109 protein-coding genes and 2 tRNA genes (1 of these 111 cut by a window edge) are annotated in these 114,634 nt (G+C 66.2%); 67 read left to right on the top strand and 44 right to left on the bottom strand.

The window, feature by feature from the left end; genetic code table 11:
* Positions 1–199: 199 nt before the first annotated feature.
* The 7 genes from G020_RS0101080 to G020_RS0101110 all read left to right on the top strand — a co-directional run bounded on the left by G020_RS0101080 (position 200) and on the right by G020_RS0101110 (position 6,363).
* The gene (locus G020_RS0101080) at positions 200–490 is read left to right on the top strand and encodes a GIY-YIG nuclease family protein (protein ID WP_024328310.1); all 291 of its coding nucleotides are present in this window, start codon (positions 200–202) and stop codon (positions 488–490) included.
* Positions 491–1,048: 558 nt separating this feature from the next.
* Positions 1,049–3,664 (top strand): alanine--tRNA ligase, encoded by a 2,616-nt coding sequence (gene alaS, locus G020_RS0101085; protein WP_024328311.1) that lies wholly within the window; start codon positions 1,049–1,051, stop codon positions 3,662–3,664.
* Between the two features lie 91 nt (positions 3,665–3,755).
* Complete coding sequence (locus G020_RS0101090; RefSeq protein WP_018871231.1) at positions 3,756–5,006, top strand: aspartate kinase; 1,251 nt, start codon at positions 3,756–3,758, stop codon at positions 5,004–5,006.
* 62 nt (positions 5,007–5,068) lie between these two features.
* The gene (gene csrA / locus G020_RS0101095; RefSeq protein WP_019022261.1) at positions 5,069–5,272 is read left to right on the top strand and encodes a carbon storage regulator CsrA; all 204 of its coding nucleotides are present in this window, start codon (positions 5,069–5,071) and stop codon (positions 5,270–5,272) included.
* A gap of 111 nt (positions 5,273–5,383) precedes the next feature.
* Positions 5,384–5,474 (top strand) — tRNA-Ser (locus tag G020_RS0101100).
* A 119-nt stretch (positions 5,475–5,593) separates the two neighbouring features.
* Positions 5,594–5,923 carry a hypothetical protein gene (locus G020_RS0101105; RefSeq protein WP_024328312.1) on the top strand — a complete coding sequence of 110 codons (330 nt, stop codon included), beginning with the start codon at positions 5,594–5,596 and terminating at the stop codon, positions 5,921–5,923.
* Positions 5,920–6,363 carry a hypothetical protein gene (locus G020_RS0101110; protein ID WP_024328313.1) on the top strand — a complete coding sequence of 148 codons (444 nt, stop codon included), beginning with the start codon at positions 5,920–5,922 and terminating at the stop codon, positions 6,361–6,363. Before G020_RS0101105 ends, G020_RS0101110 begins: the two co-directional genes overlap by 4 nt.
* Positions 6,364–6,430: 67 nt before the next feature.
* Here the strand turns inward: G020_RS0101110 and G020_RS0101115 are convergent, their stop codons facing one another.
* From G020_RS0101115 to flgA, 13 genes are all read right to left on the bottom strand, one after another.
* Positions 6,431–6,634, bottom strand: coding sequence for a hypothetical protein (locus G020_RS0101115; RefSeq protein ID WP_024328314.1), 204 nt, complete (start codon positions 6,632–6,634; stop codon positions 6,431–6,433).
* Between the two features lie 170 nt (positions 6,635–6,804).
* On the bottom strand, positions 6,805–8,739 hold the full coding sequence (locus tag G020_RS0101120) for a ClpP-like prohead protease/major capsid protein fusion protein (protein ID WP_156002641.1): 1,935 nt from the start codon (positions 8,737–8,739) through the stop codon (positions 6,805–6,807).
* A 39-nt stretch (positions 8,740–8,778) separates the two neighbouring features.
* Positions 8,779–9,192: a hypothetical protein gene (locus tag G020_RS0101125; RefSeq protein ID WP_024328316.1), complete on the bottom strand. Its 414-nt coding sequence runs from the start codon at positions 9,190–9,192 to the stop codon at positions 8,779–8,781.
* Positions 9,189–9,434 (bottom strand): hypothetical protein, encoded by a 246-nt coding sequence (locus G020_RS0101130; RefSeq protein WP_024328317.1) that lies wholly within the window; start codon positions 9,432–9,434, stop codon positions 9,189–9,191. Before G020_RS0101130 ends, G020_RS0101125 begins: the two co-directional genes overlap by 4 nt.
* Positions 9,431–10,156 carry a hypothetical protein gene (locus G020_RS15480; RefSeq protein ID WP_024328318.1) on the bottom strand — a complete coding sequence of 242 codons (726 nt, stop codon included), beginning with the start codon at positions 10,154–10,156 and terminating at the stop codon, positions 9,431–9,433. The genes G020_RS0101130 and G020_RS15480 overlap by 4 nt, the downstream gene beginning before the upstream one ends.
* Positions 10,157–10,605: 449 nt before the next feature.
* Positions 10,606–12,258, bottom strand: a complete 1,653-nt coding sequence (locus tag G020_RS0101140) for a hypothetical protein (protein WP_024328319.1) — start codon at positions 12,256–12,258, stop codon at positions 10,606–10,608.
* Positions 12,258–12,449 carry an AlpA family transcriptional regulator gene (locus G020_RS14850; protein ID WP_081647371.1) on the bottom strand — a complete coding sequence of 64 codons (192 nt, stop codon included), beginning with the start codon at positions 12,447–12,449 and terminating at the stop codon, positions 12,258–12,260. The genes G020_RS0101140 and G020_RS14850 overlap by 1 nt, the downstream gene beginning before the upstream one ends.
* A gap of 120 nt (positions 12,450–12,569) precedes the next feature.
* Entirely contained in the window at positions 12,570–13,445 is an 876-nt protein-coding gene (locus G020_RS0101145) for a hypothetical protein (protein ID WP_024328320.1), read from the bottom strand.
* Positions 13,442–14,641: a site-specific integrase gene (locus G020_RS0101150; RefSeq protein WP_024328321.1), complete on the bottom strand. Its 1,200-nt coding sequence runs from the start codon at positions 14,639–14,641 to the stop codon at positions 13,442–13,444. The genes G020_RS0101145 and G020_RS0101150 overlap by 4 nt, the downstream gene beginning before the upstream one ends.
* Before the next feature lie 224 nt (positions 14,642–14,865).
* Positions 14,866–15,582: a flagellar brake protein gene (locus tag G020_RS0101155; RefSeq protein WP_024328322.1), complete on the bottom strand. Its 717-nt coding sequence runs from the start codon at positions 15,580–15,582 to the stop codon at positions 14,866–14,868.
* 80 nt (positions 15,583–15,662) lie between these two features.
* Positions 15,663–16,145, bottom strand: a complete 483-nt coding sequence (locus G020_RS0101160; RefSeq protein ID WP_019022259.1) for a flagella synthesis protein FlgN — start codon at positions 16,143–16,145, stop codon at positions 15,663–15,665.
* A 4-nt stretch (positions 16,146–16,149) separates the two neighbouring features.
* Positions 16,150–16,467 (bottom strand): flagellar biosynthesis anti-sigma factor FlgM, encoded by a 318-nt coding sequence (gene flgM, locus G020_RS0101165; RefSeq protein ID WP_024328323.1) that lies wholly within the window; start codon positions 16,465–16,467, stop codon positions 16,150–16,152.
* Positions 16,468–16,559: 92 nt separating this feature from the next.
* Positions 16,560–17,228: a flagellar basal body P-ring formation chaperone FlgA gene (gene flgA, locus G020_RS0101170; RefSeq protein ID WP_024328324.1), complete on the bottom strand. Its 669-nt coding sequence runs from the start codon at positions 17,226–17,228 to the stop codon at positions 16,560–16,562.
* Between the two features lie 223 nt (positions 17,229–17,451).
* Here flgA and G020_RS0101175 point away from each other — a divergent pair, with 223 nt between their 5' ends.
* The 14 genes from G020_RS0101175 to G020_RS0101240 all read left to right on the top strand — a co-directional run bounded on the left by G020_RS0101175 (position 17,452) and on the right by G020_RS0101240 (position 31,075).
* Positions 17,452–18,381, top strand: a complete 930-nt coding sequence (locus G020_RS0101175) for a chemotaxis protein (RefSeq protein WP_024328325.1) — start codon at positions 17,452–17,454, stop codon at positions 18,379–18,381.
* A gap of 195 nt (positions 18,382–18,576) precedes the next feature.
* Positions 18,577–19,392 (top strand): protein-glutamate O-methyltransferase CheR, encoded by an 816-nt coding sequence (locus tag G020_RS0101180; protein ID WP_024328326.1) that lies wholly within the window; start codon positions 18,577–18,579, stop codon positions 19,390–19,392.
* A 187-nt stretch (positions 19,393–19,579) separates the two neighbouring features.
* Positions 19,580–19,987, top strand: coding sequence for a flagellar basal body rod protein FlgB (gene flgB, locus G020_RS0101185; protein ID WP_019022255.1), 408 nt, complete (start codon positions 19,580–19,582; stop codon positions 19,985–19,987).
* Positions 19,988–20,008: 21 nt separating this feature from the next.
* Positions 20,009–20,431 (top strand): flagellar basal body rod protein FlgC, encoded by a 423-nt coding sequence (gene flgC / locus G020_RS0101190; protein WP_024328327.1) that lies wholly within the window; start codon positions 20,009–20,011, stop codon positions 20,429–20,431.
* A gap of 10 nt (positions 20,432–20,441) precedes the next feature.
* Positions 20,442–21,137 (top strand): flagellar hook assembly protein FlgD, encoded by a 696-nt coding sequence (locus tag G020_RS0101195; RefSeq protein WP_019570795.1) that lies wholly within the window; start codon positions 20,442–20,444, stop codon positions 21,135–21,137.
* Positions 21,138–21,170: 33 nt separating this feature from the next.
* Entirely contained in the window at positions 21,171–22,415 is a 1,245-nt protein-coding gene (flgE, locus tag G020_RS0101200; protein WP_024328328.1) for a flagellar hook protein FlgE, read from the top strand.
* A 35-nt stretch (positions 22,416–22,450) separates the two neighbouring features.
* Complete coding sequence (gene flgF, locus G020_RS0101205) at positions 22,451–23,191, top strand: flagellar basal-body rod protein FlgF (RefSeq protein ID WP_019570797.1); 741 nt, start codon at positions 22,451–22,453, stop codon at positions 23,189–23,191.
* Between the two features lie 43 nt (positions 23,192–23,234).
* Positions 23,235–24,023, top strand: coding sequence for a flagellar basal-body rod protein FlgG (flgG, locus tag G020_RS0101210; RefSeq protein WP_019022250.1), 789 nt, complete (start codon positions 23,235–23,237; stop codon positions 24,021–24,023).
* Between the two features lie 4 nt (positions 24,024–24,027).
* A complete protein-coding gene (flgH, locus tag G020_RS0101215; protein WP_024328329.1) occupies positions 24,028–24,729 on the top strand; it encodes a flagellar basal body L-ring protein FlgH in 702 nt (233 codons plus the stop codon).
* 60 nt (positions 24,730–24,789) lie between these two features.
* Positions 24,790–25,965, top strand: a complete 1,176-nt coding sequence (locus tag G020_RS0101220; protein ID WP_024328330.1) for a flagellar basal body P-ring protein FlgI — start codon at positions 24,790–24,792, stop codon at positions 25,963–25,965.
* On the top strand, positions 25,965–27,041 hold the full coding sequence (flgJ, locus tag G020_RS0101225; protein ID WP_024328331.1) for a flagellar assembly peptidoglycan hydrolase FlgJ: 1,077 nt from the start codon (positions 25,965–25,967) through the stop codon (positions 27,039–27,041). The genes G020_RS0101220 and flgJ overlap by 1 nt, the downstream gene beginning before the upstream one ends.
* Positions 27,042–27,100: 59 nt before the next feature.
* The gene (flgK, locus tag G020_RS0101230; RefSeq protein WP_024328332.1) at positions 27,101–29,011 is read left to right on the top strand and encodes a flagellar hook-associated protein FlgK; all 1,911 of its coding nucleotides are present in this window, start codon (positions 27,101–27,103) and stop codon (positions 29,009–29,011) included.
* Positions 29,012–29,077: 66 nt separating this feature from the next.
* The gene (flgL, locus tag G020_RS0101235) at positions 29,078–30,322 is read left to right on the top strand and encodes a flagellar hook-associated protein FlgL (RefSeq protein WP_024328333.1); all 1,245 of its coding nucleotides are present in this window, start codon (positions 29,078–29,080) and stop codon (positions 30,320–30,322) included.
* A gap of 54 nt (positions 30,323–30,376) precedes the next feature.
* Entirely contained in the window at positions 30,377–31,075 is a 699-nt protein-coding gene (locus G020_RS0101240; protein ID WP_024328334.1) for a hypothetical protein, read from the top strand.
* A gap of 49 nt (positions 31,076–31,124) precedes the next feature.
* On the opposite strand, the gene G020_RS0101245 is transcribed toward G020_RS0101240, so the two are convergent.
* Entirely contained in the window at positions 31,125–32,759 is a 1,635-nt protein-coding gene (locus G020_RS0101245; RefSeq protein ID WP_024328335.1) for an alpha-D-glucose phosphate-specific phosphoglucomutase, read from the bottom strand.
* A 115-nt stretch (positions 32,760–32,874) separates the two neighbouring features.
* On the opposite strand from G020_RS0101245, the gene G020_RS0101250 reads away from it, so the two are divergent.
* Positions 32,875–33,378 carry a DUF1249 domain-containing protein gene (locus G020_RS0101250; RefSeq protein WP_024328336.1) on the top strand — a complete coding sequence of 168 codons (504 nt, stop codon included), beginning with the start codon at positions 32,875–32,877 and terminating at the stop codon, positions 33,376–33,378.
* A 12-nt stretch (positions 33,379–33,390) separates the two neighbouring features.
* Here the strand turns inward: G020_RS0101250 and G020_RS0101255 are convergent, their stop codons facing one another.
* The gene (locus G020_RS0101255; RefSeq protein ID WP_024328337.1) at positions 33,391–33,882 is read right to left on the bottom strand and encodes an Lrp/AsnC family transcriptional regulator; all 492 of its coding nucleotides are present in this window, start codon (positions 33,880–33,882) and stop codon (positions 33,391–33,393) included.
* Between the two features lie 155 nt (positions 33,883–34,037).
* On the opposite strand from G020_RS0101255, the gene G020_RS0101260 reads away from it, so the two are divergent.
* From G020_RS0101260 to G020_RS0101270, 3 genes are all read left to right on the top strand, one after another.
* Positions 34,038–35,738, top strand: a complete 1,701-nt coding sequence (locus G020_RS0101260) for a 2-isopropylmalate synthase (RefSeq protein ID WP_024328338.1) — start codon at positions 34,038–34,040, stop codon at positions 35,736–35,738.
* A 109-nt stretch (positions 35,739–35,847) separates the two neighbouring features.
* Positions 35,848–37,083, top strand: coding sequence for an organoarsenical effux MFS transporter ArsJ (gene arsJ, locus G020_RS0101265; protein ID WP_024328339.1), 1,236 nt, complete (start codon positions 35,848–35,850; stop codon positions 37,081–37,083).
* Positions 37,084–37,196: 113 nt separating this feature from the next.
* Positions 37,197–38,357 carry a GGDEF domain-containing protein gene (locus G020_RS0101270; protein WP_369774022.1) on the top strand — a complete coding sequence of 387 codons (1,161 nt, stop codon included), beginning with the start codon at positions 37,197–37,199 and terminating at the stop codon, positions 38,355–38,357.
* A gap of 6 nt (positions 38,358–38,363) precedes the next feature.
* On the opposite strand, the gene G020_RS0101275 is transcribed toward G020_RS0101270, so the two are convergent.
* Positions 38,364–39,254 carry a LysR family transcriptional regulator gene (locus tag G020_RS0101275; RefSeq protein WP_018945724.1) on the bottom strand — a complete coding sequence of 297 codons (891 nt, stop codon included), beginning with the start codon at positions 39,252–39,254 and terminating at the stop codon, positions 38,364–38,366.
* Positions 39,255–39,551: 297 nt separating this feature from the next.
* Here G020_RS0101275 and leuC point away from each other — a divergent pair, with 297 nt between their 5' ends.
* The 17 genes from leuC to iscR all read left to right on the top strand — a co-directional run bounded on the left by leuC (position 39,552) and on the right by iscR (position 57,596).
* Positions 39,552–40,961 (top strand): 3-isopropylmalate dehydratase large subunit, encoded by a 1,410-nt coding sequence (gene leuC, locus G020_RS0101280; protein ID WP_024328341.1) that lies wholly within the window; start codon positions 39,552–39,554, stop codon positions 40,959–40,961.
* 3 nt (positions 40,962–40,964) lie between these two features.
* The gene (gene leuD, locus G020_RS0101285; protein ID WP_024328342.1) at positions 40,965–41,603 is read left to right on the top strand and encodes a 3-isopropylmalate dehydratase small subunit; all 639 of its coding nucleotides are present in this window, start codon (positions 40,965–40,967) and stop codon (positions 41,601–41,603) included.
* Positions 41,604–41,755: 152 nt separating this feature from the next.
* Entirely contained in the window at positions 41,756–42,832 is a 1,077-nt protein-coding gene (leuB, locus tag G020_RS0101290) for a 3-isopropylmalate dehydrogenase (RefSeq protein WP_196800294.1), read from the top strand.
* Between the two features lie 29 nt (positions 42,833–42,861).
* The gene (locus tag G020_RS0101295; RefSeq protein ID WP_018870826.1) at positions 42,862–43,887 is read left to right on the top strand and encodes an aspartate-semialdehyde dehydrogenase; all 1,026 of its coding nucleotides are present in this window, start codon (positions 42,862–42,864) and stop codon (positions 43,885–43,887) included.
* A 155-nt stretch (positions 43,888–44,042) separates the two neighbouring features.
* The gene (locus G020_RS0101300) at positions 44,043–46,520 is read left to right on the top strand and encodes a FimV/HubP family polar landmark protein (RefSeq protein WP_024328344.1); all 2,478 of its coding nucleotides are present in this window, start codon (positions 44,043–44,045) and stop codon (positions 46,518–46,520) included.
* A gap of 89 nt (positions 46,521–46,609) precedes the next feature.
* Positions 46,610–47,290: a hypothetical protein gene (locus G020_RS0101305; RefSeq protein WP_024328345.1), complete on the top strand. Its 681-nt coding sequence runs from the start codon at positions 46,610–46,612 to the stop codon at positions 47,288–47,290.
* Positions 47,291–47,327: 37 nt separating this feature from the next.
* A complete protein-coding gene (gene truA, locus G020_RS0101310) occupies positions 47,328–48,161 on the top strand; it encodes a tRNA pseudouridine(38-40) synthase TruA (protein ID WP_024328346.1) in 834 nt (277 codons plus the stop codon).
* Between the two features lie 51 nt (positions 48,162–48,212).
* Positions 48,213–48,848 (top strand): phosphoribosylanthranilate isomerase, encoded by a 636-nt coding sequence (locus G020_RS0101315; protein WP_024328347.1) that lies wholly within the window; start codon positions 48,213–48,215, stop codon positions 48,846–48,848.
* The gene (gene trpB, locus G020_RS0101320; protein ID WP_018945732.1) at positions 48,841–50,052 is read left to right on the top strand and encodes a tryptophan synthase subunit beta; all 1,212 of its coding nucleotides are present in this window, start codon (positions 48,841–48,843) and stop codon (positions 50,050–50,052) included. The genes G020_RS0101315 and trpB overlap by 8 nt, the downstream gene beginning before the upstream one ends.
* Complete coding sequence (trpA, locus tag G020_RS0101325) at positions 50,049–50,882, top strand: tryptophan synthase subunit alpha (RefSeq protein WP_018945733.1); 834 nt, start codon at positions 50,049–50,051, stop codon at positions 50,880–50,882. The genes trpB and trpA overlap by 4 nt, the downstream gene beginning before the upstream one ends.
* A 32-nt stretch (positions 50,883–50,914) precedes the next feature.
* A complete protein-coding gene (gene accD, locus G020_RS0101330) occupies positions 50,915–51,880 on the top strand; it encodes an acetyl-CoA carboxylase, carboxyltransferase subunit beta (protein ID WP_018945734.1) in 966 nt (321 codons plus the stop codon).
* Positions 51,881–51,884: 4 nt separating this feature from the next.
* Complete coding sequence (locus tag G020_RS0101335) at positions 51,885–53,243, top strand: folylpolyglutamate synthase/dihydrofolate synthase family protein (protein WP_024328348.1); 1,359 nt, start codon at positions 51,885–51,887, stop codon at positions 53,241–53,243.
* The gene (locus tag G020_RS0101340) at positions 53,219–53,875 is read left to right on the top strand and encodes an SPOR domain-containing protein (RefSeq protein WP_029681166.1); all 657 of its coding nucleotides are present in this window, start codon (positions 53,219–53,221) and stop codon (positions 53,873–53,875) included. Before G020_RS0101335 ends, G020_RS0101340 begins: the two co-directional genes overlap by 25 nt.
* Positions 53,876–53,929: 54 nt before the next feature.
* Positions 53,930–54,520, top strand: a complete 591-nt coding sequence (locus tag G020_RS0101345) for a CvpA family protein (protein ID WP_018945737.1) — start codon at positions 53,930–53,932, stop codon at positions 54,518–54,520.
* Between the two features lie 90 nt (positions 54,521–54,610).
* A complete protein-coding gene (gene purF / locus G020_RS0101350; RefSeq protein ID WP_024328350.1) occupies positions 54,611–56,122 on the top strand; it encodes an amidophosphoribosyltransferase in 1,512 nt (503 codons plus the stop codon).
* Positions 56,123–56,127: 5 nt separating this feature from the next.
* Positions 56,128–56,721, top strand: coding sequence for a L,D-transpeptidase (locus G020_RS0101355; protein WP_024328351.1), 594 nt, complete (start codon positions 56,128–56,130; stop codon positions 56,719–56,721).
* 395 nt (positions 56,722–57,116) lie between these two features.
* Entirely contained in the window at positions 57,117–57,596 is a 480-nt protein-coding gene (gene iscR / locus G020_RS0101360) for a Fe-S cluster assembly transcriptional regulator IscR (protein ID WP_018936055.1), read from the top strand.
* A gap of 111 nt (positions 57,597–57,707) precedes the next feature.
* On the opposite strand, the gene G020_RS0101370 is transcribed toward iscR, so the two are convergent.
* Both G020_RS0101370 and G020_RS0101375 read right to left on the bottom strand, forming a co-directional pair.
* Positions 57,708–58,523, bottom strand: coding sequence for a TIGR01458 family HAD-type hydrolase (locus tag G020_RS0101370; RefSeq protein ID WP_024328352.1), 816 nt, complete (start codon positions 58,521–58,523; stop codon positions 57,708–57,710).
* 30 nt (positions 58,524–58,553) lie between these two features.
* On the bottom strand, positions 58,554–59,165 hold the full coding sequence (locus tag G020_RS0101375; RefSeq protein ID WP_024328353.1) for a methyltransferase domain-containing protein: 612 nt from the start codon (positions 59,163–59,165) through the stop codon (positions 58,554–58,556).
* Between the two features lie 109 nt (positions 59,166–59,274).
* Between G020_RS0101375 and G020_RS0101380 the strand changes: the two genes are divergently transcribed.
* Both G020_RS0101380 and G020_RS0101385 read left to right on the top strand, forming a co-directional pair.
* A complete protein-coding gene (locus G020_RS0101380; RefSeq protein WP_024328354.1) occupies positions 59,275–59,988 on the top strand; it encodes an MBL fold metallo-hydrolase in 714 nt (237 codons plus the stop codon).
* 64 nt (positions 59,989–60,052) lie between these two features.
* Positions 60,053–60,129, top strand: a tRNA-Arg gene (locus G020_RS0101385).
* A 310-nt stretch (positions 60,130–60,439) separates the two neighbouring features.
* On the opposite strand, the gene G020_RS14750 is transcribed toward G020_RS0101385, so the two are convergent.
* Positions 60,440–62,098, bottom strand: a complete 1,659-nt coding sequence (locus G020_RS14750) for a BspA family leucine-rich repeat surface protein (RefSeq protein ID WP_156002644.1) — start codon at positions 62,096–62,098, stop codon at positions 60,440–60,442.
* A gap of 431 nt (positions 62,099–62,529) precedes the next feature.
* Here G020_RS14750 and G020_RS0101395 point away from each other — a divergent pair, with 431 nt between their 5' ends.
* From G020_RS0101395 to G020_RS0101405, 3 genes are all read left to right on the top strand, one after another.
* Positions 62,530–63,462, top strand: a complete 933-nt coding sequence (locus tag G020_RS0101395) for an aldo/keto reductase (RefSeq protein ID WP_024328356.1) — start codon at positions 62,530–62,532, stop codon at positions 63,460–63,462.
* A gap of 62 nt (positions 63,463–63,524) precedes the next feature.
* Positions 63,525–64,187: a DUF6064 family protein gene (locus G020_RS0101400; RefSeq protein ID WP_024328357.1), complete on the top strand. Its 663-nt coding sequence runs from the start codon at positions 63,525–63,527 to the stop codon at positions 64,185–64,187.
* 251 nt (positions 64,188–64,438) lie between these two features.
* Entirely contained in the window at positions 64,439–65,278 is an 840-nt protein-coding gene (locus G020_RS0101405; RefSeq protein WP_077243443.1) for a S1C family serine protease, read from the top strand.
* A gap of 6 nt (positions 65,279–65,284) precedes the next feature.
* Here G020_RS0101405 and G020_RS0101410 read toward each other — a convergent pair whose 3' ends face one another.
* The 5 genes from G020_RS0101410 to G020_RS0101430 all read right to left on the bottom strand — a co-directional run bounded on the left by G020_RS0101410 (position 65,285) and on the right by G020_RS0101430 (position 69,551).
* Entirely contained in the window at positions 65,285–66,403 is a 1,119-nt protein-coding gene (locus tag G020_RS0101410) for a nucleotidyltransferase family protein (protein WP_024328358.1), read from the bottom strand.
* Positions 66,390–67,304, bottom strand: coding sequence for an HprK-related kinase A (locus G020_RS0101415; protein WP_024328359.1), 915 nt, complete (start codon positions 67,302–67,304; stop codon positions 66,390–66,392). Before G020_RS0101415 ends, G020_RS0101410 begins: the two co-directional genes overlap by 14 nt.
* On the bottom strand, positions 67,304–67,570 hold the full coding sequence (locus tag G020_RS0101420; protein ID WP_024328360.1) for an HPr-rel-A system PqqD family peptide chaperone: 267 nt from the start codon (positions 67,568–67,570) through the stop codon (positions 67,304–67,306). Before G020_RS0101420 ends, G020_RS0101415 begins: the two co-directional genes overlap by 1 nt.
* 53 nt (positions 67,571–67,623) lie before the next feature.
* A complete protein-coding gene (locus G020_RS0101425; RefSeq protein WP_024328361.1) occupies positions 67,624–68,370 on the bottom strand; it encodes a hypothetical protein in 747 nt (248 codons plus the stop codon).
* Between the two features lie 446 nt (positions 68,371–68,816).
* On the bottom strand, positions 68,817–69,551 hold the full coding sequence (locus G020_RS0101430; RefSeq protein ID WP_024328362.1) for a class I SAM-dependent methyltransferase: 735 nt from the start codon (positions 69,549–69,551) through the stop codon (positions 68,817–68,819).
* Between the two features lie 184 nt (positions 69,552–69,735).
* Here G020_RS0101430 and G020_RS0101435 point away from each other — a divergent pair, with 184 nt between their 5' ends.
* Complete coding sequence (locus G020_RS0101435; protein ID WP_024328363.1) at positions 69,736–70,443, top strand: hypothetical protein; 708 nt, start codon at positions 69,736–69,738, stop codon at positions 70,441–70,443.
* On the opposite strand, the gene G020_RS0101440 is transcribed toward G020_RS0101435, so the two are convergent.
* Together G020_RS0101440 and G020_RS0101445 are read right to left on the bottom strand one after the other, a co-directional pair.
* Positions 70,412–71,587 carry a GNAT family N-acetyltransferase gene (locus tag G020_RS0101440; protein WP_024328364.1) on the bottom strand — a complete coding sequence of 392 codons (1,176 nt, stop codon included), beginning with the start codon at positions 71,585–71,587 and terminating at the stop codon, positions 70,412–70,414. The two genes, G020_RS0101435 and G020_RS0101440, sit on opposite strands and share 32 nt — an antisense overlap.
* 165 nt (positions 71,588–71,752) lie before the next feature.
* Entirely contained in the window at positions 71,753–72,565 is an 813-nt protein-coding gene (locus G020_RS0101445; RefSeq protein ID WP_024328365.1) for a THxN family PEP-CTERM protein, read from the bottom strand.
* A gap of 341 nt (positions 72,566–72,906) precedes the next feature.
* Between G020_RS0101445 and G020_RS0101450 the strand changes: the two genes are divergently transcribed.
* The 5 genes from G020_RS0101450 (at position 72,907) to G020_RS0101470 (ending at position 78,217) form a co-directional block, all read left to right on the top strand.
* Positions 72,907–73,878 carry a sulfotransferase gene (locus G020_RS0101450; protein WP_081647374.1) on the top strand — a complete coding sequence of 324 codons (972 nt, stop codon included), beginning with the start codon at positions 72,907–72,909 and terminating at the stop codon, positions 73,876–73,878.
* 74 nt (positions 73,879–73,952) lie between these two features.
* A complete protein-coding gene (locus tag G020_RS0101455) occupies positions 73,953–74,918 on the top strand; it encodes a polysaccharide deacetylase family protein (protein WP_029681170.1) in 966 nt (321 codons plus the stop codon).
* 33 nt (positions 74,919–74,951) lie between these two features.
* A complete protein-coding gene (locus G020_RS0101460) occupies positions 74,952–76,376 on the top strand; it encodes a putative O-glycosylation ligase, exosortase A system-associated (RefSeq protein WP_024328368.1) in 1,425 nt (474 codons plus the stop codon).
* 15 nt (positions 76,377–76,391) lie between these two features.
* The gene (locus G020_RS0101465; protein ID WP_231363028.1) at positions 76,392–77,429 is read left to right on the top strand and encodes a glycosyltransferase family 2 protein; all 1,038 of its coding nucleotides are present in this window, start codon (positions 76,392–76,394) and stop codon (positions 77,427–77,429) included.
* Complete coding sequence (locus G020_RS0101470) at positions 77,426–78,217, top strand: hypothetical protein (protein WP_024328370.1); 792 nt, start codon at positions 77,426–77,428, stop codon at positions 78,215–78,217. Before G020_RS0101465 ends, G020_RS0101470 begins: the two co-directional genes overlap by 4 nt.
* 24 nt (positions 78,218–78,241) lie before the next feature.
* Here G020_RS0101470 and G020_RS0101475 read toward each other — a convergent pair whose 3' ends face one another.
* Positions 78,242–79,354, bottom strand: a complete 1,113-nt coding sequence (locus tag G020_RS0101475; protein ID WP_231363029.1) for a CapA family protein — start codon at positions 79,352–79,354, stop codon at positions 78,242–78,244.
* A 140-nt stretch (positions 79,355–79,494) separates the two neighbouring features.
* On the opposite strand from G020_RS0101475, the gene G020_RS0101480 reads away from it, so the two are divergent.
* From G020_RS0101480 to G020_RS0101500, 5 genes are all read left to right on the top strand, one after another.
* On the top strand, positions 79,495–80,322 hold the full coding sequence (locus G020_RS0101480; protein WP_231363030.1) for a hypothetical protein: 828 nt from the start codon (positions 79,495–79,497) through the stop codon (positions 80,320–80,322).
* A gap of 37 nt (positions 80,323–80,359) precedes the next feature.
* Positions 80,360–81,892 carry a lipopolysaccharide biosynthesis protein gene (locus G020_RS0101485; RefSeq protein WP_024328371.1) on the top strand — a complete coding sequence of 511 codons (1,533 nt, stop codon included), beginning with the start codon at positions 80,360–80,362 and terminating at the stop codon, positions 81,890–81,892.
* Positions 81,893–82,055: 163 nt separating this feature from the next.
* Complete coding sequence (locus G020_RS0101490; protein WP_024328372.1) at positions 82,056–83,648, top strand: hypothetical protein; 1,593 nt, start codon at positions 82,056–82,058, stop codon at positions 83,646–83,648.
* Between the two features lie 110 nt (positions 83,649–83,758).
* Entirely contained in the window at positions 83,759–84,745 is a 987-nt protein-coding gene (locus tag G020_RS0101495) for a sugar-transfer associated ATP-grasp domain-containing protein (RefSeq protein WP_196800295.1), read from the top strand.
* Positions 84,746–84,845: 100 nt separating this feature from the next.
* Entirely contained in the window at positions 84,846–86,285 is a 1,440-nt protein-coding gene (locus tag G020_RS0101500; RefSeq protein WP_029681172.1) for a chondroitinase-B domain-containing protein, read from the top strand.
* Between the two features lie 23 nt (positions 86,286–86,308).
* Here G020_RS0101500 and G020_RS14855 read toward each other — a convergent pair whose 3' ends face one another.
* Together G020_RS14855 and G020_RS0101510 are read right to left on the bottom strand one after the other, a co-directional pair.
* Positions 86,309–86,611 carry a hypothetical protein gene (locus tag G020_RS14855; protein WP_196800296.1) on the bottom strand — a complete coding sequence of 101 codons (303 nt, stop codon included), beginning with the start codon at positions 86,609–86,611 and terminating at the stop codon, positions 86,309–86,311.
* 100 nt (positions 86,612–86,711) lie between these two features.
* Positions 86,712–86,966: an acyl carrier protein gene (locus G020_RS0101510; protein ID WP_024328374.1), complete on the bottom strand. Its 255-nt coding sequence runs from the start codon at positions 86,964–86,966 to the stop codon at positions 86,712–86,714.
* A gap of 296 nt (positions 86,967–87,262) precedes the next feature.
* Here G020_RS0101510 and G020_RS0101515 point away from each other — a divergent pair, with 296 nt between their 5' ends.
* The 5 genes from G020_RS0101515 to G020_RS0101535 all read left to right on the top strand — a co-directional run bounded on the left by G020_RS0101515 (position 87,263) and on the right by G020_RS0101535 (position 92,367).
* Entirely contained in the window at positions 87,263–87,565 is a 303-nt protein-coding gene (locus G020_RS0101515) for a hypothetical protein (protein WP_156002647.1), read from the top strand.
* Between the two features lie 85 nt (positions 87,566–87,650).
* Entirely contained in the window at positions 87,651–89,252 is a 1,602-nt protein-coding gene (locus G020_RS0101520) for an acyl-CoA ligase (AMP-forming), exosortase A system-associated (protein ID WP_024328376.1), read from the top strand.
* 26 nt (positions 89,253–89,278) lie between these two features.
* Positions 89,279–90,484: a pyridoxal-dependent decarboxylase, exosortase A system-associated gene (locus G020_RS0101525; protein WP_156002650.1), complete on the top strand. Its 1,206-nt coding sequence runs from the start codon at positions 89,279–89,281 to the stop codon at positions 90,482–90,484.
* Positions 90,485–90,522: 38 nt separating this feature from the next.
* Positions 90,523–91,539, top strand: coding sequence for a glycosyltransferase (locus G020_RS0101530; protein ID WP_024328378.1), 1,017 nt, complete (start codon positions 90,523–90,525; stop codon positions 91,537–91,539).
* Between the two features lie 177 nt (positions 91,540–91,716).
* On the top strand, positions 91,717–92,367 hold the full coding sequence (locus tag G020_RS0101535; protein ID WP_024328379.1) for a hypothetical protein: 651 nt from the start codon (positions 91,717–91,719) through the stop codon (positions 92,365–92,367).
* Here the strand turns inward: G020_RS0101535 and G020_RS0101540 are convergent.
* The 15 genes from G020_RS0101540 to G020_RS0101610 all read right to left on the bottom strand — a co-directional run bounded on the left by G020_RS0101540 (position 92,330) and on the right by G020_RS0101610 (position 111,909).
* Positions 92,330–94,105, bottom strand: coding sequence for a hypothetical protein (locus G020_RS0101540; protein ID WP_231363031.1), 1,776 nt, complete (start codon positions 94,103–94,105; stop codon positions 92,330–92,332). The genes G020_RS0101535 and G020_RS0101540 overlap by 38 nt on opposite strands.
* Before the next feature lie 281 nt (positions 94,106–94,386).
* Positions 94,387–94,863, bottom strand: coding sequence for a PRC-barrel domain-containing protein (locus tag G020_RS0101545; protein ID WP_018945779.1), 477 nt, complete (start codon positions 94,861–94,863; stop codon positions 94,387–94,389).
* A gap of 213 nt (positions 94,864–95,076) precedes the next feature.
* Positions 95,077–96,294, bottom strand: coding sequence for a glycosyltransferase (locus G020_RS0101550; RefSeq protein ID WP_024328381.1), 1,218 nt, complete (start codon positions 96,292–96,294; stop codon positions 95,077–95,079).
* Positions 96,291–97,508, bottom strand: coding sequence for a glycosyltransferase family 4 protein (locus tag G020_RS0101555; RefSeq protein WP_024328382.1), 1,218 nt, complete (start codon positions 97,506–97,508; stop codon positions 96,291–96,293). The genes G020_RS0101550 and G020_RS0101555 overlap by 4 nt, the downstream gene beginning before the upstream one ends.
* Positions 97,505–98,875, bottom strand: coding sequence for a phenylacetate--CoA ligase family protein (locus G020_RS0101560; protein WP_018945782.1), 1,371 nt, complete (start codon positions 98,873–98,875; stop codon positions 97,505–97,507). The genes G020_RS0101555 and G020_RS0101560 overlap by 4 nt, the downstream gene beginning before the upstream one ends.
* A gap of 13 nt (positions 98,876–98,888) precedes the next feature.
* Entirely contained in the window at positions 98,889–100,802 is a 1,914-nt protein-coding gene (locus G020_RS0101565) for an XrtA/PEP-CTERM system amidotransferase (RefSeq protein ID WP_018945783.1), read from the bottom strand.
* A gap of 2 nt (positions 100,803–100,804) precedes the next feature.
* Entirely contained in the window at positions 100,805–101,998 is a 1,194-nt protein-coding gene (locus tag G020_RS0101570) for a TIGR03088 family PEP-CTERM/XrtA system glycosyltransferase (RefSeq protein WP_018945784.1), read from the bottom strand.
* Positions 101,995–103,563 carry an exosortase A gene (xrtA, locus tag G020_RS0101575; RefSeq protein WP_024328383.1) on the bottom strand — a complete coding sequence of 523 codons (1,569 nt, stop codon included), beginning with the start codon at positions 103,561–103,563 and terminating at the stop codon, positions 101,995–101,997. The genes G020_RS0101570 and xrtA overlap by 4 nt, the downstream gene beginning before the upstream one ends.
* Positions 103,560–104,798, bottom strand: a complete 1,239-nt coding sequence (locus tag G020_RS0101580) for a TIGR03087 family PEP-CTERM/XrtA system glycosyltransferase (RefSeq protein ID WP_024328384.1) — start codon at positions 104,796–104,798, stop codon at positions 103,560–103,562. Before G020_RS0101580 ends, xrtA begins: the two co-directional genes overlap by 4 nt.
* 14 nt (positions 104,799–104,812) lie before the next feature.
* On the bottom strand, positions 104,813–105,862 hold the full coding sequence (locus tag G020_RS0101585; RefSeq protein WP_029681176.1) for a FemAB family XrtA/PEP-CTERM system-associated protein: 1,050 nt from the start codon (positions 105,860–105,862) through the stop codon (positions 104,813–104,815).
* Positions 105,863–105,866: 4 nt separating this feature from the next.
* Positions 105,867–106,772 (bottom strand): XrtA system polysaccharide deacetylase, encoded by a 906-nt coding sequence (locus G020_RS0101590; RefSeq protein ID WP_024328386.1) that lies wholly within the window; start codon positions 106,770–106,772, stop codon positions 105,867–105,869.
* Between the two features lie 20 nt (positions 106,773–106,792).
* The gene (locus G020_RS0101595; protein ID WP_024328387.1) at positions 106,793–107,869 is read right to left on the bottom strand and encodes an XrtA/PEP-CTERM system-associated ATPase; all 1,077 of its coding nucleotides are present in this window, start codon (positions 107,867–107,869) and stop codon (positions 106,793–106,795) included.
* A gap of 3 nt (positions 107,870–107,872) precedes the next feature.
* Positions 107,873–109,363: a TIGR03016 family PEP-CTERM system-associated outer membrane protein gene (locus G020_RS0101600; RefSeq protein ID WP_051130309.1), complete on the bottom strand. Its 1,491-nt coding sequence runs from the start codon at positions 109,361–109,363 to the stop codon at positions 107,873–107,875.
* A gap of 4 nt (positions 109,364–109,367) precedes the next feature.
* A complete protein-coding gene (locus tag G020_RS0101605; protein ID WP_024328389.1) occupies positions 109,368–110,255 on the bottom strand; it encodes an XrtA-associated tyrosine autokinase in 888 nt (295 codons plus the stop codon).
* A gap of 103 nt (positions 110,256–110,358) precedes the next feature.
* Positions 110,359–111,909: an XrtA system polysaccharide chain length determinant gene (locus tag G020_RS0101610; protein ID WP_024328390.1), complete on the bottom strand. Its 1,551-nt coding sequence runs from the start codon at positions 111,907–111,909 to the stop codon at positions 110,359–110,361.
* A 414-nt stretch (positions 111,910–112,323) separates the two neighbouring features.
* On the opposite strand from G020_RS0101610, the gene G020_RS0101615 reads away from it, so the two are divergent.
* From G020_RS0101615 to G020_RS0101630, 4 genes are all read left to right on the top strand, one after another.
* Positions 112,324–112,914 (top strand): PilZ domain-containing protein, encoded by a 591-nt coding sequence (locus G020_RS0101615; protein WP_024328391.1) that lies wholly within the window; start codon positions 112,324–112,326, stop codon positions 112,912–112,914.
* Between the two features lie 129 nt (positions 112,915–113,043).
* Entirely contained in the window at positions 113,044–113,718 is a 675-nt protein-coding gene (locus G020_RS14595) for a GNAT family N-acyltransferase (protein WP_024328392.1), read from the top strand.
* Between the two features lie 13 nt (positions 113,719–113,731).
* Entirely contained in the window at positions 113,732–114,511 is a 780-nt protein-coding gene (locus G020_RS0101625; protein WP_018945795.1) for a PEP-CTERM/exosortase system-associated acyltransferase, read from the top strand.
* On the top strand, positions 114,511–114,634 hold the start of the coding sequence (locus G020_RS0101630) for a ThiF family adenylyltransferase (RefSeq protein ID WP_018945796.1). Its footprint extends 779 nt past the window's final position; only the first 124 of its 903 coding nucleotides appear in the window; its start codon is at positions 114,511–114,513; its stop codon lies off the right edge, out of view. Before G020_RS0101625 ends, G020_RS0101630 begins: the two co-directional genes overlap by 1 nt.

Genomic DNA, 114,634 nt, shown 5'->3' on the forward strand with positions numbered 1-114,634 from the left:
CGACGCGACGAAGCAATCTCCGGACGTGGTTTGCGTCTGGGTTCCGGACGGGGCCGGCGGATTGCCACGGGTCCTTCGGACCCTCGCAATGACGGTGTCGATGTCGGGCGGATCCGCGCGCGGACCGTTGCCGGAATGAATGGCCGAAAAGGAGTCTCGGCCGCCAGGTATCAATCCGCAGTCGCCCAGGGAGGGAGCGATGAAACAGCCCTGTGTCTACATCATGAGCAACCGCCGCGGCGGGACCCTTTACGTAGGTGTGACCAGCAATCTGGTGCAGCGTGTCTGGCAACACCGGTCAGGGAAGGTGTCCGGATTCACCAGCCGCTATGGTCTGCATCGGCTGGTCTGGTTCGAGACCTGCGAGGAAATGGCCTCCGCGATCGAGCGCGAAAAGCAGCTGAAGGCGGGGCCACGCCGCAGGAAAGTGACTTTGGTCGAACAGGTGAATCCGGAGTGGCGGGATCTGTTCGACGATATTGTGGGTTGAAGGCGGTGGGGCGAGTCGTTGCCGATTGCCACGGCCCCTTTCGGGGCCTCGCAATGACGTTGTTGGGTACCGTTGCTGATTCGGCACGATGACGTGTTCCCCGTCCCGTCATTGCGACGTGTTCCGCGTCCCGTCGTTGCGACGTCTTCCCTGTCCCGTCATTGCGAGTCGCGCAGCGACGAAGCAATCGGCTTGGGCGGGCACCGGATCCCGGTACCGGGCGAAACTTCGGCGATTGCCACGGCCCCTTCGGGGCCCGCAATGACGGCGTCCTTTCCCGTTATGGGCGACTTGCGATGACGGTGGTGATATCCGGTCCGGGCTGCCCGGGATGACGGGGTCTTTCGGATCCGGGGTGCTTGCGGTGACGTCGCCCTGGCGTGTCGCGGGCTTCTCCCGATGACCATGAACGGGTCCCGTCGGAATGTCCGGTTCGCTGCCCCATCGGCCAGGGGGCTGGCCTCCTGCAGCATGGCCCGAGGCCGCGGGCGGCAATACGCGGGTCCGGGGCGAGCGTGATACGATTCCGCTTTTGACCCCAAAGCCGACCGGACACGCATGAAGAGCGCCGACATACGCCGGAGTTTCCTCGATTTCTTTGCGCAGCACGACCACACCGTGGTGCCGTCCAGCCCGCTGGTGCCTGCCAACGATCCCACCCTGCTGTTCACCAACGCGGGGATGGTCCAGTTCAAGGATGTGTTCCTCGGCCGCGAGAAGCGCCCGTACAGCCGCGCGGCGACCAGCCAGCGCTGTGTGCGCGCCGGCGGCAAGCACAACGACCTGGAGAACGTGGGCTACACCGCCCGGCACCACACGTTTTTCGAGATGCTGGGCAACTTCTCCTTTGGCGACTACTTCAAGCGCGACGCGATCCACTACGCCTGGGATTTTCTGACGGATGTCCTCGGCCTGACGCCGGAGCGGCTGTGGGTCACGGTCTACGAGACCGATGACGACGCGTACAACGTCTGGGCCAACGAGATCCAGGTCCCGGCCGAACGCATCATCCGCATTGGCGACGATCCGGACGGCGGCTCGGACAATTTCTGGCAGATGGGTGACACCGGGCCCTGCGGTCCCTGCACCGAGATCTTCTATGACCACGGCCCGGAAGTGGCGGGCGGACCGCCCGGTTCGCCGGATGAGGATGGCGATCGCTACATCGAGGTCTGGAACCTGGTGTTCATGCAGTACGACCGCGACGCGGACGGCACGCTGAATCCGCTGCCCAGTCCGTCGGTGGATACCGGCATGGGCCTGGAGCGCCTGTCCGCCGTGCTGCAGGGCGTGCATTCCAACTACGAGATCGACCTGTTCCAGGATCTGATCGCCGCGGCGCGGCGGGTGACCGGTGCGCAGGAAGCCGATTCCGCCTCGCTGCGCGTGATCGCCGACCATATCCGGTCGATCGCGTTCCTGATTACCGATGGCGTGCTGCCCTCCAACGAGGGGCGCGGCTACGTGCTGCGGCGCATCATCCGCCGGGCGGCGCGTCATGGCTTCCAGATCGGCTCCGAGGATGCGTTCCTCTACCGCCTGGTGCGCCCGCTGATCGACACCATGGGCGAGGCCTATCCCGAGCTGATCAAGGCCGGCGAGCAGGTGGAGAGGGTCCTGGAGAAGGAGGAGCGCAAGTTCCTAGAAACCCTGGACCACGGCATGAAGATCCTCGAGGAGGACCTGAAGGATCTGCAGGGACGGGTGATCCCGGGCGAGACCATCTTCCTGCTCTACGACACCTACGGCTTCCCGGTGGACCTGACCGGCGACATCGCGCGCGAACGCGATCTGGAACTGGACATGGCCGGTTTCGAGGCGGAGATGGAAAAGCAGCGCGAGCGGGCGCGCGCCGCCTCCCGCTTCAGCATGGATACCGGCAACCTGCCGGGGCTGGAAGACCACACGACCGAGTTCTGCGGCTATGAATACCTGGAGGGCGAGGGCCGCGTGCTGGCGCTGTTCCGCGAGGGCGAGGCCGTGGATCGCCTGGAGGTCGGCGAAGAGGGCATCGTGGTGCTCGACCGCACGCCGTTCTACGCCGAGTCCGGCGGCCAGGTGGGCGACATCGGCACCCTGTCGGGCTCCGGCGTGCGCTTCCAGGTGCAGGACACCCGCAAGCAGGCCGCGGCGCATCTGCACGTGGGCCAGGTCCGCGCCGGCACCCTGGAGGTCGGTCAGACCCTGTCCGGCTCGGTGGAGGGGCCGCGGCGCGAGGCCATCAAGCGTCACCACTCCGCCACGCATCTGCTGCACAAGGCCCTGCGCGACCAGCTGGGCGACCACGTGCAGCAGAAGGGCTCGCTGGTGGATTCCGAGCGCCTGCGGTTCGACTTCACCCACATGGAGCCGCTGACCACCGAGCAGCTGAAATCGATCGAGGATCAGGTCAACGCCGAGATCCTGGCGAACGAGGCTACCGACACCCGCATCATGGACATCGACTCGGCCATGGAGTCGGGTGCCGTGGCCCTGTTCGGCGAAAAATACGGCGACGAGGTGCGGGTGCTGAAGATCGGTTCCTCGGTCGAGCTGTGCGGTGGCACCCACGTGGAGCGCACCGGCGACATCGGGCCGTTCCGGATTACGGTCGAAGGCGGGGTCGCCGCCGGGATCCGGCGCGTCGAGGCGGTGGCCGGCGAGGTGGCCCTGCGCTGGATGGATCAGCAGCTGGGGCATCTGGATGCGGTGGCGGACCGCCTGCGGGCCGGCCGCGCCGACGCCCCGGACAAGGTGCGCCAGCTGCAGGAGCGCAATCGCGAGCTGGAGAAGGAGATCGAGCGCCTGAAGGGCAAGCTCGCCAGCCAGGCCGGTGACGACCTCTCCAGCCGTGCGGTGGAGGTCGACGGCCTGAAGGTGCTGGCGGCCCCGGTGGAGGGCGTGGAGCCCAAGGCCCTGCGCGACATGGTCGATCAGCTCAAGCAGAAGCTCGGCCGTGCCGTGGTGGTGCTGGGCACCGCCACCGAGGAAGGCAAGGTCTCGCTGGTCGCCGGGGTCACCAAGGAGGAAACCCGCCGGATCCGCGCCGGGGATGTGGTCGGGCGCGTGGCCGCTCAGGTCGACGGCAAGGGCGGTGGCCGGCCGGACATGGCCATGGCCGGCGGGCAGAGCCCCGAGAAACTCGAGGCGGCGCTGGCCTCGGTGGAGGACACCGTTCGCGAATTGCTGGGCTGACCAAATTCCGGATTGGAAGGGCGGGTTTGCTTTGGATGCATCCCGATTTCGTGTTTAATGCGCCGCCTTCGGGCCGGACAGGGATTCTGCAATGGCGTTGCTGGTACTGAAATTTGGCGGCACCTCGGTCGGGACGACCGAACGCATCCGGGCGGTGGCCGAACGCGCGCTGCATCTGCGCGAGGAGGGCCATCAGCTGGTGATCGTGGTGTCCGCGATGAGCGGCGAGACCGATCGCCTGCTGGGGCTGGCCAACGAGCTCAACCCGCGGGTTGACGGGCGCGAACTGGATGTCCTGCTGTCCACCGGGGAGCAGGTCACCATCGCCCTGCTGGCGATGGCACTGGAGGCCAAGGGTTGCCCGGCGCGCTCCTATACCGGTGCTCAGGTGACCATCCGCACCGACAGCGCCTACAACAAGGCGCGGATCCGCAGTATCGACGATGCCCGCGTGCGTGATGACCTGGAGGCCGGGCGCATCGTGGTCGTGGCCGGCTTCCAGGGCGTGGACGAGGACGGGGCGATCACGACCCTGGGGCGTGGCGGCTCCGACACCACCGCCGTCGCGCTGGCCGCGGCCCTGAAAGCCGATGAATGTCGCATCTATACCGACGTGGACGGGGTGTACACCACCGATCCGCGACTGGTGCCCCAGGCCCGGCGCCTCGAACGAGTGACCTTCGAGGAGATGCTGGAGATGGCGAGCCTCGGTTCGAAGGTGCTACAGATCCGGGCAGTGGAATTTGCGGGCAAGTATAACGTCCCCTTACGTGTCCTTTCGTCGTTTGGCGAGGGACCCGGGACACTCATCACCACGGAGGAGGATGCAGCGGTGGAACAGGCGCTGGTCGCGGGAATCGCGTTCAATCAGAACGAGGCGCAGCTGACGGTGGGCGGCGTGCCGGATCAGCCCGGGGTCGCGCATCGCATCCTCGGGCCGGTGGCGGATGCCAACATCGAGGTGGACATGATCGTGCAGAACGTCGGCGAGGACGGCCGCACGACCGATTTCACCTTCACCGTGCATCGCAACGACTACGAGAAGGCGCTGGAACTGCTGCAGGGGGCAGCGGACGAACTGGGCGCCCGCGAGGTCTCGGGCGATGTCCACATCGTCAAGATCTCGGTCGTGGGTGTCGGCATGCGGTCGCATGCGGGTATTGCCAGCCGGATGTTCGAGGCCCTGTCGCGGGAAAACATCAACATCCGGATGATCTCGACGTCGGAGATCAAGATCTCGGTGGTCGTGGACGAAAAATACCTCGAACTGGCGGTGCGTGCGCTGCACGATGCCTTTGAACTCGAAGAGGAGCCAGCCGGTCTACCAAAGGAGCAGGGGTGACGACTCAATCAACGGATTCCGGGCGACCGACCTCGTCCGACACAGGTACTGTGGAGAAAAGCATGCTCATACTGACGCGTCGGGTGGGGGAGACCCTCATGATCGGCGATGACGTCTCCGTCACCGTTCTGGGTGTGAAGGGCAACCAGGTCCGGATCGGCATCAATGCGCCCCCGGACGTGGCGGTTCATCGCGAAGAGATCTTTCAGCGGATTCAGGACGAAGATTCGGAACACGGCTCCGGCGACAATCGCGGGAACGAGTGATGTCCGACGCTGCGATCTCCGCGTGGCCCGAATGAAGTTAAAATCATCAATTCGAGGCCGCGCGGGCTTTCATTCCGCAGCGTGAATCCGTATCCTCTGCACCGCAGTCACGGAGAGTTGGCCGAGTGGTTGAAGGCGCTCCCCTGCTAAGGGAGTATGGGTCAAAAGCCCATCGAGGGTTCGAATCCCTCACTCTCCGCCACCTATTCAATGAAATCAATGAGTTAGGGGTGGATACAGATTCCGTCCCCTCACTGACCCCCTAATCCGCGAAGCTCTTGCGTTTTCCCTTTCTCGCCAGCGACGAAAGGAGAAAGCGCAATGTCTCACCACGAAAGTTCACCCCACCGCTGCCAGGCGGCCACCACGCGGGGCACCCGCTGCCGGAACACCGGTACCCACTGGGTCGCGCTCGATCGCGACACCGAATCCCTCCTTTGCCCGGAGCATCAGCGCCACGCCTGCGAAGGCCGGCTGCGCGTAGTTGAGTCACAGCCGCGTCAGGACGAACCGGATTGCGAGGATGCCCGGCTCGGGATGGCCTGGTGGAACGGGCTCACCTGCCAACAGCGCCGGCAATGGCTGGAACGCGCGGAGAGCGCGCGGCCGATGGATGCCTGGCGCGCCTTTCAGCAGGGGGTGCCGGCATGACGGAAACGAAACCGAAGCCGCAAGAGGCCGCGCCCGCCAACTGGAACGCAGAGGTCAGCAAGCGCGTGCAGCGCCTGCAGACCATCGAACGGTTCTGCGGACACATCGCAGAAGGCGGCGTCGACGACGACCAGTGCCTCTACTGGTGGGCGGAAAACGAGATTCGGGCCGCACGGGAGTTCCTGGACAACCTCTATCGCGAGTACGGGGCGCGGGTGAAGGGCAGCCAGGGGACGGAGCAGGTGCTGAAGGAACTGGACAAGCGCACCCTTCGCCTTCAGACGGTCAGCGAGGCGGCAAGCCTACTGGTGGACTCCAGCGAAGTGCCGCCGGCGGTCTGGTTCTGGATCAGCAAAGAAACCGCCGCAGCGGATGAACTGGTGGGCCGCTTATGGGACGCGTGCCGGCGGGCGTCAGGCTTGAGGCCGGTCGGTCAGTGACCCGAAGGAAGAACGGCGGAGGCCCGGCCGGTCAGGAAACCGCCGGGGCTTCGCCCTGGAGGCCGGCTTACTTGCCGCCCAAGATTTCGCGGACGCGGCCAATCAGCGACGCGGCGTCTTCTCTCACCACCAGGGTTTCACCGCCACCGACCAGGAACACCTCGGTCTGTACACTATCTCCGCCCGGCACAGAACCGCGGAGGGCCGCGATTCGATCAGCGCGGATGAAGACGGGGTTATGCCCGGTGACGTCTTTGCTTTCGATGAACATCGGATGATCCTTGCTGTGAATTAGGTGCCGGTGCCCCCAGGCCCCGGCCCAGCCATTGGCGCGCCCACCCCAGGTACGCGCAGGGGAACCCGCGTCGCGCAGAGGCCGCCGCGCGCGCGGGCCGTTTCCCCCACCGACGAGAACCCGAAACCGGCAGGGGGGGGGAACGGTTACGCGCCCTGGTTACGCACCAGTCCGCGCCAGTCGAGGACGGCCGCACCGGTGTCCAGACGGATTTTGAAGCTCATGTTGTCGGTGGCGAAGTCTTCCTGCGTGAAGCTCTCCGCACCGTTTCCGTCGAGCCGGGCCACTTCCACGGTGTCGTGCTGGTCGGGGCTGGCCGCCAGATACCAGGCCGTTTCACTGGCCTCATCCAGGCGGGAATCCACCACCACGGCGAGGTTGCGCATCCAGTCCGGCACGGCGTGCCCGGTCTGCGCGGGCGCGATGGAGACCAGCAACTGTTCGGCGATGGTCTCCAGGGCCGCCGGCACGATCAGGAAGCGCGGCACGATGTTCAGCGTGGCCGCACCGGCGATGCCCTTCTGCAGGCGCATCAGCTTGCGCGCCTCGCCCAGGCTCTCGATATCCGGCTTGGCCGCAGTCCCTTCGTTCGAGTGGTCCGAGTGGAACAGCGGCTTCCCGTCCCGCATGTCGGGGTTGTCGGTCAGCAGGCTGTAGACGTTGTGCGCCTCAGTGCGGGCGGCGGCCTGGCCCATGGCCAGCGGCAGGCGGGCCAGCTCGCCGATGTCGTCATTGATCAGGGCATGCCGGCTCAGCTTCACGATCCGCCCGTAGGTGGACAGCTTGATCGTTTCCGACGCATCGCTGACCGCGCCATAGGTGTACTCGGCACCTTCCGCGACCTCTTTCAATGCCGGCGCTTCCGACAGGGCGGCCCGGCGGGCTTCCTTGAAGTCCGGCAACTGCCCCTCGCGGGTCCACTCTCGATGCGAGGCCGCCTCCGATTCCTGGAAGCCCGTCATCAGCGCCTTGGAGGCGATCCCTTCCATCAGGGCCGGCAGGTCGCTGGTGGTCATGGCCGCCTGCACGATTTCGGCCTTGCTCTTGCCTCGCGTGGTCTTTCCGTTCTGGCTCAGGATCGACGCGCAAATGTCATCCACGCCCATGCCGCGAACGTCACGCACGGCCGGGTGCGGGTTCTGCACCGGCACGCCGTAGCGCATCAGGATGCTATCGGTCACGGCTGCAGAGAACTCGCCGGCGTGCGAGTTGGTTCCGCCGCGCATGTCGGGCACCGGCGGTGCAAAGCCCTGCGGGTTGATCGGTTCCGCCCCCTCGCCCAGCTTGGCCAGAAGCTTTTCGCCGGCGGCTTCGGCCGTCACTTCGGGGTCAACGATCAGGTCGTCGTACATGGCGCGCACGTCGTCGCGGTCCATGAACGGCTTGAAGCGCGCCCGGATGGTTTCGTTCCGGCGCTGGATTCGCTGGCGTTCCAGCGCGACCGGATCCGGGTTGTGGGCCGCCGGGTTCGCGCCTTCGGAACCGTGGTTCTGTTTGTTGGTGTCGTTGCTCATGCTCTGAATCCTCGGGGGCAGGTTGAAACGGGAAAGGTCCAGCGAGGCCGCGACCGCCGGGGCCTCCTGAATTTCGTCGATGAACCGGGCCTGCAGGGCCTCTTCGGCCGTAAACCAGGTTTCCGACTGCATGATCTCGGTCACGGCTCGGGCGCTCATGCCCGACTTGCGCCGGTAGGCCTCGACCATCACGTCGCGGTGCTTGTCCAGGGTGTCCGCCAGGCGGCGCAGTTCCTCGGAGTTGCCGCCCGTGAATACCCACGGGTCGTGGATCATCATCAGGGCGTTTTCCGCCATGACGGTGTGCGCGCCGGCCATGGCCAGCAGGCTGGCGCTGCTGGCGGCGAGGCCGTCCACGTACACCACGACCCGGCCGGGGTGTTGCACCAGGGCGTTGTAGGCGGCGAGGGTTTCGGACACCGCGCCGCCGGGTGAATTGATCCGCAACGTGACCGGCCCGGTATGGCCGGCCAGTTGCTCAACGATGTCGCGGGCGAATCCATCGGAGATGTCCTCGTACACGAGGATCTCGAGGCCGCCATTCTGGAATGCGTGGATCTTGTTCATGGCGACCACGATACGCCCCGGATTTCAAAGGAAAACCGGCTATTTCACTCGCGCCAGACGGCGCAGGTAATGGGGATCTTCGGGCACGTCATGCGACCGGAAGGCCTGGAACAGCTCGCGTTCCACCGGCCTCAGATCCGAAGGCGGCTGTTCGTAGGTCCACAGGCGCGCCCACCGCCGGCGAAAGCGGCGGACTTCCTCGGGAAGGTCAGCGCCGGCCAGCTTGCCGGCCCGCTCCAGCGCTTCGTTCCGTTCGGCGAGGGCCTGCTGAGTTTCCAGACTCCGCACCCCGCGACCCCGCAAACCCAGGCAGGTATCCAGCGGGCTCCGTCCACCGGAGTCCATGAACCGCTCCGCCCCGTGCAGCCACCAGGCGCGCACATCGTCCGGCAGCGGCCGGCTTGCCTGGACGGCGGCGACCATGCGCCGCAGCTTGTCTACCGCATCACTCATTGCACCGGGCCCTCCGTCTGATGCAACAGCGTGTCGTCCAGGAGGGTGCTCAACGCCCTGGAGACCCGCGGCAGGCTTTCCGGCGGCGTGGATTGCCGCGCGATCATCCCGGCCGCGCGCACCATGGCGAGGCACACGACGTGCGGAGGCCAATCCCGTTCCGTGGCCAACTGCAACAGGGCTTCGTCGATCTCATGCAGTTGCGCGTGCAGCGCTTCGGTTTCCGGGTCGTGCGTGCTCATTGGTCGGCCTCGCGGGTTGGTCCCGTTTCGTCTGTGCGTCCGCCCTCAGCAGGGTCCGGCGGCAATCCCCGGCCCCCTCCACCGTTCTCCGGGGCGGGGTCCCCGGTGCCCGGCTTGCCAAGCTCGAACTCGAACGGCTCCGGGGTCAGGTCCAGGTCGCTGATATCCAGAGAGGGGCCGGCCTCGAACTCGGTCGCATCGGCCGACGCGTCGGCCGACTCCACCGCCGGGGCGGCGGCCGCGGCCTGTTCCTGCGCCGCGGCGTCCAGGGCCTCCATATACAGATCTTCCAGTTGGGCGCGGGCCGTCTCCGGATCCTCCAGGGCAGCCAGTTGCTGGAGGCGGGTGACCACGGCGTCGATGAACCGGTCTCCGGCCGCCTCGACCATGCTCACGTTGGCCTCGGCTTCGTCCGCCCGGGCGGCGGCGCGTTCGGCTCGGACTTCGGCCGCCTCGGCACGCTGTTCGGCGCGGTCAGCGCGGGCCGTCGCCTCCTGGAGTTCGGTTCGCAGCCCGGCCATGTCGTCCATGACGGGCTTCAGCAGGGTCGCGCGCAGCCGTGCCGGGTCGGCATGCTGCATGACGCGCTCGGTCGCCTTCACCGGATCCAGCCGGCCGGAGGGGTCGACCAGGACCTTGCCCTGCTGGATCCAGCGGGAGACCGATTGCCGGGAAACCCCCAGCATCCGGGCGAACTGGGCAGGCCGGACCCGCAATCCCATGTCGGGCTCCGGCAAGAGTGACGGCGAGGCCTCTTGATCGGGATGTGGAGGGTGTACAGGTTGGTCTGTCACAGCGTCACCTCAATTAGTTGCCTTTGTTGGCACATGCTTTGCTGGCGCAATTCTGCCCCTCTCCGCACCCGCAGCCCCGTCGGGTCCGAAAGGACCCGCTCTGGATTTTTCCTTTCGAAATCCACCACTTACAGACTATTGTGAAAACGTAAGGAATAGGTGATGGGCCCCATTGGGACAAGGAGGGGCGGGAGGAAAGGAGCTGAATAGATAGAGAGCGCCTATGGGCAGACAGGGGGAAGCGGGGTAAGTGCAGGTGATGAAGGTGATGCAGGGGATGCGCCCCACTAACGCGTGAAAATTGCAGCGCACTGCAAAATATAAAGAGGAGCGGGGGAAGTCCCCTGCATGCCCTGCATCACCTGCACGGACCCTGATCATGCTTCCACCACCTGCCAGCGGATGACGTTGGTCCGGGAGTTGCCCGCCCTTTCCAGGCGCAGCCCCGACTCGATCCGGTCGCAGTGGCGGCGGAGCGCATAGCCCAGGGTCCGAGCATCCATCTTCGGGCCGTTCCTGGTGGTGCAGACACCGGCCACGGCCTCCGATAGCTCTGGGGCATCGTCCGCGGTACTGCCATCCATGCGCGGATAGGTCTCGGTCGCGGCTCGGATCACTTCAGCGGCGGTCTGGGGTTCACGGCCGAAGTGGGCATGCCAGGCCTGCAGTAGGGCACGCAGTTCCTGGCGCTCGGGGTCCTCGGCTCGGATTTCTTCGGCCGGGGCGCGCGGGTCCTCCATGCCCAGCCATACCAGGGGGCGGCGTACAAGTCGGTCCCAGTCCTCGAACGATCCGAACGCAGGGATCTTCACGTCCGGGGAGCCGGCGGCCAGGTAAGCGCGGGGGATCGCGAGCAGGTGGCGGATAACGTTCTGGCGATGGCGGCGCACGTACTCCACGATGTCGCGCTTGAACGTCCGTTGCTCCGGTCGTTCCACGCCGCTGTAGAGGCGGCAGACGATCACGCGACGGGTCAGGTCCCCTTTGATCACCAGGTTGTTGCCGGTGGCGTACAGCGCCACGCGGGCGGGAACCGTGAACAGCGCCGAACCGCCCAGTTGCCGAACCGAGATCTTCGGTTCGCTGGTGAGCTGGCACAGCGCCTGCCCGAACAGCGCGGACTCCACATTGTCGATGTTCAGCACCGGATCGCCCGACAACACGGCACCGTGGATGCGCTTCTCCGCTTCCGCTTCATCCCGCGACCAGCCCAGTGCGGATATGTGCCGGCCGGTGGCGGTTATGCCGATACATCGGACGCCAGTCGATTTCCCGACGCCGGGCGATTCTGCATTGAAGGCACACAGGGGCACCGCCGTTAAGCCGGGCGAAACGAGGACGGTCAGCAGGGCGGCAATCGCAGCCGATTCGTCCGCCGGGGTTCGAAACGGAAATTCTTCCAGTACGCCGCGCAGGTATTGCAGGGAGTCTTCCGGATCCGGATCGCCGAAGCGCGTGACCTCAAACCCTTGTTCAGGCGCTCCCGCCAGGTAAATGCCTGTGTGTCGGTCATAGCCGCCCTGTTCGATGATGCGGCCGTTGGGAAGCAGAACCGGGGCTTCGGCAAGGGCCGTTACCTCCGGGACGTGGCGGTACTCGCCACGCTCTCGGAACGCCTGCGCCACCGGCATGGGGCAGTCGATATCCTTTGTGTCCTTCTGACGGCCATCCCATTTTTTGAAGCGAATCGCGCGGTTCAGCCGATCACGCAGCCCAGCGGTAGTGAGCACCATCGAGCTGGGTGCGTTGGTCTCCTGGTCTTGAGGTCGGCACGCGGTATCAATGACCGCCACCAGCACCGTGCCTTTCCGGAAGATCACGGGCGGATCGCTGCGGCCCAGGATCTCATCGATCCGGTCGAGGATCTTGTGCAGATCTCCATCCTCGACTTCCACTTCCGGGCGGACGGCCTGGTCGCTGACCTCGAGGCCTCCGGGGCTGCTATACTCCCCGTTGAGTGCTCCCCCGTGCTCATCCCCTGCGCCCCGTGCCGTTCCCCCGGCCGGGGCGTTTCTGTTGGTGGCAACCATCAGACGCTCTCCCGGGCGCGGTCAGCTTCCCAGGCTTGCAGGTCTTCAAGCCGCCAGCGGGTACAGCGCGGCCCCAGCCGTATCGGCTGCGGGAACCCTCGGGAGTGAACCCAGTACCAGGGAGTTTTCGGGTGAATGCCGTAACGGCGGGCGACGTCGCGTTCCGAAAGGAATGCAGCTTGGTCGGCCATCTGTGTACCTCGTCACGTTGGGTTGTAACGGGTACGTTGGCGGTTGCGTATGGGGGTTGTCGGGGACAGTTGGCTGCGCGGCCGAAAGGTGAATTGTCCCCGCGGTCGCGTGTTGCAACGTTACTCGTCCACCAGGAACCGGGCCCAATCAGGATTCTCGGCTTTGACCGCATCGCATAGGTTGTGCCTGGCTTTCTTGATCGTGCCGGGGTCGTACTCGATCCCGCCGGCGGTCATCCGCAGTAGGGTTGCCGTATCGGTGTCATCGAGGCGGAAGGAATCCAGGGGGGCCGTCCGTGTGTCGGTGTTGGACTCAAGGGGGAGCGTCCGGCCTGCTTGGCGAAACTGCCCATGCCAGAGAAGGCGCAGGAGTTGTCGGGGGCCGCGGTATCCCTGCGCAGCCTTTTCTAGGTCTGGGTGAACCAACTCCGGATAGGTCTCCGCGAAGCGGTCGGCCAGGCCATTAAGCACATCGGGCAGGGCGGGCCAGTATTTCAAATCGTAACGCTCGTCTAAGTGTTCCATTGCGGGAAGTGGCCCCGCACCCGCGAGGCCTTGGGTGTGGGCGTCAGCATGGGCAAGGCCATCCCTGAGCCAGTCGAGCGGCGACCCGCTACAGGTGGCTTGGACTCCGTCCGGTGCCGCGAGCTCGTCACGTTCATGGAGAAGTTTCGCGGCTTCCCTGAGCTTCGCATTTATGTCGCGTTCAAGCTTCTCGACCTTGGAGGCTGCATGTTTCGATTCGTCGACCTTCTCCCTGTCTGCGAGCCCCATCGGCACCAGGATTCCATCCAAGAGAAACATCTGCCGATGAAAGGGTGGGGGGATGCTCTCCGATAGATTCGCAAGCAGCCGGGTCATATCCCGCCGGTTACGTTCGGCGAGCATCTTCCGTGCGATGGCCCGCTCGCTCTTGAAGCTCGCATGTTCCGCAGCCTCCTCCAGGATCGGCCAGCCCCATCGCGCGGCGCGGTCAATGTCGGTTCGCGCGTTCATGCGCCACCCCCGGCCGCGTAATCGGCCCATTCCTGCATCAGGGCGCGACGCTTATCGAGCAGGTCTCCGCGCCGGTACGCGCGCTCTACCGCGTTGGGGATGACGTGTGCGAGTGCCATCTCGCAAACTTCGTTCGGGTAGCTGGTGGCCTCTGCGGCCCAGTCCCTGAAGGTCGAACGGAAGCCGTGCGGCGTCGCGTTGACTTTCATGCGGCGCATCAGCGCGGAAAGGGACATGTCCGAAAGGGGGCCGCCCTTCGGCGCGGGGAAGACATACGGCGTTCCTTCCATGCGTGGCAGGTGTTCAAGTAGGGACAGAGCGTGTTCGGACAGAGGAACAACGTGTTCCTTGCCCGCCTTCATCCGTTCCCCCGGGACCGTCCAGGTACCGGCGGCGGTGTCGATTTCATCCCACACCGCACCGCGGACTTCACCGGAGCGGGCGGCCGTCAGGATCGTGAACTCCAGGGCCCGCGCGGCAATCCCTTCGCGATCCCGCAGCGCGGCCATGAAGGCCGGGAGTTCCGGCCATGGAAGCGCCCGATGGTGTTTCACCTTCTTCAGTTTGGAAGGGGCCGGAAGGATGGCGTCCAGGTTGCCGCGCCACCGGGCCGGGTTCTCCCCCTGTCGAAAACCCGACACGGTCGCATAGTCCAGTACCTTTTCGATGCGGCCGCGCAGCCGGCTCGCGGTCTCGGGTTTCTCGCGCCAGATGGGTTCGAGGACCTGAAGGACGTGGGGTAGCTCCACGGTGTGGACGGGGAGGGGGCCCAGGATCGGGGAGGCGTAGGTGGAAAGCGTGGATTTCCACTGCGCGGCATGCTTCGCGTTGCGGAACTCAGCGGCTTTCGAGGTGAGGTAGCGCGCTGCGCATTCGTCGAATGTCAGGGCCTTGGCGTTGGCAACCATAAGCGCGTTCTGGCGTTCCTGCCGCTCAGCCAGCGGGTCGCGGCCTTCCCGGATCGCCTGGCGCATTTCGCTTGCGGCCTCCCGCGCACGGGCCAGGCTCACTTCGGGATATGGGCCAAGACCGATTTCCCGGGTGCGGCCGGCGATGCGGGCCCGGAGCAGCCAGTATTTCCGGCCTGTCTCAGTGATCCGAAGCCGGAGCCCGGCGACACCGCCCACGGAGTGCTCCCCGGGCCGGGTCAGCCGGCGCACGGCCAGCGCTGTCTTTTCGTCCGCCAAACGTGGCATCCCCTTATCAGTCCCCTAAAATCATTTGCAATTCAACACTACGCTAGACTACAGTAAACGACAAGGGAAACGCAGGAGCGGAGCAGGAACAGGGGTTTAGGTAGTAGTCGGCGGTTGTCTAGGGTCGCGAAGGCGCGGACTCACTCTCCGCCAGAACGCAAAAGGCCCGCACGGCAAGTGATGCTCGTGCGGGCCTTTTTTGTGAGCACGCAAGCCGGGGTCGGTCAGTTCATCGCGCGGCGGCGTTCCTCACGCTGATAGAACAGCAGGGCGACGTTGATGGCACGTTCCAGGCGGGCCGACATCTCGATGATCGCGCAGCCAGCATACGAATGGCCTTCGCGAGTGGAAGGGCGCGAGTTGGCCAGTTTGACGGCGCCGGAGACCCTTTCCTGCACGTCCGGGAGCAGCAGGTTGGTGAATTCCAGGCGGCTGCCATAGGGGATCTCCTGCAGCACTTCATTCGGCAGTTCCACGCACATGCCTTCGGCCGAAAGGTCCACCACCGATCCCTCGATCGGTTCTTCGTGCATCTCGCCCTGGATCTGCAGGGTCGGGCGGTTGCTCAGGGGGATATGAACGCGGAAGGTCTCGCGACGCTGCAGGTATTGCAGTTCGGCGGGATACGGACACTCGTAGAGGTCTCCCGGCGATTCGCTCACGATCTGGCGGACCTCGGTGGTAAACCGCACGGCCACGCCGCGCAGGGTCGCGAAGACGCGCAGGGGCTGGCCGGGCCGGATCCGCTGGTGGAGGGAAGGGGGTTGCAGCTGGTCGAGGTAGAGACGTCGTGCGTCGGCATCCAGACGAATCAGCGCCGAGGTGTACAGCGGGCCGCTTTCTTCCAGGCGGATACTGACCAGCGTCAGGCCGTGGTCCAGGTCGCGCAGTATCTGGCCGATGCGTTCCGGGGTGTCGACGGTATAGTCGTTGTCATCCATGAGGGCACGTCGCGTCCGAAGTGGGTTCGCGCATCATACACCCTGTGACGGAGTTCACGCCTTTCCGGCCCAACTCGGGCTCAGGCGCGGGTGATGGTCTGGCCGGTGGTTCGGCGATGACGGGCCTTGCCGTAGGGGTCGTAGGTCGTGGCCGGTCCGTTGTCTTCGCCACGCAGGATCTGCATGGACATCTGCACCCGGCGCTGGTTGCGTTCGATCAGCCGGGCGTTGCCCTGGTTGAGTTCGTTGCAGCGTTCGATCGTCGCCCGCAGCGCCTGCCAGCGGTCGTTGAGGTGCTCCCCTCCCTCCAGACGCGCGAACAGCCGCGCTACCCCTTCCGGGGTGAACTCGGCACCGCGAGCTTCGATCCATTGCTGCTGTTTGCGGGTTTCGGTTTCCAGTGCCTGCAGCAGTTCCTGCTTGCGCTGGACCGCGGCCTGCAGCCGCTCCGGCTCCCGTGACTCGATGGCCCGGGTTTCCTCCAGCAGGATATCCTCCAGCCGTTGTCCGAGACGGATGGATTCCTCCAGGGAAGGACGGATTCCGGTTTCGTCGGTCACCACCGGATCACCGCAGCAGGCCTTCGATTTCCATCATGCGATCGGCCAGTTCCTCGTTGTCGATCGGGTAGTTCCCCTGAGCGATCGCCTCGCGGATCTCGGCCACCTTCGCCTCGTTGAACGGCGCGGCCTCGCTGGCTTCGCCGCTGCCGTTCATGGCCTGGGCGGCACCGGTCAGGGTGACGGCGTCACCGCTGGCGGCCCCGCTGTTGCCGGCGCGGTCCACCCCGTTGCTGCCGGTGCGGGCGTCGTCGTCACGGCCGCGGACCCCGCCGTTCTGGCTGTCGGGGCGCAGGCCATTGATGTTGGGGCCTTTGATATCCATGACTTTGTCCTGTCGTTTGACTGGTCTGCCTCGTGTATCGGCCGGAATGCCCGAAACTGTAGGGTCGGTTGCGGGATTTCCGTCACATTTTACTACAGGGCGACGCGAACCGTGCCCGATGGCTGGACCTCGCCCTCGATCTCGCGTCCGGAGGAGGTGTTGCGCACGCGGATCCAGTCGCCGGCCGTGGCGTCCTCCAGGGCTTCGCCCTGCATGCGGATAGTGACGCTGCCGCTGCTGGCTAGGATGGTAACGCGCTGGCCGCGCTGGATCACCTGACGCTCATTAACGTGCTGCTGGCCGATGACCTGGCCCTGGCGAATCGCGCGGCGGGTCTGCAGACCGACCACGTCGGATGCGTCCTCGAAATAATGGCTGGCCTGGCGCGACGTCTCGATGCGCTCCATGCGCAGATCGCCCGGCCCCAGGGTCTGCTGGCGCGACAGGTTGCGGCGGGCCACCACCACCTCGGCGTGGCGTTCCACGGTGGCCGGAACGTACACCGACCAGGTCACCGGCCCGGGACAGCGGATGTTGACCGCGGTATTGCCCCTCGGGCGGCCGCCGGGCGGCAGCGAGGCCTCCAGGGGTTCTTCGCAGCGCTTGAGGCGCAGGCGGTCGTCGACATGACCGAGTTGCACCTCCACATCGTCGCCGTTGTGGTCCCCAAGCTGCTGGTGCAGGAACCGTTCCGCGCTGTCACGAATGTTCTGCACCGGCTCGATCTCCGCTTGCGCGGTCGGGGCGAGGAGCGCGAGCATCAGAAGAAGCGCACCCCCGCTGCGGCCCGGGCTGCGGTACGGGAGCAAAGCCTGTAACTTGAAAAGGTGCATGTCCGGTCACCGTTGACCCTGTGTCTTCGTCACGGAATACATGCAGATTCTGTGCCATGGCATCCGGCGCCTGTCCTGCGCGTCCGATGCGTGGTTCAAGCTCCCGCCGGCGCGGCCGTTAGCAGGGAGAACAACCCAGGGGGCGAGAACCGTGAGTCAGTTTATTGACGACGTGAACCAGCGCACGCAGATGGTCGGGCAGAACCGGATGGAGCTTCTGCTGTTCTATCTGGGCGGCACGCAGACCTTCGGGATCAACGTGTTCAAGGTGCGGGAGGTGATTCCGCTGCCGCAGTTGCGCCAGATTCCCGGGTCCGCCGGGGTGGTGCGGGGGGTCACCACCCTGCGCGACAAGACCGTGCCGATCATCGATCTGGCGCGGGCGATGGGGATGCAGTCGACGCGGGTCGGGGCGGACGGCCAGCAGAAGGTCGTGGTGACGGAGTTCAATCGCTCGGTGCAGGGCTTCATGGTATCGGCGGTGGATCGCATCGTGAACGTCAACTGGGACCAGGTGAAGTCGCCGCCGCGCGGCACGGGGCGCGAGTCGTTTCTGGTGGCGGTCACCGAACTCGACAACAAGCTGGTGGAGATCATCGACGTGGAGCGCGTGCTGTCGCTGGTCAATCCGTTGCCCACCGAGGTGTCGGAAAGCGTGCGTTCCGCAGTGGCCGAGCAGACACCCGAGCGTCGGGAAATCGTCATCGCCGACGATTCCGTGGTGGCCCGCCGTCAGATCGAAAGCGCCATCCAGGGGCTCGAGTGGCCCTACGTGCTGTGCAAGGACGGGCGTGAAGCCCTGGATTACCTGGAGGAGAAAGCCGCCGAGGGTCCGATCCACGACACGGTCGAGCTGGTGATCTCGGATATCGAAATGCCGCGCATGGATGGTTACACCCTGACGGCAAAGATCCGCGAGAACGAGCGCCTGCGACCGCTGCGGGTGCTGCTGCATTCCTCGCTCAGTGGCGAATTCAATACCGACATGGTGCGTCGGGCCGGTGCGGATGCGTTCCTCTCCAAGTTCAACCCGGACGAACTGGCCAGTGCGGTCCTGGAACAGATCAACAAGACCGCCTGAGATGTCGGTGGTTGCCGGGGGCGAACGGTTGCCGGCCCGGCCGGGGCGGGTGGCCGGCGCTTGCCGCCCCTTTGCAGGCTGCGGACTCCCGCAAGGCCGCCTCGAAGCCCTATACTGTGGCGGCATGGAATCATCGAACCGAACAACCAGCGGACGGCGGACGGGCCCGGCACGCGTCAAGGCGGAGATGTGTGCGTGATCGATTCCCGTGACTACGAAGAATTCGCGCGCTTTCTCTCCGAGTGCTGTGGCCTGGTGCTGGGGGACAGCCGCCAGTACCTGGTGTCCAGCCGGCTGTCCCGCCTGCTGGACGAATTCGGCTACAAGGACGTGCCGGAACTGCTGCACGCCCTGCGCAAGGCGCCCAGCCCGAAGCTGCGCACGCGCGTCATCGATGCGATGACCACCAACGAAACCTCCTGGTTTCGCGACGGTTTTCCGTTCGAGATCCTGCGCCACGTGATCCTCCCGGAGCTGGCGTCCACGCGGTCGTCGATCAAGGTCTGGTCGGCCGGGTGTTCCAGTGGCCAGGAGCCCTACAGCATCTCGATGGTGGTCTCGGAATGGGAGGCCTCGCGCCCGCGCCGGGTGGTGCCCGTCAGCATTCTCGGCACGGACCTGTCCGAGGGCGTGCTGGAAGACGCCCGCAAGGGAGTCTATGACGGTCTGAGCATCGTGCGCGGGCTGAGCGAGTCGCGGCGGTCCCGGTTCTTCCAGACCGTGCCCGAGGGGCACAAGATCACCCCTGAGGTGCAGCGCCGCTGCCGGTTCCAGAAACTCAATCTGGTCGACAGCTACGCGGCGCTGGGCAAGTTCGACATCGTGTTCTGCCGTAACGTCCTGATCTATTTCTCCGCCGAGACCAAGCGTCAGGTCCTTGACGGTATTGCGAAGCAGCTCAACCCCGGTGGCTATCTGTTTCTTGGCGCTTCCGAGACGGTCGGGCCCTACAGCAAGGCGTACGAAACCGTGCGCACCGAGTACGGCTCGGTCCTGCGGCTGAAGGGCTGAACCCCTCCACGCCGGGCCTGCAACGGGCCCGGCGCTCGTTCCCTGCGCGGTGATTCGCCGCGTGGCCGGCCGCGTGCCGGTGTCCCTCCGAATCCTTTTCCCCTTTTGCCGGCAGCCAATGGCACGGCGATTGCATCGTCGTGGTCAGGCAACGGATGCCCGCCATGCGCGGGCCGGACGGAACGGGATGAGCATATCGCTGGACAAGGCGCTCGGGATTCTGCCGGAGTCGGTGAACCTGCGTTCGCAGCGCATGGAGGTTCTGAGCTCGAACATCGCCAATGCCGACACCCCCGGCTACAAGGCGCGCGACCTGGATTTTCGCAGCCAGCTGGAGGCGGCTTCGGGTGGTGGTGGCCAGCTTCAGCTCAGCCAGACCCGCGCGGGTCATCAGGATCCGGGGACGGCTGCCGCGGGCACCGGGGCCGAGCTCAAGTACCGCATCCCTTCGCAGCCGTCTCTGGACGGCAATACCGTGGATCCGCAGATGGAGCGGGCGGCGTTCGCCGAGAACTCGGTCAAGTACCAGAGCAGCCTCGAATTTCTCAATCGCCGGGTTTCCGGCATTCGCGATGCCTTCCGGGGCAATCGCTGAACCTGACGGGAGGCCACTGCCGTGAGTGATCTGTTCAATCTGTTCAATACCTCGGCTTCGGCGCTGACGGCACAGTCGGCGCGGCTGAATACGGTGTCTTCGAACCTGGCCAACGCCAATACGGCGGCCGGCAGCGCGGAGGAGGCCTATCGCGGGAAACACGTGCTGTTCCAGGCGGCGATGGACCAGGCCAACCGCGACGGTACCGCGACGCCGGTGCGGGTGGCCGGGATCGAGGAGTCGGACGCCGAGCCGCAGATGCATTACGAGCCCCATCACCCGAAGGCAAACGACGATGGCTACATCTTTCGCCCGGCGGTCAGCGTGGTCGAGGAGATGGCCAACATGATGTCGGCCTCGCGCAATTACGAAGCCAACGTCGAAGTCATGGACACCACCCGCCAGTTGATGATGCGCACGCTGCAGATGGGCGGACAAGGCTAGGAGACCGGAAATGAACGGACTGACACCCGACATGCTGGAAGGGGCGGGGATTCGCACTGACCGCCAGGCCCAGCGAGACCGTCAGGAGAAGGAAGGCGGGCCGGATCAGCTGGGACAGGAGGACTTCCTCAAGCTGATGACGACCCAGCTGCAGAACCAGGACCCGTTCGAGCCGATGGAAAACGGGGACTTCATCGCGCAGATGGCGCAGTTCTCGAGCGTCACCGGGATCCAGCAGCTGAACGAGTCGTTCGAGGGCTTCGCCCAGTCAATGGGACAGAACCAGGCGGTGCAGGGCGCCAACCTGGTCGGCAAGGATGTGCTGGTGCCGGTGGAGTTCGGCCAGCTGGGCCCCGAGGGCGGCATGAGCGGAGCGTTCGAACTGGGGGCCTCGGCCGAGTCGGTGGAGGTCGAGATCATGAACGGGGCCGGCGAGCGCGTGCGGCGCATGAATCTCGGCGCGATGGGCGCCGGGCTGCAGGACTTCCAGTGGGATGGCCTGACCGACAACGGCCAGCGCGCGCCGGCCGGGGTCTACGAGGTACGGGCGACCGCGCGCAGCGGGGAGCGCACCGAATCGCTGGAGACCTTTCTTAACCAGCGCGTGGACAGCGTCTCCATGGGCGGGGAGAAAAACGGCCTGGCACTGAATGTGCAAGGTGTGGGCGAGATCGATTTTTCGGACGTACGCCGGATTTCCGGCTGACGCCCGACACAAAAACAACCGGAGGAACGGAACATGCCCTTCAACATCGGATTGAGCGGACTGAACTCGGCCCAGGCCGACCTGGACGTGACCGGCAATAATGTCTCCAACGCCGGGACCACGGGGTTCAAGCAGTCGCGCGCGGAGTTCGGGGATGTCTACGCCCAGTCGTTCGGCGGCACCAACCAGACGACCGTAGGCGCGGGTTCGCGCCTGCTGGCGGTGACCCAGCAGTTTACCCAGGGACAGACGGAATTCACTGAAAACGGACTGGATCTGGCGATCGACGGAGAGGGGTTCTTCCAGCTCAATGACCGTGGCAACACGGTGTACAGCCGCGCCGGAGAATTCCAGGTCGATCGCGACGGCTTCATCGTTAACAGCCAGGGCCAGAACCTGCAGGGCTATATCGCCGAGGACGGCGATGCGGAGCCGGCGGATCTCGGCGGTACCCCCGGCAATCTCCGGCTGGACACGGGCGAGGGCGCGCCGCGGCGGACCGAGGAGATCGACGCCCAGCTGAATCTGCGTTCCGACGCCGAGGTTATTGCGGGTGGTTTCGAGACCGACAACGGCGCGGCCGTGCCGGACAGCTACAACTTCTCCACTTCGCTGACGGTGTACAACGGCCAGGGCGAGGCCCAGGACGCTGAGGTGTATTTCACGAAGGTGGATGACAACGAGTGGGAGGCCTACGTCGCGGTCAACGGCGAGGTGGTTAACGAGAACGATCCCAAGGAGCTGGTTTTTGATGCCAACGGAGAACTGGATTTCGACGAGATGCCGGATGACGATGCGACGTTCACCTTCGATCCCGGTGATGCATTTGATGACGGCACCGAGATCGAGATCGACTTTGCCGGAACGACCCAGTACGGCACCGATTTCGGCGTCAGCGACCTGAGCCAGGACGGCTATGCCCCCGGCACGTTGACCGACATCGATATCGACAACGAGGGCGTGGTGTTCGCCCGCTACAGCAACGGCCAGTCGGACGTACTGGGCCAGGTGGTGCTGGCGAACTTCGACAATCCCCAGGGCCTGGAGCAGCTCGGCAACAACAACTGGGCGGAGACCTTTGCTTCCGGCGGGCCGACGGTCAATGCCCCGGGAGCGGCCGGTACGGGATTGCTGCAGGCCGGAGCCCTCGAGGCCTCCAACGTGGATATCGCACAGGAGCTGGTGAACCTGATCACCGCTCAGCGCAACTTCCAGGCCAATTCCCAGACGATCTCCACGGCCGACACCGTGACCCAGACCATCATCAACATCCGCTAGGGCGGTAACCGGAGGATCCTGCGGGAGGCCGAACCATGGATCGTTTTCTCTACATCGCGATGTCGGGGGCCCGGGAGGTCGAGCACGCCCAGGCCGTCAATAATCACAACCTGGCGAACGCCAATACCGACGGCTTCCGGCAGGCACTTGCCACCGCGGACACCGTCCCGGTGCGCGGCCCGGTCTACGACACGCGCGACTACGTACAGGTGGGGAACGAGGCGGCCGACTTCTCTCACGGGACGCTGCGCAGTACGGGGCGTGATCTGGACGTGGCCATCCAGGGCGAGGGCTTCATCGCCGTGCAGGGGCCGGACGGGCAGGAAGGCTATACCCGCGCCGGCAACCTGCAGGTGGATGGCTTCGGTCTGCTGCGCACCGCGGACGGGATGCAGGTGATGGGTGACGGCGGGCCGATCGCGATTCCGCCGGCGGAGAAGGTGGAGATCGGCACCGACGGGACCATCAGCGTCCGGCCCCAGGGCGCCCCGGCGGATGCCCTCGCGGCGGTGGAGCGCATCCGTCTGGTCAATCCGGATGTCGAGGATCTCGAACGGGGCGAGGACGGACTGTTCCGCCTGCCGGACGGTGAAGAGGCCGCGGCAGACGCGGACGTGACGCTGGTATCCGGCACGCTCGAGAGCAGCAACGTGAACACCGTCGAGGCGCTGACGCGGATGATCGAGCTGTCGCGAACCTTCGAGACCCAGATCAAGATGATGGACACCGCCAACACGCTGGAACAGAGCAGCAACCGGCTGCTCGGCATGGGCTGACCGGGATGATCCCGACGCGGCCCCGACTGACAGGAGAAACGCCATGAACCAGGCACTGTGGATCGCCAAGACCGGACTCGACGCGCAGGACACGCGCATGTCGACCGTGGCCAACAACCTGGCCAACTCGAGCACCACCGGCTTCAAGAAGGACCGGGCGGTATTCGAGGACCTGATCTACCAGACCGTGCGCCAGCCGGGCGCGCAGGCGACCCAGGATCAGCAGCTGCCTTCGGGCCTGCAGATCGGCACCGGCGTGCGCACGGTCAGCACCGAAAAGATGTTCGAACAGGGCAACCTGCAGCAGACCGAGAACTCGCTGGACGTCGCCATCGAGGGCGACGGTTTCTTCCAGGTGCTGATGCCCAACGGTGACATCGGCTACACCCGCGACGGCAGCTTCCAGGTGAATTCCGACGGCCAGGTGGTGATGTCCAACGGCTATCCGCTGCAGCCGGGCCTGTTCGTGCCGGATGATGCCGAGTCGATCGACATCGGCAAGGACGGCACCGTGACCGCTCGCATTACGGGGCAGGCCGAACCGGTCGACCTGGGGCAGATCCAGCTGGCGGACTTCGTGAACCCCGCGGGCCTGGAGGCGGTGGGCGAGAACATCTTCAAGGAGACCGCGGCTTCCGGCGTGGCGCAGCAGGCCAACCCCGGGCTCAACGGCGTGGGCACGGTGATCCAGGGCTCGCTGGAGACCTCCAACGTGAATATCGCCGAGGAGCTGGTGAACATGATCGAGACCCAGCGGGCCTACGAGGTCAACTCCAAGGCCATCTCCAGCGCCGACCAGTCGCTGCAGTTCATCAACCAGACCATCGGGTGATCGCATGAACCGCGCGACGCTTCCCCTCGCTCGCCGGCTGGCTCCGCTGGCCCTGGTCCTGCTCGGCGGCTGCGCCAGCATGCCGCATGACACCACCCCCGGCGATGCGCCCGAGTATCACGCCGTGCAGCCGCCGGAACCGGTCCCGCAGGCCCAGAACAACGGCAGCATCTATCAGGCTTCGCATTCGCACGGCCTGTTTACCGATCCCAAGGCTGCCCGGGTCGGCGACATCCTGACCGTGGTCCTGGCAGAGAGCACCGACGCGCAGAAATCGTCGTCCACCAGCACCAGCAAGGATTCGGACCTGGATCTGGGCAATCTCGAGGCCTTTGGCGGCGAGGCGACCCGCAGCGGGCGGCCGCTGTTCGGGGTGAGCAATAACAGCTCGCGCGGCTTCGACGGCGGCGGCGATTCGAGTCAGAGCAACCAGCTGGAGGGGGAGATCACGGTCACCGTGGCCGAGGTCCTGCCCAACGGCAACCTGGTGATCCAGGGCGAGAAATGGCTGGGCATCAACCAGGGCGAGGAATACGTGCGGCTGCGCGGGATCGTGCGGCCGCAGGACGTCAATGCCGACAACACGGTGCTGTCGGGACAGGTGGCCGACGCCCGCATTTCCTATGGCGGCAGCGGGTTCATTGCGGACAGCAACACCCCCGGGTGGATCACCCGTTTCTTCAACAGCCCGCTGTGGCCCTTTTAGGACGAGGTGGACATGAACGCACAAACGCGCAACGGGTTTCGTGAGGGGATCCGCGAACGGATGCGTCAGGTCGCGTGGCTGGCGGGCTCCGCCGGTCTCCTGGTGGCCCTCGGGCTGCAGGGTGCGGCCGCGCAGACCGCGATCCAGCAGCAGGCCATGGCCCAGCAGCCGAACCACGGCGGTTCGGGCATCGTCGAGCGGGTGAAGGACCTGGCCAGCGTGTCGGGCGTGCGCCAGAACCAGCTGATTGGCTACGGCCTGGTGGTGGGGCTGGACGGCACCGGTGACCAGACGACCCAGACCCCGTTCACGGTGCAGAGCCTCAACAACATGCTGACCCAGCTCGGTCTGACCCCGGACGAGGGGGCCAACCCGCAGCTGCAGAATGCCGCGTCGGTGATGGTAACCGCGGACCTCCCGCCATTCGCCAAGCCGGGCCAGGAGATCGACGTAACGGTGTCGTCCATGGGCAATGCCGATTCGCTGCGCGGGGGCACCCTGCTCATGACCCCGCTGAAGGGTGCCGATGGCGAGACCTACGGCATCGCCCAGGGCAACCTGATCGTCGGCGGGTTCGATGCCGAGGGTGCCGACGGATCGAGCATCACGGTCAACGTGCCGAGTGTCGGGCGCATCCCCAACGGGGCCACGGTGGAACGTGAGGTGCCGACCGCGTTCGCCTCCGGCGATACCGTGACCCTGGATCTCAACCGGCCCGATTTCACCACGGCCACGCGCCTGACGGAGACGGTCAACGAGACCTTCGGCGCGGGTACCGCTCGGGCGCTGGACGGTTCGTCGGTGCAGGTTCGGGCGCCGTCGGATCCCAGTCAGCGGGTCAGCTTCGTCGCGGAACTGGAAAACCTGCCGGTGGAGCGCGGCGAGGCCCCGGCCCGAGTGATCGTCAACTCGCGCACCGGCACCGTGGTGATCGGTTCCAGCGTGCAGGTATCGCCGGCCGCGGTGTCGCACGGCAGCCTCACGGTGACCATCACCGAATCGCCGGAAGTGGTGCAGCCGCTGCCGCTGGCTCCGGGCGAGACCGCGATCCAGCCGGAGACCGACATCGCGATCGAGGAGGAGAACAACCCGATGTTCCTGTTTGACGCGGGGACCTCGCTGGACGAGATCGTGCGTGCGGTGAACAACGTCGGCGCGGCTCCCAGCGACCTGGTGGCCATCCTGCAGGCCCTGCGCGAGGCAGGCTCGCTGCGGGCGGAGCTGGTGGTGATCTGATGATCGGGCCGAGCGGAGAAAGCCGGATGCAGGCGCAGTCGGCGATGGCGTCCGATCCGTCGGGGCTGCACGAGCTTTCGCGAGCCGCGCGCGGCGGGGGTCGCGAGGGCATGGAAGCGGTCGCGCGCGAGTTCGAGGCGATGCTGGTCGGCCAGATGCTCAAGCAGATGCGCGAGGCTTCGCTGGGCGACGGGATCTTCGAGAACGAACAGACCGAAATGTATCAGGAGATGTTCGACCAGGAGGTCGCGCGCTCCGTCAGTCAGGGTGAGGGTCTCGGGCTGCGCGAGGCGTTGATCCGTGACATGGAGCGCAATGCACCCACCGATCCCGAGGTCCTGCACGATCCGGAACGCCAGCAGAACCTCGAGGCGCCACGGCGCAACGAGAGCCTGACCCCCATGCGGCCGCGTGAGGACGGGGAACGGCCCGCGGCGCCTGCGGATGCGGCGGATGCGGTGGATGGGGCGGGCCCCGGCGGGACGGCGGAACAGGCCGGGGCGGGCGATGCGCCGCGGTCGATGCCGGAGGCGGCCGGCGGCCCCCGGGTCGACTGGCCGCCGCGCAATCCGGACGAATTCCTGGAAAAGCTCGGGCCGGCGGCTGAACGGGCCGCGGCCGAGCTGGGTGTGGATGCATCGGTGCTGCTGGCGCAGAGCGCGCTGGAAACCGGCTGGGGGCAGCATGTGCCCAGCCGTACGGACGGCGAGCCCAGCTTCAACCTGTTCGGCATCAAGGCCGATCGTTCGTGGAGCGGGGAGTCGGTCTCGGTGGGTACCCTGGAGTACCGCGACGGTGTGGCACAGCGCGAACAGGCGCGTTTCCGCGCCTATGACGATCCGGAACGCTCGTTCGCGGACTACGTCGACTTCATCCGTAGCAATCCGCGCTACGAGCGGGCCCTGCAGGCAGGCGACGACGCGACCTACGTGCGCGAGCTGCAGGCGGCGGGTTATGCCACCGATCCGCGCTATGCGGAAAAGATCCTGGATCTGCGTGACCGGGTGGCGCAGGCCCGCGAGCCGGTCCATGCTCAAGTCTCGGCCGGCTCGGCCGATAACCCGGTCGAGGGGTGAAGCATGCATAACACGGATCGCGTACAACAGGGTTCCCACCGGCCACGGAGGATGGCGTCATGAGTTCCCTCAACATCGGGACGTCGGGGCTGCTCGCGTATCAGCGGGCGATCAGCACCACCAGCAACAACATCGCCAATGCCTCCACCGAAGGCTACTCCCGGCAGTCGACCTCCCTGGCGAACCGGCCGCCGCAGTTCCTGGGCGGCAACTTCCAGGGGCAGGGCGTCGAGGTCGATAACATCCGCCGGATCTCCGACCAGTTCGTGAACAACCAGCTGCGGGATGCGACCTCGGAGAACGCGAATGCCGAGACGCGGGTGCAGATCGCCAACCGGATCGACAACCTGCTGGCGGACGAGGCCTCGGGGCTGCAGCCGGTGCTGCAGAGCTTCTTTGATGCGGCCCAGGATGTCAGCAGCGATCCGACTTCCAGTTCCGCGCGCGAGGTATTCCGCACCGAAGCCGAATCGCTGGTGGAGCGACTGGGTTCCATCGACAGCCGCCTGCAGGAACAGCGCCAGATCGTCAACGGCCAGATCGAGACCGGGGTGCAGGAGGTCAACGACCTGGCCGATGCCCTGGCCGACGTGAACCGTGCGATCGTCTCGGGTTCGACCCAGGGCACCCCCAACGACCTGCTGGATCAACGCGACCGGCTGATCAACGACCTCGCGGAAAAGGTCGACGTGCGCACCGTGGAGCAGGATGACGGGGCTCTGAACGTGTTCGTCGGCAACGGACAGGCGCTGGTGCTGGGGGGCGATGCGCGCGAACTGCGCGCCGAACCGCTGTCCGGTGATCCGGAACGCCTCGACATCGGCGTTGCCAGCGGCGACGGCACCGCGAGCATCTCGCGCTTCATCCGGGGTGGCGAGCTCGGCGGCCTGCTGGAGATGCGCGGCGGTATGCTGGACGAGGCGCAGAACACGCTGGGCCAGATCGCGCATGCGGTGGGCGAGAGCTTCAACGAACAGAACCGGCGCGGGCTGGACCTCAACGGCGAGCAGGGCGAGGCGATCTTCGGCCTGGGCGAGCCGCGGGTCTGGGGAGCCGGGGATCCGAAGCCGGAGAGCAATCCCGAGGTGAGCATCGCGGACGCCGGGGCTCTGACCACCAATGACTACCGCCTGCGGCGCGACGAAAACGGGGATTACGAGCTGCGTCGGCTGCCGGACAATCGGGTCATTGATGACGATGATTACGAAATCGACGATGTTAATGACGAGATCCGCGTGGATGGCATGGTCATCGACGTCGGCGAGCTCGAAGACGATGGCGTCACGGGGGAGTGGCTGATTCAGCCGACCCGTAGCGGCGCCAGTCAGATGGAAGTCCTGATGCAGGACGGCGACGAGCTCGCCGCCGCGGCGGCGCTGCGGGCCCGGGAGGGCGACGGGAATCAGGGTGATGCCACGGTGAGCTCGATCGCGGCCACGGATCCGGATTCCGAGGCGTTCGACGGCAGCATCGACGGTCTCGAGGTGAGTTTCAACGGTACCGACTTCGAGCGAGGGGACGGCGGCACCATTGATACGGAAGAGGTGGATAATGGCGTCTACCGAGTCAGCGGTGACGGCTGGGAGATGGAAGTCCGCGGAACCCCCGAAGATGGCGATACGTTCGAGGTGTTCACCAACGAGAACCGCGAGGGTGACAACCGCAACATGCAGGCGATGAACGCGCTGGCCGAGGAGGACATCGTCGAGGGGCGGCGCAATTTCGGCGACGCCTACAACAGCCTGATCGCCAGCGTCGGCACGCAGACCCGTCAGGCGCAGGTGGCGGAGGAATCGGCCAGTGCCCAGCTCGATCAGGCGCGGGACCAGCGCGAGGCGGTGTCCGGCGTGAACCTGGATGAGGAGGCGGCGGACCTGCTGCGCTATCAGCAGGCCTATCAGGCGTCGGCGCAGGTGATCCAGATCGGCAACAGTCTGTTCGACAGCCTGCTGGGCGCGGTGCGCGGCTGATGACCCTGCCCGCGGGCGGCAATGACAAGAAGCGGACGGGATGCCACGGCATCCGGGGATGAAACGATGCGTGTATCGACGACCCAGATCTTCCAGACCGGAATCGACCAGATCCAGCGCAATCAGGCGGAAATCAACCGCACGTCGCTGCAGCTGGGCTCGGGGGAGCGCATCCTGACGCCCTCCGATGATCCGAGCGGGGCGACCCAGACCAACCAGTTCGAACGCATCATCAAGGCCACCGAGCAGTACCAGCGCAACATCGACAATTCCCAGCCGCGGCTGCAGCAGCAGGAATCCCTGATGCAGTCGGGCACCGATGCCCTGCAGCGGGCGCGCGAGCTGGTCATCGCCGGCAACAACGACAGCCAGACCGACGAGACGCGGCGCTACCAGGCGAACGAGCTGCGCCAGCTGCGCGACGAACTGTTCGAGATTGCCAACACCCGCGATCCCAACGGCGAGTACATCTTTGCCGGGACCAATTCGCTGGAGCAGCCGTTCAAGCAGGATGGCGAGGGGACGGTCCGCTATGAGGGTGCCGAGGGCACCGGCAGCGTGCGTGAGGTCGAGATCTCGCCGACCCGAACGGTCCCCGTCGGCGATACCGGCGCCGACGTGTTCATGAATATCCCGGAGAACGATGGTCGCACCACGGCCGATGTAACCAACCGGGAGGCGGACAGTCTGCTGATCGTCGACAAGGCCGAGGTGTACGACGTACGCGAACTGGATCGGGAGGACTACACCATCGAGTTCGCGGAGAATGTCGATGGCGAGATGACCTACAGCGTGCTGGATGCGGACGACGAGGCTGTCGACGGACCCGACGGAGAGCCACTGGACGGACAGCCGTTCGTGTCGGGTGAATCCATCGATTTCGCCGGGCGTTCGGTGACGATCAGCGGTGATCCGGTCGACGGCGACGAGGTGGTTTCGCGGCCGGCCGAAAACAAGGACATTTTCTCCACGCTGGACGACATCATCGGCGCGCTGGAGGACGGGACCGGTACGCGGGAGAATCGGGCCAATCTGGCCACCGCCACCAATACGGCCCTGGCCGACATGGACGCCGCGCTGGGAAACTTCAACGAGATCCGGGCCGACGTGGGCTCGCGGCTGAAGACCATGGACGACCAGAGCGAGCTCAACGAGGACCGGCTACTGGATCTGGAGACCGCCGTTTCGGAGATCCGCGATCTGGATTATGCCGAGGCCATCAGCCGCTTCAACCAGCAGCAGGTGGCGCTGCAGGCCGCGCAGCAGACCTACAGCGAGACCAGCCGGCTGTCGCTGTTCGATTTCATTTGACGCGCCGCGAGCCCGGGCCGATGATGCCGGCGGACCTTCCTCGAGATCCCTGACATGGCTCAACGTGATTCCTCCGGCAAGGGTGTGGCCGGCTCCACCGGCCGCCCGCCGCGCTATCTTCTGATCCTGCTCGGCCTGGCGATCATCTGGGCGGGCTTCTGGGGCTGGGTGCAGTTGCAGTCCGGCGAGCCGAAGTCCGTGGAACTGGATGTTGTGGAGCAGGAGGCGCTGGACGAGAAGCTGCAGGCCCTGGAACGTACGCGTGAACCGGCGCGGCCGCGCCCGGATGCGGATCGCGGCGAGGCCATCGTGGACCTGGACGATCCCGATGCCGAACCGCTGGTGCCCGAACTCTATGAAGAAAAGCCGGCTGCCCGGCGCATCTCGTTCTCCGAGCGCGAACTCAACGCCCTGATCGCCCGTGATCCGGACCTGGCCAACCGGGTGTCGGTGCGGCTGACGCCGGGGCAGGTCAGCACGCGCGTGCGCGTGGATGTCCCGGCGGACGTACCGCTGCTGGGCGGGCGCACGCTGAACGTCAATTCCGGCGTACATTTCGAGACCACCGAAGACGAAGGCGTGCGTGCGCGCCTGGTCGGGGTCAGCGTGGCCGGGATCCCGCTGCCGGATGCCTGGCTGGGCGGGCTGAAGGACGAGGACCTGCTGGCCCTGGAGCCGTTTCGGGGCCTGGGCGCCGGGATCGAGTCGGTGGAGGTCGACGAGGGGGCGATGACCCTGCAGCTCGCCCCCTGACCCTTCCGGCCCGGACGGATCAGGCCCGGACGACTCAGGCCCTGAAGAGTCAGGTAATCACGTCGGGGCGTTCGCGCCCCGTCAGCGCCGGGATGTCGCCCAGGTCGCCGGCGGCGTCGATCAGTGGCCGCAGCACCTCCTGCGGATCCAGGTCGAGCCTTGCCGGGTCGGTTTCGTGCTGTTCGATGTACAGGCGCAGCGTCGCCCCCTCGGTGCCGGTGCCCGACAGCCGGAAGACGATGCGCGCACCGCTCTCGAACATCACCCGCAACCCCTGGCCCTCGGCCACCGAGCCGTCCACCGGATCGGTGTAGGCGAAGTCGTCGGCCGCGCGCACCGTCTGTCCGGCGAGCGACTGTCCCGGCAGGGTGGCCAGCCGGTCGCGCACGCGATCCATCACCGCCTCGGCGTGTTCACTGCGGATCCCCTCGTAATCGTGCCGAGTGTAGTAGTGCCGGCCGAAACGCTCCCAGTGCTCGCGCACGATGGTCTCCACCGACTGCCGGCGCACGGCGAGCAGGTTGAGCCAGAACAGGACCGCCCACAGGCCGTCCTTCTCGCGGACGTGGTCGGAGCTGGTGCCGAAGCTCTCCTCGCCGCACAGGCGGATGCGCCCGTCGTCCAGCAGGTTGCCGAAGAACTTCCAGCCGGTGGGCGTCTCGTAGCAGGGGATGCCCAGGGCCTCGGCCACGGTGTCCACCGCCTGGCTGGTGGGCATGCTGCGCGCCACCCCGCGCAGGCCATCGGCGAAGGCCGGGATGTGGTGGGCGTTGGCCGCCATGATGGCGAGACTGTCCGACGGGGTGACAAAGAAATGCCGCCCGAGGATCAGGTTGCGGTCCCCGTCGCCGTCGGAGGCGGCGCCAAAGTCCGGGGCGTCGCGGCCGAACATCGCCTCGCGCAGCCGGCGCGCGTGGGCCAGGTTGGGGTCGGGGTGTCCGCCGCCGAAATCGCCCAGTGGTTCTGCCCGCAGGATGCTTTCCGGGGCCGCCCCCAGGCGGTCCACGAGCAGGGTTTCCGCATACGGGCCGGTCACCGCGTGCATGGCATCGAAGCGGAGTCGGAAGTCGCCGGCCAGCAGCTCGCGAATGGCGTGGAAATCGAACAGCTCGTCCATCAGATCCGCGTAGGCGGCGACCGGATCGACCACCTCCACGTCCATGCCGTTCAGGGTGGTCGCCTGCAGATGATCCAGGTCCACGTGCACCGCTTCCTTCAGGATGCGGTAATGGGTGATGGCCTGGCTGCGGGCGTGGATGGCGTCGGTGACCGAGGGCGGGGCCGGGCCGCCGGCGGCGGTATTGAACTTGATGCCGAAGTCGCCCTCCGGCCCGCCAGGATTGTGCGAGGCGGAAAGGATCAGGGCCCCGGTGGCACCGCGGCTGCGGATGAGGTGGCTGGCGGCCGGCGTGGACAGCAGCCCGCCGCGCCCGACCACCACCCGGCCGACGCCGTTGGCGGCGGCCATGCGCAGGATGGTCTGGATCGCCTCGCGGTTGTGGAAACGGCCGTCCCCGCCCAGCACCAGTTCGGCCCCTTCCAGCGCGGGCTGGCTGTCGAATACGGCCTGGACGAAGTTCTCCAGGTAATGCGGCTGGCGGAAGCGGCTGACGCGCTTGCGCAGACCCGACGTGCCTGGCTTCTGGTCTTCGAACGGATGGGTGGTGACGACGCTGATGTCCATGTGCTGCGTGACTCCCCTGACTTTATCCCGACGGTAGCAGAAACGTACAGGGGTGTCCGCCCTGAGCGCCGGGATGCCGGACGGTGGCGGCGCAGGGCTGTTAGACTCCGCCGCCATGTTGCTGGACAGCCGTACCCCCGCGTACCTCCAGCCGCGGCCCGTCACCTTCGCCGCGTTGATGGAGCTCTACGAGGACAACTATCTGCAGTTGCGCCGCCTGTGTCCTGATCCCGCCGCCGTGGGCGGAGGGGCCGTATCGCGCGTGGACGGGGCCCTGGACCTTCATCTGGAGGTGCTGGAGCGCACCCGTTACACCACCACGCTGCGCCTGACCTACCGCTTCGGCGAAGGCGACCGGGTGCGCGAGCAGCCGGACGTGCGGGTGCGCATGTTCCACGACGCCCGCCAGGCCGAGGTGCTGGGGCGCTACTGCCGCAGCACCGGGGAAGACCGCATGATCGATACCCTCGCGGGCCAGCCGGGCCTGGGGTGTCGCTGGCGGCACAACCGTTTCCTGTACAAGTGGCTGCGCTACTGCCTGCGTCAGGGGCATCGTTTCGTGGCCGACGGCTCGGCGGCCCCGGCCGCGCCGGTCAGTGGCGAGACCCCGGAGGTCTGAGCGCCGCCCGGATCATCCCGGGGAATAGTCCAGCGGGAGCGCGGTGCGGTCCAGCACCCGGCGCAGCACGAAGCTGGAGTGCACGCTGTCCACTCCCTCCAGCCTGGTGATGCGCCGCAGCAGGAATTCCTGATAGGCATCCATGTCCGGGACCACCACCTGCAGCATGTAGTCGGCTGCCTGGCCGGTGATCAGGTAGCAGCGCTGGACCTCGGGGTAGGTGGCCACCGTTTCCTCGAAGTGGGCGAAACGTTCCGGGGTGTGCCGATCCATGCCGATATGGATCAGCGCGGTCAGCTCCAGGCCCAGACGCCTCCGGTCCAGCAGGGCCACGCGCTGCAGGATGATCCCGGCACTTTCCAGGGCCCGTACCCGACGCAGGCAGGGTGACGGACTGAGCCCCACGCGCTCGGCCAGCGCCTGGTTGGAGATGCCGGCATCCTCCTGCAGGATCTCGAGGATGCGGCGGTCGTAGCGATCGAGGCGGTGCAGTTCGTTTTCCATGAGCCGAATCTTGCGCGCACGGGCCATCCGGCGCAATCCCGTGGCGAAAAGAAAGCGGCATGGGGGTAATTCGCAATTCCCTGCGGCGAACTCTGCGTTATTCTGTTGTCCCAAGAAGAAAGCCGTAAGTATCCGGATTCAGGAGACCGATCGTCATGAGTTTCGATCACACCAAGTACGCCCCCTTCCCGCCGATCGACAAGGCGGACCGGCGCTGGCCGGCGCAGCGCACGACAGCGGCCCCGCGTTTCTGCGCGGTGGACCTGCGCGACGGGAACCAGGCGCTGGTGCACCCGATGAGCGTGGAGCAGAAGATGCGCTTCTTCGAGGTGCTCGTGGACATCGGGCTCAAGGAGATCGAGATCGGCTTTCCGGCCGCCTCGCAGATCGACTTCGACTTCACCCGCCGGCTGGTGGACGAGCAGCGCATCCCCGAGGGCGTGTACGTGCAGGTGCTGACGCAGGCGCGCGAGGATCTGATCGCGCGGACCTTCGAAGCCCTGGAGGGTGTGCCGCGCGCGGTGGTGCACGTGTACAACTCGACCAACCCGGCGCAGCGCGAGCAGGTCTTCCGCATGGACCGCGACGGCATCCGCGGCATCGCCGAGAACGGCGCGCGCTGGGTGCGCGACTACGCCGCGAAGTACCCGCAGACCGACTGGGTCTTCCAGTACTCGCCGGAGAGCTTCTCCACCACCGAGCTGGACTACGCCGTCGAGGTGGTCGACGCAGTGACCGCGATCTGGCGCCCGGATCAGGGCCAGAAGGTGGTCATCAACCTGCCGGCCACGGTGGAGTCGGCCACGCCCAACGTGTTCGCCGACCAGGTGGAGTGGTTCTGCGATCACGTGCAGCACCGCGAGCACATCTGCGTGTCGCTGCATACGCACAACGACCGCGGCACCGGCGTGGCCGCGGCCGAACTGGGCCTGCTGGCCGGGGCCGACCGCCTGGAAGGCACGCTGTTCGGTAACGGCGAGCGCACCGGCAACATGGACCTGGTCACCGTCGGCATGAACCTGTATTCGCAGGGCATCGATCCGACCATCGACCTGTCCGACATGGAGCGGTTGATGGAGGTGTACAAGGAATGCACCGACATGCCGATCCATCCGCGCCATCCGTGGGCCGGCGAGCTGGTCTACACCGCGTTCTCCGGCAGCCATCAGGACGCGATCCGCAAGGGTCTGGCGCACTACCGGGAGCACGGTGGTTACTGGAACGTGCCCTACCTGCCGATCGACCCGGGCGACCTGGGACGGCGCTACGAAGAGGTGGTTCGCATCAACTCGCAGTCCGGCAAGGGCGGGGTCACCCACGTGCTGGAGCGCGACTACGGCATCGAGCTGCCGCGCTGGCTGGCGGTGGAGTTCGCCCGCATCGTGCAGCAGGACGCCGAGGCCTCCGGCGAGGAAGTCACCTCGCAGCGCATCCACGAGCTGTTCGAAAAGCACTACCTGGCGCCGGTGCCGGGCTGGGATCTGGTGCGCTACGAAATGGAGAAGGAAGGGCCGGTGGTGCGCCTGGATGCCACCGTGGGCCCGCCCGGACAGGAGACCCGCCTGAACGGGGCCGGCCACGGCGCGGTGGAGGCGCTGGCCGAGGCGCTGCACGCCAGCCGCGGCGTGGAGGTGCGCGTCAGCCACTTCGACGAGCACGCGGTGGAGGCCGGGACCGAGGCGCGCGCGATGGCCGCGGTGGATGTCTCGGTGGACGGCGAGCGCTCGGTGGGCGTGGCCCTGGGGGAGGACACCACGGCCGCGACCCTGCAGGCGGTCCTGAACGCCGCCGGCCGGCGCCTGGGCAACGAGGCCCCGCGCATCCCGGACGCGGTGATGGCCGCGGCCAGCGCCTGACCGCCACCGGCTGAAGGCCCCGGAGAGCGGCGGAGCCGGTCGGGATCGGCCGCGGTTCCGCTGTTACCCCTTCCCCCCGCCGTCATCCGGGTTCAACATTGTGCCCGTGATGAGCAATGCGGCCCCCAGTCCCGATCCTGACGCTTCGCCGGTCCTCGGTGTGGGCGCCTACGCGCGCATCACCGCGAACTACTGGGCGTTCACCATCACCGACGGCGCGATCCGCATGCTGGTCGTGCTGTTCTTCCACCAGCTGGGTTACAGCCCGCTGGAGATTGCCTTCCTGTTCCTGTTCTACGAGCTGTTCGGGGTGGTCACCAATCTGACCGGCGGCTGGCTGGCCGCGCGGCTGGGAGTGAACACCACGATGATCGGCGGGACGCTGTTGCAGGTCGCCGCGCTGTTGATGCTCACGGTGCCCGAGGCGTGGCTGGGAGTGGCGTACGTGATGTTCGCGCAGGCCCTGTCGGGGATCGCCAAGGACCTGAACAAGATGAGTGCGAAATCCGGCGTGAAGCTGGTCGCCGGCGACGGCGAAGGGCGTCTGTTTCGCTGGGTCGCGGTGCTCACCGGCTCCAAGAACGCGCTGAAGGGGGTCGGTTTCTTCGTCGGTGGGGCGCTGCTGTACTCGGTCGGATTCCAGATGGCGCTGGTGGTCCTGGCCGGGATGCTCGCCGTGGTGATGCTGTTCTCGGTGGTCGGGCTGCCGCGTGGCCTTGGCAAGGTCGGCGGCAAGCCGAAGTTCACCCGGATGTTCTCCAACTCCACCGCGATCAACGTGCTCTCGGCCGCGCGCTTCTTCCTGTTCGGCGCGCGCGATGTCTGGTTCGTGGTCGCGCTGCCGGTGTTCCTGAGTGCCACGCTGGACTGGAACCACATGCAGGTGGGGGCGTTTCTGGCGCTGTGGGTGATCGGCTACGGCATCGTGCAGGCCTCGGTGCCGCGCCTGCTGGGCCGGGGCGGGGTGCATCCGACCGGGCTGACCGCGCGCCTGTGGGCGTTCGTTCTGATGCTGCTGCCGCTCGCCATCGTGATCGGCCTGGAGGCCGGCCTGGACCCGGCGTGGGTGCTGATGGTCGGGCTGGGCCTGTTCGGCGTCGTGTTCGCCATCAACTCCGCCGTGCATTCCTTCCTGATCCTCGACTACGCCGAGGCCGACCGCGTTGCGATGAAGGTCGGCTTTTACTACATGGCCAATGCCGGGGGGCGTCTGGTCGGGACCGTCGCCTCCGGTGCCATCTTCATGCTCTGGGGGCTGGAGGGGGCGCTTGTGGCCTCCACGCTGTTTGTCTTTGCCGCCTGGATGATCTCCTCGGCGCTGCCGCGCGAGGCCCTGCACGCCTGAACGATCCGGCGTGCCGAGCACGGTATGCCTCTGGTACGCTCACACCTGTCGTGGGATCCTGCACTGTCAATATCCATTCGAAGGGGAAGCGGGTGGCCGATCATCGAGGCTACATGACGCACGGCCACCTTCCGGTTCCGCTGCCGCGACCGTCACCCTGGACTGCGGCGTTCGCCGACGATGCGCTGGAGGCGCGGTTCCGCAGCGAGCGATCCCGCGGGATGCGAGTGACGTTTCTGGTGGTGCTCGCACTGATCCTGGCGATGCTGGCGGCGCTGGTGCCGCTGGATCTGGCGCAGCTGGAAGGCGGGTGGCTGGAAGTGGCGTTCGTGTTGCGGGGGGTATTCGCGGCGATGCTGCTCGGGGCGGCTCTGAGCGTATGGCGCTGGCCGGAGGGCCTGCTGACCATCGCGCCGCTGACGGGGCTCGGGGTAGCGTTGCTGACGCTGGCCCTGACTTTCGTCCACGGACTGGAGCACTCCAGTCCGGTCCTGGATACCAGCCAGTTCGCCTTTGTCGGGATGGTGTTCGTGCTGCTGTTGCCTAACACCGGGCGCTGGCGCTGGGGCCTGACCGGAGTTCTGCTGCTGGCGACGTGGGCGGTTGCGCTGGGCAAGACCGACGATGTGCAGGGGAGCGAGGCCCATCTGGCGGGACTGTTCGTCTCCTTCGTGCTGCTGGTCCTTCTGGCCATCGCCCATCGCGAGGACGTGCTGCGGCACTGGCAGTTTGCGGCGCTTGACCGGCTGGTGCGCATGTCCACCACGGATCCGCTGACCGGAGTGGCCAACCGGCGCGGATTCTTCGATGCCGCCGAGGCGGCCCGCCATCGCGCGCGTCTGGAGGAGGAGCCGCTGACGGTCGTGCTGCTGGATCTGGACCACTTCAAGGGCGTGAACGATCGTCACGGTCATGCAGTGGGCGACGAGGTCCTGCGCAGCGTGGCGCGCGTGCTCAGAGATACCCTGAAGCCCGGGGAGACCCTGGCGCGGCTCGGCGGTGAGGAGTTCGGCGTGCTGTTGCCGGGGATGTCCCTGGAGCAGGCGGAAAAGCGCGCTCAGGGCCTGCGCTCGGAGGTTCAGGCCCTTTGCGTACAGAGCGGGAGCGCGGTGGTGCGCATGACCGCGAGCGTGGGGGTCGCCGCCTGGATGCCGGAGGAGTCGATCGATGCGGCCCTCGGCCGGGCGGATCTGGGCATGTACGAAGCCAAGTCCGCCGGACGCAACTGCGTGCGCGCGGCTGCCGGAGACGCCGCCAGACCCGTGGTCAACTGAGCCGTGTCAGGCGGGCGGGCCGGAACCCTCCAGTTTCTCGATCACCGCCTGCAGGGCCCGCGAATGGTAGCGCGCGGCATGACGCACCCAACCCAGTGAACGCAGGACGGGCGGCCCGGGCCAGTCGAGCACCGCGAGCTCCTCGGTGGCCATGTCGCGCGGGAGAAAGCCGATGCCGAGGCCGGCGACGATCATCATGCGGATGACCTCCAGATAGGGACTCTCCTGGGCGGCGGCCGGGCGCAGCTCCGCCGTGGCCAGGGCCTGTTCAATCCGCCGACGGGTGGTGGAATCCACCGGGGGAAGGATGGCCGGCCAGTCCCGCAGGCGCGCGAGGGTGTCGCCGGGCGTACGGATGGCCTGCGCACGGGCGATCATGGGCACCAGTTCGTCGGTCCACACGGTCCGGGCCTCGATTCCGTCGGGCAGCGACTCGGGCAGCGTGGCGAGGGCCAGGTCGGCGTCGCCGTGCAGCACGGCCTGGATACCCGCTTCGGAGTCCATGAATGCCAGCTCGAGTTCGAGGTCCGGGTAGCGCCCGCCCAGCGCGGCCAGCGGGTCGGGCAGGCGGTGCAGCGCGATGTGATGGGAAGTGGCCAGGCGGATGCGACCGCGTACCACGGTGTCCAGATCGGCGATCTGCTGTTCGATCGCACGCAGCCGGGCGAGGATCTCGCGCGCCTCGGGCAGCAGGCGTTCGGCCACCTCGGTCGGGCGCACGCGCCGTCCCTGGCGCTCGAACAGCGGGCGTTCCAGGGTGGCCTCCAGGGCCTGAATGCGCTTGCTGATCGCTGGTTGCGTCAGGTGCAGACGTTCGGCTGCGGCGGAGAACGCACCCGTGTCGACCACCGCGACGAAGGCCTGCAGGGATTCGACACTCAGTTGTTCCGGGCGCATGCCTGTCTCTCCGGGGGTTGCGTGCGATAATGGCCGATTCGATGGCGGAATCCGGCTCGTCTGCCGCCGATGGATAACCGCATGGAATGATACGGATAAGAAATCGGATTTGAAAGAATATCGCGGCAGCCGCAGAGTGACGATGTGATCGGTAGGCCCGCCCGTAGGAGGCCAGCCCTCTGGCCGATTTGCCCCAACGTCGAATCGGCCAGAGGGCTGGCCTCCCACAGGGGGCTTTTACGGCCGTTCAGCGAAGATATGGCTCGGAATATCGCGGCGCGGCCGCGGGAGTGAGGAATGGCAGGCAAGACCCTGTACGACAAGTTGTGGGAGGCGCATGTGGTACGCGAGGAGCCGGACGGCTCGACGCTGCTCTACATCGATCGCCACCTGGTGCACGAGGTGACCAGTCCGCAGGCCTTCGAGGGTCTGCGCCTGGCCGGGCGCAAGCCGTGGCGCGGCGATTCCGTGCTGGCGGTGCCGGACCACAACGTGCCCACCACCAACCGCGATGCCGGGATCGAGGATCCGGTCTCGCGCACCCAGGTGGAGACGCTGGAGAGCAACGTGTCCGGCTTCGGGCTGAAGTTCTTTCCGATGGCCGACGTGCGCCAGGGCATCGTGCACGTGATCGGCCCGGAACAGGGCGCGACCCTGCCGGGGATGACCGTGGTCTGCGGCGACTCGCATACCTCCACGCATGGCGCGCTGGGCGCGCTGGCCTTCGGTATCGGCACCTCCGAGGTGGAGCATGTGCTGGCCACGCAATGCCTGTGGCAGAAAAAGACGAAGGCGATGCAGATCCGCGTGGAGGGCGAGCTGCGCCCGGGCGTGACCGCCAAGGATATCGTGCTGGCGATCATTGGCCGTATCGGCACCGCGGGCGGCACCGGCTATGCGATCGAGTTTGCCGGGTCGGCGATCCGCAGCCTGTCGCTCGAGGGGCGCATGAGTATCTGCAACATGTCCATCGAGGCCGGGGCCCGCGCGGGCATGGTCGCGGTGGACGAGAAGACCATCGAATACGTGCGTGGCAAGCCGCAGGCGCCCACCGGCGAGATGTTCGAACGCGCGGCCGAGTACTGGCGTACGCTGGTTTCCGACCCGGATGCCGAGTTCGACGCGGTGGTGGAGCTGGATGCCGCCGAGATCGCCCCGCAGGTCAGCTGGGGCACCTCGCCGGAGATGGTCGCGCCGATCGACGGCCGCGTGCCGGACCCCGCAGCCGAGTCCGACCCGGTACGTGCCGAGGGTATGCAGCGCGCGCTGGAATACATGGATCTGCAGCCGAATACGCCGATGACCGAGATCCGCCCGGACAAGGTGTTCATCGGCTCCTGCACCAATTCGCGCATCGAGGACCTGCGTGCTGCCGCCGAGGTGGTGAAGGGGCGCAGGAAGGCCGACAACATCAAGCTGGCGATGGTGGTGCCGGGCTCCGGACTGGTGAAGCAGCAGGCGGAGCAGGAAGGCCTGGACCGCATCTTCCTGGATGCCGGCTTCGAGTGGCGCGAGCCGGGCTGCTCCATGTGCCTGGCGATGAACGCCGACCGCCTGGAGCCGGGCGAGCGCTGCGCCTCGACCTCGAACCGCAACTTCGAGGGCCGCCAGGGGCAGGGCGGACGTACGCATCTGGTCAGCCCCGCGCTGGCCGCGGCCGCTGCCGTGGCCGGGCATTTCATCGAACCGTCCGAGCTGGAGGGCTGAGCGATGCAGGCCTTTACCGTACACAAGGGCATTGTCGCGCCGCTGGACCGCTCCAATGTGGATACCGACGCGATCATCCCCAAGCAGTATCTGAAGTCGGTCAAGCGCACCGGCTTCGGCCCCAACGCGTTCGATGACTGGCGCTACCTGGACCCGGGCGAGCCGGGCATGGACCACTCGAAGCGCCGGCCGAATCCCGACTTCGTGCTCAACCGGCCGCCGTATGACCAGGCGACCATCCTGCTGGCGCGCAAGAACTTCGGCTGCGGTTCCTCGCGCGAGCACGCGGTGTGGGCGCTGACCGACTTCGGCTTTCGCGCGGTGATCGCGCCGTCGTTCGCCGACATCTTTTTCTCCAACAGCTGCAAGAACGGGCTGCTGCCGGTGGTGCTGGCCGAGGACGAGGTGCAGAACCTGTTCGAGCAGGTCGAAGCGAATCCGGGCGCGCAGGTCGAGGTCAACCTGGAAGAGATGACCGTGACCGCGCCGGACGCTACGGTGTTCCGCTTCACGCTGGATGAGGACCGCCGCCACCGCCTGCTGCACGGGCTGGACGACATTGCCCTGACCCTGCAGCATGCCGATGACATCCGCGCCTATGAAGAGCGTCTGCGGCAGGAACGCCCGTGGATGGTGGAATAACGGTCGGATCGATCGGGCGCCGGGACGGGGTTACCCCCGTAGGAGGCCAGCCCTCTGGCCGATGGAGCCTGTCCTGGCGCCCCATCGGCCAGAGGGCTGGCCTCCTACGGGTGGAAAAGAAATTTGATGGATCTGATGGTTAGGAGAGGTTTGTGAACCGAATTCTGGTATTGCCCGGTGACGGGATCGGGCCCGAGATCGTGGCGGAGGCGCTGAAGGTGCTGGAACGCGTCGCCGAGATCGGCGGCCTCGAACTGGAGATCGAACAGGGCCTGATCGGCGGGGCGGCGCATGATGCGGCCGGGCACCCCTACCCCGAGGCGACGCGGGAGCAGGCGCGCCGCGCCGATGCGATCCTGCTGGGCGCGGTCGGCGGCCCGCAGTACGAATCCCTGGAACGCGATCTGCGCCCCGAGCGCGGCCTGCTGGGGATCCGTTCCGATCTCGAACTGTTCGCCAATCTGCGCCCGGCGATCCTCTACCCGCAGCTGGCTTCGGCCTCCACCCTCAAGTCCGAGGTGGTGAGCGGGCTGGATCTGCTGATCGTGCGCGAACTGACCGGGGGTATCTACTTCAGCCAGCCGCGCGGCATCGAGCAGCGTGACGGCGAACGCTACGGCTTCAATACCGCCGGCTACAGCGAGTCCGAGATCGAGCGCATCGCGCGGGTCGGATTCGAGGCCGCGATGAAGCGCAACAAGCGCCTGTGTTCGGTGGACAAGGCCAACGTGCTGGAGGTGTCCGAACTGTGGCGCGAGGTCGTCGAGCGCGTCGGGCAGGAGTTCCCCGAGGTCGAGCTGTCGCACATGTACGTGGACAACGCGGCCATGCAGCTGGTGCGCGATCCGAAGCAGTTCGACGTGATCGTGACCAGCAACATGTTCGGGGACATCCTGTCGGATGCCGCGGCGATGCTGACCGGGTCCATCGGCATGCTGCCCTCGGCCTCGCTGAACAGCGAGGGCGTCGGCCTGTACGAACCGATCCATGGCTCCGCGCCGGACATTGCCGGGCAGGGCAAGGCCAATCCGATGGCGACCGTGCTGTCGATTGCCATGATGCTGCGGCACAGCCTCAACCGCAACGACCTTGCCGAACGTCTGGAAGCCGCGGTGGGGAGGGTGCTCGATCAGGGCCTGCGGACCCCGGACATCCATGGCGACGGCATGCAGCTGGTGTCGACCCAGGGTATGGGCGATGCCCTGGTCGCTGCGCTGGACGACGCCTGACACCCTTTTTAACGTTACAGGACCCCGAAATGAGTGATCGCAAGTTCAACGTGGCCGTCGTCGGCGCCACCGGTGCCGTCGGCGAGACCCTGCTCTCCATCCTGGCCGAGCGCGACCTGCCGCTGGACCGGGTGCATGCCCTTGCCAGCGAACGCTCGGCCGGCAGCACCGTCTCCTACGGGAACCGCGAGCTGATTGTGGAGGACCTCGCGCAGTTCGATTTTTCGCAGGTGGATATCGGGCTGTTCTCGCCGGGAGCGTCGGTGTCGAAGGAATACGCGCCGAAGGCGGCTGCGGCCGGATGCGTGGTGATCGACAACACCTCGCAGTTTCGTTATGACCCCGAGATCCCGCTGGTGATCCCGGAGGTGAATCCGGATGCGGTGGGGGACTACGAGCGCCACGGGATCATCGCCAACCCCAACTGCTCGACCATCCAGATGCTGGTCGCGCTCAAGCCGCTGCACGACGCCGTCGGCGTGGAACGCGTGAACGTGGCCACCTATCAGGCGGTTTCCGGTACCGGCAAGGACGCGATCGAGGAGCTGGCGCACCAGACTGCGGCCCTGCTGAACGGTCGCCCGGTGGAATGCAGCGTCTACCCCAAGCAGATCGCGTTCAACGCGCTGCCGCATATCGATGTCTTCCAGGATAACGGCTACACCAAGGAAGAGATGAAGATGGTCTGGGAGACCCGCAAGATCATGGGCGACGAGTCCATCCAGATGAATCCCACGGCCGTGCGCATTCCGGTGTTCTACGGGCATTCCGAAGCGCTGCACATCGAAACCCGGGAGAAGATCTCGGCCGAACGCGCGCGCGAATTGCTGGCGGCCGCACCGGGTATCGAGGTGCTGGATCGCCACGAGGACGGAGGGTACCCGACCGCCGTGACCGAAAGCAGCGGTACCGATGCGGTTTACGTCGGCCGTATCCGCGAGGACATTTCGCATCCCCGCGGACTGGATATGTGGGTGGTTTCCGATAATGTGCGCAAGGGCGCAGCCTTGAACACGATCCAGATCGCCGAGGTTTTGATCCGCGATTACCTGTGATTAAATCCCACAATATGCCGGGGATCTGGTAGCCTCATTGTTCAAGGGGCCGGGCAACAGCCCGTGTCGGCAGAGACACGGGCGGCCCCGGACAGCAACCACGCACACACAGGGGGACGTTCGTGCGCAAGTTACTATTCGGGCTCATTATTCTTTTGCTGGTCGCGCCGGCCTCTTCCAGCTCCGTGGGGCTGGGCGATCCCCAGATCCGGTCCACGTTGAACCAGGCGCTGGATGTCCGGGTGGCGCTGCGCGGAGGGGCGGCGACCGATGAATCGCTGCAGGTGCGTCAGGCCTCCGAAGAACGGTACCGCCGGGCGGGACTGGACCGGGGCCGCGTGCCGGGGGACCTGCGGGTTGAACTGCGTGGCGAAGGGCAGGATCGCGAGGTCGTCCTGCGCACCCGCGAGCCCGTGCGCGAGCCCTACATCGGGCTCCTTCTGGAAGTCCGCTGGGACGGGGGGCGCAGTTATCGTGAACTCAACCTGCTGCTGGATCCTCCGGGAACGCTTCCGGATGATCGTGCGGCGGCACGCACCACCGCGACCGATGACGACCGCCGGGCCCCGCAGGACACCTATCGCGTACGCTCGGGCGACACGCTGTATGCGATCGTGCAGCGGGCCGGGCTGAGCGGGGTCAGCAACGAGCAGGCCATGCTCGCATTCCTGCGGGAAAATCCCGATGCCTTTATCGATGGCAACGTCAATGCGCTGCGTGCCGACGTGGAACTGAGCGCGCCCGATCGTGCGGCGCTGGAAGCGGTGGACGCCGCCGGGGCGCGCGAAGAGATCCAGCGTCAGACCGAAGACTGGCAGGCGCGTACGCGTCCCGAACCGGAGCCGGAGCCCGAGCCCGAGGTCGCCGAAGAGGTGACCGAGGAGGCGGATCCCGACGCGGCCGAAGAAGCCGTCGAGGAAGAGGTGAGAGACGAGCCCGAGGAAGACGCCGAAGCTCGTGAAGAGGAAGCCGAACGCGAAGACGGCGAAGCCGTGGCGGCCGAAGAAGACGCGGACGCAGTGGAAGACCGTCTCGAAATCGTTACGGACGTGCTGCCGGAAGGTGAGGAAGCGGCGCTGATCGCCGAATCGCCCGAAGTCGTCCAGGAGGCCCTGATCTCGCAGCGTGCCGAAATGGACGAAATGCGGGAAGAAATCGCTCGCATGCGCGAATCCCTGCAGGATCGCGAACAGGTGGCCGAGATCGCCAGCGAGGAACTGGCCACGCTGGAAGGCCAGCTCGCGGAGCTGCAGGACGAGCGGGCGGAACTGCGGGCGCGCATGGAAGAGGCCGAGGCCGAACGTGACGCTCCGCTGCACCAGCGGATCATGAACGACCCGCTGCTGATGATGATGGCCATCGCCCTGGTCGTGTTGCTGGTGCTGGTTCTGCTGGCATTCGCCCGCGGCGGTCGTGGTGGCGGCCCGGGTGGCCCGGGCGGCGACCGCAATGCCCGGGTGGACAACTCCGGCGTGAAGGCGACCCCGGATCCGCGCAGCGGCTACGAGGCCCGCGAGGAGGCGTCCGAGGCGTCCGTTTCGGGCGCCGCGGTGGCGGGTGCCACGGGGGTGGCTGCCGGAGGCGCCGTTGCCGCCTCGGCCGGTGACACCGATGCGGAACCGCAGGACGAGGCCCCGGCCACTCCGGCGCGCCCGGGCGGTGGGGACGACACGGGCATGAGCCAGGCGGAAGAATCGGTGGGCGAGCCGACCCCGGTCGGTGAAAGCGGGGCGTCGGAAACCGCGGGGATGAGCGCCGACGATGTGCTGGCCGAGGTGGATGTCTGCCTCGCCTACGGCATGAACGATCAGGCCGTCGATACCCTGTCCTCGGCCATCGACGATGAGCCCGGCAATCTCCAGTATCGCCTGAAGCTGGTGGAGGCCTTCTCGGCTCAGGGGCGCGACTCCGAGATGCGCCAGGCCGCCGCCAGCCTGCGCGAACGCCTGGGTCCGGAAGACGGCGAGATCCGCGAGAAACTCGCGGAACTGGAAGCCGGATCGGGCGACGCGTCTGCGGCCTCGGGTGCGCCATCCGCGGATACCACGGCCAGCGACTCGGCCGACGAAGCCGGCGAATTCGATCTGTCCGGTTTTGCCGAGGAACAGGAGGCGTCGGGTTCGGGCGAGCCGGCGGCGCCGGAAAAGGCGGCCGGTGAGCTCGATTCCGGTATGGATTTCGAGGCCGATACCGGGCTCGACGAAGAGCTGGCCGCCGCCAGTCAGGGTTCGGAAGCCGGGGATGCGGCGGGGGATCTCGACGACCTCGACAATCTGTCCTTTGATATCGAGGAGTCGGATCTGCCGTCCGCCGATGACAGTCAGCCTGCCGGTGGCGATGCCGGCGGCGATGTGCCGTCCATGGATCTGGACGAGTTGCTGGGCGACGAAGCAGGCGCTGGCGAGCCACCGGTTGCGTCCGCGGAAGCAGACGAACCGGCGGCGGAGGAACCCGCGGCTCCGGCGGCCGAAGGCGAAGATGATAACGAGACCCGGCTGAATCTGGCCCAGGCCTATGCGGACATGGGTGATCAGGAAGGTGCGCAGGACCTGATCGACGAGATCATGGCCTCCGGGTCGGATGAAGAGAAAGAGCGGGCCCGGGCGATCCAGGACCAGCTGAAAGACGCCTGACGGGGTGGCCGGTCGGCGGGTTCGCCCGCGGTCCGGACCGTACCGGCGAGAGGGGCCTGCGGGCCCCTTTTCGCGTTGGGGAGGTGGTCATGCAACTGGCGATCGGGGCCCTGGGGGCCGTTCTGCTCTTGTCGGGGGCCGTGCTGACGGCATCCCCGGTGGCCGTCTCCGTGGCGGTGCCGGCCCTGCTGCTGGCCCCGGGGCTGCGGGCGTTCCCGTGGGAACGTGCGGTGCGCATGTGGTGGCGCATGAAATGGTTCTACCTGTCACTGGCCCTTTTCTTTGGGCTGTGGCCCTTGGGTGGAGGCACCGCGGCGGGGCTGCTGGAGGCAGCTACGCGGATCGTGGCGCTGATGCTGGTGGTGCTGGCCGTGGTCTGGCTGACGGATCGGTACGCCCGCACGGAACTGGTGCCGGCCCTGGGCAGCGTGCTGGGCGGTCGGCGGGGTTCTGCGCTGGGGGCCGGACACTCTTTCGCGCGCCGGCTGTTCCTGGCGCTGGAGGCGTTCGAACGCGACCGGGCCGGGATCGAAGCTTGGCGGGGCCGGCTGTCGGGGGACCGCAGGGCGAGAGTGGATGCGGTGCGTGAATGGCTGGTGCAGCGGCTGGACGCGGCCCTGGATCCGGCCGAACCGGAACAGTCCGTTCCGGGCTCCCCGGTGCCGATGCCGGTGCGACAGGATCGCTGGCGGGGAGTGGAGACCGGCTGGATGGCGCTGGTGGGGATGGTCGCACTGGGGTTGCAGTGGGGCGGTTGGGTGACGGGGTGAACCGGCACCGCGGAAATACGGGGAGTACGGGCAGCGGATGGGCGAGACAAGGGAACCGGAGGCGGGCTTGCAGCGCTGGGCGGCGGGGGTCGAATACGACGGGACGCCGTGGCTGGGCTGGCAGCGGCAGAAGGACGGGCCCAGTGTGCAGGAGAAACTGGAGAAGGCGCTTGGCTTTGTCGCGGATCACCCGCTGGAACTGACCTGCGCCGGAAGAACCGATGCGGGGGTGCATGCCACGGCTCAGGTGGTGCATTTCGACACTGCGAGCCGGCGTGAGGCCCATGCCTGGATCCTGGGGGGCAACACCAACCTGCCGGATTCGATTGCGATTCGCTGGGCGCAGCCGGTGGCACCGGCGTTCCATGCCCGTTTCGCGGCGCGTTCCCGCCGGTATCGCTACGTGATCGCGAACCGACCCGTGCGGCCGGGTCTGGAGGCGGGCCGCGTGGCCTGGTGGCGGCGGCCGCTGGATGTCGCGCGGATGCAGGAGGCGGCGCGGCATTTTGTCGGCGAGCAGGATTTCACCAGTCTGCGCGCGGCGGCCTGTCAGGCGAAGTCGCCGGTGCGTCGCGTGCACGAACTGACGGTCCGACGGCGCGGTGAGTACGTGCTGGTGGACGTGCATGCCAATGCGTTTCTGCATCATATGGTGCGCAACATCGCGGGCGTACTGCTGGCGGTGGGCGACGGCCGGGCACAACCGGACTGGCCCCGCGAGGTGCTGGCGGCGCGGGATCGGCGCCAGTCGGGGATCACGGCGCCGGCCGGGGGGCTGTACTTCGTGCAGGTGGAATACCCGCCGGAATTCGCGATGCCGGACCAGGAGGCGCCGGTTCTGGGTCCGGTGCCGGCCAGTATGCAAGGGTGATCCCGGGCAGGGTATCCGCGGGAATCCGGCGCGTTCTGGTAGGCTTGGCCCATGCGTTATCGGATCAAGATCTGCGGGGTCACGACCCCGGAACAGGCGCGCGCGGCGGCCGAGGCCGGGGCCGATGCCGTGGGCCTGGTGTTCCATCCGGCCAGTCGGCGTTGCGTGGGCGCGGAGCAGGCGGCCGGGATTGCCGGGGCGCTGCCGCCGCTGGTGAGCGCCGTGGGTCTGTTCGTGGATCCGGATCCCTGGCGGGTGGAGGAGGTCCTGGACGTCGTGCCACTGGACTGCCTGCAGTTTCACGGGAACGAGGAGGCGGCGGACTGTACGCGGTTCGGCCGGCCGTATCTGAAGGCGGTCGCGATGGCCGGCGATGCGGATCCGCGCCGGGCGATGGACGCGCACCCGCAGGCACGCGGGTTCCTGCTCGACAGCCACGGTGGCGGGCGTACCGGCGGAACCGGCCACCGCTTCGACTGGTCGCGGATCCCGCCCGACCTGCCACGGCCGTGGCTGCTGGCCGGCGGGCTGGATCCCGAGTCGGTACAGGCGGCATTGAACGTAACGTGCCCCTGGGGGGTCGACGTGAGTTCCGGGGTGGAGTCCGCACCCGGGATCAAGGAACCGGAACGCATGCGCGCCTTCGTGCGCGCGGTGCGACGCAACGAGGTGACACTGAATGAGTGAAGCGATCGACTGGGGGGCGTTCCCGGATGCCCGCGGGCATTTCGGCGTGTACGGCGGGCGGTTCGTGTCGGAGACCCTGATGGGGGCGCTGGACGAACTGCAGGACGTGTACGAACGCTACATGAAGGACCCGGCATTTCTGGCCGAGCTGGATCGCGATCTGCGGCAGTTCGTGGGGCGGCCGAATCCGCTCTATCACGCGGAGCGGCTGTCGCGCGAGCTGGGCGGCGCGCAGATCTACCTCAAGCGCGAGGATCTCAACCACACCGGCGCGCACAAGGTGAACAACACCATTGGCCAGGCACTGCTGGCGCGGCATCTCGGCAAGAAGCGCATCATCGCCGAGACCGGGGCCGGGCAGCACGGCGTGGCCACCGCCACCGTCGCGGCTCGCCTGGGGCTGGAGTGCGTGATCTACATGGGCGAGGAAGATACCCGCCGCCAGGCCCCCAACGTCTATCGCATGCGCCTGCTGGGCGCGGAGGTGGTGCCGGTGACCTCCGGGACCCGCACCCTGAAGGATGCCCTGAACGAGGCGATGCGCGACTGGGTCACCAACGTCGACGACACGTTCTACATCATTGGCACGGTCGCCGGTCCGCACCCGTATCCGGCCATGGTCCGCGACTTTCAGGCGGTGATCGGACGCGAGGCCCGCGAGCAGCACGTGGAAGCGACCGGTCGCCTCCCCGATACCCTGGTGGCCTGCGTGGGTGGCGGTTCCAACGCCATCGGTCTGTTCCATCCGTTTCTGGCGGATGAGTCCGTGGAGATGGTCGGCGTGGAAGCCGGCGGCGAGGGCGTGGACACTGGCCGCCATTCCGCGCCGCTGGGCGCCGGGCGCCCCGGCGTGCTGCACGGCAACCGCACCTACCTGATGGAAGACGACAACGGCCAGATCATCGGCACGCACTCCATCTCGGCCGGGCTGGACTACCCCGGCGTGGGGCCGGAGCATGCGTGGCTGAAGGACATCGGCCGGGCGAGCTACGTGTCGGTGACCGACGATCAGGCCCTGGCCGGCTTCCACCGCCTGACCCGCACCGAGGGCATCATCCCGGCGCTGGAAACCAGCCATGCGATCGCGCACGTGCTCGAGCTGGCGCCCACCATGCGTCCGGACCAGAGCATCATCGTCAACCTGTCCGGCCGTGGCGACAAGGATCTCGCCACCGTGGCCGACCGCGAGGGGATTACGCTGTGAGCCGCATCCAGCAACGCTTCGAACAATGCCGTGGGGCCGGGCGTGCGGCCCTGGTGCCCTACATCACCGCGGGCGACCCGGAACCGGGCGCCACGGTCGACCTGATGCATGCGCTGGTCGACGCCGGCGCGGACCTGGTCGAACTCGGGGTCCCGTTTTCCGACCCGATGGCCGACGGGCCGGTGATCCAGCGCGCGCACGAGCGGGCCCTGCAGCATGGCACCGGGCTGCGCGACGTGCTGGAGATGGTGCGTCAGTTCCGGGAACGCGACGCGGATACGCCGGTGGTGCTGATGGGGTATCTCAACCCGGTGGAACGCATGGGCTTCGAGGCATTCGCCGAGGCTGCGGCTGCCGCTGGCCTGGACGGCCTGCTGACGGTGGACCTGCCGCCGGAGGAATGCGACGAGGTGACCGGCCTGCTCGATCGGGCGGGAATTGACCCGATCTTCCTGGTGGCACCGACGACCTCCAGCGAGCGTATCGGTCACCTGGCCCGCGCTGCGCGCGGGTTTGTGTATTACGTCTCGCTCAAGGGTGTAACCGGTTCGCAGAGTCTGGATCCCTCGGCGCTGAATGAGCGTCTGGACGCGATCCGCCAATACACCGATCTGCCCCTGGGCGTAGGCTTCGGGATCCGCGATGCGGAATCCGCGGCGGCCGTGGCGCGGGTGGCCGACGCGGTGGTGGTTGGCAGTGCGCTGGTCAGTCTGGCGGAGGCCCATCCGGGGGATTCGGCGGGCTTCATCCGTGCGGCGGCGGACAAACTCGGTGAGATGCGTCGCGCGATGGATGCGGCACGCTCCACGAGTGCCGCCGGCTCGGTGTAGAATGCGCGTTTTGCGTCCGTGACGGAGTCGGCATGAGCTGGTTCGAAAAGTTGATGCCCTCGCGCATCCGCACCGACAACGCGAACAAGCGCGGGGTCCCGGAAGGTCTGTGGGTGCGTTGCGAAGGTTGTGATGCCACGCTCTACCGTCCCGAGGTGGAGCGCAATCTGGATGTCTGCCCCAAGTGCGGGCATCACCGGCGCATGCACGCGCGGCGGCGTCTGGAGACCTTCCTCGACGAACAGGGACGCGAGGAGATTGCGGAAAACATCGAATCCTCGGATGTCCTCAAGTTCCGCGATTCCAAGAAATACAAGGACCGCCTCGCGGCCGCGCAGAAATCCACCGGTGAGCGCGACGCCCTGGTGGTGATGGAAGGGCAGCTGCTGGGCCGGCCACTGGTGGCCTCGGCCTTCGATTTTCGTTTCATGGGCGGCTCCATGGGCTCGGCGGTCGGCGAGCGCTTCGTGCGCGGTGCGGATCGGGCGCTGGAGAAACAGATCCCGCTGGTCTGCTTCAGCGCATCGGGCGGAGCGCGCATGCAGGAGGCGCTGTTCTCGCTGCTGCAGATGGCCAAGACCAGCGCGGTACTGGCGCGCCTGCGCGAGGAGCGCATCCCGTTCGTCTCGGTGATGACCGACCCCACCATGGGCGGGGTTTCGGCCAGTCTGGCCATGCTGGGCGATGTCAACGCGGCGGAACCCCAGGCGCTGATCGGTTTTGCCGGCCCGCGGGTGATCGAGCAGACGGTGCGCGAGACCCTGCCGGAGGGCTTTCAGCGCTCGGAATTCCTGCTGGATCATGGCGCCATCGACATGATTGTCGACCGTCGTGAGATGCGCACCCGCATGGCGTCCATCCTGGGCATGATGATGCACGCACCGGCACCGGGCGAGGACCCCGAGCCCGGAAGCCGCGAAGCCCATTCCGGTTCCGTGGATGCGGCCGTGCCGGCCACCGCGGGAGCGGACGAAAGCCGCGGCCGGCCGGCCGACTGAGGCCGTGCGCTTCGAACGTCTCGACGACTGGCTGAGCTGGCAGGAGACCCTGCACCCGGTCGCCATGGATCTGACCCTGGAGCGGGCGACCCTGGTCGCCGATCGCCTGGGGCTGTGCCGGCATGCGCCGCGTACGGTGCTGGTGGCCGGGACCAACGGCAAGGGCAGTGTGGCCACGCGAACCGCGGGCCTGCTGCAGGCGATGGGTCTGCGCACCGGTCTGTTCACCTCCCCCCATCTGGTTCGCTACAACGAACGCATTCGCATCAACGGCGTCGAAGCCGAGGACGATGCGCTGTGCCGGGCCTTTGACGCGGTGGATCGGGCGCGGGGCGAGGACTCGCTGACCTATTTCGAATTCGCCGCGCTCGCCGCCGGCTGGCTTTTTCGCGAGGCCGCGGTGGACGTGCAGGTGCTGGAGGTGGGCCTGGGCGGGCGGCTGGACGCGACGAATATCTGGGACGCCGACATTGCCGTCATTACCGCGGTGGATCTGGATCATCAGAAATGGCTGGGTGACACCCGCGAGGCGATCGGGGCCGAAAAGGCGGGGATCCTGCGCGAGGCTCGCCCGCTGATGCTGGGCGACCCGGATCCGCCCGACAGCGTGCAGGCCAGGGCTCGCTTGCTCGACGTGCCGGTACGTCGGGTGGGCGAGGACTACGACCTGCAACCTGCCGTGGGGCGCGCGGATGCGCTGCGGTGGTGCTTCGAAGCCGAGGAGGCCCTGCTGGAACTCGCGCCGGAGGCGGTCGCGAGCGTGGATGGCGCCGCACGCGTGAACCTGGCCACGGCCATGGCCGTGGTGGCGGGTCTCGGGCTGGAATACCGCCTGGACGGCGCCGTGGTGGAAGCCGCGTTGCGCAGCCAGGCGCCGGGTCGGCTGCAGCGGGTTCGCCCGGGTGGGGCCGAGCCTGAATGGTTGCTCGACGTGGCCCATAACGGGCATGCGGTCGCGGAACTGGCTCGTTGGCTGCGGGCGCGACCGGTATCGGGTCCGGTGGTCGCCGCCGTGGCGGTGATGGCCGACAAGGAGCGCGCCGCGATGTGGGCGGCCCTCGACGAGGTGGTCGACCACTGGGTGCCGCTGTCCCTGGATCTTCCGCGCGCGCTGCCGGCGGCCGATATGGCCGCGGAACTGGCCGCAGCCGGTGTCGACCGGGTCGAAGCCCCGGCGGCGAGCGTGGCGCAGGGGCTGGACCGGGCGCGGGAGCTGGCCGGGGCGTCGGGACGCGTGGTGGTGTTCGGGTCGTTCCACACCGTGGCTGCCGCCGCGACCGAAGGGCCCGCGTTCCTGGCCGAGGCGGCAGCCACGGCGACGCGCCCGGTGGAGCCGGTATGCGCGGGCGAGGTGTCACCGTGAGCGACGAGCCGGTTGTGCGTTATCGCCTGGTCGGCGCGGTGATCCTGACCGCGCTCGCGGTGATTTTCCTGCCATGGGTGTTCGACGGGGCGGGCTACCAGTATATGACGGACGCGGAAGACCCGGTCCCCGAGGCACCGCAGTTCGCCGAGCCGGACCTGCCGTTGCCATCGGAACGTGACACGCGCATGCGTGATGAAGCACCGGAGGATGAGATGGAAATGCCCGGTATGGATACGTCACGCGTGGCGGAGGCGCGGAGATTGCCATCGGACCGTGACGCGGAAGACGACGAAGATGACATGGCCGGGGACGACACTGCGGCCGGTCCCGAAACCGAGGCGGCGCAGGGGCCGGAGCCGCTGCGGCGCGAGGGGGAGCCGACGCAGGAGGTCACCAGTGGATGGGCGGTCCAGGTCGGCAGTTACCGGGACGGGGACAATGCGCGCGAACAGGAACAGGCCCTGCGGGATGCCGGTCTGGCGGCGTTTGTCGAGGACGTGACGGTGGACGGCGAGACCGTCTACCGGGTCAAGGTCGGGCCTCGGGCCGATCGCGAAGCGGCGATCCGCCTGCGCGAGGACCTGGAAGAAGAACGGGATTTGTCCGGGATCGTGGTGACCTTCCCCTGAAGGCCGCCACGCATCGATGTACGTGTTCCAGCAAGCCTGCGATAGACTGACACCGTGAACTGGATCGACCTTGTCATTATTGCCCTGATCGCCGTATCAGGGGTGATCAGCCTGTTCCGCGGATTCGTGCGCGAGACCTTCTCGCTGGCGACGTGGATCGTGGGCGTATGGGTGGGCATCCGCTTTGCCGCTGACGTCGCCGTGATCCTGCCGGACGCCGTCCCGGACGAGACCGTGCGGCTCGCAATCGGCTTCGCGGTGCTTTTCATTGCCGTGCTGATCGTAGGCGGCCTGCTGGGCGTGCTGGCGGGCAAGCTGGTGAAGGGGACCGGGCTCACCGGGACCGACCGTGCCCTGGGCGTCATCTTTGGTGCTCTGCGCGGTGTGGTGCTGGTGGCCATGCTGGTGTTCCTCGCCTCGCTGACCCTGATGCCGGAGGAGGGCTGGTGGGAGCGCAGCATGCTCATCCCGCATTTCGAGCGCGTGGTCGACTGGATGCTGGGACTGCTCCCCGAAGACTGGCGGGAACATCTGGAGGGTCTGCTGTCCGGAGGCGAGACGGACGCGGGCGCCCACGGGGAGGCCCCGTTCCCGTTCGAGTCCGGGGTCGAACCGGATGCCGAACCGCCGGACACGCCGCAATAGGACGTCAGCCGTAAATTACATCACCCGTCGAAACGAATCACCGATCCGGCCCGATCACGCAAGGGCCATCCCGAACCCCCTGGAGTCAGTATGTGCGGAGTTGTCGGAATCGTTGGCCGTTCCCCGGTCAATCAGCCCATTTATGATGCCCTGCTGGTGCTGCAGCACCGTGGCCAGGATGCCGCGGGCATCGTGACCTGCGACGATGACGGGCGGCTGCATTTGCGCAAGGACAACGGGCTGGTGCGCGATGTGTTCAACAATCACCACATGCAGACGCTGACCGGCAACATGGGGATCGGCCATGTGCGTTATCCCACCGCCGGTTCCTCGTCTTCGGCCGAGGCCCAGCCCTTCTACGTGAATTCGCCGTTCGGCATCACGCTGGGGCACAACGGTAATCTGACCAATGCCGGGGAGCTCAAGCACGAGCTGTTCGCCACCGACCGCCGCCACATCAATACCGACTCCGACTCCGAGATCCTGCTCAATGTCTTCGCCCAGGAGCTGCTCCGGTTCATCGACAACGGCCTGACGCCGGACTCTGTCTTTGATGCGGTGGAACGGGTGCACCAGCGGGCGCGCGGGGCGTACGGCGTGGTGGCCATGATCGCCGGCCGCGGGATGCTGGCGTTCCGCGACCCGCAGGGGATCCGGCCGCTGGTCTACGGCTCGCGCGAAGCCGAAGACGGACAAGGCCTTGAATGGATGGCGGCCTCGGAAAGCGCGGCGCTGGAATCCCTGGGTTTTGAACTGGAGCGCGATCTGGCACCCGGCGAGGCTCTGTTCATCACCCCCGACGGCGAGGTGTACACGCGGGAATGTGCGGAAAACACGCGGCTGACGCCCTGCATCTTCGAGCACGTCTATTTCGCCCGGCCCGATTCGGTGATCGACAACGTATTCGTTCATCGCGCACGCATGCGCATGGGCACCGCGCTGGGCGAGAAGATCCGCCGCGACTGGCCCGACCACGACATTGACGTGATCGTGCCGATCCCGGACACCGGGCGCACCGTGGCCCTGGAGATGGCCCACGAGCTGGACATCAAGTATCGCGAAGGCTTCATCAAGAACCGCTACATCGGCCGGACCTTCATCATGCCGGGGCAGACCAAGCGGCAGAAGTCGGTACGGCAGAAGCTCAATGCCATCTCGCTGGAGTTCCGGGGCAAGAACGTGATGCTGGTGGACGATTCCATCGTGCGCGGGACCACCTCGCGCGAGATCGTGCTGATGGCACGCGAGGCCGGGGCGAGGAAGGTGTATTTTGCCTCCGCCGCGCCGCCGGTGCGCTATCCCAATGTCTACGGGATCGACATGCCGGCCGCGCAAGAACTCATCGCCCACGGACGCGACGAGGATGAGGTCTGCGAGGCCATTGCCGCCGATCGGCTGATCTACCAGGACCTGGATGACCTGAAGGCTGCGGTGTGGCGCGGAAACCGCTCGATCGACGAATTCGACTGCTCGGTATTTACCGGCGAATACGTGACCGAGCTGCCGGATGGCTATCTGGACCAGCTGGCCGCGGCCCGCGCCGACGGCGTGAAAAACACGCCGGTCGCGGGCGAAGTCCTCGATCTGGCCAACAAGAAGTAGGCGACGTGACCTTGCCCTCGCTCGAATGGATCGAACCGGTGGTGGCCGACGCCCGTGAACGGGCGCGGGCCTCCGCCGATCTGCCGGTGGTCGTGGTCCGCGTCGACCAGCAGCGCCTCTACGTGTGGGAGGACGGCCGGGTGACCGACATCTTCGAGGTGTCCACCGCCGAGAACGGCGTGGGTAACGAGGACGGGAGCCTCAAGACCCCGCCGGGTCTGCATCGCATCGCCGAGCGCTTCGGCGAGGGGACCCCGAAGGGCACCATCTTCCGCGCCCGGGGCAATACCGGGCAGACTGCCGAGATCCTCACCGGCCCTGATGAGCGCAGTCCGCGTGACAACATCACCTCGCGGATCCTGTGGCTGGAAGGTCTGGAAGATGGCGTGAACCGGGGCGAGGGCATCGACTCGCTGCAGCGTTACATCTACATCCACGGTACCGATGAGGAGGGCCGCATCGGACAGCCGGCCTCGCACGGGTGTGTGCGCATGCGCAATGACGAGGTGATCGAGCTGTTCCCGCGGCTTCCCGTGGGGACCCCGGTCCAGATCCTCCCCGGACTCGATTTCGTCCCGCCGCACGGCGCTCTCCGTTAGGGAAACACTGATCAGTGTTTCCCTGGTCGGGCGCGGTTGCGCTGCAGTTGGTCCCCGACTCCTCGTTCGATTCCACTCCCTCCCTGGCAAGGGTTCGATTGCCGAGGCCGCGGCGTCGAAAAACTTTACGCATTTTGTGCCTTTCTGTATTGCGTCCAGCATAGTCTCGGCCTGAAAGAGGAAAAAAGTCCCTTCTACCTCTGGAACTTTGGCGATTTTTGAATATCCTAATGAGTAGAACCGTTAGAAAAGCGTGAAATCTGTCAAAACGCTTGTTAGGATAACGGAATTATTCCTGACCATGGTTGTCGGGAACTAGGAACGGAATCTGTTGCCATAAGGACTGGGAAAAGGAACAAGGCGACATACCGACCACGATTTCGGAGGCGAAAGACATGAAACTCTCGACCAAGGGCCGCTATGCGGTGACAGCAATGATGGACCTGGCGATTCACGACCGGATCGGTCCGGTGACCCTCGCCGACATTTCCCAGTGCCAGGGGATCTCCCTGTCCTATCTGGAGCAGCTGTTCGCGAAGCTGCGCAAGGCGGGTCTGGTCGAAGGGGTCCGCGGTCCCGGCGGTGGTTACCGCCTGGCCAAGCGTGCTGACCAGATCAGCGTCGCCAACATCATCACGGCGGTGGATGAGTCGGTGGACGTGACCCGCTGCAAGGGTCACAAGGACTGCCAGGAAGGCGATCGCTGCCTGACCCACGAGCTGTGGGACGAGCTGAGCCAGCAGCTGTACGATTTTCTCGACGGCATCACCCTGGCGCAGTTCGCCAACCGTCCGGAAGTGCAGAAGGTGGCGCGGCAGCAGGACGAGCGTCGCGGCGCCCGGCACCACTTCATCTTCCGTAACGACGCCGCCTGATCACGATCCCCGGTGCGGCCCGCTCTCGCGGGTCGCGCCGGGCTCGTGGTCCGGTACCCTTTCCGCCCCGTCGGTCTTCTCCCCCCGGAAGTCCGTCGGGGCGGTCCTCATTCAGGGGCGTTCCCGCTCGGGATGGCAGGCGGGGTCCAGCAGGCCGTCCACGACATCCGCCAGATCGCCCGCCAGTCCCGCGCCGGGGTGACCGCACAGGTTCTCGTCGCCGGGCTGGTACTTGCCCGTTTGCACCAGGCAGGCGGCCATGCCCGCGTCCAGAGCCCCTTCGACGTCCGACGTGACGTCGTCTCCCACAACCAGGACCTCTTCCGGGCTCAAGTCGAGATCGGCGACGGCCGTATGGAACAGCCGGGGGTCGGGTTTGCCGAAGTTCTCGGCGGTCACGTCCGCTGCGAATTCCAGCGCCCGCACGAAGGGACCCAGATCCAGGGACAGGCCGTCCGCCTCGCGAAAATACCGGTTAACGCCCATCACCCACAGGGGGGCGCCCTGCATCAGCGTGCGGAATGCACGGTTGAGATGGGCATAGTCGAAGGCCTCTCCCATGTCGCCGAGGACGACGACATCGGGATCATCCGTGGCCATATCCTCGAACTCCGGCGCCAGATCCGGGTTGAGCAGCAGGAGCGGTCGCCGCCCTTCGGCCTGCAGGCGCGTATGGATGGCCGCGGGGGCGGTCGCCAGGTGTTCGGGCCGGATGGTAAAGCCGATGGACGAGAGTTCGCGCACGATGCGGGCGCGCGAATGGCGCGTGGTATTGGTCACGTAGCGCAGGGGATATCCGGCGGTCTGCAGTCGCCGGAGGGCTTCGGCGACCCCGGGGATCGCGCGGTCGCCCACATACAGCACGCCGGAGAGATCCAGGAGCACCGCGCGGATGCCGTTGAGGCCACTGGGTGGCTGCAGGAACATGGTCACCTCCCGGCCGTCGGGCGGCCCGTGTCAGCGCCGGATCAGCCGGCGCAGGATTTCATGCTTGCCGTTGAAGTGCTCCGTGGCCCCGGCGTCGTCGCGCCAGATCCAGTGCTCCTCCGGAAACAGTGCCTGCATGTCGGGCAGCGCGCAATGATAGGGTGGCCCGCCATCGCGTCCGGTCTGCATGAAGCAGGCGAACAGCTCGCCACCCGGGCGCAGCCAGCGCCGCAGGCGCTCGGCGTACGCCTCCCACTGCGCGGGCGGCAGGGCACACAGCGAGGTCTGTTCGTAGATGGCGTCCGCGGGCGCCTCCGGCATCCAGTCGAGCATGTCGACCTGTACGGCCGCCGCGTGTGCCTGCAGGCCCCGGTGTTCCAGCTCCGCCTGCAGGTGCTCGACCGGCGTGGGCGCCACGTCCAGGCCGGTGACCCGGAAGCCGCGTTCGGCCAGCTCCGGCACCTCGTGGCCATAGCCGCAGCCCGGCACCAGCACATGGGCGCCGGGCGCGAGATCGGTGAGCGCCAGCCAGCGCTCCAGAGAAGGGCTGGGTTCGCCCCGGTCCCAGCGGGTCGAACCCGCGTCATAACGGGCCTGCCAGTGCTGTTCGGGGGTTTCGACTTCGGGCGCGGAACTTTGCATGACGGTTCGGGATTCCACAGGATGTAGGTTTACTCCTCATGGTAGCCGGCCCGCGTTCCGGGCCGGAATCGCGACAGCATTACCACGGACATCACCACGGAGACAGCCAATGCCCCAGTCCAGTGCGCTTCCCTATCGGATCCATCGCCAGGAACTCGGTCCCATGGAGAACTTCGTCTACCTGATCGAAGATGTGGGCAGCCGTCGGGCCGCCGTGGTCGACCCTGCCTGGGACCCCGACGCGATCCTGCGCCAGGCGCGGGAACAGGACGTGGAGATCAGCGACATTCTGCTGACCCACAGCCACCACGACCACATCAATGGCATCGAGGCGATCCTGGAGTACAACTCCTCGGCGCGTCTGCATCTGCTCAAGCCCGAGGCGGAGTTCTGGGGCCGCGACCTGGAACAGCCGCAGCTGCACCACGGTGGCGATCGCTTCATGCTTGGCGACACCGAGATCCGCCTGCTGCACACTCCGGGGCATACCCCTGGCTCCACCTGTTTCCACATGCCGGCCGGCGACGACCTCATCACCGGGGATACCCTGTTCGTGTTCGGCTGCGGCCGTTGCGATCTGCACGGCGGCGACCCCGAGCAGATGTTCCACACCCTGAAGGGCCTGCGCGAGGGCCTGCCGGAACACACCTGCATCCATCCCGGCCACAACTATGCGGAAAAGCCCGAATCGACGCTGGCCGAGGAAGAAGAGGGCAATCCGTTCATGCACTTCGATGCGGTGGACGACTTCGTCCACTACCGCATGCACGAACATGACCGCGTTCGCAGCCAGCCGTATCACCCCGTGCCGCGCAAGCGCTGAAAGGATTCGTCCGGGGGGCTTGCATCACTCCGTCCGGATCCCCATAATTCGCGTTTCAGTCGACGCGCCCGTAGCTCAGCTGGATAGAGTACCTGGCTACGAACCAGGCGGTCGGAGGTTCGAATCCTCCCGGGCGCGCCATTATTTCGAGAAAGGGATCAGTGACCCGGGGTCGCTGGTCCCTTTTTCATTTGGGGCCTCGAAAGCCTCTGTGACCACTGTGTGACTACCCAGTGACGGGCCGGGATTGGTGCTGTCTTCCAGCCCGGGGAAAGGACCGCCTGTCTTTGTGACCGAACACGGCGGCGCGGGAGACGCAGCTCTTCTCGGAATCACACGTCAAGGCAAGGGCTCGGCCGGTGACGGAATATATGGTGGGCGGAACCCGCCGCCCGTTTCTGCATGCACAGCTGCGGATCCAGCCGGGCCGTTCACCGGAGCAACGCCGGCTTCAGCCCAGCCCGGCAGGCAGCCTGCTTGAGTCAAACGCATCGGCACCGTCGAACATGTCGTCGGTATTGGCCTCCTCGGGGAAGGTCCAGGCGCTCAGGTCCTGGTTGAAGGCCCCGGCATCACGGAACATCTGACGTGCATTGAGGACGCTGGAGACATCCCAGCCGCTGATGTCCTGATCAAAGGATGCGGCTTCGGCGAACATCAGCCAGGTGTTGGTCACGCTGGAGACAGCCCAGTCACCGATGTCGCGGTTGAAGGATTCCGCCTTCCAGAACATGCGCCCCATGACCTCGACGCTCGACACGTCCCAGTCACCGATGGCCCCGTCAAAAGCCCGCGCGCCCCAGAACATGCCGTTCATGTTGGTCACCGCGGAGACGTCCCAGTCGTTCAGATCCTGGTTGAAGGCGATGGCGTCCTTGAACATCGAGCGCATGTCAGTCACGCCGGACACATCCCAGTCGCCCAGGTCCTGGTTGAAGGACTCAGTGCCGGAAAAAACCTGATTCATGCTGGAAACCCCGGATACGTCCCAGCCGCCGATGTCCTGGTTGAAGTCGCGGGCGCCGGCGAACATGCTTTCCATTCTTTCCACGCCGGACAGATTCCAGTCGCCGATGTCCTGGTTGAAGGAGTCCGCGCCGCCGAACAGGCTCCTGACATCGCCAACACCGGAGAGGTCCCAGTCACTGATATCCTGATTGAAGCTCTCGGCCCGGCTGAACATGCCGCGAAGGGTGGTCGCCGCGGACAGCTCCCAGTCGCCGATATCCTGGTTGAAGGACTCAGCCTCTCCGAACATGTAGCTCAGGTCCTCGACGCCGGAGACATCCCAGCCGCCGATGTCCTGGTTGAAAGAGCTGGCTCCGTCGAACATGCCGCTCATGTCGGTCACGCTGGAGACGTCCCACCCACCGATGTCCTGGTTGAATGCGGTGGCCTGCCCGAACTGCCTGTTGAACATGCGGCTCATGCTGGTGACGCTGGAAACGTCCCAGTCACCAATGGCCTGGTTGAAAGAGTTGGCTCCGTCGAACATGCCACTCATGTCGGTCACGCTGGAGACATCCCACTTGCCGATGTCCTGATTGAACGAAGTGGCCTGTTCGAACAGGTGGCTCATGTCCTCGATGCCGGCGACGTCCCAATGGCCGATGTCGCCATCGAAGGAATGGCCCAGCGCAAACATACGGCTCAGGGAGCTCACGTCGGACAGATCGGGCGCATCGGTGGCATCGAGCGTCAGATTGACCGCGCCGGCGAAGGCGCCTTCCATGCTGGTCCACTCGATCGTCCCCCATTGCTCGACGGCCACCAGTCGTTGCGCGTTGTCCCCGGGGTGGATGTCGCCCCGCGCGGGCCTCTGGAAGTCCATTTGTGAGAGATCGAAATGAATGCGCGGAAACCTCCCGGTAATGGCGACCTGGTAGATACCGGGCTCGGCGTAAGCATGCGTCGGATCCGGGTCGGTGCCGGAGATCTCCTCCACGGTCCCGTCGCCCCAGTCGATGGTGAAGTGGTACTCGGTGGCCGGTGCCGTCGGGATGAAGATCTCATCGCCGGGTTCGCCGATTTCCCAGCTGGTGATGAAGGCGTCGGGGTCCTGCGCCGCGGCTGGCCGGGCAAGCGCCCCGGTCAGGAGGACGAGGGCCATGGCGATCCATGCAACATGGATCATGAAGCCGGAGCGTTGTTCGGACGGGGCGGAACGCGGGAAAGAGGTCATAAGCGGTTCGAGCTCCTGGGTCGATTTGGCGGTCCGGAATTTCGGGGTGGAGAAAACGCAAAGCGATGACGCGTGCCGGCACCGGCAGGCTGTTTCGAGCGATACTTGCACGCATGCAACGCCGTTGTGACTACATGAATGGAGGGGGTGTCAGCATGATCCGGAAGGCACTCCCCGGGACGTCCATCCCCCCGTGCCCCGGAAACGACTGCCTGGCCGAGGCCGGCAGCGGCAGGCGATTCCGCCTCCCGCGCGTGTTCATGAAGGGCCCTCGTGGCCCGGCAAAGAACCGTGGGGGAACTTCAGGCCTCCGGACGGGGACGATCTGGTAGCCATCTCTGCATCGTGCGAGGCATCCCATGATTGATCGCCGGCGCTCGCGCCGTTCCTTTCTGAAGCTCGCCGCTGCCTCTGCAGCCGGTTGGTGGGCCAGCCTTTCGCCGGCGGGTTTTGCCGCCGAGCGCGAGCCCCATCGCAAGCCGATTCCGTCTTCTGGCGAGCGCATCCCGGTGATCGGGATGGGGACGTGGATTACCTTTAATGTCCCGGACGCGCCGGGTCCGATGGCGGTACGTCGCGAGATCCTGGGACGTTTTTTTGCCCGGGGCGGGGGCATGATCGACTCGTCGCCCATGTATGGCCGAGCGGAGGCAGTGGTGGGGGACTGCCTGCGTGCGCTGGATCGTCCCGAGGCCCTGTTCTCGGCGACCAAGATCTGGACCCGCAGTGCCGCCACCGGTCGCGAGCAGCATGCGGATTCCCTGGATCTGTGGGGCGCGGGCCGCCTGGACCTGCAGCAGGTGCACAACCTGCAGAACTGGCAGGCGCATCTGGAGACCCTGCGTGAGCGACGCGAGGCCGGGGAGGTTCGCTACATCGGGATCACCACGTCGCACGGGCGGCGGCATGACGAGATGGAGCGCATCATGCGCTCGGAAGACCTCGATTTCGTCCAGCTTACCTACAATATCCTCGACCGCGAGGCGGAGCAGCGCCTGCTGCCACTGGCAACCGAGCGCGGTATTGCCGTGATCGCCAACCGCCCGTTCCGGCAAAAGGCCCTGATCGAGCGGTTCGAAGACCACCCGCTGCCGGACTGGGCGGCCGAGATCGAATGCGAGAACTGGCCCCAGTTCCTTCTCAAGTTCATCGTGTCCCATCCGGACGTGACCTGCGCGATCCCGGCGACCTCGGTCGTGGCCCACATGGGGGAGAACATGGGCGCGCTGTACGGACCCATGCCCGATGCAGCAATGCGCGAACGCATGGTTGCCTGGGTCGGCGACCTGTAGGCGGCCAGAGGGCTGGCCTCCTGCAGAACCGGTTCTGAACCCACGGACATGGGAGTTGGTCAATGCTGCCGTTTGACGGACCCACCTGGCTGGCGATCCTCGAGCAATACAACCAGGCGATCTGGCCCCTGCACGGGGTGGCTGCGCTGTGCGTCCTGGCTGCGATCGCCCTGGCGTTCTCCGGGGCGCGTTTCGCCGGGCATGCGATTGGCGTGCTGCTGGGCGTGTTGTGGATCTGGATCGGGCTGATCTTCTTCGGTGGTTCGGTGGCGCCGTTTCACTTTGCCGCCGAGGAGCTGGCGGGCGTGTTCGTGGCGCAGGGTCTGATGATGGTGCTGGCCCTGACCGTGATGGGGCGGGGGGGCATCTTCGGCTGGCCCGGTGGCCGGACGGGTGTACTGGCAGTCGTGCTGCTGGTCCACGCTGTGGCCGCGCACCCACTACTCGGGCATCTGCTGACGGATACGCCCTGGTCGCAGCTGTCGTATGTCGGGGTGGCACCGGCTCCCACCATGCTGCTGACCCTGGCACTGTTGCTGCTGGCGCTTCCGCGGCCGCCGCTCATCGTGGCCATCATCCCGTTTCTGTGGGCGCTGGTCACGGGCTACATGGCCGCGGGCCTGGGGCTGGCCCTGGAGTACATCCCCGCGACGCTGGGTGTGGCGGCCTTTGCGGTCATGGTGGTGCGTCGTTTTCAGCGCAGCGAACCGTGGCTGGACGGTTGATCGTCGGATGCGGGGGCGTTGCCACGATGGCGGGTTGCGACATGCGGCGGGCAGGTCCCCGACCCAACCCGTCTCCCCGGTATTCAGGGGCTCCTCTTCGGTAATTGGCATGTGATGGTGGCACTCTCGAGCCGGGTGCTCGTACCCCTCTCATAACACCGCCACGAAAATCGGACCGTCTCACGGCACCCTCGGGGAAAATCGGGACTACACTCAGAGAGACACCCCGGGAACGCCGAGAGGAAAACGAAATGCCCTGGCTCATTGGAACCAGGCGTGGCCTCGCCGCCATCTCCGCCGTGTGTTCTGCAAGGAACGGGATCGCCCTGTCCGCGGTGTGGCTCGTCCTCGCCGGCCTGTTGCTGCAGCCGCTCCAGGCCGAAACCCTGCCCGAAACGGTCGAGCGTGTTGAGGGCTCCGTGCTGGGCATCGCCACCTTCCAGCCGACCCGCAGTCCGCGGATCGAATATCTGGCCACGGGTTTCGTCGTGGACGACGGCCGGCTGGTCGTGACCAATCGGCATGCGGTCCCGGAATCCCTGAATGATGACCAGCGCGAGCGGCTGGTCGTGGTCAGTGGTCAGGGCCGCGATACCGTGATCCGCAATGCCCGGGTGGTGGCACAGTCGCGCGAGCACGACCTGGCCTTGCTGCACATCGCTTCGCCGTCATTGCCGGCGCTGGAGCTGGGTTCTTCCGATTCCGTACGGGTCGGCGAGGAGGTTGCCTTCACCGGTTACCCTATCGGCATGATTCTGGGGCTGTATCCGGCCACTCACCGGGCCACGATCGCCGCGTGGACCCCGATGGTCATCCCGGCTCGCAGCTCCGGTGAACTGGATGCGAGGCGCATCCGCGCCTTGCGCGATGATCCCCCCATGGTGTTTCAACTGGATGGAACCGCCTACCCCGGGAACAGCGGCAGCCCGCTGTATCGCAAGCACGATGGCAAGGTGATCGGCGTAATCAATCAGACCTTCGTGCAGGGCGGCCGGGAGGCGGCGGTCGAGCGGCCGAGCGGGATCACCTACGCGATTCCGGCGGAACAGATTCGCCCCCTGATCCGCGAGTATCACTCCAGCGGGCAGTGATCCCGGTCACCCGTGCCGCTCCGGTTCGGGGCGGACATCCCCGTCGTCTTCCTTTTCGGCCAGGAACGCCTTGTAGAAGAGATGACGGGCCAGCAGGCCCGGCGGCATCTTGAGCCAGTGTCCCCGCAGGAACAGCAGTCCGCGCGCGGTGGCATCCCGCCAGGGGGTTACCGAGGCCGCGCGGGTGCGGATCCCGTGCCGAAACGCCCAGCGCGCCCAGGGGGATATGGGGCGGCCGGTGCGGGCCTGTTCAAGCCCCTGTATGACCGCGTTCGGTACCGGTGTCAGCAGCACCCGCCGGCTGAGCCACAGGGCCCGTTGCGCCAGCCACGCCAGTTCCAGCGCCTGTGCCTCCGCGACGAATGCCTGCCAGAAGGCCTCGCCCTCGCGTTCGGCGAAATGGCCGGCCAGCATGTGGATGTCGTAGAGATCGCGCAGTCCGCGGTCCCAGTCGGTCTCGGAGAACAGGTGCACGATGGCATGCAGCACCATGTGGGCGGGGGCCAGCATGCGAAAGCGCCAGGGCCCGGGCAGGGCGACGCTGTGCTCGCGCAGGCGCTCGGGGTCGGTGCGCACGCGGAAGGTCTCCGGCAGGATGTTGTGATGCAGATCCAGGGTGGTGCCCCGCTGGCGGTGGGTCAGGGGAGGCAGCTCGTGCATCCACTCGCGGTAGTACCGCTGGTCGTACGCGTTGTGATGGGCCCCCGTCCATCCTTCGAAGAACAGCAACGCCTCCGCGCGCTCGACTTGCGCGCGGGGGAAGAGCAGGTCGATGTCGTTGGCCATGCGACCCGGCGCGTTCGGGAGTCCGGCCAGCGCATACGCCGCGCCCTTGAGCAGGATCGGGGGCTGCATGCGGGTGAGCAGCCCGCGATCCAGGCCTTCCAGCTCCCAGTGCAGGGCCTCCGCGCGGCGCTGTGCGACCATGGCTGCGCCCTCCAGATGGGCGGCGACCGGTTCGCACAGCCGATCCAGGACACCGGCCGCGCGGGCGCTGTGCCAGAGCGTGCCCTGCAGCGACGTCTCGCGCGCGGCGCCCAGCATGGCTGCCCACTCTGCATCGTTGCGTTCCGCCATGCTTTCCGGGCGGGCGAGGGCGAGACCAAGGGCGCTATTGCCGTCCATCCGCCAGCGCCTCGAAGGTGGCCATCGCCTCGTCGAGGCGGCTGTAGGTGAAGTCGAACGCCCGCGCCCGGTCGACCAGATCCCCGATGGCATGAAAGGCCCGTCCGCCCAGTGCCGCATAATTGAATGCATTCGCCACCAGACCCATGAACGCCTCGCCCGGGGCGCGATCAATCAGCCGGGTATCGGCACCGGGGCGGAAACGGGGGAACACGACCCAGGCGGGCGGGGCGCGCTGCCTGGCCCGTTCGACCGCATCCCGGGGCGGGCGCATGTGCGCGACCGTTCCCTTGAGGGTGTCGTGCACCGGGGTATTCACGTTCGCTTCGGGACAGAAGTCGCGGATCACGTTGATCGAGGCATTCTTGAGGCTGATCGGACGCGCCGGCCCGGAAATCTCCGCCGTATCCAGTGCCACCAGCACGGATTCGTCGGTCATCAGGCGCCAGCCATGGCTGGCCAGGGCCGCGCACAGTGTGCTCTTGCCGGAGCCGGGCGGCGCCGGAAGGATCAGCGCCCGGCCATTGCGTTCCAGTGCCGCGGCGTGCAGCACCAGGCGGTTCTGGACGTGGCTGGCGATGCACCAGTTCATGCCCCATTCGAGCATGGGGTAGGCCTGGTGCCGGGGCAGCGGCTTGAACACCACGCGCTGATCCGAGAGGAACACCACCTGCGGGCGATAGAACCGGCGCAAGGACCGGGGCGGGCGCAATTCGCAGTCAAAGTCGTAAAAGCTGCCGGCGTTGTGTACCTCGCAATCGGGATACAGCGAATTTATCCCCTCCGCAACGCTCGGGATGCGGCTGCGAATCCGGGTCACGAAGGGGCCCGTGGCGAGCAGGAGCCCGTCTGCGGAAAGCCGTCGGCGCAGGCCGGCATGGCCAAGCTCGCTGACTCGCACTAGGCGTCGTCCCGCACCAGGCCGCTGTCGCGAAGCCCGGCCAGCCAGCCGGTCATTGCGCCGGCAGGCGTGTCGCTTTCCGGGCCCAGACGGGCTGCGAGTGCCGGCAGGTCGAGGCCCGGCTCGCGTTGCAGGCATGCGAGAACACGTCCGGCCCCGGCGTCCACGAGATGCGTCGTGCCGTGTCCGGAATGGAAGGCGACCCACTGGTCGCCGCAGCGCCGCAGGTGCAGTTCCTGGACCAGTCGCCAGCGCGGAGAGTCCAATCCAGCAGGGGGGCGCTGATCGGTGTGCACGTCCGCGCTTGCGTCGCCCTTTTTCAAGGGCCCCAGGTTGGCACGTTCATGGTGTTTTCGAGGAACGCCTTGACCTGTTCCGGCTCCAGGCGATCCCCGCTGTCGGCGACGTAATAGCCGTCATTCAGTGTGTCGGTCACGATATCCCGCACCTGTTGCTCCGACAGCGGATATCCGGAGATGTAGCGTGCATTCAGCAGGGCTGCCATGCCGAAGCGGATGATCTGGCGCTCGTGCGGGAGGCCGACGAGCCCGAGTACTTCCACTGAAGCGGCAACGGCCCCCAGAGCCGTGAGAGGTATCTCGCCGTGGGACGAGCCATCCGGCACATCCGGGTTGGCCGAGTGGCCCGGTTCGCTGTCGCCGCCGGTGTCTTCAACGGCATATTCCCGGTAGTTGTTGCCAATCCCCGGAAAGCCGTATTCGGAAACGAACGCTTCTCCCTCTTCCACCGCCTGGTGCCAGCCCGGATGGTTCTGGAAAGATGCACCGCTCGGGTTCAGGTCGCCGGCGTTGGCCGAACCGCTCCAGTACCCGGGCGTCCGTCCGCCGCACTCCTCGGGCTCATCGTGTTTTGATGTGTTGCCGGAAACCCAGCCCGAAGCCATGCAGTTCGCCCCAGCCGCCTTGAGTGGCGCGGAGTGGAGGGTCATCAGAACCGGCGCGGTTCCCAGCGCGGCCTTGCCCAGCCGCCGTCGTGTACGCCCGCGCGTTCCCAGCTGCTCGGTTTCATGTTCGGGGCCCGGGGGGCGGTTTGGTCTTGTGTTCATCATTTTCCTCCGGGGCTGGCGTCCGGCGTCGCGGTATCGAGGACGCCTTGTACCACGCGGTCTCGCGGCCAATTTTCCAGCAAGGTCTTTCCTTTTATCCTGGCGCGCGGCTGGCCAGCCTCTAATGACAAATATCGGTTATTACTCTTGAGCAAGTCAATGCGCGGAAGGCAAAAGGTTCTGAAAGAAAACAAAGCAAAATCGGGACCATCGATGCGGAATTGCTTAAGTGCAGGTTCTCAGGGGGTTATTTCGGCGCGCCAGGATGTTGTGTCAGCCCCGGTTCGCAAAAGTGTAAAAGAATATGACAACACGACGGGGCCGCAAGCATGCGCAAGGACCGTTTCGTCCATCGTGTTGCAACAGGAGCATCTTTTTCAACAGGGGGATGTTGCCTTTGGTAAATCCGCCCGGCATCCGTCAGGAGAAAGGCCGGGAAACCGGCCTTACACACGGCGCGCGCGAAGGATGAACGAGTGGCTCAGGCCGGCGGCCAGCGGGGGCAGGGCCTGCAGCAGGCCGCGCATGGGCCGGCTTTCCAGCACCTTCTGCATGCCCGCCAGGCGCCCGGGTGCCAGCGGCAGCCAGTACAGCGCCAGTACTTCCAGCCCCGCTTCGCGCGCGGCCTGCTCCAGGTCTGTGTGGCTGTCATAGCGCAGATGCGGGGCCCGGCCCGCGCGCCTGCGGCGGTGCTCGCTTACCCGGGTCGGCAGGCAACCTGCATTCAGCGCATCCACCCAAAGTTCGCCGCCCGGTCGCAGTACGCGTGCCATGTCGTTCAATGCGGGTCCCGGCGCCGCGAGCGCCTGCATCACGCCAAAGCACAGGATGCCGTCGGCGCTTCCTTCCGGCAGGGGCAGGTGGTGCACGTCCGCCGCCAGCCACGGGATCTCCGCAGGACTTCGATCCCGTGCCTTCTGCACCGACGGTGCCGAGTAATCGAGCCCGATCGGGCGTCGGCCCTCGGCACGCAGCATGCGCGTGTAAGTACCGGCACCGCAGCCGATGTCCAGCCAGATCTCGCCCACCGGCTGCGCCCGGTGCCACAGTTGCTCGAACTGGCGCACGCGGCTTGCCAGGCCCGTGGAGGTCCAGCCTGCAATGGCCGCATCGTCGTCGTACTGGCTGCCTCGTTCGGTAAAGCGCCGGCGCCAGCGTTTTTCGAAATCCCCATCCTGCATGTGGCCTCCGTAAAGGCGCTGTCATCGAGTCGCGCGTTGGCGCCGCGATGGTGTCAATGTTGTCCCTGATGCCCGGATTCGCTTGCCTGCTCTCCGGGTCCCCCACTAGTCTTCAGATGAAACGTCAGTTCATGGATGCGTGCGCACTTCCGCTTCCCCGCTTTCCACAGCCGTCCGGGGCACCTTGACCAATATCCTGCACCGCTTTCTTGACCGCCGCCGCGAGCTGGGCCTGACCAATGCGCTGCTGCTGGCGCTGAACGGTGGCCTGCGCCGGCTGAACCAGCGCCTGGGAGTCGCCCGCTATTACCTCATCGCCCAGCCCGTCGGCCAGCCGGGGCGCTTCGGCAACCAGCGGGCCCGGTTCGACGTGCGCGAGATCACCCGGGACGCCGAGGCCCTGCAGGCACTCCCGCGTTCTGCGGAACAGATCCGTTACCGCCAGACCGCCGGCGGTATCTGCCTTGGGGTATTCCCGCGGGAGGGCGGGGCCATGCGGGGGTTTATCTGGCTGCTGTTCGGGCCTTATCAGGAAGACGAGCATCGCTGTGTGTTGCAGCCGCCACCCGCTCCTCCCTGCGCCCTGGACGTGGATGTGTATGTCTTTCCGGAGGCCCGGGGCGGCCTGGTGTTCGCCGAACTCTGGCGGGCGGCCGACCGCGCCCTGCAGGAACGCGGGATCGAATGGAGCCTGAGCCGTATCTCCGCTTTCAACGGCAGCTCCCTGCGGGCCCATCAGCGGCTGGGCGCCCGGCGCATCGGCAGCCTCTACTTTCTGCAACTGGGTCATGCCGAACTCCTGTTCACCGGCCGGCGCCCTTTCCTCGCCCTGAGTCGACCCCGCGGGCCCGCACCGGCGATCACCCTGCATCCCCCTGACCGTTCTTCCTGACCGGTTTTTCGCCGTGTCGACCGGGCGCCGCGTGACCCGCATCCGGATCCGTGCCGGCCCTGGCCCACGCGTGCAAGGCGCGCTCCAGACGGAATCGCAGGCGTGGCCGTTGTAACCGGATCTGAAGCATCTCGGTCACGCCATTGGCGAGGCTGCGCTTGTACTGGCTGTCACCCATCAGGAAATCATAGCGCCCGCAGCCATCCGTGGCCGCGCGGCTGATCGCGAGGGCATGGCCGACCAGTCCCGGCTTCAGCTTCGGGTCTTCGCTGTAGCGAAAGCCGCTCTGATAATTGCAGACGTAATCGCCCGCGTGCAGGTTGTAGAGATACCCGAGTGGCTCTTCCGGCCCCGAAATCCGCAGTACCCGGGCGGCGCCGGAGACGGTCTCGTGGACCACCAGGTGCTCGTGGAAGCGCTGCATGAAATCGCCGGCGAACGCACCGGTTCGGCCGCGCGCATTCCAGTTCGCCTGGTGCCAGCTCACCAGCGCCCGAAACCAGGTGGCCGCCTGTTCGGGGTCCTTCGCCTGTTCCAGCCGGATGCTGCCCTCATTCCCGTATCCCCGGATCGCTCGCCGGATCTGATAGCGCGTATTGCGGCTCAGGCCGGCCAGGTAATCGTCCAGCCCCCGTATGCCGTCCAGAGCAACGTAGTAGCAGGGTTTGCGGTCGATCACGTTGACGTGCAGGGGCAGGTCGGCGAGGGCGGGGGCCAGCGCCTGCCAGCGCTCCGCGGAAAGCCACCCGAGTGACAGTTCATCCCAGCCTGCATCGTTCTCCAGCAATTCCGTCAGCAGGGCATGCAGGGCCATTGGTTCGGTCTCCTCGGAGCCGGCCAGTCCGTTGTGCTCAAGCGTCAGGCGATCCAGCTCGGGGTCACCCGTCTGATTCAGGAACAGGGTCCGGCTGGGGATGACCCGTGCGCGGCGCACGCGCCGCCGGCCGATGCAACCAAACGCCCGCATGCCCGCGCCGGCTTCGATCCGGTAACAGGCAAGCCCCGCCCGTTCACCCGCCACCGACACCAGTGCGTCGAACCAGGCATGCGAGAGGAATGGCGTGCGGGGCGCGTACGCCTCGAGCTCGCGCCAGGCGTCCTGCGCGGCGGCAATGGAGAGAGGCGACAGGTTCCAGTCTTGCATCAGTCTTCCGCCTGAGGGGCAAGGGAAAGCCCCGAATGGGTCTTGTAATCGAATCATTCCCAGTCTCGCACAAGACACGCGGAGGGCGGGCTTTACGGGCTTCCTTAACGAAAAAAGGGAGCCCGGAGGCTCCCGTTGAGAAGTGGATCGACTGAGTGCGGAACTTCAGTCTTCGCGCCGGCGACGGCCGGCGACCGCCCCCAGGGCCAGCAGGCCGGTGCCGAACAATGCCAGCATGGCCGGGTTGGGTACTTCTACCGCCTCGATGCCGAAGCCGAACTGCAGGGTGGTGAACTCGCCTTCCGGCGTGGTCAGACCATAACAGCCCGCGGGCTCGCCCGCGGCGGCACAGGTATCATCATCCAGGAACCCCAGGCCTTCCTCGACCACGGTGGTCTTGTACGTGACACCCTCCAGCGTGAACGTGTCATCGAGGGCTTCGAACTGGACGGTGAAGATGTCGTCGCACACAGTCGCCGACTCGAAGCCACAAGGCTCGGTATTGGGTGTTTCCTCGAAGGTCGTTTTGAACGCCAGCGTGAGCGGAGTCAGGGGCTCTCCTCCGGTCACCGGCGGTACGCTCGGTGTCAGGATCAGGTTGGTCATCAGTGTTGCGGTGTCCAGCGTCGCGAACTCACTGGCGATCGCACTGTTGAAATGCGTGACACCAACCGTGTCCACTTCATCCCCGGTGTCGACCGATCCCGACGAGGGCGAATCGATGATTTGCAGCCCGCTCCGCTGGTCATTGATTTCCGGGTCAATGTCTCCTTCGCTACTGCCCCAGCTCAGCCGTTCGGAAGTGACTTCCTGGGTTCCGGTTCCGGGGTCGAAGGTCGGGGCTTCCGCTCCCTCGGTGAGCCACTCCAGATCAACATCAAAATCCCAGGTTTCCACAAACTCTGCGCTGGCGTGCGAGGACGCAAGGCCCACCGCTGCCAACACCGCCAGACTCAGTGCCGTCGTTTTCGTCTTCATGTCCTGTTCCTCGTGTAGGTAGAACGTGTGCGAGCCCGAGGTCTCCCGGACTCTGCCCTGATGCCTAGCAAAGCGCAGGCCATATATGTATCTAGCGGTTTTTGAAGAATAAATGGTTTGCGTTCTGGTTCGGGTTCGGCGGGCACGTAAAGGCTTCGGACATTGGGACATCCGGACTCCGGTTTCCCTATGTGTCGTAACGCACATACGCCGCCAATACGGTGGTTCAGTCTGATCCCTGACGGCTGTGGCGCTTCTTCACGCGGCCAGTGTTGTATCGCTTGCCGGTAGAGCCACCAAGGCGTTCGTGTCGAGCCATCTGCAATCTCCGGGGATCCGATATGGACCAACAGACTGATCCAGTCCTGATCGTAGGCAGCGGTCGTTCCGGAACGACCTTCCTGGCCAAGCTTCTGGACAGCCATACGCGGGTCCTCTATCGCCATGAACCGGACTGGGCACGGGTCGATACCTCCCTGCCGTTCCTTCCACCTCCCGGGGCGCGGGAAAAATTTTCTCGCCAGGCCGGAGAGTATCTCCGTGAGCTTGCTCAGGTGCGGGCGCCAAAGGTGACTGGCAAGGAACCCCGATTCCGCAAGTCGTATCGCTCCGGGCCGCGAGAGGTGGCTTACCGCCTGAATGTAGCCGCAGCACGCACGCTCGCGAAACTGGGGTGTGCGCGAAAACGGGATGTCGTATGGGACATGATCGGCAATGCCTCGCGAGGCGATGTGGTCACCGTAATCAAGAGTGTCAATTCCGTCGCGCGGGCGCCATTGTTCGTGGATGCATTACCCGGTATTCGGCTCGTGCACTTGATCCGGCATCCGGCCGGGGTGGTCGCATCCAGAATGCGCGGGGTCGAACTGGGGCTGATGGGTACGGAAGTCTATATCGACGCCCTTTTTGATTCGGGTTATGCGGATGGCTGGAAATTGAAGCGCGAGGAAGTCAAGGCCTGGCCGATTGAAAAGCAGATGGCCTTTGAATGGATGGCCGTCAACGAAGCCGTTTATCGATCGCTCGAGGGGCACGACGCTTATTTGTGTGTGACGCACGATGCGCTGTCCCGGTCGACCGAGGAGGAGACCAGGAAGGTTTTTGCCCACGTCGGACTGGACTGGAGCGAGCAGACGGACCGGTTCATTCGGTCGTTGCGCACCGGCGCCAGCCAATCGGGTTACTTCGGCGTACAGCGTGCGCCCCGGACAGAGATTGGCAAGTGGCGTAAAGAACTGACCACCGGGCAGATCGACCGGATTCATGAGGTGGTGGAACGGTCGATGATAGGGGAGAAGCTGTGGCAGGCGTGAAGCGGTTTTCCGGTCGGGCCGCGTTAGTGCAGCGTGGCTCCCCGTCCGGCTTGAAACAAAGCAAGGGTTTCGGGGTGAGCGGTGTCCTTACGGCCATCCGGCTTGTGTGGGCCGGGGTCCAGCCCGGCCAGCGGCTGTCCATCCTGCTCTATCACCAGGTGCTGGACACACCGGATGCCCTCAAGCCGGACAACCCCGATTGTGTCGAATTCGACCGCCAGGTGGGCCTGCTGGCCCGGTACACCAACGTGCTGCCTCTGGCCGAGGCGCTGCAGCGCATGGATGCCGGGATGCTGCCCCCGCGGGCGACCGCGATCACCTTCGACGACGGGTATGCGGATAACCGCCGTAATGCACTGCCCATACTGCAAAGGCACGGGGTAACCGCCACGTTCTTCATTGCCGCGGGCTACCTTAACGGCGGGCGCATGTTCAACGACACCCTGCTCGAGACGATCCGGCGGCTGCCCGCGGGCCGCCTGGATTTGCGCGACCTTGGACTGGGGCAGCACTCGATATCGGATGCGAACAGTCGCCGTGAGGCGTTCCGTTCGATCATCCGCGAGATCAAATGGCAGCCGTGTCAGGAACACCAGGCCGTGGTGCAGGCCATGGCCAAACGGATCGGCGCCGACTTGCCGGACGATCTGATGATGACCGATGCCCAGGTCCGCGAACTGCACCGGGCGGGGATGGGGATCGGCGGCCACACCCTTACACATCCGATCCTGGCCCAGGAAGACGAAGCCACGGCCGCGCACGAAATTCGGGAAGGCCGGGAGCGTTTGCAGCTGATCACCGGCGGCCCGGTGGACCTGTTCGCTTATCCCAACGGCAAGCCGGGGCAGGACTACGGGCCCCGCGATGTGCAGCTGGTCCGCAAGGCCGGGTTCTCCGCCGCCGTATCGACCTCCATGGGGGCCGGCGGACGCGGGCAGGACCGCTTCCAGTTACCACGTTTCATGCCCTGGTCACGGCATCCGGCCAAGTTTCTGGCTCAGTTGCTTCGCAACACCCGCCATCCCGTGATGACCACCTGATCGATCCCGTCAGCAGGCGACCTGGTAGCCCCTATGCGCGATATCGTCTTTTTCATCCTCATTTTTGGCCTGATCCCGTTCATTTTGTGGCGCCCGTGGATCGGGATCCCGGCCTGGTACTGGGTGGGGCTGATGAACCCTCATCGGCTGGCCTGGGGATTCCTGCCAGGCATGCCCGTCGCCATGGCGGTCGGACTGACGACGCTCGTTGCCCTGTTGTTCGCCCGGGAACGGCGTCCGCCACCCCTGACGCGTGAAACCGTGGTGCTGATTGCCTTGTTCGCGCATATCACGGTCATTTCGCTGTTTTTCGCCTGGCAGCCGGAAGTCGCGTTCGAGCGCTGGGATACCGTGATGAAGATCATGCTCATGACGGTGGTCGCGACCATGCTGGTATCCGGCCAGGCACGCGTCATGGTGCTGCTCGCCGTCATCACCCTCTCGGTCGCGTTTTTCGGGTTCAAGGGCGGCCCCTATACCCTCGCGACTGGCTTTGGCGGGATGGTGCTGGGCCCGCCGGGTACCTTCATCGGCGGGAACACCGACATCGGGCTGGCGCTGGTCATGACCCTTCCTCTGGTGCTGGTGCTGGCACGACAGGTCCACCAGGGTCATTTCCGGCTCCCGTTTCACTCTCCGTTCTTCGAGCGCTGGCATCGACTCATCGGGCTCGCGTTGTATGCCGGCTTCTGGCTGCACCTGATCTCAATAGTGGGGACGCACTCGCGAGGTGCCTGGGTCGCGACCGCGGTCATCTTCCCCCTGATCTTTCTGAGTATGCGCCACAAGGCGGCCATGGTCGGGGCCGGGCTGCTGGTCGTCGCCGTTGTGGGATTCACCGTTCCGGAGAAGGTCGAGCACCAGATCGACACTCTGATCCACTACCAGGAAGACGCCTCTGCCGGCGGACGCCTGGATGCCTGGAACGTCTCCTGGAATCTTGCCCTCGATCACCCCTTTACCGGCTCGGGCATGAGCATTCAGCGGCTCCCCGCACCGATCTGGCTGAGCTATCTGGACCGGGACGATGCCGTGGTAACCGGCCCGATCGCGGCGCACAGCATCTACTTCCAGATGCTGGGCGAGCACGGCTTCCTCGGGCTGGGGCTGTTTCTTGCGCTGCTGGGCTTTTCGCTGCTGACCCTGCTGCGGCTTTACCGCCAGGGACGCCAGCACGCGGAAACCGTCTGGATCAGCCAGTGGGCCTGGGCGCTCGCGCTGGGTCTGGTCGGATACATGGTCGGTGGCGCCTTCCTGAGTCTGGCCTATTTCGATCTGTATCTGGCCTTTGTCGCGCTGGCCATCATCCTGCGACGCGAGCTGAAGGAGACGGTTGTCGCTGCCGCCCCGGCGGTCGCGTCGACAGCGCAGCCCCGGACGTCCCCCGCAAGTCCGCCCGAGGGCAGCAGGCCGCCCGAGGTACCCGGAACCATCATGGATGCCGGCCGCCTCCGGTAAAGGATGAATTCGCCCGTGGCTCACACCCCGCTCACATCGGACCGGCCGCCGCTGACGGATCACCCGTGTGTATCCGTCATCGTCCCGGCGTGCAACTGCGCCGTCTATCTGGAAGAGGCGCTGCAGAGCGTGATGGATCAGGGGCACGAAGCCATCGAAATCCTGGTGATCGATGACGGTTCGAGCGACCACACCCGGCAGGTTGCCGCGCGTTTCGACGGGCCCGTCCGGCTGCTGGAAACCGCCCGGGCATCCAGTGGAGCCGGTGCCAGCCGCAATGTAGGCCTGCGCGAGGCGAAAGGCGAACTGATTGCGTATCTCGATGGCGATGACGTCTGGCTACCGGGCAAGTTGCAGGCACAGATCCGTTGCCTGAGAAACCACCCGGAATCCGCCATGGTCGCGAGCAATTTCATCCGCTGGTATCCGGATGATTCGGGGCAGTGGTCCAGCCCGAACCGACATGCGGCCGCAACGCAGGCGCAAGACTCCGACGCCCTCGATCCCGAACGCTCGGGCTGGATCTATCACCGCCTGTTGCTGGACACCATGGTCTGGACCGGAACGGTGCTGATGCGCCGCGAACTGGCCGATATGGTGGGCGAATTCCGCGAGGATCTGCGCCTGGCACAGGATTACGATTACTGGATTCGCGGTTCCCGTCTGACGCCCATCCTGACCCTGGCGCGGCCCTATGCCCTGTACCGGCGGCATGCCGAAAGCGCGACCCGGCGCTGGGCGCCCGTCAATTACGCGCTGATGGTGCTGGAGTCCGCCATCGCCCGCTGGGGTCGGGTCGGGCCGGATGGCAGCGCCATCACCCCCGAAGAACTGCGGCACCGTCGATTCCGGCTCCATTTCGCCATGGGCTACAACCTGTTCTGGAACGGGCAGAAGGCTGCGGCCGCACCTTCCTTCATCGGCGCCTGGCGGGCCCGTCCCGGACACGTGAGGACGGCCCTTTACGCAATCCTCGCCAGTGGGGTCCGGAGCGGGCGATTCCTGCGTCCCGGTGCAGGCCGGAGCGATTCGACAACCGGAGCATCGAGATGAGCGGGGCCACCGAGATCTTCTGGACCGGGGGCTGGGACTCGACCTTCCGGGTGATGGAGTTGCTGACCACCACAGTGGGGCCCATACAGCCCCGTTACGTGATCGATCCCCGTCGCGCCTCGTCCGCGCTGGAGCTCGCCACCATCCGGCAGCTCACGCAGCACCTGGAGGCTGGCGGCTACGCGGAGCCCGGCCGGATCCGGGAACCGGTCCTGTATCAGCGTGAAGAGATCCCTCCCGATCCGGACATCGATGAAGCCTTTCTGACCATCACCCGACAGAACCGCCTCGGCAATCAGTATCGCTGGCTCGCGATGCTGGTGAAGGCTGAAGGTCTGGACGGGATTGAACTGAGCGTGGAGAAGGGAAGAAGCCTGTACCCCATCGTCGGGCCGTTCCTGGTGCCCGTCGGGCAAGACACGGTTCCGGCTTTTCGGGTGGCGCCCGACGCGGGGGCTGTCGCCGTCCTGCTGGGCGGGTTCGTCTTGCCGCTTATCCAGCGTAGCGACGCCCGGTTGCGGCAGGAGGCGGCGGAACGGGGCTGGGACGAGGTGCTGGCGAAAACCTGTTTCTGTCACAGCCCCGTTCGGGGACGTCATCCCTGCGGCACATGCCGCCCATGCGTCCAGATGCTTGAGCGCAAGGAGGAGGGCGCGAGACTGGGATGGATCGGAAAAACGCGCTACTGGGCGATCGAGCGGGCGGTACGCACCCTGCCCGTCGGGCTCCAGTGGCGCTGCCGTCAATGGCAGGAGACCCGCGCCACACGCAAGGTCAGGGGGCAGTAGGGCATGGATAGCCCCGCACTGCCATCAACGTCCGAGAAGCGGAAGTGCTCGCAGCCAGAAGCGGTTGCGTGGCCGCATCGGCAGGTCCAGGAGGTCCAGCATTGCGGCACCCGGGCGTCCGCGGCGGCTTTTGTAGTAGGCCATCAGCGCATGGTAGCGAGCTTCCCGCCAGCTTCTCCCGAGCCACGCGCGCCGCAACTGCCGGGAGGACCGCAGTACCGCACAGCGGCCGGCAAAATCCCGCAGGGCGGTCTCGCGCGGCGCTCCCTCGATGGGTTCCGGCCGATGATCGTCCGCAATCCACACCGGCTCCATGTCCCAGCCGGTCACGCCATGGGTGGCGGGATCCAGATCCACCGACAGGATCCACCCGTAACGGGCCTCGGGAAAACCTTCCTGATAGGCGTTGCCACGGACGTTGAACACAAAGTTGCCCAGCGAGTACGCGATGAGGCCGTTCCGGTAACGCTCCACGCCCTGGACCACATGTGGATGGTGCTGGATCACCAGCGTGGCCCCGTGGTCGATCAGCGCGCGGCTGAGCTTCACCCGGTACGGCGCCGGCGCGTAGCTGAACTCGAGGTCCGCATGCAGCTGCACCACGACGATGTCGGCCTGTTCTGCAGCCTCCCGGGTGCGCTGGAGAAGGTCCCCGAAGGGTTCCATCGGGGCCACGCCGGGAGTCTCCGGCCCGGCGTAATCGTGAGAGTTGTCGCCCGCTCCAATGAAGGCCAATGTCCGCCCGCCACGTTCCAGCCATGCCGGCGCGATCGCCTGCCCGTGCCCGCGGCCCGCCCCCGACCACAGAAGGCCGATCCGGTTCAGGGTGTCCGTGGTTGTCTCCAGTCCCTGAGGCCCGCCGTCCATCATATGGTTGTTGGCGAGATTCAGGATGCTGAATCCGGCCTCCACCAGGGTCGTCGCCATCGCGGGGTCGGCACGCAGGACTTTCGGGTGTTTCCACAGTCCCTTCTGGTTCTCGAGGTCCTCGGTGAAGAAGCATTCAAGGTTCCCGGAGAGGACATCCGCGCCCTGCAAAAGGTGCTGCACGCGTGCGAAGGGCGATTGCGGTTTGCCTGCCTGTTCCGTGCCGGGAGTTCGAATCAGTCGGGTATCACCGGTGAATATCAGTTTCAATTTGGACTCCCCCGAGTTTCGGTCGCCAGTACATGGCTGGGGTTCCATTATAACGATAACAGACCCGGTGGGATCCCCGTGTGTGTTCCGAAGGTGAAAAATATATTCAACTGCGTGGCTCACTTCAGGAGATTGTTGCATTGACTAACGCAACTCCCAAAGCTCGATCGGCCGGGTTCCCGCAGCCGGACGGTTCATCCTCCGGTTCACCGCCCCCGCGCAGGATATTCTGGACCGGTGGCTGGGACTCGACTTTCCGGGTGCTGGATCTGGTTCTTCATTACGGGGAAACGGTTGAGCCCTGGTATGTACGTGACGAGAACCGACAGTCGATCGGCCAGGAACTCGCCGTCATGGATCGCTTGCGTCTTGCAATCAACGAACGTGCCACGGGCGGGCGTCTTCTGGCATTACAGGTCCTTCACGCCGCCGCCGCACGGCCGGATCCGGTGTTGCAAAAGAAATTCGAGAAGCTGCAGGAAACCCGGGGGATCGGCCCGCAATATATATGGCTGGCGGAGCTGGTGCGGCAGAACGCACTGGAGGGCATCGAAGTCTGCGTCCAGCATAATGAGGATTTCTATTTTCTTGATCCCCGACTGAATAGCGGAATACGTGAATACAAACGGGAACCTGTACGCCCGTACCTGGACGAGGAGGCGCCGGAAAGTCTGTTCAATCTGTTCAGTTTTCCGACACTGCATATCGGCAAGGCCGAGATGCGCGAACACGCCCGAGACCACGGATTCCTGGATCTGCTGGAGCAGACCTGGTTCTGCCACATGCCGACGCGCGCGGGACAGCCATGCGGGTTTTGCGTGCCGTGCCGCATGACAATCTCAAAGGGGGTGGGGTATCGCCTGCCGTGGCGATCCCGGCTGAACAACAGGATTGCACGCATGCTCGAGTTTCTGCCGCGAGGGTATCGCGCAAAACGCTGGGCCCGACTGAAACTGCGCGGTTATTGATCATGTTTCCCGTGACAAGAACCGGACGGGACAGGTCATGAAGGACCTCGGCGACAAGGTGGCGGGTGGTGCCGCCTGGATGATGGGCCTGCGCACCTTCCAGCGCTTCATGGGCCTGATCAGTACGGTGATCCTCGCGCGGCTGCTGGTGCCGGAGGACTTCGGCCTGGTGGCGATGGCCTTCGCCCTGTACGCCCTGATCGAGATGGTCGGTGCCTTCGGGCTGGATCTGGCCCTGATCCGCGACCAGAAGGCGGAACGGCGGCATTACGACACGGCCTGGACCATCAAGCTGTTGTACCAGTCAATGGGTGCGCTGGCGCTGGTGCTGGCGGCGCCGCATGCGGCGGTGTTCTTTGATGATGCCCGGGTGGAGATGATTGTCTACGCCTTTGCCGCCATCTCGTTCATGCACGGGTTCGAGAACATCGGCATCGTCGCCTTCCGCAAGGAGCTCACGTTCCGCAAGGAATTCCTGTTCGGCTTCGGCAAGAAGGCGTCGGCGGTGGCCGTGACCATTGCCATGGGGTTCTACCTTCAGAGCTACTGGGCACTGGTCCTCGGCTCCCTGACGTCGGCGTTCGTGGGGTTGAGCCTGAGCTACGCGATGCACCCGTTCCGGCCGCGTTCGGACTTGTCCGGCTGGCGGGACCTGATCGGATTTTCCGCCTGGGTCACGTTCAACAACGTGGCCATGTACGCGCAGGGCAGGGGGCCGGACTGGATTGTCGGCCGTCTCGTGGGGGCGGATGGTCTCGGTGCCTACCGGGTCGCCTCCGACATCGCAAAACTCCCGTCCTCGGAGCTTTATGCGCCGATCATGCGGGCCGTGTTCCCCGGCTTTGCAAAGGTGGCGCACGACTTGCCGCGCCTGCGCCGGGGCTATCTGCTGGCCCAGGGCCTGGTGACCCTGGTTACCGTCCCCGCAGCGCTCGGCATGGTGGGCGTGGCCGAACCCATGGTATGGCTTCTTCTGGGCGAGAACTGGCTGGTGACCATCCCCCTGATCCAGGTGCTGGCCATTCTGGGTGCCACGCGGATCCTGCATGGCAATCGTTTTTCGCTGTTCATGGCCCTCAACAAGCCGTACTGGGTCGGCATTTTCATCCTGGCCGATGTCCTGTTGACGCTGCCTCTGATGGCGTACCTGTTGTGGGCCGGTCACGGGCTGGAAATCGCCGTGTGGTCGAAGGTCTTCGCCTCCAGCGCCCTGATGCCTTTCGGCGTGATGCTGGTTTCGCATTTCCTCCGGATGCCGAGCAGGGATTTCTTCGCTGTGATCTGGCGCCCGGTGCTGGCTTCGCTGGTGATGCTGGCGACCTTGCTGGGCACCGTCGCCGCACTCCCGGGCGTCACCAGTTCCGCCATCGCCGCCCTGCATCTGCTGTTGCTGATCCCTCTCGGGGGGCTCACGTATGCCCTTGTGCTGGCAGGGCTCTGGTTTGCATCCGGGCGGCCGGAAGGACCCGAAATGCGTGCCCTTCAGATGGCCGTGGACCGGAATGTCCTGAACCGACGCTGGGCGTGTCGACTGTCCGGCAATCAATCCCACTTCGGAGAGGTGTCGTAATGGGGGCATCATCATGTTGAAACTGCGCGGCACTTTTGGACCCGGAGCCGCTGAAACGGCTCCGGCGGTACCCGCCGGCTGGTGTTGGGAAACGGGGCCGGGTTTTCACCTGCAGTACGAGCCGGGTCACCCTTCCTGCACCGTTCGCAGGGACCCGACGGGCGTGGTGATCGGGGAACGCCACCTGATCCAGGACCAGCCATCCGATCCCGCGCGGCGCGACGGCTCGTGGCTGGAGCTGCGCTGGACGCCCGCCGGCATGGAGATCATTACGGACCGCCTCGGGACCATCCCGGTCCACTGGGCCGTCCGCGGCAGGACCTTCTATTTCGCCACCCGTCTTGCCGACGTCGCCCGGCTCCTGCCGGGAGCGGTCGAACCCGACCCGGCGGCGGTGCTGACCACGATCTTCCTGGATCACCCATGGGGCAGCCGCACCCTGCTGCGGGATGTGCACCTGTTGCCCCCGGCCAGCCGTTGCCGTATCCTGGGCACCGGGGCCGACCCGGTATGTGATCGCTACTGGCTGCCGCCCGTCCCGGAGGTCGGCGACCCGGGGTCGGTCGAGCCGTGGCTGGAAGCCGCCACCGAACGGCTCCGGCAGGCCCATGTCCGGCACGCGGCGGACCTCGATCCGGAGACGGTGGCCATGCCGGTGACCGCCGGTCTGGACTCGCGCTGCAATCTGGCGTTACATCCGGACCTGGCCTTGTGCGCACGGCTCTTTCATTGCCACGACCTGGCCAATGTGGAATGGCCCTATGCCCGCCGGATCGGGCGTCATCTCCGCCGCCCGATCGAACGTTTCGATTCGGCCGACGACATGCGCCATGCGCCTGGTTTCAACCCGGACCTGGGCCCCGGCGACTTCAATATCGGCCACTGGCGTCTGGTCGGGACGGCGCGAAGACTTGCCGCCACCGGGTCACGTGCCACGGTCGACGGGTTCCTGCAGGATCTGCTGTTCAAGGCCACGTTTCTGCGCGAGCAATCGCGGGAACAGCAGATCCAGGGACATCTGGCGCGCCTTCGCTACAACGCTGCGGCCCTGGGTTTTGGCCCCGACAGCCCGCAAGTGCGTCGGGTCGAGGAATGCATACGCGAGGACTTCCCCGCCGGTGACACCGGCCTGGAGGCCAGTCAGCGACACTATCTGGAGAACCGCAGCCGACGCCTGGTCTACAACATCGTCCGCCTGAATCAGAACTATCTGGATGTGCGCACCCCGGCGCTCGACCACGCGCTGATGGACTTTGCTCTGGCCCTGCCCTGGCAACTGCGCAAGGGCTCGTGGCTTTACCGGCGGATCATCCAGCGGCTCAGCCCCGAACTGGCGGGCATCCCGTATGACAAGACCGGGCTGCCGCTGCTGAGTCCGCGTCCACGTTCGCTCGGCAAGGCCACGGCGCGCCAGCTCCGCCCGTTCCTGAACCGGGTCTGGCCGGGCCGGCAGTTTTTCCAGCCGCCGGAAGGCAATTTCGCCCGGCTGGCGCGGCATGACCCCCTTTTTCGTGCCACTGCGCGGGGAACACTCTCCGGTTCCGAATGGCTGCGCGCGATCCTCGCGACCGATTCCCCCGAAGATGTGCTGCGCACACCGCGGAACATGGGCCCGCAGCGGATCGACTGCCTGGGGGGCATGCTGACGGCCTCGCGTCTGGAGTCCGCGACCCGGCAGTCGAGGCAGGCCGCAACGGCAGTGCCGGAAGCGAGCGCGACCCCCTCGACCGGACACCACCAGGGGGTCCTCCCATGAACCCACGGGCCAGACTGCACAAGATGCGAGTCCTGGGCAGTGGCTTCAAGAGTTCGGAGTATGAGCTCTACCGGCTCGGTGACCGGACTCCGGAGGCATGTGTGCGGTTCATGAACCACCGCCAGCTTCATCGCCTGTATCGAACGCATGTCAATCAGGGTGGCCAGAAGCACATTCTGGAAGACAAATGGCTGAGCCATTTCGTTTTCGCGGGCCTAGGCATCCCCACGCCCGAAACTCTGGGTCTCTACCATCCGGTCTTCGGCCGGACCGTCAGCGAGGAAGCGCTGACGACGGAAAGAGATTTCGTGGGGCTCGCCCCTCCCGGGGGCGAGGTCGACTGGATCTTCAAGCCCAGGGGGGGGCAGCAGGGTGAGCAGATCCATCGATTTTGCGGAACCGTGGACAACCTGGGGGCATTCCTCGAGCGCCTGGGAAACACGACCAGGCGTTACTATGGAACCCGTTACGACGGCTGGATTGTACAACAGCGGCTGCAGCAGCACGCCGACCTGCAGAAGATCAATTCAAGCTGCATTAACTGCGTGCGGATCGTCACCTTCCATGACACCTCGGGCACGATCACCGTTGATTTTTCCATCCTGCGGCTGGGCACGGCCGGATCGATGGCAGACAACTGGTACAAGGGAAGCCTGTCCGTTCATGTCGATCCGGATACCGGACGCATGGGTCAGGGAGTGTCCTGTCCCACCTCCGGGAGCCGTTGGTACCAGGTCCACCCCGATTCGAAAGTCCATTTTACGGGAACCCGGGTCCCGTACTGGGAGGATTGCGTCGAGTTGTCCAGGAGGGCGGCCGCCAATTTCTCCGGCACCCCGTCCGTGGGCTGGGACATTGTGGTAACCCCCGAGGGGCCGGTGTTGCTCGAGGGCAACGCCAACTGGGGCCTGGAGTCCGTGCAGATTCATTCGGACGGCTATCTGACGGATCCGGTGCGCGAGAGACTCAAAACCTATGACCTCGAATTTCCGGACCAGCTTCGCAGGCTTCCGGCGGCGGTGTTCGCCGTCCTGCTGAACCATCTCCGCCGTTCCCGTTTCGGGAGACGGTGGAATCGCCCGGGGCCTGTGTTTTGAACATGAAAATCGCAAACGTAAAGCGGGTGCATTATCCGGGCAGGCCAGGGGTGATGCGGGAGGTCCGCCGGGATCGGGCCCGCACGGGAGGTGAACCGAGATGATGTGGCTGAATCAGGAAACGTTGCAGCGGGGTTTCCGGCTCCTGGTGTGGGTGCTCGCCGGTTTGCCTCTGGCCGTCATGGCCGAACCGCGCGTGGTGGAAGATGCCGATGGGCTGGCCCGCGCCGTAACCCAGGCCGAGGCCGGCGATGTCATCGAACTGCGCCCGGGTGAGTACCGGCTGGGCGAGCGGCTCAACCTGCGCGCGGACGGAACCGAGTCGGAGCCCATCGTGATCCGGGCGGGCACCCCCGGGACGGCGGTCATCCACTCCAGCCAGACTACCGCCTTCAAGCTGTTCGCTCCGCACTGGGAGATCCGGGGTCTGGACTTCCAGGGGGAGGGTAGCGGCAACCATGCCCTGCATATCGTGCGGCGGGCCGACCATGCGGTGATCGAGGGAAACCGTTTTCGTAACTTTCACGCGGCGATCAAGGCCAATGGCGAAGGGGACCCGCGGCGCTTTCCGGACAATGTGCATGTCCGGCGCAACGTGTTCGTGAATGATGGGATCCACACTACGCGCTGGCCGGTGGTTGCCATCGACATCGTCGGCGGGCAGGGCTGGCGGATCGAGGAGAACTTCATTGCGGACATGGCACAGGGGCAACGCGGACGCCACGGCTCGCCCGGGTTCGTGAAGGGCGGGGCGGCCGATGCCCTGTTCGATCGCAACCTGGTGATCTGCGAATGGCGCCATACGGGCGAACGGCGCATCGGCCTGTCGCTGGGCGGGGGTGGCACCAGTCCCGGGGTCCTGGACCGGCGCAGGATCGGGGATTGCGAGACCTGCCCGGAGACTCTCGACAGCCGCATGACCAACAACATCATCCTCAACTGCCCGGACGAGCCGGGGATCTATGTGAATCGCGGGCGCGATGCGCTGGTGGCGAACAACACGGTGTTCAACGCCTACGGGATCCAGGGCCGGTTCCCGGAGACGCGCGCCCGGGTGGTGGACAACCTGATGACCGGGACGGTCTGGGCACGCGACGATGCCGAACTGGAGAAAACCGGCAACATCGAGACGGGGTGGTTCGACAAGGCGTCGTATATCCCCGGGCTGCGGGATCATCTGACGCACCGCATCTCCGACTATCACGTGCTCTACCCGAGCTGGATCAGCGAGGGGGCCGTTCGCTGGACGCAGGACTTCATCGAAGCAAGCCTGAACCAGGTGCGCGGGAGTTTCCTGGGGCAGCACTCCCGCCCGGTGGAGCGCTGGCTGCTGGCACCCGAATTCGGCGACCTGCGGCTGGAAGACATGGATGCCCGGCCCCTGGGCGCGGGGTCGGCGCCACCCGAGGTCGACCACGACTTCTGCGGGCAGCCACGGGAAGGGCGCGCGGACGTGGGGGCGATTCAGTATTCCGCCGGCACCTGCCACGTGCCCGACGAACTGGAACGCCGGCATGGTCGCCTGTTCACGGATCTGTGATCGAGCGCGAACGTGGACACCGATCAGCAGATAACGAAATGACGCACCTCCGGCACCCTGCGCTGGAAGACGTCGCTGACGAGCAGGCAGCCCGTCCGCAGCCCCCACAAAGCCAGCGGGCCGGGATAGGTCTGCCGGAGCCAGTGAATGCCTTGCACCAGGCCCTGCCGCCAGATATCCCCGCGCGCATTGGAGAAGTCATCCCCACTGTCGCCGCAGCCATAGGGGTCCGGCATCAGCACGGCAAATCCCTGGCCGGCCAGTTGCCGCGCCTGCAAAGCCGCCATCCGCCGGGACTTGTTCATCTCTTCGGCAAAGGGCTGCACATAAAGCACCGTTCCTCTGCAGGGCGTGCCCCCCGGAGGGTGCAGGACCTCAAAGACCGGTCCCGCGCTTCCGGAGCGGAATCCAGCCAGCATGACGGGCTCAGGCGGCAGCGAGTTTGAAATCGACGAAATCCACCAGATCGCCCAGCGTCGCGAAGGTCTCGGCGCTCACTTCATCGTCCTCCACGACGATGTCGAACTGCTCTTCCATGGTGGTCATGAGATTTACGACAGCCATGGAGTCCAGTTCGGGGATGTCCCCCAGCAAAGGAGTCTCCCGGCCGAAGGCCCGTGCGCGTCCGCCAAGCTCCAGTGTGGAGTCGATGATTTTCTTCACCTGTTCAATGCTGGACATGTTCGATTCCGTTTGCCGGTTTGATTCGGAGACATTGTAAATCAACAAGGGTTGAGGGCTTATAAGAACGCTCTGATTGAGTTCGCATCGGAGTGTCAGTTTGTTTTACAAAATGGTTGGCCGGGGGGGGGGATGAGTGCAGTGTCTCCGATATCGAGTGCTGTGCCAAGTCAAGAAAAATACGGGGGGTCAGCGCGAGCTTGCACCGAGATTTGCATTGTTGGGAAAAGCACGAGAAAGTCGTATGTATCGTCCCGTGCTTTCAGGCGTTCTACGGTGAGGGGGTCAACATCTACATGTCGTCCATTCAGTGGGGAGGAGAGAAGGTTCTGAACCGGGTGCATTACGAGCTGATCCTGAGAAAGAAATGGCAGAGGCGATTCCGGCTCTCGGAAAATCAGCAGGAGACGGTGCGGACCAGCATCGGAAGAAAGCGGAAAGAGTTCGCAGCCGTGCTGGTGCATAACATGCGCCAGCGTGTTCGGGTCGACCGGGTCGTCCTGAGGCGGCATGCGGCGTGGGATCTGCCGACGTATATGTTGTTGCCGCTCAATCTCGTACGGGTCATGAAGGGACGCGCAAGGAGCCAGCAGTCATGAGGGGTCTGCAGCGCAGCCGGCACGGGGTGGAGACGAGGAATCTCGGCCGTGGCAAAAGGGTGTATGGCGAGGAGCGTCGGCGGTAATGGCCCATCTGCTGCACGAACTGATCCTGGCCTCCGCGCGGCGGCGTCCGGATGCCCCCGCGTTGACGCACGGAGATCAGCAGCGCTCGTATCGGGAACTGTCCGGTGACGTGATGCGGCAGGCAGCCGCGTTGAGGCGCAACGGTGTACAGCCGAATGATCGCGTTGCCGTGTTCCTGGACAAGAGGCCGGAGACGGTCGTCGCGTTGTTTGCAGCCATGGCGGCCGGCGGCGTGGCGGTGCCGGTCAATCCGACTCTCAAGCCGCACCAGGTCGCGCACATCCTGCAGGATGCCGGTGCAATGGCCCTGGTCACCTCGCGCGGCAGGCTTGGACCGCTGGCGGAGTTCCTGAACGGGTGTCCCGATCTGCAACAGGTCTACACGGCGGACACGGGGCCGGATACGGACGACATCGTTCCCCCGGGGATGCGTCTGTTCGCCTGGGATTCGTCGTCAACGGACAGGGAGGCTCCGCCGGCGCCGGTCCGGCGGATCGAGTCGGACATGGCCGCGATCCTGTATACCTCGGGCAGCACCGGGCGGCCCAAGGGGGTCGTACTGTCGCATCGGAACATGGTGGCGGGTGCCAGGAGCGTCAGCGAGTACCTGGAAAACACGGCCGCGGACCGGATCCTCAGCGTACTGCCCCTCAGCTTCGATTATGGCCTCAGCCAGCTGACCACCGCGTTCCGGGTAGGGGCCGAAGCCGTTCTGCTCAACTACCTGATGCCGCGTGATGTGGTGCGGGCGGTCGAAAGGCACTCGATTACCGGGCTGGCTGCGGTGCCTCCCCTGTGGGTTGAGCTCGCGGGTCTGGAGTGGTCCGAGGGCGCGCGCCGGAGTCTCCGCTATTTCACCAATTCGGGGGGCGCGATGCCCCTGACTACCCTGACCGCCCTGCGCGAGCAGTTGCCGAATGCAGCGCCCTATCTGATGTACGGGCTGACAGAGGCATTCCGCTCGACCTATCTGCCGCCGGAGGAAATCGACGCGCGCCCGACCTCCATGGGCAAGGCCATCCCGAATGCCGAGGTGATGGTGGTACGCGCGGATGGTGAGCCGTGCGCCCCCGGTGAACCCGGTGAACTGGTTCATCGGGGGCCACTGGTGAGCCTGGGGTACTGGAATGCGCCGGAAGCGACGGCCCGGCGCTTTCGCCCGGTGCCCGGGCAGCGTCCGGAGCTGGGCCTTCCGGAACGGGCCGTGTGGTCGGGCGACACGGTGCGACGCGACGAAGACGGGTTTTTGTATTTCGTCGGGCGCCGGGACGAGATGATCAAGACTTCCGGTTACCGCGTCAGCCCCCGGGAGATCGAGGAGGTGTTCGACGGGATGGAGGGGGTGCGCGAGGCGGTGGCGTTCGGTCTGCCACATGAGCGACTGGGCGAGGAGATCGTCGTGGTCGTCGCCGGAGAGGAGGGCCGCGAGCCCCCGGAGGTTTCTCTGACGGCCGCGTGTCGGGCGGCCCTGCCGGCCTTCATGGTTCCGTCCCGATTCATCGTCCGGGCCGAGGCCCTGCCCCGCAATTCCAACGGCAAGATCGACCGTGCAGGGCTGCGCACCTTCTACCGGGACGCCTTCACCGAGGATCCAGCATGACGCCACACGTCACGGAACTCCCCTGCATGAAGCAATTCCGGCTCGTCGACGGCTGTCTGGCGCTGGGTGGCAGGCCCGTCACCGAACTGGCCCGGGAGGCCGGCGGCACGCCCTTTTACGCCTATGACCGCGGGATGCTGGACGCCCGCCTGGCGGAGCTGCGTGGCTGCCTGCCCCGCGCCGTGCACCTGCACTACGCCGTGAAGGCCAATCCGATGCCCGCCGTCGTGGAGTACATGGCGGAGCGTGTTGATGGCCTCGATGTGGCCTCGGCCGCGGAACTCGAGCTGGCCCTGAATACCGGTACCTCGCCGGGCGATATCAGTTTCGCCGGCCCCGGCAAGCGCGACGGGGAGCTTGCGGCGGCATTGCAGGCCGGCATCGTGATCAACCTGGAATCCTTCGGCGAGATGGAACGTGTCCATCGCCTGGCCGAGGCGGCGGGCCAGCCGGCCCGTGTGGCCGTGCGGGTCAATCCCGATTTCGAATTGAAGTCCTCGGGCATGCGCATGGGCGGGGGGGCCCGTCCGTTCGGTGTGGATGCCGAACAGGTCCCCGAGCTGTTGCAGCGTATTGGCGATTACGGGTTGTCGTTCCAGGGCTTTCAGATCTTTGCCGGCTCGCAGAACCTGCGCACCGAGGCACTGACCGCGGCCCAGGACGGCATCTTCGAACTCGCCTACCGTCTGGCGGAGCAGGCGCCAGGCCCGGTCAAGCTGCTGAACGTTGGCGGTGGTCTGGGTATCCCCTATTTCCCCAATGACCGGCCGCTGGATCTGAACGTGGTGACCGATCACCTGGCCGGGCATGTCGAGACCTGTGCCCGACGGCTGGGCGATGCCCGGGTGGTGCTGGAGCTGGGCCGCTATCTGGTGGGCGAGGCGGGGGTCTATGTGGCGCGCGTCATTGATCGCAAGATTTCCCGGGGCCGGGTCTACCTGGTGACGGACGGCGGCATGCATCACCACCTGGCGGCGTCGGGGAACCTGGGGCAGGTGATCCGGAAGAATTATCCGGTCGCGGTTGCCACGCGCATGACCGAGGCCGAAACCGGGAAGGCTTCGATCGTCGGCCCGCTCTGCACTCCGCTGGATATTCTGGCCGAACAGGTTGATGTGCCTGCAGCGGAACCGGGCGATCTCATTGCCGTCTTCCAGTCCGGCGCGTATGGCCTGTCGGCGAGTCCGGTGGGCTTTCTCGGTCAGCCGATGGCCGCTGAGTTGCTGGTTTGAGCGATGGCCTCCAAGTACATCAGCCGGAGGGATATCGGATGACTTCGCCGGCCGGGGAAGCCGCGATGCCGGAGCAACAGGGGCGCCCCCGTGATGACCGGGCCACCCCGGATTTCTCCGTGGTGGTACCCGCCTTCAACTGCGCGGCGTTTCTCGCTGATGCCCTGGACAGCATCCTCGCTCAGGAGGGCGTGAGTGTAGAGGTGCTGGTGGTAGACGACGGCTCCACCGACAACACCGCGGAGCGGGCCCGCACCTACGATGCCCGGGTCCGTCTGCTGTCCACGGCCCGGCCTCGCTCGGGGCCCGGTGCGGCCCGCAATGTGGGGATACGGCATGCGCGGGCGCCGGTGGTTGCGTTCCTCGACGGGGATGACGTGTGGTTGCCGGGCAAGCTGGCACTGCAGAAGCGGGTCCTGGACGAGAATCCCGATGTGGCCCTGGTCTGCACCCGGGGGGCGCACTGGTTTCCCGAACGCGAGGGGGATGCCGCCTGGCAACAGGCGGCCCCGCCCGAAAGCCCCGCCTCCGGCGAGATCCCGTTCCGGCCGGCCGGGTGGATCTATCACCTCCTGCTGCTCAGGCCCGCGTGGGTATGGACCTCCACCGTTGTGATGCGGCGGGAACTGATCGAGCGGACTGGGGAGTTCGATGAAACCCTCCGCCTGGGTCAGGACTACGACTACTGGCTGCGGGCCTCCCGGGAAACCCGGATATTGCGCATCGACCGCATCCTCGCTCTTTACCGCCAGCATGCGGACAATTCCACCCATACCCCCCGCGCGCGCAATTTCGAGCTCGAGATCCTCCAGCGCGCCCTGGCCCGCTGGGGCCGTGCGGGTCCGGACGGGTCCACGGTAACCGCAACGCAGTTGCGCGAACGGCTCGCCGGTCTCAGCTTCCGTTTTGGCTACAAGCATTTCTGGTCCGGGGACCCCCGAATCGCCTTCGGGGCTTTCGGGTGCGCCTTCCGGAACCAACCCCTGGCCTGGCGCACATGGGCCTACATCGGGGCTTCAGCCATGCGCAGCCTCTGGCCCCCCGGCCGCCGGTGACCGCCCATGCCACGGCCCTCCGGTCCCCACTCGCGCCCGGCAACATTGCTGATCGGTAATGCGCCACGGGTTGTGGTGCCAGTGGCACGCTGCCTGGTGGCGCATGGGGTAGCGGTCCGCGGGGCCAGCGTGCGGCCCGTCGAGCCGCCGGTGCGGTCCCGGGAGGTGATCCCGCGAATGGATCTCGCGACACCGGCTCAGCTCCACGACCTGCCGGAATCGCTCGCCTTCCCGGTACTGGCGCAGCCCCTGGACGGCCGCCGGGCCCGGGGCCGTCATGTTCGTGTGTTCCGGCAGCGGTGGCAACTGTTCCAGCCCAGTCAGGCGCCCCTTGGCCCGATCATGCTGGATCATGACCGGGTCGATACAACCAGGGCCGTGAGCGCACTGATGAAGGCCCTGCCGGGCTTCGCGTTGCAGCTGGACCTCACGTTGCTGGACCCCGCCGTTTGCAAGCTGCCCGAGGACGGCGGAAGAGTCGAATTTCTGCAGCATTGCACCACCATGGCGGTAGTGAACGAGGGATCTTTCGAGGAGTACTTCAACACCCGTCCGCGCAAGTTCCGGTCGAATCTGCGGCGGTATGCCAAACGCCTTCAGCAGGACGGTTTCAACGAGCACCTCGAGCGGGTTACCGACCCGGAGGCGGTCGCCGATGCAGTGGATCAGCATGGCGATATCGAGAGTGCGGGCTGGAAGGGCTGTGAAGGCACCGCAATGCATCCGACACGTGCTCCTGAGCCACGGTCGGCAGGCGGCCCGCCGGGCTCGTTCTCAACTGCACGCACAGTCAGGGAAAGACTGAGGCGGCAGCATCCGACGGGGTGAGGCGTAGCTGCCATTTGCGGGTTGTGCCCGCGGCGGGCCACAGGGCCGGTGGATCGGCCCGACATTCGGCGGGTCCCAGGGCGGACAGGTGCACGTCGCCGGATGGTTCGCTGTCGCCCGCCAGACGGCGGGTCCCGTGCGGGTTCAGCCAGCGTGCAGGTACGTCCGCGGAGGTCGGCTGCAACTGCAGCCGATAGTGCAGGGTGGCCTCCTGGTCGTCGATGGTCAGTTGTGCCTGCCACCGGTGGTCCGCCAGGGTTGCGGGGCGAAGGGCCTGCCGGCGGCCCAGCCGCCCGCCGAACAGCCGCCAGTCCAGGGTCGCCTGCAGGCGGTCGAGGGTTGTGCGTTCCGGCGCCCGCGTCAGGCGCACCGGCGCTCCGGAGCCAGTGAGGGTGACCCCCGAATCCGTCGGCTCTACCGAGAGGACATCCAGCCGGGTGAGGCCGAAGAGCCCGCCAGCGGACTCCACCATCGGCGTCCAGCCAGCCACCGCCGGTTCATCCTGAAGGTGCGACGCCGCCATCCGGACCGGTGGTGCGACCACCGGGCGACCGTCCACCTCCACATGGAAGGGGCACAGGGCCGCCTGGCGCAGATCGGCGACCGCGCGTCCGAACCCCTGGACGGCCTGGCCGCGGGTAGAGATCCGGGCATCCACGCGTGCGCCGCGATAGCGCAGCAGCCCCGCCTCGGCGTCTTCGGTTACTCCGGGCCCCGGGTTCCAGGCCGGCGACCAGTCGGGCAGGCCGGTGCCCGAAAGCCAGGGATGGCCGGCCAGGGTTGCGGACAGCAACCCCGCGAACCAGGCGTTGTACACCGTCAGGTACATGTAGCCATCCCAGCCGGCGGCCTCGCCACAGCCTCCGCCCGGCGTCAGCCACAGCAGGCCGTCGTCGCGCTGCTGGCGTTCGAGGCGCTGGCGGAGGTTGCGGGCGACCTGCAGGACCTCGGTTGCCGTGTCCGGCCGCAGCGCCCCCGGACGCAGCAGCAGTCCGTGCAGCACCGTCAGCAGGCAGGCATCGCCGAACAGGGCATGATTGCTGCGCCCGAGCCCGCCACAATAGCCGGAGTCGGTCAGGAACAACCCCAGCCAGTCCAGGCCGCGCATCAGTGCGGTTTCCAGCTCGGCATCCGGCGCCCGCCCCAGCGCAAGATGCAGGCACAGGAGAAATTTCAGATGGTAGGCCACCGGCGTGGCGATGCCCCGTTGCGGGTCGGGATGCCGCGGGAAATCGATGAACCCCCCCGCCCGGGTGGTCCATGCCCGCACCTGACTGCGCAACCGGTGCTGTTCGCGCGGAAGCCGATCCGGGCTCGCCTCACGCACCCGCAGGGCCTGCGCCAGCAGGCTCCAGTTGTTTGACGGGTACCCGCGGGCCAGCGGACATTGCGTGCGTGCCGCGGCCACCCGGTCGGATTCCGTCGTTTGCTCCAGCGTCCCGGCCAGCAGGCCCAGCCCGAGCCGGTTGAACGGTTCGTGTCCGCGCTGCGCTGCGGGGAGTGCGGACCACTGTCGCAGCAGGACATGGGCCGTTTCGTTCCGGTCATGATGGGTCAGGGCCAGGGCCGCCAGCACCGCGCCATAGTGGTCGGTGGGTGTGGAGCGGTCGGCACAGGGGTCATGCAGGAAACCATCGGATGTCACAAGGGCTTCCAGCGCCCCGGTGACACCGCCGGCAAGCGATCGCAGACGCGCACGCTCGTCTGCCGAAGAGGCTGCATAAGTTGTCCGCGACATGACCTCATAGTCCCTTGTGGTCGGACACCACCGCAAGCACAGCCCCCCGCGGGCCTGCCGAAAAAAACAGCCCGCCCGCAGTGGCTGCAGGCAGGCTGAATCCGGAATCGCAACTGGCCTTGACGAGAGAGAAGGCCAACCTGGGAGTGTGATGCAGATCCGGAATGCTCGGAGGGAGCATGTCCCTGACGCTACCCGGAGAACGGGCCTCCGTATGTGCGCCAGCGAACCATGCCCCGTATTTTTGAACCCTGTCCCTTGCGGTTTCGGGTTCGGGTGTTTTAGTTGCGTTCGTACTCGGGTGCGTCCTGCAGGGTTTCTTCGTCCATGTCGACGTAGAGCTTGATGTCATCGCCGTCCATTTCGTGGCTGACGCGGTCCCAGGAGAGGGCGATGTCTTTTTCGCCCAGGCCCAGGACTCCGCCGGTGCCAACGATGACCGCGACGATGTTCCCGTCCCGGTCGATCACGAGATCCCTGACTTCGCCGAGATCCGTGTCGTCGCTGCGACTGTGGATGTTCGCACCGATGATGTCGCCGGCATGCTGCGCGCCCTCCGGGGCGCGGTCAAAATGGGGCGCACTCGCGTGATCGGCCCCCCGGGCACCCGGTTCATCCATGCCGGCTTCGGGTCCGTTCATGGCCCCGTGATCCGGTCCTTCATCGTTGTGTTCGCCGGCGAAAGCGCTGCCGCCCATGCCCAGGGCAAGGACGGGAACGATGGCGGCGGTCAGTTTCAGTTTGGTAAAGGTCTTCATGATTGTTTCCTCTCAAGATCGGTGTTCGTACCGGATGAATCGCCGCGTTCATGCCGCGGGCCGGTTCGCCCGAGGAGATGAACGCGTAGAGGATTCTGGGGGTTGCGGCGCAGGGGCTCCGTACGGTGAGACACAAAGGGGGCACGTATGCGGCCTTGATGGCCTGGAACGTGATCCAGCCTGAAGAAAGAGGGTAAAGGGCGGGAGGCGATTTTATGGATCGGTGGAACCCGGACGTTCGGCGTGAGTTGCCTCGTGAAGGCGACGCACGAGCGCCGGGATGCGCATCTCCCAGCGGTTCTCGCGGGCGTAGGCAATGATCGCTTCGTGGTCCCACCGGGCCTCCAGGGCGTCGGCGATCGCGTCGCGCAGGGCGTCGCCATCGCCCAGCTCGACCAGGTGGCCGAGCCAGTCGGCGTGAATCACCTCGGCGTTGCCGCCGACGCGGGTGGTCACCGTCGGCAGGCCGCAGGCGGCGGCCTCCAGGAACACGTTGGCCCAGCCCTCGAAACGGGTGGCGAGCACGAACAGGTCGGCGGCGGAGTAGTAATCGCGCAGGCGTTCCGGGGCGACCGCGCCGGTGAAATGCACCCGTTCGCTCACCCCTTTCTCCTCCGCCAGCCCCTGCAGCCAGGCCAGCTCGTTGCCGTCCGGACCGCCGCCGCCCACGCACAGATAGTGCAGGTCCGGGTGTCGCTGGAGCAGGGCGGGCATCTGCTCGATCACGCGGTGGAAACCCTTGCGCTCGTTCAGGCCGCCTACGGTGATCATGATCTTCGCCGCCTGCGGCAGGCCCAGTGCTCGCCGGCAGGCCTCGCGATCCTCGGGGCGGAAGTGCTCGAGATTGATGCCGTTGGGCATCACCTCGACCTGGTGGGGCGGGATGCCCATCTCCAGGGCGAGGCGGCGCAGGTCATCCGACACGGAAAATACCCTGGCGGCGCCGTGCATCGCACGCAGGGCGAGCCAGCGGCAGGCACGCGTGCGCGAGATCCGCAGCAGGGTGCCGCGCAGGGTGATGGTCCACGGGAGACCGAGCCAGCGACCCAGCAGCCAGGCGGCGACGCCGTCGGGGTAGATGAAGTGGCTGTCGATGGCGGTAATGCCCTGTTCGCGCTTCAGGCGGCGCACCAGCGGCAGGATGCCTAGGGCCAGGAACGGCGCGTCGGTCCATTTCATGATGCCGGGGATGCACAGGAAGCGGGGGTGGTACACATCGATCCCGTCCTGCACCTCGTGACGCGGGATGGGCGGACGAAAGTGCGGCTTCCAGAACCGGCGGATCAGCCCCTGTCCGGGGAACCAGGCGACCGGGGCGACCACCACCAGCGGGATGTGTTCGGCGACGCGGAACATGCGCTCGCGCACGAATACGCCATAGGTCGGCTGCACCGCGTTGGGGAACACCCGCGACAGCACCAGCAGCTTCATGTGGCAACCCCGACCGAGGGGGCCGCCTGCCGCACGCTCTCGATCACGTGCCGGGCGTTGGCCTGCCAGGTACAGCCCTGCGACTCCACCAGTGCGGCGGCCTCATCGCCCAGTTGTTGCCGCCAGGCATCGTCCGCCAGCAGGCGGTCCAGCTGTTCCGCCAGCGCATCCCAGTCGCGCGGCGGGAACAGCAGGGCGCCGTGTTCGTGTTGCACGACCTCGCGGATGTTCGGCTTGTCCGGGGCGACCACGGCGCGCCCCAGGGCCAGGTATTCGAACAGCTTGATCGGGGAGGCATAGTCGGTCACGTCCGGTTGCACGGCGATATCCAGGGCGGCGATATGGCCCGCGATCGCGGCGCGCTCGACCGGCCCGGTGAAATGCACGCAGGCCTCCAGCCCGGCCTGTTCGACCTGCTGGCGCAGCGCCGGAACGGCCGGACCGTCGCCGACGATCAGCAGGTGCAGATCCGGGTGGCGGGCGCGCAGGCCGGCCACGGCATGGATCAGCCCGTCGACCCCGTGCCAGGGGCGGATCCAGCCGACGAAGCCGACCACCCGGGCCCGCTGCAGGCCGTAGTGTGCGCGCACCGTCGAGCCCTCCACGCCGGGATGGAAGTGCGCCCCGTCGACGCCGTTGGGCATTACCAGCAGGCGTTCCCGCGGCACGCCGCGCGCGGCGAAGATATCCGCCATGGCCCGAGTGACCACGATGGTCCGGTTGGCGCGGCGGCAAAGCCAGTCCTCGAGCCACTGGGCCAGGCGGCGGAAGACCAGGTCGCCGTGGGTCTGCAGTTCGAGGCTGAGCGGGGCATTCACCTCCAGCACCAGGGGGCGGCGGGTCAGCCACGCCACCAGACGACCGGCGAAGCTGAACAGGCTGTAGCGTTCGTAGATGAAATCCGGCCGGTGACGCAGGACTGCCACCAGCAGCAGGACCATCGCCGGGCCGTTGTAGGCCAGCGACAGCAGCTCGTAGACCCAGAAGGGGATGGGCACGCCTCCCAGCGTGGGGCGTGCATCTCCGTCGTCGGAGGATTTCGCCGCCGGGGCCGGCGGGATATCGTCGTCGTCCGTGTGTTCCGGCAGACGCCGCTGCAGCGGCGCCACCATGTGGACCTCGTGGCCCAGCTCGCGAAACGCATCGCACAGCGCACGGATGTGAATGCCCTGGGCGTCCTCGCCGCGGGTGCGATGGTGGTAGAGGATCTTCATGATTCCAGGGCCTCGCTCTCGACCCAGCGGTACTTCCCGGAAGGGGAGGGGGCGATGTGATCCACCAGCTGCAGCCGCACCGGTACCTCGGCATGCAGGATGCCCTGCATGCCCCGCGTCACGGCCCGGGTTTCGTCCGCGCCCCAGGGGCCGCTGGCGATCACCTCGATATCCAGGCTCAGATCCGCGCGCTGCACCAGCCGGTACTGCGCGACCTGCGGCATGTCGCGCATGACGTAGTTGGCGGCCGAACCGTGCACCCGGCGCCCGGCGGCCCCGACCAGGAAGTCGTTGCGTCGTCCCTCCAGGCGGTCCAGCGTCGGCAGCGGCGAGCCACACGGGCAGTCCGTGCCATCGCCCAGGCGCCCGCGATCGCCCACTCGGTAGCGCACGAAGGGCATGCTGTAGCCATCCAGATTGGTGATCAGCAGATCCCCGATGCCGTCGGCATCCGGCTGGTCGACCTCCACATGCACATGTTCGGTGGCGATATGCAGGCGCCCGTGCCGGCACTCGTGCGCGACCAGGCCGCCATCGCGCGAGCCGTATTCGTTGGCCACGGGACATTGCAGGATGCTCGCGATCTGTTCGCGTACCTGCGGGTAAAGCATCTCCGAGGTGCAGACCACCACCCGTGGGCGCCAGCCGCGTGCCAGTCCCGGGTTCGCCTCCAGCGTCCGGGCCACGCGCAGGATCACGGTGGGGTAGCCGTAGACGAGTCGTGGCCGGAAGCGCCCGAGGAAGCGCGCATAGGCCTCCAGGCGCTCCGGCGTCAGCTCGTGCGCCGACAGCACCACCTGGTTGAGGAAGTAGCGATCCTTGATCACGCGCAGGCGCGAGGCCTTGCCCAGCTCGATTGGCGAGCCCCAGAAATCCACCTGGCGATCGCCCGGCCGGATGCCGAACCAGCCGCGAAAGCGCAGCTTCTGTGCGTTGTGGCGTGCCTCCTTGACCCGGTCCGACCAGAACACCAGCGGCCGCCCGGTGGAGCCGCCGGTGCTGGAGGGCAGCAACGGACCGGCGGCGTTGTCGGCCAGCAGATCGCGCCCGCGCTCGCGCACCGTGTCGCGCTCCAGCACCGGGAACGCGGCGAGCTCCGGGGAAGCCCCCGCCAGGATCTCGCGGTAGTACGGAACGTGGCAGGTGCAATGCTCGAGCAGGGCCTGCAGTCTGATCCTGTGTTCGCGCGACACCGCCGCCGCGCCGGCCTGCTCGCCCTGGCGCAAGCTCCGCAGATGAGCGGCCGTCTCGCGCCCGCGTAACTGCTCGTGGACCGGCCACAGCAGGTGTCTTGCCAGTGGCTGCGGCATGCGCAGCGGCCAGTCGGGCTGTGGCAGAAGACGTGCAGGGCGGGCGGAGTCGTTCATGGGGCATGGCTCCTCACGCGATGCGCTCGGCGGGTACGTCGACTCGCTGGCGCAGGAAGGATTCGAACATCAGCAGGGCCCACAGCGGGCGCGAGTGGTCGGAGCGTCCGCTCTGGTGCTCGTCCACCAGCTGGCGCAGGCGTTCGGGGTTGAACCAGCCGGAATCGGCCAGCCGCTCGCCCAGCACCGCCTGGCGCAGGGTGTCGCGCAACGGGCCGCGGAACCAGTCGGCGATCGGCATGACGAAGCCCTGCTTGCGCCGGTACAGCACGTCGTGCGGCAGGTCCTGCTCGAACGCACGCTTGAGCAGGTACTTGCCCTCGCCCTGATGCAGGCGCAGGTTGGCCGGCAGGGTCGCCGCCCATTCGACGAACGGGTGATCGAGGATCGGCACCCGCACCTCCAGACCGTGCGCCATGCTGGCGCGATCGACCTTGGTCAGGATGTCGCCCGGCAGCCAGGTCTTCAGGTCCAGGTACTGGACGAAATCCAGCGGTTCCTCGCGCGGGGCACGGGCGGCGTGCGCGTGCAGCACCTCGCTGGCCGCGTAGCCCTGGAGCTCGCGGCGAAAGCGCGGGGAAAAGAGCCGGGCACGGCTGGCATCGTCGACCACGGTCACGCTGCGCAGATAGCCCTCCACCGCGTCCCTGGCCAGCGCCTGAAAGGTCGCCTTGGCGCGGAACGCGCGCGGGGCCCAGTCGGCCTTGGGGTACAGTGCCGCCAGGGTGCCAAACAGCGGCCGGCGCAGTCCGCCCGGCAGCAGGCCGCGCAGGCGTTCCTCCTGGCGAAACCCCCGGTAACGCCGATACCCGGTCAGGGTCTCGTCCCCGCCATCCCCGGACAGCGCGACGGTGACGTGCTGCCGGGTCAGGCGGGAAAGCTCGTAGGTCGGCAGCGCGGAGCTGTCGGCAAAGGGTTCGTCATACAGCTGGGCGAGGGGGTCGATCAGCTGCATGCGGTCGACGTCCACCTGATCCAGGAAATGCCGGGCACCGACGCGCCCGGCCACTGCACGGGCATGATCGCTCTCGTTGAAACGGGGATCGCCGAACCCGATGGAGCAGGCATTCACCGGGTCCTCCGAGAGCTGGCTCATGGTGGCCACCACCGCGCTGGAATCCACCCCGCCGGACAGGAAGGCCCCCAGTGGCACCTCCGAGACCATGCGGATGTCCACCGCCTCGTGCAGCCGCGCCCGCAGTTCGTCCTGTGCCGCCTGCGTGCTGGCCGGACTCGAGGCCGCGAACTGGAGATCCCAGTACGGGCGCGGTCGCGCGTCTTCCGTGCCGGGCTGCAGGCTCAGGGTGTGGCCCGGCGGCAGCTTGCGGATGGCGGCGAAGATGCTGCGCGGATCGGGTACGTAGCCATAGGCGAAATATTCTTCCACCGCTTTGGGGTCGAGGTCGCGCGGCAGCTCCGGACAGGTCAGCAGCGACTTGATCTCGGAGGCGAACAGCCAGCGCCCGTCGGGCAGACGGGCGTAGTGCAGCGGCTTGATGCCGAGGCGATCGCGGGCGAGAAACAGGGTCTGGCGCTTGCGGTCCCAGATGGCGAAGGCGAACATCCCGCGGAAGTGTTCGACACAGGCCTCGCCCCATTCCTCCCAGGCATGCACGATCACCTCGGTGTCGCAGTGGGTGCGGAAGTGATGCCCGCAGGCCTGGAGTTCCCGCATCAGCTCGGGGAAGTTGTAGATCTCGCCGTTGTAGACGGTCAGTACGCTGCCGTCCGCGTTGGCCAGCGGCTGGCGGCCACCCGCAAGGTCGATGATCGCCAGCCGCCGGTGTCCCAGGGCGATCCCCGGTTCCTGGTGCTGGCCACCGTCGTCCGGACCCCGATGGAACTGCACGACATTCATGCGTTCCAGGAGCGCGTGCCCGGGCGTGACATCGGCTTGCGCGGCGAGGATGCCGACCAGACCACACATGGTCAGGCCCCTCCCGCGGACGGGTGGCGGGGTCGGCGAGCAGCTGGCAACAGGGAGCGGTAGAGCTCGGCGTAGGCCGTCACCATGCGTCCCAGGCCAAAGGTGCTTTCGGCCCGTTCGCGTGCCCGGGCGCCTTCGAGTTGCAGGCGCCCGGGATCCCGGACGTAGTCCGCCAGGGTGCTGCACAGGGCGTCGGGATCGCCCGGTTCCAGCAGCGTGCCGGTGCGGCCGTCCTCGACCAGTTCCGGGAGCCCGCCGACGCGCGAGGCGACCACCGGCAGGCCGCTGGCCATCGCCTCGAGGACCGTGACCGGGATGCCCTCGGCCAGCGAAGGCAGGACGAACAGGTCCATCGCCCGCAGTTGTTCCGGCATGTCGGTCCGGTTGCCGGGCATCCAGGTCTGCTCCTCGATCCCCAGTGCCGCGACCTGCTCGCGCAGACGTGCTGCCTCGGGGCCGTCGCCCAGCAGTACCAGGCGCAGGCGTGGAAAGTGCTCGGGCAGCCGCTCGCGCAGACCGGCAAAGGCCGCGACCAGGGTGGCTTGATCCTTGACTGGCGACAGCCGTCCCACGGTGCCGATCACCAACGGCGCGTCCGGCGAGCGCTGCGTGTGGTCGTGCGGGTGGAAGCGCCGGGTATCCACGCCGTTCACGATGTGCTGCACCCGCGTCCGGGGGATCCCCGCGGTGGTGGTCAGGTAGTCGGCCAGGTGCGCGGAAACCGTGACGTGGCGATGGACCCATGGGCTCAGCCACTGACGCAGGCGGCGGTACTTGGGGTTGCTGCCGTCGAGGTCTGCCATGTCCCAGCCATGTTCGGCATGCACCCTTGCGGGCACCCCGGCCAGCGTAACGGTCGGCTGACATTCCAGCGCGGCCAGGTTGGAGCTGTGGACGATGTCCGGGCGCAACTGGTACAGCAGCCGCCACAGGCGCAGGAACATGCCCGGACCGATCCCCGGTCGCTTGTGCAGGGCGTAGATCTCGACGCCCTCCGGCAGGCGGGCACTGAAATCCGTGTAGTCGGCGATGCAGATGATTACGTGGCGAAAGGCATCGCGGGGCAGATTGCGCACGAGTTCGATCAGGATGTTCTCGAGCCCGCCCACGTCCAGGCGATAGACGATATGCGCGACCAGCGGCCGGGTATCGCGACCGTCGCGTGCCAGGGCCGGGGCGGGGGTGGTTTCCGTCACTGCGCCCGCACCCGTTCCAGCCGTTCCAGGACCGCCGGCAGCGCGTCTTCGGCATAGCGCTGCAGGCTGGCTTCGACCTCGGAGGGGTCCTGGTCGAATTCGGCATAAAAGGCAACCAGTGCGGCATCGTCCCGTCCGCCCAGCAGGCGATGTACCGCCTCGCGCGCCTTGACCTCGTGGGCCCGGGTCGTCAGTGTCCCGTTGACCCAGTAAAGCCGCCAGACCACGAATTGCCGCTCGGGCCCGCGCACCAGGAAGCGCTCCGCCCGCGGCCCGTCGTTTACCGTCACCGATCCAGCGCGCTGCTGCGACCAGTCGGAGCGCTCTCGCCCGGCCAGGGTGTTGTCCCAGCCGACCATGCTGCCGTGGCGGTGCTGCTCGCGGTAATAGGCGACATGCAGGCCCACGGCGGGGACGCCCTCGTTGTCCGCGACCCAGCCGCCACGCTCGGCCCGGGCAAAGCGATACCCCGGTTGCCAGGGGGCCGGTTCGGTGTCGGCGGAGACCGCGTGCCAGTCGTCGGTGACGATGGCGCCGTCACCCAGCCCCGCGACCTCACCCAGGTCGCGCTCGTTCATCCACTGGCTCCAGGCCGGCCCGGCGCTGACGAGGATGATCCCCAGCAGCGTGATCGCGAACAGCGAGGCGGTGCCCGCCGTTACCGTAGCGCCACCGGCGGTGTCGACCGGAGCGGGCGACGAGGGTGTATCCGCCCGGGGTTCATCTTCGCGCCACAGGGCGCCGATCCAGAACATCAGGAAGATCACCACGCCGAAGAAGATCCAGCCGTAGATCAGGTGATCCACGCCGGCCGCATGCTCCATGCCACTGAGGTGGCCGATCATCACGATCATGTAGGCGCGCAGGCCGTTGGCGATGATCGGCACTACAATGGCGACGGCGATGAAGAGCAGACGCCGCGACAGGCTGCGGTACATGATGTACGCATACAGCGTCCCCAGCGCGACCGAGGCGATCAGGTAGCGCACGCCGGAGCAGGCCTCGACCACCGACCAGCTGCCGGTGGGCAGTTCGAACTGCAACCCGTCTCGATAGATCGGGATACCCGACAACTGCACCGCGTAGACGGTGAAATCGGCGGTGAAGTCCATCAGCGGCGGCACCAGGAACTCGCCGAACGGCACTGCGAACAGCAGGTAGGCGAGAGGAAACATCAACACCCGGATCGCGGAGCTGCCCAGCACCAGCCATACCACCGCCGGGATCATCAGGGTGGCCGCGAACTGGCGTACCGAGGAGACATCCACCAGGTCGCCCATCACCCAGGCCATGCCCAGCAACAGGACAGGTGCCACGGCCAGGGCATTCGGTCGGGGTACCACGGTCGCCAGCTCGCTGCGCTTGAGCCAGACCAGGAACAGCACGATCGGGACGATCAGGAACCCGTGGGTGAAGGTCTCCGAGCGCGACCAGGTCTCCACCATGGAGAGCCAGGTCGGGGCAAACGCCACAAGGGTGATGGCCAGTACCAGCACGAATGCGGTCAGTGGCCACTGCCAGGCGGGTGCCGGCAAGGGCCATCGGGAAGCGAGAGCCTCGTTCATGCCGTCTCCGTGCCGGAGGTGACCACCGACGGGTGAGTGGAGGCGTTCAGATGCCGGTCGAGCATCGCGAGGTTGCGCCCCCAGTTGTAATCCGCCTCCACCCGCGCTCGCGCGCAAGCGCCGCGGTGGCCCCCCGTGTCGTGCAGTGCGCGCAACACGGCGGCGGCGAAGGTCTCCGGATCGGTGTCGGCCTCGATCACTTCATGCTCGCGCTCCGCGGTCAGGCCCTCCAGGGCCTGGGGGGAAGCCACTACCGTGCGCGCCAGGGCCATGGCCTCCAGCACCTTGTTCTGGATGCCGCGGGCAATCCGCAGGGGGGCCACGGCCAGTTCCGCATGGCCGATCCACGGTCGCATGTCCTCTACGAATCCGGTGACCTCGACGCCCGGCAGGGCGCCGAGTTCCTGCACCGCGGGTGTGGGGCGGCTGCCGACGATGTGGAACTCGGCGGTCGGTTCGGTCTCGCGGATCCGCGGGAACACGGAGCGGGCGAACCAGATCGCGGCATCGACGTTGGGCCAGTAGTCCATCGCCCCGCTGAAGACCAGGGCCCGCGCATCGGGTGCATAGGGGATTTGCGGGGGAATGCGGGCCGGGGCGAAGAAATCGGTATCCACACCGTTGTTCATTGCGTGCACCCGGCCGGCACGTTCCGGTGCGAGTTTGCGGAAGGATTCGGCCTCGGCCGGAGATACGAACAGGCTGGCATCGCTGCTGCGTGCGAGGCGTCGTTCGTAGTCCAGCAGCTTGCGGCCTTCGCGCCGGTAGACCGCATTCATCGGCCAGCGCCGGGTCTGCGCATACTGGGTCCACTTGTCGGAGTCGACATCGACGAAATCGGTGACCCGCGTCAGTCCCGGGCGGTGGTCGACATATTGCCCCATTGCCGAGGAGAAGATCAGCGCACGCTCGACAGGGTGGGTCTCCAGGGTACGGTCGACCCAGTGCTGGAGCGCGGGATCGCGGTACCACGGCAGCGTCAGCGCCTCGCCGGTGGCAAAACCGCGCAGTGCCCGCAGCCGCGCGCGGCGACCGGGCAGGGGACGCGCGCAGACACTGGCGCACAGTGCCTCCAGCTCGCCGATGTACGTCCGGTCGGCCGGGTCGTCGATGAACGTTCCCAGGTGCACACGGTAGTGCCGCACGAGGTAGCGCAGGATGTGATACGAGCGGATCTTGTCGCCCTTGTTCGGCGGCCACGGAATCCTGTGCACGAGATACAGAAGATGATCCATAGGAGCACTCCGTGCTAGCCGAGGGAGCGGGAGAGCCGGGGGCCCAGCCAGTTGGCGACCGGCCGCGGCAGGTGTTGCCAGGCCTTGATGAAGTAGCGGTATTTGGGGTTGAGCGGATTGACGTCGGGCATCTCGCGGGCGCGCACCAGGTGGTATTCGTAGTGCAGCGGCTGTGGCTCGAACCCCCAGTTCTTCTTGAAGCTGAAGGAGCCGGTATCGCGCTTGCTGCGCCCGAAGTCGTAGATGCGATAGCCGTCCTCGCAGGCGCGGCGCATCAGTTCCCAGTAGAGGAAATCGTAGCCCGCCACCTGGCGCGCCTCGGGCGTCCCGGCGCCGTAGTAGGGCAGTACCTCATCGCGGAAATAGAACGTCATCACCGTGGCGACCGGGTTGCCATCGCGGGTCGCGGTCAGTACGCGGCAGTCGTCGCCGAACACGTCCAGCAGGGCCCGGAAATAGAGCCGGCTGAAGACGGGTGTGCCCATGCGATGCACGCTGGCGGCATAAATGGGGAAGAAACGTTCGATGCCGGCATCGCATTCGCTCGCCAGACCGGCCTTGATGCCCTTGCGCACCATGCGCCTTTGCTTGCGCGGAATTGCGTTCATGTTGGCCTCGACGTCGGCCTCCAGCGGCTTGCGGAAGGTGACGTAGAGATCCTTGGTGGGCCGCTCGGGATAGTGGGGCTCGCGGTGGCGGTACTCGAGGTAGTCGACGCCCAGGCTATCCGCCAGTCGGCAGGCGTGCCGGTCCAGCGCCGCAAAGGCGTCCGGGGTGCGCGCGGCGATGCCGCCGTAGACACCGAAAGCCATCGACGTCAGGGCGTCGCCGAACAGGCGGGAGCGCACCCGTGCCAGCGGGAGCACGCCGACGATCGTCCCGCCCTGCTCGACATACAGGAAAAAGGTCCGGTGACCGAAGGCGCGGCGCATGACATCGGCCCAGCCCGCACGATGGAAGAACGTCGCGTCCGGGCACTCCTGGACGAAGGCGTCCCAGCGCGAACGGTTCTGCGCATCCAGCTCGTGTATCCGCAGCTCGGTGTTGCCCGCAGGCGGTCCCAGGTTGTCAGGCGATTGATACACGAGCGATCTCCGTTGTCAGCGCGGGGCGCGGCGTGGCTGCGAGCTGGTCGGCGAATACGCGATCCATGCGATCCCATTCGAAATCCTGGAGCAGACGTTCCAGACGCGGCGCCATGCGCTTGAGGTTCAGGTAGTGACGAAAACGGGTCTTCGCATCGATGCCGGGGATGCGGGGCTGATCCGGATCGATCTCCCAGGGGTGGAAGTAGAACACCGCCGGCATGCCATCGACCCGTGCGATGTGGCGCAGGGCATGACGCGAGACCGCATAGGGCAGCAGGCGGAAATAGCCGCCGCCTGCGACTGGCAGATTGCGGCCGCCCATGCGCAGAGTGGCGGGCGGCAGCTCCAGGATGCCGCCTTCCAGCGGCCTGTGAGGTTCGCGCGGGGCATCCGGCATACCGTAATGGTCATGGTGGACAGGGTAGATGCTCGAGCTGTAGGCGTGCCCGGTCTCGGCCAGGACGTCGTGGGCCCAGAGATTGTCCTCGCCGATCGAGAAACTCGGCGCGCGATAACCACGGATGACGGTTCCCGAGAGGTCCTGCAGGATCCTCCGGGCGCGCGTGATGTCTTCGCGGAACGCCCAGGGCGTCAGGTCGGTCACCCGCTGATGGCCGTAGCCATGGCTGGCCAGTTCGTGTCCGGCTTCGACAATGCGCCGAATCGCCCGGGGGTAGCGTTCCGCGATCCATCCCAGGGTGAAGAAGGTGGCCCGTGCCCCGTTGCGTTCGAACAGCTCGAGAATCCGGTCCAGATTGCGCTCGATCCGGCATTCGCGAGTGTCCCAGCTGCTGCGCGGGATGCTGGGGGCCAGTGCGGAGACCTGAAAGTAGTCTTCGACATCGACGGTGAGGGCGTTGGCGGCCCGGTTTCGGATTGGCGACATGAGTGTACCCCGCGGGTCTGTCATGAATGCGTGCCGTCGGCCCTGTGGACCCGCGGCTCGCATTGTTCGCCCAGGAGTTCCAGAATCTCCTGGGACAGGCGGAAGTTGATCGAAAGGTTGCGTTCCATCCGCTGGAGGCGTTCGTGCAGGGCTTCGATGTCCAGTTCCATGCGCAGCAACGCCACCTGGCCGGCGACCATGGTGGTGTTGCTGCCCGGGACGTCGGTCTGCTCGGTGGCTGCAGCCTGCGCGTCGGTTGCCGCCCCGTCCTCCACCGGGTTCTGTCCCAGGTCCTCTTCGATCTCGTCGATGACCATCCGGGCATGAGCGGCGTCCAGTTCGGCCCTTTCCTCGAGGTAGCCCATCAACAGAAGGCGGTCGCAGAAGGTGTTGACCTTGCGCGGGATGCCGCCGGTGTAGTCATGGATGCGAGGCCAGATGTCGTCCGCAAAATGCGGACGGTCCTGCCAGCCGACACGGGCGAGGCGATGTTCGATGTAGGCGCGCGTGTCGTCCTCGTCCATCGGCCCCAGGTGGTAGGTCGCGATCACGCGCTGGCGCAGCTGCTGCATGTTTTCGCTGCGCAGGAGTTGCCGGAATTCCGGCTGCCCCAGGAGGAAGCTCTGCAGCAACGGACCATCCGTCCCCTGGAAATTCGAGAGCATGCGCAACTCCTCGACCGCGTCGGGACCGAGATTCTGCGCCTCGTCCACCACCAGGAGGGCGCGCTGGCCCCGTGCCCGGGTGTCGTTGAGGAACCCGTCGAGGCGTCGTAGCTGCCCGGCCTTGTGACTGGGCGCGTCCTCCAGGCCGAAGGCCAGACAGACCGAGCGCAGAAGGTCCTCGGCATCCAGCTGGGTACTCACCAGCTGGGCGGCGACCAGCGGCTTGTCGCCCAGGGTCTCGAACAGGCTGCGCACCAGGGTGGTCTTGCCCGCACCGACCTCGCCGGTGATGACGATGAAGCCTTCCTCCAGCTGGACCCCGTATTCGAGGTAGGCCATCGCCCGGCTGTGGCCCTTGCTGGCGTAAAAGAAACGCGGGTCGGGGCTGAGGGCGAAGGGGCGGGCTTCGAGTCCGTAGAATTCCTCGTACATGACTCAGAATTCCTTGATCAGCATGCCGATGATCGAGTTTTCCCGGTACTCGTTGGCGCGGCTGTCCGAATCGCGGCGCTGATGCCGCAAGGCGAGACGCGCTGTCAATACCGGGGTGATTTCGCGGCTTACACTGGCGCGTAGATACCAGCGGTCATCCTCGCGATCGACCCCCAGAAACTCGGTATTACTGAACCCGGTGCTCAGCTCGCTGGTCGTGCGCGGACCGAGGTTCCACTGCCAGGAGGCATTGATCCCCGTGCGCCGGCGATTGTCCTGGAACAGGCCCAGGCCGCTTTCCAGTTCCGACTCGCGCTGGGTCTGGAATGCGTTGACTCCGAACACGCTGCGCCCGGTGTCGTAACTCCAGGAGGCGCGCCAGGTCCGGGTGAAGAAATAGTTGGCCACCACGGCTTCTTCGGTCAGCCCGGAGATCGCCAGGAGGAAACTGACTTCCTCGAGCGTGAACTGGTCGAACAGCTCATCGACCGTCATGCCCAGTTGCTGCGACAACTCGTTGAACTGAGCCCCGCGCCGTTCCCGGGTGGAGGTGATGCCTTCGTTGAAACTCAGGCGGTAGCTGGCGCGACGGCTGCGGTGATCCAGCGAGAAGGCGCGCGTCTTGCCGAAATAGCGCTCGCCATAGCGGCCATCGATCCGGGTGACGCGGGTGGGCGCCCAGTTGGCCCCGACTTCCCAGAAGCCGCCGTCCACATCCGAGCGGGTGGTCGGAAAGTCGTTGTCTTCGTAGCCGGCCACACCGAAAAGCCGCAGCGACCGCCCGAAGCGATAGCCCAGGGTCCCGCTGACCTCGCTGAATTCGCCCTCGGGGCCCGACTCGAAGCGTTCCTTTTCGTGGGAGGCCGCGACCTGCCAGAACGGGCGGTTGAAGGCCGCGCCACTGTCCAGGGTGTATTCCACGCGGTGGGCATCGCTGTTGGGACGGTCGCTGCCGTGGTAGCGGATCTCGTCATAGGTGTAGCGGAGTTCCTGCTCGGCAAAGCTGCCGAAGCGCGTCCGCAACACCGGGGACAGGCTGTAGCGCGTGGTTTCCTCCAGGTTGCCGCGCGGCGTGCTGCCATCGATGCCTACTGGTGCCAGCAGTGACGAGACGTTTTCCCGTCGTGATGCGCGCGCCTCGATGAAGAAGGTATCCGGTATCACCTCCCAGTCACTGCGCGCGCGCAGATGGTGGCTGACCCGGTCCTCCTGCGATTCGCTGGCGTGGTAACGGGAATTCAGGCGGTAGCTGACTCGCGTTTCCATCCGCGGACTGATCCGCCGCAGGTTGACCCCCGGATTGATACGGCCGATCAGATCCGACGACTCTTCGCCGCGTGGAGCGAGGGTCACGTTGTCGGTGATCTCCACCGAGCCACTGATCCGCGGGGTCACTTCCCAGTCGGCCGCCAGCGCGGGCGACGACGTCAGGCACAAGACGGGCAAAATCCATCCACGGGCTGACGGGACCCGCTTCGCGATGGCGCCCGGCATGCGCTCAGGCCCCGGCACGGGCTGGTACCTCGTGTTCACGTCCATGGTAGTAGCTCCCGCCATAGTAGTAGCCCAGTCCCGGCAGGGCGGGGGCCCGATTGAGAGCGGAAAGGACAACATCACACGACTGGAGTTGCTCCATGGCCTGCTCGACCGAAGCGGCGGGCGTGCGGTCGGCATCCACGACCATGATCACCTGGCCCATGTGACTCGCCAGTACGCCGGGTTCGCTGGTCGCCAGCAGCGGCGGGGAGTCGAACAGGATGACGCGATCGTCATAACGCTCGTGAAGGTCATTGATGAGCCGCATCATCACGTCGCTCGCGAGGATTTCGGTGGAGCGGCCGTGCGGGCGCCCGGCGGGCAGGATCGTGAGGTTTTCCAGGTTCGTGCGCAGCAGGACATCCGGGAGGTCGATCCCGGGGTCCGTCAGGACGTCCATCAGGCCGCGGTCCGCCTCGAAGCCCATGGTGATCGGAATCGCGGGCCGGGCTACATCGGCGTCCACCAGCAGGACCGTACGGTCGAGCTCCTGCGCAATGCTCAACGCGAGATTGGTGGCCGTGAACGTCTTGCCTTCCCGGGGCAGGGCGCTGGTGACCATGATCAGCCGCCCCCTGGGGATCTGCATCGCGGAATGTCGGCCGAAGGCATTGTTGAGCAGCGGCCGCTTCATGATCCGGAATTCCTCGGCGATCGAGGAACGCTCCTCCCCCGGAATGACGATGCCCTGCTTGCGCAGCCAGGCAAAATCGATGTGTACCTGTTTCGAACGCGACGGCTCCGGTGCGGGGGCCGCCACCCCGAAGGGGGCGCTGCGCTCGTCGCCGGACCCCGTACCCTGGCGAGGACGGGTTCGGCTCTTGTCCAGGGCCTTTTCGATAATACTCATGAGGCGCATCCTTCGGTTGGGTACGAGTCTGGCTGGCGCGCGGCCTTTACCCCCGCGCCGCCGGACCGCGGTGGCTCGGTCACTGCGTTCGGGGTCGGAGCGGTCATGGCAGGAAACCGGTCACGTTATCCAGCAGACTGGCCGTGTCCGTCAGATAGAGGGTCATCACGATCGCGAACGCCAGCAGCAGACTGCCGACCCCCAGTGCGAAGAAGAACAGCTCCGAATAACGGCGTCGCCTGTGCACCGCGGTGCGCACGCGCGATATCGAACCCAGCACGGGGCGGCCGGTGACTTCCGCGAGCTGACGGGTGTTGCTGATCGTGCGCCGCACTTGCGAGAGCAGGAACGCGAACCCGCTGCCCGCCCCCAGCCCCAGGAGCAGGATTCCGGCCGCCAGCAACGGTCGGTCCGGAAAGGCCGCCTGGTCCGGACGCCGCGGGGGTTCGAGGACACGGAAATCGACGGCGTCGGTCTGCATTTCCACCTCGCCCGACATCACCGCCTGTTCACGGCGATTCTGCAGCTGGCGGAAGGAATCGCGCATGACGTTGTAGTTGCGGGTCAGGGAGGTCAGCTCGGACTCCACTGCGGGGGCACGATGGACATCCCCCTCAAGGCGCTCGACGCGATCCTCGAAATCCTCGATCCGGGTCCGCAGGGACGCGAGCTCGCTCCGGGCCTCGGTAATCGCTACCTGCAGGGGATCATTGCCCCAACCGCCGCCGGACTCCGGTAGCGCTTGCGGGTTCTGCGCATAGGCCTCGGCCTCACGCTCACGCCGTTGCTCAAGTTCTTCCAGCATGCGGCGTGCGGAACGGACATCCGGATGTTCGTCCGTATAGCGCTGGCGCATGGCATCGAGGTTGTCCTGCAGGTCGCTGATGCGCCGCTCCAGCTCCGGGTTCTGATAACGGGCCTGGCCGCCGGCGCCAGCCTCTGCCGCGCGGCGCTGCAGGGCTTGCAGGCGGCTTTGCGCCTCGCGCTCCTGCAAGCGCGCTTGCCGCAGCTGCTCGCGCGCCCGCTCCATCCGGCTGTAAAAGTTGCCGTCCCCGCTGAGGAAACGCGCATTGTCGCGCTTGAACTCCTCGATCTCCGCCTCTTTTTCCTGCAACTGCTGTTCGTAGTTTTCGAGCTGACGTTCGATGAACTGTTGCGAGGTCGACAGATCGAGGCGCGAATCGCCCATGCCGCGTTCCATGAACAGGTTGACCGTCTGCCGGACCACCCGATGGGCCACATCGGGGTCGTGATGACGGAAACCGATCTGGTAGATGTTGTCCCGCTGCCCGCCCTCGAGGGTGATTTCCTCGCGCAACATGGCGACCTGGTCATCCAGGCTGGAGTTGCCTTCCACCACGTCGAGATCGCTGTTCCGCGCGATCTGTTCGAGATTGTCGCGACTGAGTAGCGTGTGGGTGATCATCCGGAGCCGCTGTTCGGTGTCCGGCCTTACGGTCATGCCGCGCAGTAACGGGTCGAGCACCGACTGGGTGTTTACATAGACCCGCGCGTCCGCCTCGTAGATGTCCGGCAGGTTATGAATATATGCCCAGCCGCCCAGGCAGATGATCCAGGCAACCGGAAGGATCCACCATCGGCGGTTCCAGGTGGCGCGCGCGTGATGAAGGAATTCGTAGATTATCTTTTCCATAGAATCCGGCTTGTGGCCATACCCCCCCAAAGGTGGCTAAAAGACGACCCATGGCTGAGCGGGAGTGGTATCCCGTTCTTTACCCGGCGGTATCGTTTCGGCTGGTTTTTGATTGTCAATGTCACCATTGAAGATGGTTTTTGGGGCTTTGTCCACATTTGTCGGAAATGTTTACACAAGGGGCTTCTCGGGCGTTATTCGGTTCCGTGGGCGTCAAATACTTTTACAGCGGAAGTGTTTCAGGGAAGTGGTGACCGTGTTGTTTTTGTTTACATGAGCGGCTTTCTTCCAGCGGTCAGCCGGAGACACGCAGTCTTCTGTTTTTTGTTATCAGGGTGTTATGTGGCCTGGTCCGTTTTTTGCTGAGTCTTCGCAGACAGGGCCATGTGCCCCGGCATTGAGCGGAGACACCGCATGAACCATGAAGAACTCGCCCGTGAGCTGGCCGATTTCTGGCTCCCAACCCTGCAGGAACGTGACTGGGAAGGGCGGCGCGAGGTTGTGAACGAGGTTCGCGCCGAGCTCTGTGAGTATTTGCCCACGGGCGAGGAATACGAGTCAGTCTCCGCGAGTTTTGTTGCGGCGGTCATTGACGCGCTGGGTGCTCCCCCGGTCATCCGGTCGGCGCAAGCCTCCATCTATTGCTTCTCTTCCGACCAGGACCATTGGGGGGCGGCGTTTGCCTGGCAATACGTCCAGGGCGAGGAAACCGAGGATCTGTCGAAATTCATGGAGACCGTCTGCAAGGACCGCAGGCGCTGGCCTCGCTACCTGATCGACATGATCACCCGGATATGGGTCCGGGGCGAGGCTCTGCGTTGCCGTCTGCTCGACCTGTCGCGGGGTGGTGCGCGCATTGCCGCGCCGACCGGCTACCGGGCGCTTCCCGGGCCGGGCACCCCGGTCCGCGTTGCGGTACCCAACGGCAACGTGCGTGAGGCGGTGGTTGTGTTTGCCGGCCAGGGGAGGGCCGGCCTGCAGTTTTACCGATCCGAATATTTGTGAACCCACCAGACAAGCAGGGCCGGGGCAGTTCCGGACAACACCCGTGCGGCTGCTTACAAACATCAATGTCTGATTGAGGTCCGGTCTGCACCGGATATTCGACTATCAGGCGGGGAGTCAGTGAATACCATGCATCCAGAAGCACCAATTCGGGTCTATCTGGCACGTTCGGAGTCGCTGCGCCGCGTGCATTTCGGCCTGCGTTACCGAATTTACTGTGTAGAAAACGGCTATGAACCGGCAAGTCGGTATCGGGACGGTCTGGAGCGCGACGCCCTCGATCAGCGCTCGGAACACTTCGTCGTGCGTGTCGGCTCGTTTCACGGTCGCGGGCGGTGGGTGGGAACCATGCGCCTGATCCTCCCGGATGGACCGCATGATCCGGACAAGGTGCCACCCCTGGAGATCTCGCGGCTGATCGCCTGTGATGCACAGCATCTCGAATCGTCGAGGGTGCTTTACCATCTGTCCCAGGCGGCTCAGGCCTACGCCGTCGAACATGGATATCCGCATCTCCAGTTTCTGATCCGGCCGGCGCTGGCCCGCTTGCTGTGCCGGTTCGGACTGCCACTGGAACAGTGCGGGGAGGCACGCGATCATCGTGGCCTGCGGATCCCGTACCGGGTGGACGCGGCGGCCGCCGCGGACCGGCTCAGGAACTGGCGCCAGCGCTATGGCCTCCCTGCAGCAACTACCGGTTCACACTACATTCCCATGTACTGGCCCCTGGAGACTCACCCCCCTGACGTACAGGACGTTCAGGGCGCCAGCGGGATGGACTGCCCGCAACTGCAAGATAGCTGAAGGGGGCTCCGGCGTGGACCAGGATCCGCTGACCACTGCGTTTCACCGGGACTTCGACCTGTTCGAGCCCCTTGATGCCGCTGCTCTGAGAGCGGTCTTTCGCCTGCGCTACGAGGTCTACTGCCGCGAATTCCACTTTGAACGCGAGGAGGACTGCCCGGAGGAACAGGAAATCGACGAGTATGATGCGGACTCCTGGCACTGCGTCCTGCAACACCGTTCCAGCGGGACCGCTGCCGGGTGTGTGCGCATTGTCCCCGCCAGTGGCAGAGGTTCCCACACCGAGCTCCCGATGGAGAAATACTGTCGGGGCAGTTTCCTGGATGTTCCCGAGCGTCCGGATCGTCTGGATCGCGGCCTGGTCTGTGAGGTCTCGCGCCTGGCTGTACACGGCCGGTTCCGACGCCGTCGTGGGGAGGCGGCAACCCCGCGGGGGGACGTGCGCACCCGGCAGATCGCGGCGGAGCAGTACCGCTCTTTCCCCATGCTTGCGCTCGGGCTTTTCATGGGCGCCACCGCGATGGCCACGCTGCACGGCAAGGAGCATGCCTTTGCCATGATGGAACCGTCCCTGGCGCGCATCCTGCGACGCACCGGGCTGCCCATGGCACAAGTGGGCAGGCTGCAGGAATACCATGGCCGGCGGGCTGCCTTTTACATTCACCGCGAGACGGCCAGCGAAGGCATCGAACGCTCGGAATTTCTGCGAGACCTGTATCACCACGCCTATGACATCTTCACCGGGAACATGGAGCCTCCGGCGGATCGGGTGTCGCGGGTCCGGGCTGCCTGATGTCCGGGTTCGATTACAACGTCGCCTTCGTTCGCACGATCGGCTGGGTGACCCGGACCGAACTGGAGCGCCTGCGCAACGCCCGGATCGCCATCGCGGGGCTGGGGGGCGTGGGCGGCAGCC

This window comes from Thioalkalivibrio sp. ALR17-21 (genome assembly GCF_000420185.1).
Taxonomy (GTDB): Bacteria; Pseudomonadota; Gammaproteobacteria; order Ectothiorhodospirales; family Ectothiorhodospiraceae; genus Thioalkalivibrio; species Thioalkalivibrio halophilus.

Coding starts and splice junctions, on each gene's coding strand:
- G020_RS0101275 (WP_018945724.1), bottom strand. CDS start 39,254: ATGCGCCCGGAACAACTGAGTGTCGAATCCCTGCAGGCCTTCGTCGCG.
- arsJ (WP_024328339.1), top strand. CDS start 35,848: ATGAGCAATGCGGCCCCCAGTCCCGATCCTGACGCTTCGCCGGTCCTC.
- G020_RS0101115 (WP_024328314.1), bottom strand. CDS start 6,634: ATGTTCATCGAAAGCAAAGACGTCACCGGGCATAACCCCGTCTTCATC.
- G020_RS0101370 (WP_024328352.1), bottom strand. CDS start 58,523: ATGTTCCTGCAGCCACCCAGTGGCCTCAACGGCATCCGCGCGGTGCTC.
- G020_RS0101155 (WP_024328322.1), bottom strand. CDS start 15,582: ATGGATGACAACGACTATACCGTCGACACCCCGGAACGCATCGGCCAG.
- G020_RS0101495 (WP_196800295.1), top strand. CDS start 83,759: ATGAACCACCGCCAGCTTCATCGCCTGTATCGAACGCATGTCAATCAG.
- G020_RS0101130 (WP_024328317.1), bottom strand. CDS start 9,434: ATGAGCACGCACGACCCGGAAACCGAAGCGCTGCACGCGCAACTGCAT.
- G020_RS0101080 (WP_024328310.1), top strand. CDS start 200: ATGAAACAGCCCTGTGTCTACATCATGAGCAACCGCCGCGGCGGGACC.
- G020_RS0101410 (WP_024328358.1), bottom strand. CDS start 66,403: ATGGACGGCAATAGCGCCCTTGGTCTCGCCCTCGCCCGCCCGGAAAGC.
- G020_RS0101380 (WP_024328354.1), top strand. CDS start 59,275: ATGCCCCAGTCCAGTGCGCTTCCCTATCGGATCCATCGCCAGGAACTC.
- G020_RS0101400 (WP_024328357.1), top strand. CDS start 63,525: ATGCTGCCGTTTGACGGACCCACCTGGCTGGCGATCCTCGAGCAATAC.
- G020_RS0101340 (WP_029681166.1), top strand. CDS start 53,219: ATGCGCGGGCGAGGTGTCACCGTGAGCGACGAGCCGGTTGTGCGTTAT.
- flgK (WP_024328332.1), top strand. CDS start 27,101: ATGAGTTCCCTCAACATCGGGACGTCGGGGCTGCTCGCGTATCAGCGG.
- flgF (WP_019570797.1), top strand. CDS start 22,451: ATGGATCGTTTTCTCTACATCGCGATGTCGGGGGCCCGGGAGGTCGAG.
- G020_RS0101445 (WP_024328365.1), bottom strand. CDS start 72,565: ATGAAGACGAAAACGACGGCACTGAGTCTGGCGGTGTTGGCAGCGGTG.
- G020_RS0101295 (WP_018870826.1), top strand. CDS start 42,862: ATGAGTGATCGCAAGTTCAACGTGGCCGTCGTCGGCGCCACCGGTGCC.
- truA (WP_024328346.1), top strand. CDS start 47,328: ATGGGCGAGACAAGGGAACCGGAGGCGGGCTTGCAGCGCTGGGCGGCG.
- G020_RS0101405 (WP_077243443.1), top strand. CDS start 64,439: ATGCCCTGGCTCATTGGAACCAGGCGTGGCCTCGCCGCCATCTCCGCC.
- flgH (WP_024328329.1), top strand. CDS start 24,028: ATGAACCGCGCGACGCTTCCCCTCGCTCGCCGGCTGGCTCCGCTGGCC.
- G020_RS0101105 (WP_024328312.1), top strand. CDS start 5,594: ATGTCTCACCACGAAAGTTCACCCCACCGCTGCCAGGCGGCCACCACG.
- trpB (WP_018945732.1), top strand. CDS start 48,841: ATGAGTGAAGCGATCGACTGGGGGGCGTTCCCGGATGCCCGCGGGCAT.
- accD (WP_018945734.1), top strand. CDS start 50,915: ATGAGCTGGTTCGAAAAGTTGATGCCCTCGCGCATCCGCACCGACAAC.
- G020_RS0101195 (WP_019570795.1), top strand. CDS start 20,442: ATGAACGGACTGACACCCGACATGCTGGAAGGGGCGGGGATTCGCACT.
- G020_RS0101305 (WP_024328345.1), top strand. CDS start 46,610: ATGCAACTGGCGATCGGGGCCCTGGGGGCCGTTCTGCTCTTGTCGGGG.
- G020_RS0101245 (WP_024328335.1), bottom strand. CDS start 32,759: ATGGACATCAGCGTCGTCACCACCCATCCGTTCGAAGACCAGAAGCCA.
- purF (WP_024328350.1), top strand. CDS start 54,611: ATGTGCGGAGTTGTCGGAATCGTTGGCCGTTCCCCGGTCAATCAGCCC.
- G020_RS0101540 (WP_231363031.1), bottom strand. CDS start 94,105: ATGTCGCGGACAACTTATGCAGCCTCTTCGGCAGACGAGCGTGCGCGT.
- G020_RS0101120 (WP_156002641.1), bottom strand. CDS start 8,739: ATGAACAAGATCCACGCATTCCAGAATGGCGGCCTCGAGATCCTCGTG.
- G020_RS0101530 (WP_024328378.1), top strand. CDS start 90,523: ATGACTTCGCCGGCCGGGGAAGCCGCGATGCCGGAGCAACAGGGGCGC.
- G020_RS0101395 (WP_024328356.1), top strand. CDS start 62,530: ATGATTGATCGCCGGCGCTCGCGCCGTTCCTTTCTGAAGCTCGCCGCT.
- G020_RS14595 (WP_024328392.1), top strand. CDS start 113,044: ATGCATCCAGAAGCACCAATTCGGGTCTATCTGGCACGTTCGGAGTCG.
- G020_RS14850 (WP_081647371.1), bottom strand. CDS start 12,449: ATGGCCGACCAAGCTGCATTCCTTTCGGAACGCGACGTCGCCCGCCGT.
- G020_RS0101260 (WP_024328338.1), top strand. CDS start 34,038: ATGAGTTTCGATCACACCAAGTACGCCCCCTTCCCGCCGATCGACAAG.
- flgM (WP_024328323.1), bottom strand. CDS start 16,467: ATGGATATCAAAGGCCCCAACATCAATGGCCTGCGCCCCGACAGCCAG.
- G020_RS0101610 (WP_024328390.1), bottom strand. CDS start 111,909: ATGGAAAAGATAATCTACGAATTCCTTCATCACGCGCGCGCCACCTGG.
- G020_RS0101595 (WP_024328387.1), bottom strand. CDS start 107,869: ATGTACGAGGAATTCTACGGACTCGAAGCCCGCCCCTTCGCCCTCAGC.
- G020_RS15480 (WP_024328318.1), bottom strand. CDS start 10,156: ATGGGATTGCGGGTCCGGCCTGCCCAGTTCGCCCGGATGCTGGGGGTT.
- flgA (WP_024328324.1), bottom strand. CDS start 17,228: ATGCTCGCGCTCCTCGCCCCGACCGCGCAAGCGGAGATCGAGCCGGTG.
- G020_RS0101605 (WP_024328389.1), bottom strand. CDS start 110,255: ATGAGTATTATCGAAAAGGCCCTGGACAAGAGCCGAACCCGTCCTCGC.
- csrA (WP_019022261.1), top strand. CDS start 5,069: ATGCTCATACTGACGCGTCGGGTGGGGGAGACCCTCATGATCGGCGAT.
- G020_RS0101515 (WP_156002647.1), top strand. CDS start 87,263: ATGTCGTCCATTCAGTGGGGAGGAGAGAAGGTTCTGAACCGGGTGCAT.
- G020_RS0101500 (WP_029681172.1), top strand. CDS start 84,846: ATGATGTGGCTGAATCAGGAAACGTTGCAGCGGGGTTTCCGGCTCCTG.
- G020_RS0101565 (WP_018945783.1), bottom strand. CDS start 100,802: ATGTGTGGTCTGGTCGGCATCCTCGCCGCGCAAGCCGATGTCACGCCC.
- G020_RS0101125 (WP_024328316.1), bottom strand. CDS start 9,192: ATGAGTGATGCGGTAGACAAGCTGCGGCGCATGGTCGCCGCCGTCCAG.
- G020_RS0101440 (WP_024328364.1), bottom strand. CDS start 71,587: ATGCAAGACTGGAACCTGTCGCCTCTCTCCATTGCCGCCGCGCAGGAC.
- G020_RS0101425 (WP_024328361.1), bottom strand. CDS start 68,370: ATGAACACAAGACCAAACCGCCCCCCGGGCCCCGAACATGAAACCGAG.
- iscR (WP_018936055.1), top strand. CDS start 57,117: ATGAAACTCTCGACCAAGGGCCGCTATGCGGTGACAGCAATGATGGAC.
- G020_RS0101555 (WP_024328382.1), bottom strand. CDS start 97,508: ATGAAGATCCTCTACCACCATCGCACCCGCGGCGAGGACGCCCAGGGC.
- G020_RS0101550 (WP_024328381.1), bottom strand. CDS start 96,294: ATGAAGCTGCTGGTGCTGTCGCGGGTGTTCCCCAACGCGGTGCAGCCG.
- G020_RS0101520 (WP_024328376.1), top strand. CDS start 87,651: ATGGCCCATCTGCTGCACGAACTGATCCTGGCCTCCGCGCGGCGGCGT.
- flgB (WP_019022255.1), top strand. CDS start 19,580: ATGAGCATATCGCTGGACAAGGCGCTCGGGATTCTGCCGGAGTCGGTG.
- G020_RS0101315 (WP_024328347.1), top strand. CDS start 48,213: ATGCGTTATCGGATCAAGATCTGCGGGGTCACGACCCCGGAACAGGCG.
- G020_RS0101270 (WP_369774022.1), top strand. CDS start 37,197: ATGACGCACGGCCACCTTCCGGTTCCGCTGCCGCGACCGTCACCCTGG.
- G020_RS0101600 (WP_051130309.1), bottom strand. CDS start 109,363: ATGCCGGGCGCCATCGCGAAGCGGGTCCCGTCAGCCCGTGGATGGATT.
- G020_RS0101220 (WP_024328330.1), top strand. CDS start 24,790: ATGCGTCAGGTCGCGTGGCTGGCGGGCTCCGCCGGTCTCCTGGTGGCC.
- flgE (WP_024328328.1), top strand. CDS start 21,171: ATGCCCTTCAACATCGGATTGAGCGGACTGAACTCGGCCCAGGCCGAC.
- G020_RS0101150 (WP_024328321.1), bottom strand. CDS start 14,641: ATGCCACGTTTGGCGGACGAAAAGACAGCGCTGGCCGTGCGCCGGCTG.
- xrtA (WP_024328383.1), bottom strand. CDS start 103,563: ATGAACGAGGCTCTCGCTTCCCGATGGCCCTTGCCGGCACCCGCCTGG.
- G020_RS0101090 (WP_018871231.1), top strand. CDS start 3,756: ATGGCGTTGCTGGTACTGAAATTTGGCGGCACCTCGGTCGGGACGACC.
- G020_RS0101580 (WP_024328384.1), bottom strand. CDS start 104,798: ATGGATCATCTTCTGTATCTCGTGCACAGGATTCCGTGGCCGCCGAAC.
- G020_RS0101375 (WP_024328353.1), bottom strand. CDS start 59,165: ATGCAAAGTTCCGCGCCCGAAGTCGAAACCCCCGAACAGCACTGGCAG.
- leuC (WP_024328341.1), top strand. CDS start 39,552: ATGGCAGGCAAGACCCTGTACGACAAGTTGTGGGAGGCGCATGTGGTA.
- G020_RS0101535 (WP_024328379.1), top strand. CDS start 91,717: ATGGATCTCGCGACACCGGCTCAGCTCCACGACCTGCCGGAATCGCTC.
- G020_RS0101510 (WP_024328374.1), bottom strand. CDS start 86,966: ATGTCCAGCATTGAACAGGTGAAGAAAATCATCGACTCCACACTGGAG.
- alaS (WP_024328311.1), top strand. CDS start 1,049: ATGAAGAGCGCCGACATACGCCGGAGTTTCCTCGATTTCTTTGCGCAG.
- G020_RS0101240 (WP_024328334.1), top strand. CDS start 30,377: ATGGCTCAACGTGATTCCTCCGGCAAGGGTGTGGCCGGCTCCACCGGC.
- G020_RS0101430 (WP_024328362.1), bottom strand. CDS start 69,551: ATGCAGGATGGGGATTTCGAAAAACGCTGGCGCCGGCGCTTTACCGAA.
- G020_RS0101110 (WP_024328313.1), top strand. CDS start 5,920: ATGACGGAAACGAAACCGAAGCCGCAAGAGGCCGCGCCCGCCAACTGG.
- flgJ (WP_024328331.1), top strand. CDS start 25,965: ATGATCGGGCCGAGCGGAGAAAGCCGGATGCAGGCGCAGTCGGCGATG.
- flgL (WP_024328333.1), top strand. CDS start 29,078: ATGCGTGTATCGACGACCCAGATCTTCCAGACCGGAATCGACCAGATC.
- G020_RS0101485 (WP_024328371.1), top strand. CDS start 80,360: ATGAAGGACCTCGGCGACAAGGTGGCGGGTGGTGCCGCCTGGATGATG.
- G020_RS0101525 (WP_156002650.1), top strand. CDS start 89,279: ATGAAGCAATTCCGGCTCGTCGACGGCTGTCTGGCGCTGGGTGGCAGG.
- G020_RS0101470 (WP_024328370.1), top strand. CDS start 77,426: ATGAGCGGGGCCACCGAGATCTTCTGGACCGGGGGCTGGGACTCGACC.
- flgG (WP_019022250.1), top strand. CDS start 23,235: ATGAACCAGGCACTGTGGATCGCCAAGACCGGACTCGACGCGCAGGAC.
- G020_RS0101250 (WP_024328336.1), top strand. CDS start 32,875: ATGTTGCTGGACAGCCGTACCCCCGCGTACCTCCAGCCGCGGCCCGTC.
- G020_RS0101560 (WP_018945782.1), bottom strand. CDS start 98,875: ATGAACGACTCCGCCCGCCCTGCACGTCTTCTGCCACAGCCCGACTGG.
- G020_RS0101545 (WP_018945779.1), bottom strand. CDS start 94,863: ATGAAGACCTTTACCAAACTGAAACTGACCGCCGCCATCGTTCCCGTC.
- G020_RS0101615 (WP_024328391.1), top strand. CDS start 112,324: ATGAACCATGAAGAACTCGCCCGTGAGCTGGCCGATTTCTGGCTCCCA.
- G020_RS0101590 (WP_024328386.1), bottom strand. CDS start 106,772: ATGTCGCCAATCCGAAACCGGGCCGCCAACGCCCTCACCGTCGATGTC.
- G020_RS0101140 (WP_024328319.1), bottom strand. CDS start 12,258: ATGGTTGCCACCAACAGAAACGCCCCGGCCGGGGGAACGGCACGGGGC.
- G020_RS0101450 (WP_081647374.1), top strand. CDS start 72,907: ATGGACCAACAGACTGATCCAGTCCTGATCGTAGGCAGCGGTCGTTCC.
- leuD (WP_024328342.1), top strand. CDS start 40,965: ATGCAGGCCTTTACCGTACACAAGGGCATTGTCGCGCCGCTGGACCGC.
- G020_RS0101460 (WP_024328368.1), top strand. CDS start 74,952: ATGCGCGATATCGTCTTTTTCATCCTCATTTTTGGCCTGATCCCGTTC.
- G020_RS0101255 (WP_024328337.1), bottom strand. CDS start 33,882: ATGGAAAACGAACTGCACCGCCTCGATCGCTACGACCGCCGCATCCTC.
- G020_RS14750 (WP_156002644.1), bottom strand. CDS start 62,098: ATGGCCCTCGTCCTCCTGACCGGGGCGCTTGCCCGGCCAGCCGCGGCG.
- G020_RS0101145 (WP_024328320.1), bottom strand. CDS start 13,445: ATGAACGCGCGAACCGACATTGACCGCGCCGCGCGATGGGGCTGGCCG.